The sequence below is a fragment of the Mucilaginibacter sp. SG564 genome (assembly GCF_013149275.1).
In the GTDB taxonomy this organism is placed as follows: domain Bacteria; phylum Bacteroidota; class Bacteroidia; order Sphingobacteriales; family Sphingobacteriaceae; genus Mucilaginibacter.
In genome coordinates this window covers 57,672-173,014 of record NZ_JABGNA010000010.1, presented here as the reverse complement: position 1 = coordinate 173,014, position 115,343 = coordinate 57,672, and the positions used below count along the sequence as shown (strand labels likewise).

The 115,343-nt window shown below is 42.5% G+C and carries 78 protein-coding genes and 1 pseudogene (2 of these 79 cut by a window edge); 41 read left to right on the top strand and 38 right to left on the bottom strand.

Features of this window, described 5'->3' with window-relative positions; genetic code table 11:
• The 10 genes from FHW89_RS22195 to FHW89_RS22155 form a co-directional block, all read left to right on the top strand.
• Window positions 1-3,354, top strand: the 3' portion of a protein-coding gene (locus FHW89_RS22195) for a TonB-dependent receptor (RefSeq protein ID WP_216650659.1). Its footprint begins 12 nt before the window's first position; only the last 3,354 of its 3,366 coding nucleotides appear in the window; its start codon lies off the left edge, out of view; it ends in the stop codon at window positions 3,352-3,354.
• A gap of 25 nt (window positions 3,355-3,379) precedes the next feature.
• Window positions 3,380-4,996 (top strand): RagB/SusD family nutrient uptake outer membrane protein, encoded by a 1,617-nt coding sequence (locus FHW89_RS22190; RefSeq protein ID WP_172337244.1) that lies wholly within the window; start codon window positions 3,380-3,382, stop codon window positions 4,994-4,996.
• 79 nt (window positions 4,997-5,075) lie between these two features.
• Window positions 5,076-6,623, top strand: coding sequence for a glycoside hydrolase family 28 protein (locus FHW89_RS22185; RefSeq protein WP_172337243.1), 1,548 nt, complete (start codon window positions 5,076-5,078; stop codon window positions 6,621-6,623).
• 19 nt (window positions 6,624-6,642) lie between these two features.
• Entirely contained in the window at window positions 6,643-8,856 is a 2,214-nt protein-coding gene (locus FHW89_RS22180) for an alpha-N-acetylglucosaminidase (protein ID WP_253952292.1), read from the top strand.
• A 5-nt stretch (window positions 8,857-8,861) separates the two neighbouring features.
• A complete protein-coding gene (locus FHW89_RS22175) occupies window positions 8,862-10,043 on the top strand; it encodes an acyltransferase family protein (protein ID WP_172337242.1) in 1,182 nt (393 codons plus the stop codon).
• A 57-nt stretch (window positions 10,044-10,100) separates the two neighbouring features.
• Window positions 10,101-12,509, top strand: a complete 2,409-nt coding sequence (galB, locus tag FHW89_RS22170; RefSeq protein WP_172337241.1) for a beta-galactosidase GalB — start codon at window positions 10,101-10,103, stop codon at window positions 12,507-12,509.
• A 42-nt stretch (window positions 12,510-12,551) separates the two neighbouring features.
• A complete protein-coding gene (locus FHW89_RS22165; RefSeq protein ID WP_172337240.1) occupies window positions 12,552-12,794 on the top strand; it encodes a hypothetical protein in 243 nt (80 codons plus the stop codon).
• Window positions 12,691-13,479 carry a family 43 glycosylhydrolase gene (locus tag FHW89_RS22160; RefSeq protein ID WP_371742476.1) on the top strand — a complete coding sequence of 263 codons (789 nt, stop codon included), beginning with the start codon at window positions 12,691-12,693 and terminating at the stop codon, window positions 13,477-13,479. Before FHW89_RS22165 ends, FHW89_RS22160 begins: the two co-directional genes overlap by 104 nt.
• Window positions 13,480-13,830: 351 nt before the next feature.
• Window positions 13,831-14,022: a hypothetical protein gene (locus tag FHW89_RS28700; RefSeq protein WP_216650658.1), complete on the top strand. Its 192-nt coding sequence runs from the start codon at window positions 13,831-13,833 to the stop codon at window positions 14,020-14,022.
• A gap of 14 nt (window positions 14,023-14,036) precedes the next feature.
• Complete coding sequence (locus tag FHW89_RS22155) at window positions 14,037-14,732, top strand: hypothetical protein (RefSeq protein ID WP_216650657.1); 696 nt, start codon at window positions 14,037-14,039, stop codon at window positions 14,730-14,732.
• Window positions 14,733-14,912: 180 nt separating this feature from the next.
• On the opposite strand, the gene FHW89_RS22150 is transcribed toward FHW89_RS22155, so the two are convergent.
• Complete coding sequence (locus FHW89_RS22150) at window positions 14,913-17,243, bottom strand: TIM-barrel domain-containing protein (RefSeq protein WP_172337238.1); 2,331 nt, start codon at window positions 17,241-17,243, stop codon at window positions 14,913-14,915.
• A 451-nt stretch (window positions 17,244-17,694) separates the two neighbouring features.
• Between FHW89_RS22150 and FHW89_RS22145 the strand changes: the two genes are divergently transcribed.
• The 10 genes from FHW89_RS22145 to FHW89_RS22100 all read left to right on the top strand — a co-directional run bounded on the left by FHW89_RS22145 (window position 17,695) and on the right by FHW89_RS22100 (window position 42,010).
• The gene (locus FHW89_RS22145; RefSeq protein ID WP_172337237.1) at window positions 17,695-21,873 is read left to right on the top strand and encodes a hybrid sensor histidine kinase/response regulator transcription factor; all 4,179 of its coding nucleotides are present in this window, start codon (window positions 17,695-17,697) and stop codon (window positions 21,871-21,873) included.
• A gap of 345 nt (window positions 21,874-22,218) precedes the next feature.
• Entirely contained in the window at window positions 22,219-24,477 is a 2,259-nt protein-coding gene (locus FHW89_RS22140; RefSeq protein WP_216650656.1) for a hypothetical protein, read from the top strand.
• 33 nt (window positions 24,478-24,510) lie between these two features.
• The gene (locus FHW89_RS22135; RefSeq protein WP_172337236.1) at window positions 24,511-26,922 is read left to right on the top strand and encodes a TIM-barrel domain-containing protein; all 2,412 of its coding nucleotides are present in this window, start codon (window positions 24,511-24,513) and stop codon (window positions 26,920-26,922) included.
• Window positions 26,923-27,658: 736 nt separating this feature from the next.
• Complete coding sequence (locus tag FHW89_RS22130) at window positions 27,659-30,754, top strand: TonB-dependent receptor (RefSeq protein WP_172337235.1); 3,096 nt, start codon at window positions 27,659-27,661, stop codon at window positions 30,752-30,754.
• 12 nt (window positions 30,755-30,766) lie between these two features.
• Window positions 30,767-32,332 (top strand): RagB/SusD family nutrient uptake outer membrane protein, encoded by a 1,566-nt coding sequence (locus FHW89_RS22125; RefSeq protein ID WP_172337234.1) that lies wholly within the window; start codon window positions 30,767-30,769, stop codon window positions 32,330-32,332.
• Window positions 32,333-32,362: 30 nt separating this feature from the next.
• Window positions 32,363-33,127 (top strand): hypothetical protein, encoded by a 765-nt coding sequence (locus FHW89_RS22120; RefSeq protein WP_172337233.1) that lies wholly within the window; start codon window positions 32,363-32,365, stop codon window positions 33,125-33,127.
• A gap of 65 nt (window positions 33,128-33,192) precedes the next feature.
• A complete protein-coding gene (locus FHW89_RS22115; protein WP_172337232.1) occupies window positions 33,193-35,280 on the top strand; it encodes a beta-galactosidase in 2,088 nt (695 codons plus the stop codon).
• A gap of 24 nt (window positions 35,281-35,304) precedes the next feature.
• Window positions 35,305-36,861, top strand: coding sequence for a glycoside hydrolase (locus FHW89_RS22110; RefSeq protein ID WP_172337231.1), 1,557 nt, complete (start codon window positions 35,305-35,307; stop codon window positions 36,859-36,861).
• Window positions 36,862-37,033: 172 nt separating this feature from the next.
• Window positions 37,034-38,986 (top strand): sialate O-acetylesterase, encoded by a 1,953-nt coding sequence (locus FHW89_RS22105; protein WP_172337230.1) that lies wholly within the window; start codon window positions 37,034-37,036, stop codon window positions 38,984-38,986.
• 243 nt (window positions 38,987-39,229) lie between these two features.
• Window positions 39,230-42,010 carry a glycoside hydrolase family 2 protein gene (locus FHW89_RS22100; protein WP_172337229.1) on the top strand — a complete coding sequence of 927 codons (2,781 nt, stop codon included), beginning with the start codon at window positions 39,230-39,232 and terminating at the stop codon, window positions 42,008-42,010.
• Between the two features lie 811 nt (window positions 42,011-42,821).
• Here the strand turns inward: FHW89_RS22100 and FHW89_RS22095 are convergent.
• From FHW89_RS22095 to FHW89_RS22065, 7 genes are all read right to left on the bottom strand, one after another.
• Window positions 42,822-43,787 carry a zinc-binding alcohol dehydrogenase family protein gene (locus FHW89_RS22095; RefSeq protein WP_371742474.1) on the bottom strand — a complete coding sequence of 322 codons (966 nt, stop codon included), beginning with the start codon at window positions 43,785-43,787 and terminating at the stop codon, window positions 42,822-42,824.
• A 59-nt stretch (window positions 43,788-43,846) separates the two neighbouring features.
• On the bottom strand, window positions 43,847-44,182 hold the full coding sequence (locus FHW89_RS22090) for an L-rhamnose mutarotase (RefSeq protein ID WP_172337227.1): 336 nt from the start codon (window positions 44,180-44,182) through the stop codon (window positions 43,847-43,849).
• Between the two features lie 15 nt (window positions 44,183-44,197).
• A complete protein-coding gene (locus FHW89_RS22085) occupies window positions 44,198-45,214 on the bottom strand; it encodes an aldo/keto reductase (RefSeq protein ID WP_172337226.1) in 1,017 nt (338 codons plus the stop codon).
• 17 nt (window positions 45,215-45,231) lie between these two features.
• Entirely contained in the window at window positions 45,232-46,500 is a 1,269-nt protein-coding gene (gene fucP / locus FHW89_RS22080; RefSeq protein WP_172337225.1) for an L-fucose:H+ symporter permease, read from the bottom strand.
• Between the two features lie 49 nt (window positions 46,501-46,549).
• Window positions 46,550-48,502, bottom strand: a complete 1,953-nt coding sequence (locus tag FHW89_RS28695) for a glycoside hydrolase family 97 protein (RefSeq protein ID WP_216650655.1) — start codon at window positions 48,500-48,502, stop codon at window positions 46,550-46,552.
• A gap of 7 nt (window positions 48,503-48,509) precedes the next feature.
• Entirely contained in the window at window positions 48,510-50,156 is a 1,647-nt protein-coding gene (locus tag FHW89_RS22070) for an alpha-L-fucosidase (protein ID WP_172337224.1), read from the bottom strand.
• Window positions 50,157-50,608: 452 nt separating this feature from the next.
• Window positions 50,609-51,496: an AraC family transcriptional regulator gene (locus FHW89_RS22065; protein ID WP_172337223.1), complete on the bottom strand. Its 888-nt coding sequence runs from the start codon at window positions 51,494-51,496 to the stop codon at window positions 50,609-50,611.
• 575 nt (window positions 51,497-52,071) lie between these two features.
• On the opposite strand from FHW89_RS22065, the gene FHW89_RS22060 reads away from it, so the two are divergent.
• The 8 genes from FHW89_RS22060 to FHW89_RS22025 all read left to right on the top strand — a co-directional run bounded on the left by FHW89_RS22060 (window position 52,072) and on the right by FHW89_RS22025 (window position 69,188).
• On the top strand, window positions 52,072-55,176 hold the full coding sequence (locus tag FHW89_RS22060; RefSeq protein ID WP_172337222.1) for a TonB-dependent receptor: 3,105 nt from the start codon (window positions 52,072-52,074) through the stop codon (window positions 55,174-55,176).
• Between the two features lie 20 nt (window positions 55,177-55,196).
• Window positions 55,197-56,759, top strand: coding sequence for a RagB/SusD family nutrient uptake outer membrane protein (locus FHW89_RS22055; protein WP_172337221.1), 1,563 nt, complete (start codon window positions 55,197-55,199; stop codon window positions 56,757-56,759).
• A gap of 299 nt (window positions 56,760-57,058) precedes the next feature.
• The gene (locus FHW89_RS22050) at window positions 57,059-61,210 is read left to right on the top strand and encodes a hybrid sensor histidine kinase/response regulator transcription factor (protein ID WP_172337220.1); all 4,152 of its coding nucleotides are present in this window, start codon (window positions 57,059-57,061) and stop codon (window positions 61,208-61,210) included.
• 460 nt (window positions 61,211-61,670) lie between these two features.
• The gene (locus FHW89_RS22045) at window positions 61,671-63,824 is read left to right on the top strand and encodes a glycoside hydrolase family 3 C-terminal domain-containing protein (protein WP_253952289.1); all 2,154 of its coding nucleotides are present in this window, start codon (window positions 61,671-61,673) and stop codon (window positions 63,822-63,824) included.
• Window positions 63,825-63,844: 20 nt separating this feature from the next.
• On the top strand, window positions 63,845-66,253 hold the full coding sequence (locus FHW89_RS22040) for a glycoside hydrolase family 2 TIM barrel-domain containing protein (protein ID WP_172337218.1): 2,409 nt from the start codon (window positions 63,845-63,847) through the stop codon (window positions 66,251-66,253).
• A gap of 110 nt (window positions 66,254-66,363) precedes the next feature.
• Window positions 66,364-66,642: a hypothetical protein gene (locus FHW89_RS22035; RefSeq protein WP_172337217.1), complete on the top strand. Its 279-nt coding sequence runs from the start codon at window positions 66,364-66,366 to the stop codon at window positions 66,640-66,642.
• Window positions 66,643-66,655: 13 nt separating this feature from the next.
• The gene (locus FHW89_RS22030) at window positions 66,656-68,167 is read left to right on the top strand and encodes an alpha-L-fucosidase (RefSeq protein ID WP_216650654.1); all 1,512 of its coding nucleotides are present in this window, start codon (window positions 66,656-66,658) and stop codon (window positions 68,165-68,167) included.
• A gap of 118 nt (window positions 68,168-68,285) precedes the next feature.
• Window positions 68,286-69,188 carry an alpha/beta hydrolase gene (locus tag FHW89_RS22025; protein WP_172337216.1) on the top strand — a complete coding sequence of 301 codons (903 nt, stop codon included), beginning with the start codon at window positions 68,286-68,288 and terminating at the stop codon, window positions 69,186-69,188.
• A 404-nt stretch (window positions 69,189-69,592) separates the two neighbouring features.
• Here FHW89_RS22025 and FHW89_RS22020 read toward each other — a convergent pair whose 3' ends face one another.
• From FHW89_RS22020 to FHW89_RS21995, 6 genes are all read right to left on the bottom strand, one after another.
• Window positions 69,593-71,050 (bottom strand): cellulase family glycosylhydrolase, encoded by a 1,458-nt coding sequence (locus FHW89_RS22020; RefSeq protein ID WP_172337215.1) that lies wholly within the window; start codon window positions 71,048-71,050, stop codon window positions 69,593-69,595.
• A 139-nt stretch (window positions 71,051-71,189) separates the two neighbouring features.
• Window positions 71,190-72,395: a glycan-binding surface protein gene (locus tag FHW89_RS22015; protein ID WP_172337214.1), complete on the bottom strand. Its 1,206-nt coding sequence runs from the start codon at window positions 72,393-72,395 to the stop codon at window positions 71,190-71,192.
• Between the two features lie 35 nt (window positions 72,396-72,430).
• On the bottom strand, window positions 72,431-74,038 hold the full coding sequence (locus FHW89_RS22010; protein ID WP_172337213.1) for a RagB/SusD family nutrient uptake outer membrane protein: 1,608 nt from the start codon (window positions 74,036-74,038) through the stop codon (window positions 72,431-72,433).
• 10 nt (window positions 74,039-74,048) lie between these two features.
• Window positions 74,049-77,210 (bottom strand): TonB-dependent receptor, encoded by a 3,162-nt coding sequence (locus FHW89_RS22005; RefSeq protein ID WP_172337212.1) that lies wholly within the window; start codon window positions 77,208-77,210, stop codon window positions 74,049-74,051.
• An 85-nt stretch (window positions 77,211-77,295) separates the two neighbouring features.
• Entirely contained in the window at window positions 77,296-78,024 is a 729-nt protein-coding gene (locus FHW89_RS22000) for a hypothetical protein (RefSeq protein ID WP_172337211.1), read from the bottom strand.
• 623 nt (window positions 78,025-78,647) lie between these two features.
• A complete protein-coding gene (locus FHW89_RS21995) occupies window positions 78,648-80,342 on the bottom strand; it encodes a cellulase family glycosylhydrolase (RefSeq protein ID WP_172337210.1) in 1,695 nt (564 codons plus the stop codon).
• Between the two features lie 1,065 nt (window positions 80,343-81,407).
• Between FHW89_RS21995 and FHW89_RS21990 the strand changes: the two genes are divergently transcribed.
• Both FHW89_RS21990 and FHW89_RS21985 read left to right on the top strand, forming a co-directional pair.
• Window positions 81,408-82,700, top strand: coding sequence for an alpha-L-fucosidase (locus FHW89_RS21990; protein ID WP_216650653.1), 1,293 nt, complete (start codon window positions 81,408-81,410; stop codon window positions 82,698-82,700).
• 10 nt (window positions 82,701-82,710) lie between these two features.
• A complete protein-coding gene (locus tag FHW89_RS21985; protein WP_172337209.1) occupies window positions 82,711-83,706 on the top strand; it encodes a glycoside hydrolase family 43 protein in 996 nt (331 codons plus the stop codon).
• A gap of 307 nt (window positions 83,707-84,013) precedes the next feature.
• Here FHW89_RS21985 and FHW89_RS29190 read toward each other — a convergent pair whose 3' ends face one another.
• Window positions 84,014-84,109: a hypothetical protein gene (locus FHW89_RS29190; RefSeq protein ID WP_371742473.1), complete on the bottom strand. Its 96-nt coding sequence runs from the start codon at window positions 84,107-84,109 to the stop codon at window positions 84,014-84,016.
• Between the two features lie 312 nt (window positions 84,110-84,421).
• Here FHW89_RS29190 and FHW89_RS29020 point away from each other — a divergent pair, with 312 nt between their 5' ends.
• On the top strand, window positions 84,422-84,547 hold the full coding sequence (locus tag FHW89_RS29020; protein ID WP_256367813.1) for a hypothetical protein: 126 nt from the start codon (window positions 84,422-84,424) through the stop codon (window positions 84,545-84,547).
• A 673-nt stretch (window positions 84,548-85,220) separates the two neighbouring features.
• On the opposite strand, the gene FHW89_RS21980 is transcribed toward FHW89_RS29020, so the two are convergent.
• Entirely contained in the window at window positions 85,221-85,694 is a 474-nt protein-coding gene (locus FHW89_RS21980; RefSeq protein WP_172337208.1) for a nuclear transport factor 2 family protein, read from the bottom strand.
• 134 nt (window positions 85,695-85,828) lie between these two features.
• On the opposite strand from FHW89_RS21980, the gene FHW89_RS21975 reads away from it, so the two are divergent.
• Window positions 85,829-86,608, top strand: coding sequence for a helix-turn-helix transcriptional regulator (locus FHW89_RS21975; RefSeq protein WP_172337207.1), 780 nt, complete (start codon window positions 85,829-85,831; stop codon window positions 86,606-86,608).
• Here FHW89_RS21975 and FHW89_RS21970 read toward each other — a convergent pair.
• The 10 genes from FHW89_RS21970 to FHW89_RS21925 form a co-directional block, all read right to left on the bottom strand.
• The gene (locus tag FHW89_RS21970; protein WP_172337206.1) at window positions 86,583-87,500 is read right to left on the bottom strand and encodes a DNA-3-methyladenine glycosylase; all 918 of its coding nucleotides are present in this window, start codon (window positions 87,498-87,500) and stop codon (window positions 86,583-86,585) included. The two genes, FHW89_RS21975 and FHW89_RS21970, sit on opposite strands and share 26 nt — an antisense overlap.
• Window positions 87,501-87,530: 30 nt before the next feature.
• Window positions 87,531-87,857 (bottom strand): MGMT family protein, encoded by a 327-nt coding sequence (locus tag FHW89_RS21965; protein ID WP_172337205.1) that lies wholly within the window; start codon window positions 87,855-87,857, stop codon window positions 87,531-87,533.
• An 18-nt stretch (window positions 87,858-87,875) separates the two neighbouring features.
• Complete coding sequence (locus FHW89_RS21960; RefSeq protein WP_172337204.1) at window positions 87,876-88,799, bottom strand: Dyp-type peroxidase; 924 nt, start codon at window positions 88,797-88,799, stop codon at window positions 87,876-87,878.
• 66 nt (window positions 88,800-88,865) lie between these two features.
• The gene (locus tag FHW89_RS21955; RefSeq protein WP_172337203.1) at window positions 88,866-89,714 is read right to left on the bottom strand and encodes an SDR family NAD(P)-dependent oxidoreductase; all 849 of its coding nucleotides are present in this window, start codon (window positions 89,712-89,714) and stop codon (window positions 88,866-88,868) included.
• A gap of 13 nt (window positions 89,715-89,727) precedes the next feature.
• The gene (locus FHW89_RS21950) at window positions 89,728-90,804 is read right to left on the bottom strand and encodes a nitronate monooxygenase family protein (RefSeq protein ID WP_172337202.1); all 1,077 of its coding nucleotides are present in this window, start codon (window positions 90,802-90,804) and stop codon (window positions 89,728-89,730) included.
• A 12-nt stretch (window positions 90,805-90,816) separates the two neighbouring features.
• Complete coding sequence (locus tag FHW89_RS21945; protein ID WP_172337201.1) at window positions 90,817-91,269, bottom strand: nuclear transport factor 2 family protein; 453 nt, start codon at window positions 91,267-91,269, stop codon at window positions 90,817-90,819.
• Window position 91,270: 1 nt separating this feature from the next.
• Window positions 91,271-92,005 (bottom strand): SDR family NAD(P)-dependent oxidoreductase, encoded by a 735-nt coding sequence (locus tag FHW89_RS21940; RefSeq protein WP_172337200.1) that lies wholly within the window; start codon window positions 92,003-92,005, stop codon window positions 91,271-91,273.
• Between the two features lie 5 nt (window positions 92,006-92,010).
• Window positions 92,011-92,229, bottom strand: a complete 219-nt coding sequence (locus FHW89_RS21935) for a 4-oxalocrotonate tautomerase family protein (RefSeq protein WP_172337199.1) — start codon at window positions 92,227-92,229, stop codon at window positions 92,011-92,013.
• A gap of 11 nt (window positions 92,230-92,240) precedes the next feature.
• Window positions 92,241-92,792, bottom strand: coding sequence for a YceI family protein (locus FHW89_RS21930; RefSeq protein ID WP_172337198.1), 552 nt, complete (start codon window positions 92,790-92,792; stop codon window positions 92,241-92,243).
• A gap of 122 nt (window positions 92,793-92,914) precedes the next feature.
• Window positions 92,915-93,487, bottom strand: a complete 573-nt coding sequence (locus FHW89_RS21925) for a Crp/Fnr family transcriptional regulator (protein WP_172337197.1) — start codon at window positions 93,485-93,487, stop codon at window positions 92,915-92,917.
• 394 nt (window positions 93,488-93,881) lie between these two features.
• On the opposite strand from FHW89_RS21925, the gene FHW89_RS21920 reads away from it, so the two are divergent.
• The 3 genes from FHW89_RS21920 (at window position 93,882) to FHW89_RS21910 (ending at window position 96,980) form a co-directional block, all read left to right on the top strand.
• On the top strand, window positions 93,882-95,162 hold the full coding sequence (locus FHW89_RS21920) for an epoxide hydrolase family protein (RefSeq protein WP_172337196.1): 1,281 nt from the start codon (window positions 93,882-93,884) through the stop codon (window positions 95,160-95,162).
• Window positions 95,163-95,314: 152 nt separating this feature from the next.
• On the top strand, window positions 95,315-96,373 hold the full coding sequence (locus FHW89_RS21915) for an alpha/beta fold hydrolase (RefSeq protein ID WP_172337195.1): 1,059 nt from the start codon (window positions 95,315-95,317) through the stop codon (window positions 96,371-96,373).
• Between the two features lie 142 nt (window positions 96,374-96,515).
• The gene (locus FHW89_RS21910; protein ID WP_172337194.1) at window positions 96,516-96,980 is read left to right on the top strand and encodes an organic hydroperoxide resistance protein; all 465 of its coding nucleotides are present in this window, start codon (window positions 96,516-96,518) and stop codon (window positions 96,978-96,980) included.
• A 74-nt stretch (window positions 96,981-97,054) separates the two neighbouring features.
• Here the strand turns inward: FHW89_RS21910 and FHW89_RS21905 are convergent, their stop codons facing one another.
• The 8 genes from FHW89_RS21905 to FHW89_RS21870 all read right to left on the bottom strand — a co-directional run bounded on the left by FHW89_RS21905 (window position 97,055) and on the right by FHW89_RS21870 (window position 102,676).
• Window positions 97,055-97,735 (bottom strand): metal-dependent hydrolase, encoded by a 681-nt coding sequence (locus FHW89_RS21905; RefSeq protein ID WP_172337193.1) that lies wholly within the window; start codon window positions 97,733-97,735, stop codon window positions 97,055-97,057.
• Between the two features lie 29 nt (window positions 97,736-97,764).
• Window positions 97,765-98,190, bottom strand: a complete 426-nt coding sequence (locus tag FHW89_RS21900) for a hypothetical protein (protein WP_172337192.1) — start codon at window positions 98,188-98,190, stop codon at window positions 97,765-97,767.
• 73 nt (window positions 98,191-98,263) lie between these two features.
• The gene (locus FHW89_RS21895; RefSeq protein WP_172337191.1) at window positions 98,264-98,443 is read right to left on the bottom strand and encodes a hypothetical protein; all 180 of its coding nucleotides are present in this window, start codon (window positions 98,441-98,443) and stop codon (window positions 98,264-98,266) included.
• The gene (locus tag FHW89_RS21890) at window positions 98,440-99,249 is read right to left on the bottom strand and encodes a thioredoxin family protein (RefSeq protein ID WP_172337190.1); all 810 of its coding nucleotides are present in this window, start codon (window positions 99,247-99,249) and stop codon (window positions 98,440-98,442) included. The genes FHW89_RS21895 and FHW89_RS21890 overlap by 4 nt, the downstream gene beginning before the upstream one ends.
• Window positions 99,250-99,384: 135 nt before the next feature.
• Window positions 99,385-100,146 (bottom strand): LytTR family DNA-binding domain-containing protein, encoded by a 762-nt coding sequence (locus tag FHW89_RS21885; protein ID WP_172337189.1) that lies wholly within the window; start codon window positions 100,144-100,146, stop codon window positions 99,385-99,387.
• Window positions 100,127-101,149 (bottom strand): sensor histidine kinase, encoded by a 1,023-nt coding sequence (locus tag FHW89_RS21880; protein ID WP_172337188.1) that lies wholly within the window; start codon window positions 101,147-101,149, stop codon window positions 100,127-100,129. Before FHW89_RS21880 ends, FHW89_RS21885 begins: the two co-directional genes overlap by 20 nt.
• A gap of 197 nt (window positions 101,150-101,346) precedes the next feature.
• A complete protein-coding gene (locus FHW89_RS21875) occupies window positions 101,347-102,249 on the bottom strand; it encodes a hypothetical protein (protein WP_172337187.1) in 903 nt (300 codons plus the stop codon).
• Window positions 102,250-102,274: 25 nt separating this feature from the next.
• Window positions 102,275-102,676 (bottom strand): OsmC family protein, encoded by a 402-nt coding sequence (locus FHW89_RS21870; RefSeq protein ID WP_172337186.1) that lies wholly within the window; start codon window positions 102,674-102,676, stop codon window positions 102,275-102,277.
• A gap of 257 nt (window positions 102,677-102,933) precedes the next feature.
• On the opposite strand from FHW89_RS21870, the gene FHW89_RS21865 reads away from it, so the two are divergent.
• Window positions 102,934-103,419, top strand: coding sequence for a hypothetical protein (locus FHW89_RS21865; RefSeq protein ID WP_172337185.1), 486 nt, complete (start codon window positions 102,934-102,936; stop codon window positions 103,417-103,419).
• A 106-nt stretch (window positions 103,420-103,525) separates the two neighbouring features.
• Here FHW89_RS21865 and FHW89_RS21860 read toward each other — a convergent pair whose 3' ends face one another.
• The 4 genes and pseudogenes from FHW89_RS21860 to FHW89_RS21845 all read right to left on the bottom strand — a co-directional run bounded on the left by FHW89_RS21860 (window position 103,526) and on the right by FHW89_RS21845 (window position 107,472).
• Window positions 103,526-104,476, bottom strand: a complete 951-nt coding sequence (locus tag FHW89_RS21860; RefSeq protein ID WP_172337184.1) for an alpha/beta hydrolase — start codon at window positions 104,474-104,476, stop codon at window positions 103,526-103,528.
• A gap of 18 nt (window positions 104,477-104,494) precedes the next feature.
• Entirely contained in the window at window positions 104,495-105,307 is an 813-nt protein-coding gene (locus FHW89_RS21855; RefSeq protein ID WP_172337183.1) for an alpha/beta hydrolase, read from the bottom strand.
• 97 nt (window positions 105,308-105,404) lie between these two features.
• Window positions 105,405-106,075 (bottom strand): annotated as a pseudogene (locus FHW89_RS21850) (SDR family oxidoreductase).
• A 152-nt stretch (window positions 106,076-106,227) separates the two neighbouring features.
• Window positions 106,228-107,472, bottom strand: a complete 1,245-nt coding sequence (locus FHW89_RS21845) for a Na+/H+ antiporter (RefSeq protein ID WP_172337182.1) — start codon at window positions 107,470-107,472, stop codon at window positions 106,228-106,230.
• Window positions 107,473-107,678: 206 nt separating this feature from the next.
• Here FHW89_RS21845 and FHW89_RS21840 point away from each other — a divergent pair, with 206 nt between their 5' ends.
• The 5 genes from FHW89_RS21840 to FHW89_RS21820 all read left to right on the top strand — a co-directional run.
• Window positions 107,679-108,359 (top strand): response regulator transcription factor, encoded by a 681-nt coding sequence (locus FHW89_RS21840; protein ID WP_172337181.1) that lies wholly within the window; start codon window positions 107,679-107,681, stop codon window positions 108,357-108,359.
• A 6-nt stretch (window positions 108,360-108,365) separates the two neighbouring features.
• Window positions 108,366-109,730: a HAMP domain-containing sensor histidine kinase gene (locus tag FHW89_RS21835; RefSeq protein WP_172337180.1), complete on the top strand. Its 1,365-nt coding sequence runs from the start codon at window positions 108,366-108,368 to the stop codon at window positions 109,728-109,730.
• A gap of 68 nt (window positions 109,731-109,798) precedes the next feature.
• Entirely contained in the window at window positions 109,799-111,076 is a 1,278-nt protein-coding gene (locus FHW89_RS21830; RefSeq protein ID WP_172337179.1) for a TolC family protein, read from the top strand.
• A gap of 22 nt (window positions 111,077-111,098) precedes the next feature.
• A complete protein-coding gene (locus tag FHW89_RS21825) occupies window positions 111,099-112,202 on the top strand; it encodes an efflux RND transporter periplasmic adaptor subunit (protein ID WP_172337178.1) in 1,104 nt (367 codons plus the stop codon).
• 24 nt (window positions 112,203-112,226) lie between these two features.
• Window positions 112,227-115,343 carry the 5' portion of an efflux RND transporter permease subunit gene (locus FHW89_RS21820; RefSeq protein WP_172337177.1) on the top strand. 45 nt of this gene lie beyond the right edge of the window, so only the first 3,117 of its 3,162 coding nucleotides appear in the window; its start codon is at window positions 112,227-112,229; the stop codon falls past the right edge of the window.

The window sequence follows — 115,343 nt, the reverse complement described above, 5'->3', positions numbered from 1 at the left end:
TTGCATTCTAAAATTCCTGTGCCTGTTCGGCACGGAGAATGTAACTACCAACAAACAAGAAATTATTTAAAACTGGTACTAAGGACGATGAAGATCACGGGCTTACTAATTTTCTTACTGGCAATGCAACTTAGTGCCCGTACCATGGCGCAAAAAGTTAGTATTACTAAAGAAAACAGCGAGTTGAAATCAGTTTTAAAAGAACTGCATAAACGCACAGGCTACTTGTTTATATTCAATAACACTGTTATGCTGAAGGCAAAACCGGTTACTATTAATGTAGTGAATATGGAGCTTAGCCAGGTGCTGATCCAGATATTTAAAGACCAACCCTTAACCTACGACCTTGATGATAATACCATTATCATTAAGGAGCGTATTACACCAAAGCAGCCGGATGAAGAGCAGCCCGCTGTACCAAAAAAAATAACTGGAAAGGTTACGGATAGTAGGGGGAGTCCTATTCCGGGCGTTACGGTATTGATAAAAGGCGGACAAACGGCTGTTTCTACCCTTGCTGATGGTTCGTATACTATTAATGCTAATAAGGGTGATATTTTACAGTTTCGTTTTTTAGGTTTCGAAACGAAGGAAGTATTGGTTGACGAGCAAACCTCGCTTAACGTTACCCTTGTTGAAGCTGCCAAAGGTTTGAGCGAAGTGGTGGTGATAGGTTATGGTAATGCGACCCGTGCCACATTAAGCAGCGCCGTTTCAACGGTAAATAATAAAGATCTGAACAAAGGGGCCATTACAGATGTTGGCCAGTTGTTACAAGGTAAAGTTCCGGGATTGAACATTACTGCCAGCGGCGACCCTAACAAACCTGCTGCCGTTGTTCTGCGTGGTGCATCTACAATAAACAGTTCGCAGGGGCCCTTTTACGTAGTTGATGGTGTTCCTGGTGTTGATATTGCTACCATAGCCCCCGATGATATTGCTACTATAGATGTATTGAAAGATGCCGCGGCAACTGCCATTTACGGTAACAGGGCAGCTAACGGTGTTATTATGGTTACCACGAAAAAAGGTAAAAAAGGGCAGTTATCAATATCATATAACGGCTATGTAGGTGCCGAAAAGGTAGCCAACCAGCTTGCTATGATGAACGCTGCCGAGTTAAGGGGTTTCCTGAAAACAAATAACCAGGCGCTTTCTGCTTCCGATGATAAAGGAGCGAATACCAATTGGCAAAAAGCTATTGAGCGAAACACTGCCATATCTCACAATCATAACCTGTCTTTCAGCGGCGGTACCGACCATAGCAGCTACTATGCCAGCGTAAACTATGTAAAAAAAGATGGTATCATTGCCAATACCGGCCTGGAGCGTGTTATTGGCCGGTTGGCTTTAACACAAAGCGCTTTCGATGATATCCTTAAATTTAGCTTATCTGTAACCAACTCCAACAGTAATGCTAATGATGTGCCATATCGAAACGTGATCCTGCTGCAATCAGCGCTTTTCCTGCCGGTTTCACCGACAAAGAATGCCGATGGAAGCTATTTTGAAAACCCGACAACGCAAAACTACTATAACCCGGTTGGCATGCTAAACAACAGCGTGAGTGATACAAAATACAATAATCTTGTTGCTGCGTTTAACACCCAGCTGAAATTGCCTTTCGGCTTAACATACAACTTAAATTTATCCTATTTAAATACTACTACTTTACACGGAGAGTTTTATACCTCTTATTTCACATCTCATTACAACGGTTTATATGATAACCCGGAGCCTGGTTTAGGCTATCATACGCAGCAAACCTTTGGTAGTAACGGCCAAGCTACAAGGAGTTCGTTACAAACAGTTAATAAAATTATAGAAACATATTTTAACTGGGATAAAAAAATAGGCAATCACTCCATCAATGCAGTATTAGGGTACTCTTGGCAGAATAATACTATAGGAGATGGTTTCCAGGCAACCACTACCAACTTCCCGGTTGATAATGTAAGTTACAACAACCTGGCCTTAAGCAACCCTTATGCCGTATCTGGTTTTCAGGTTAATTTTGGTGCCGATGGTGTGTTTCAGGAAACGAGGCTGATCTCTGATTTTGCCAGGGTAAATTATAACTACAATGATAAATACCTGTTGCAGGCTTCTGTAAGGCGCGATGGCAGCTCTGTTTTTGGTAAAGAGCATCAATGGGGATATTTTCCATCGGTAGGTGCCGCCTGGCGCGTAAGCCAGGAAAGCTTCCTGAAAGAAAATAATACCATAAACGATCTGAAACTACGTGCCAGTTATGGTATAACAGGTAACTCAACAGGTTTCAATGCCTATACGGCACAAGCTATTTCAGGTAGCCTCGGTACTTTTTACAGTAATGGAAATTATATCAATGCTCTGGGGGCTACACAAGCAGCTAATGCAAACCTGCAATGGGAAAAAACCTCTACTGCCAACCTGGGTTTGGATTTTGAATTGTTTAAAGGAAAAGTGACCGGCGCGCTTGAGGTTTATAACAAAAAAACAACGGGAATGATCTTCTCATATGCAGTTGATCCTATCCTGGTGCCAACCGGTACTATTGTGGCAAATGGCGGCAGCATGACCAATAAAGGTATCGAACTAACCATTAACACCACGCCGGTACGGACTGCTAACTTCAGGTGGTCGACCGCGCTGAACCTTGCGCATAATAAAAACGTTATCAACAGTTTGTCTAACCCACTGTTTTCAGGAGGCGATTCGGTGCTGTATTCCTTCCCCGAAGGTGCTGGTCAATCAAGCCACTCCTTGCAGATCTTAAAATCAGGTAAACCTCTGGGCCAATTCTTTTCGCTTCAGTACGCTGGCAAAAACGCTAATGGAGTTTCGCAATTTGTTGGTGCCGATGGCAAGTTGACAACTGCGCCAACAATTGGTACGGATTATCATTACCTAGGCAGTGCACAACCCAAATTATTGGTTGGCTGGTCGAATGATTTTCATTATAAAAATTTCGATCTGAATATCTTTTTCAGAGGCGTATTTGGTAACAAGATATTTGACGCAACACGCGCCGATCTTTTCAGGCCTAACACAGCACAGTACACCAATATCCTGAAGGATGCAGCAGGCGAATCGGCAGCAGATTACAATGCTTATTTGTACTCATCTCGTTTTGTGGAAAGCGGAAGTTACCTGCGTTTGGATAATGCCACCCTTGCTTACAACTTTAAACTGAACAGTAAGTACATCAAGGTTTTCAGGATCTATACTTCGGCCAATAACGTGTTCATCATAACCAAGTATAAAGGTGTGGATCCTGAAATTAACCAGGGCGGTATTTCTCCCGGTGTGGACTATAATAACTTTTATCCCAAAACCAGGACCATCCTGATAGGGGCTAACGTAACTTTTTAAGTTTAACCAGTTAAAAGAAATTATCATGAACAGAATATTAAAAAGCATTGGCTTTTGCGCTATACTTACGCTATGTTTTGCATCGTGCCAAAAAGTATCGGTACCGGTGAAAACAGAATTAACCCCGGATGTTTTTCCTCAAAATACAGATCAATACGCGCAAGCGGCGGGTCCTGTTTACGTGGCTTTGCGGGGCAATATCTCAGTCGAGCACTTTTTCATGCAATCGGCAAGTACCGATGAGGTGATCTTCCCGGCTTACGGTGGTAACTGGTATAATGGTGGTGAATTTCAGCAGCTGCATTACCATACCTGGACAAAGGACCATCCCGGTGTTAGCGGGGAGTGGTATTGGACGTCCACTATTATTGGTCTGGCCAACCAAACACTGGCAACACTTCAGGCCGCTGAGCCGGAAGGAACAGCCAAACAGCAGGACCTGGCACAAATACGGATGGTTAGGGCCCTTGCTTATTTTTATCAGATGGACAGTTTTGGCAATGTGCCAATTGTTACCGTAGCCGGCGATTATGCAGCACATCCTAACAAAACCCGTTCCGAGGTTTTTAACTTTATCGAATCGGAAATCAAAGCCGCTTTGCCTTCGCTAAGCAGCACTACAGGGCAAACCACCTATGGCAAGCCAACCAAATACATGGCTTATGCGTTGCTTGCAAAAATGTACCTCAATGCCGAATATTACACAGGCACCAAGCGTTATGACGATTGTATAGCCGCTTGCGATAATGTGATCAATTCCGGCGCTTTTCATCTTGAGGCAAGAGGTACCTACCTCAAAATGTTTTACCCGGATAACGGGCCACAAACTGCCGAGTTTATTTTTGCTATACCGTTTGATCCTGCTGCAGCAAATACACTGCCTTTCAGAAGCCAGAACCTTCATCAGCGGTACGATTTGCCAAGGAGATTGGTAAATAAGTACAAAGTAAATTTCACACCAGACGGAGCTATAAGCACGCTGCCAACTTATTATGCCAATTTTAATGATCCTAACGATATCAGGAACAAACAATGGCTAACCGGCAAGCAATACCAGTTTGATGGCATAACGCCGGTAACTTATACTACAACAAATCAAAGCTATAACCAGTTTTATACTGGAAGCGACCCTAACGGCGCTTTAACATACCAGGTTGAATTAACACCTAACATTGTTTTAAGGCAAGATGTTGGCACGTTTGACGTGGGTAACGATGAAATAGGCTGGAACATGGGCTATCGTAACATTAAATTTTACCCGGATTCTACTTCGTTGAACAGGAACATGAAAAACGATATTCCAATATTCCGTTATTCAGATATTTTGCTGATGAAAGCTGAAGCTATTTTGAGGGGAGGGGCAACTACCCTCGGGCAAACAGCGCTTACATTGGTTAACACCCTACGTGCCGAGCGGACTACATCGGCTGCATGGAGCACCGTTACGCTTGATGACCTTTATGCAGAGCGTTGCAGGGAATTTGCCTGGGAATCATGGCACAGAAACGATATGATCAGGTTTGGCAAATACGAAAGTTCTTGGGGTTTTAAAACAGATGCTAACCCCGCACACCGTATTTTTCCGATCCCGACATCGGCGATGCAGCTAAATAAAGCGCTTGTTCAAAACCCTGGGTACTAATTGTTCAATTGGACTAAACCGGCGACGGGGTATTCTCCGTCGCCTGATTCATTCGCTTAGTAACAATATATATCTTCATATGAAACTCAGATCTGCATTTGTTATCATTCTGTTCTCCTGTGTTACAGTTTTCATCCATCAGGTTAAAGCCGGGCAAAAGGTTTTCAATATTGCCACTTTGGGTGCGGTGGGTAATGGTAAAACCGATAATACGCATGTTATTCAAAAAGCTATTGATAATTGTACAGCTTCGGGTGGAGGCATAGTGCTGGTGCCGCAAGGCAAATTTGTAACAGGTGTTATCGATCTGAAATCAAATGTCGAATTGCGTTTAGCCCCAAACGCACAGCTATTGGCAACTGTTAAACGTATAGCCTATGGCCCGGGAAAAGCATCGCCTTTAATAGTAGCAAGTGGCTGTAAAAATATAGCGATCACCGGCACAGGCATTATAAATGGCAGAGGCGAAGCTTTATTGAAAGATATATACCGGATGCTCAGAAACGGTAAGCTTAAAGACAAAGAATGGAAAACTTATAACGAGTGGCACCAATTGCGGCCAGAAGAAGATAACCGACCGAAGTTGATATTTTTTAAACAATGCGATAATGTGAAGATTAGTGATGTGACCATCAAAAATGGTTTGTGCTGGATACAGGAATACCGGGCTTGTACCAATATGTTGATCAATAATATAAAGGTTATCAGCAACACGTTTTTAAACAATGACGGGATCGATCTGGTAGATTGCAAAAAGGTAAAGCTTACCAACAGTTTTTTTAATGTTGCTGATGATGGTATCTGTTTAAAATCATCCGATCCTAAAAGTTTTTGCGAAGACATTGTTATTACCGATTGCAGGATCCGCTCAAGTGCGAGTGCATTTAAAATGGGTACAGCATCCTTCGGTGGGTTTAAAAAAATAACGGTTCGTAATATTGAGGTGTATGATACTTTCCGTTCGGCAGTGGCTATCGAATCGGTTGACGGAGGTGTGATTGAAGATATTGATATAAGACATGTAGTAGCGAAAAATACCGGCAACGCCATTTTTATACGATTAGGTAAACGTCAAAAGTTAAGAGCGGCAGGTTCGGTTAGTGGGATTTATATTGCCGATGTTAAAGCCGGGATACCAGCCGGAAAGCCGGATGCTGGTTACCATATGGAAGGGCCACCCGAACAATTTGCGCATAATGTTTTTCCGATGTCGGTTGCTGGTATTCCCGGTTCGCCGGTGAGCAATGTTACGCTGGAGGGCATTGATATCAGCTATGCTGCCGTAGCTAAAAAGAAGGTAGCATGGTTTAATATTGATTCGTTATCCAAAGTGCCTGAACAAATATCTGCCTACCCCGAGTTTTCGATGTTTGGCGAATTGCCTGTATCCGCTTTTTACGCAAGGCATGCCGAAGGTATCAATTTGAAAAACATACACGTCAATTACACCGGGTATGATTTCCGTACACCATTTGTTTTTGATGACGTGAACGGGCTTATTGCCGAAAAGATAAATGTTTCCGGTTTTAAAACTTTACCCTTACTGTTATTGAACAACGTGAAGGTAAATAAGCTGTTGGATATACAGCCTGCCGATAAACGGGACCACGTAATAAAAACCCAATGATATTAAAACATCAAAGTAAATGAACTGCAAACCCAAAGTTTTTATTTATATACTGCTGTGCAGCATGTGCTGTATGGCAAACAAAACCGTAGCGCAGTTAAATGTACAGTCATCGTACGCTTTAATTAAAAGGATTGTGCCCGCTGCCGCTCAAAAATTTATCGTTCAGCCGCTTCCTGTAACTGAAGCTAAAGATGCTTTTGAAGTAGAAGGCGCAAAAGGGAAGATCATTTTAAGGGGTAACAATGGCGTGGCCATTGCGTCGGCCCTGTATCATTACCTTGCCGAATATACGCATTGCCAAATTACCTGGAACGGCTCAAACCTGAAGTTACCCGCTAATTTGCCTATGCCTGCGGCCAAGGTGCATAAAGCGACCCCTTACAAATACCGGTATTACCTCAACTATTGTACGTACAGTTACAGCATGAGCTGGTGGGACTGGAAACGCTGGGAAAAGGAGATTGACTGGATGGCGCTTCATGGCATTAATATGCCGCTGGCTATTACCGGACAGGAATATGTTTGGGACAAGGTTTATAAATCGATGGGTTTCAGCAACCATGATATGCAAAAGTTTTTTACAGGCCCGGCATATTTTGGTTGGTTTTATATGGGTAATGTTGATGCCTGGGATGGGCCACTACCAACAACCTGGATAACAAGCCACCGCGACTTGCAGGTTAAAATATTGCAGCGCGAGCGCGAACTGGGGATAAAACCGGTACTCCCTGCCTTTACCGGGCATGTGCCGGCGTCGTTTAAAAAACATTATCCTAAGGCCAAACTCAAACAAACCAACTGGAACAATGGCTTTGCTGATACTTATATCCTTGATTCGGAAGATCCGTTGTTTGCGCAGATAGGTAAGAAGTTTATAGAGGAACAAACCAAGGTTTACGGAACCGACCACCTGTACTCGGCAGATACTTTTAATGAGAACGAACCGCCATCTAACGATCCTAAATTCCTGTCGGAATTAAGTGCGCGGGTTTATGATGGTATGAAAGGTGCCGATCCAAAGGCAGTTTGGGTGATGCAGGGATGGCTATTTTTTAGCGATCGGAAGTTCTGGAAAAATGAGCAGATCAAAGCGCTATTAAATGCCGTGCCTAATGATCATATGATAGTACTTGACTTGAACACCGATTACGAGCCGATTTGGAAACGTACCGAAGCATTTTACGGCAAACCATGGATCTGGAATATGCTGCATAATTATGGCGGCAACAATAGTTTGTTCGGTCGTATCGAAGCTGTGGCTGCTCAACCTGCGCAGGCCCTTGCAGATTCTGCTTCGGGTAAGATGATTGGCATTGGCTTAACTATGGAGGCCATTCAGCAAACGCCTGTGTTGTATGAATTAATGGCGCAAAACACGTGGCAAAACAAACCCGTTAACCTTGATGAATGGTTGCCTCAATATGTATTTAACCGCTATGGTGTAAAAAGCAAAGAAGCAGTGGATGCATGGCAAATACTGCGGACGACCGTTTTTAACGGCAAGGATATCCGCGATGGGGCTGAATCTATCATTACAGGGCGGCCAACGCTTGATTCGGCCGCTGTATGGACACGCACCCATCTTAATTATAACCGTAAGGACCTGCTCCCCGCCTGGGATAAAATAGTTGCGGCGATCCCACTATGCAAACAAAGCAGCGGTTTTAATTATGATTTGGTTGACGTTACGCGGCAGGTGCTGGCCAACTACGGCAGACCGGTTCAGTTAAAATGGATCAAGGCGTACCAGGATAAAAATGATAAAGCCTTTGTAAAATACACAAACGAATACTTAGCCTTAATAGCCGATATAGACAAGCTGCTTGTTACTCAAAAGGATTTTATGCTTGGCCCCTGGATAGCCGATGCCCGCGCCTGGGGTACTAACCCTGCCGAAAAAGCACTGTATGAAAAAAATGCCCGCAACCTCATCACATTATGGGGAGGGGCAGATAGCCCGTTGCATGAATACTCGTGCAGGCAGTGGAGCGGTTTGCTTAACGATTTTTACAAGGTACGTTGGCAAAAGTTTTTCGGGGTGCTACAAGCCTCGCTTGAAACAGGCAAAGAACCAGATTTTAAACTGTTCGATAAATCAATAAGTGATTGGGAGTGGCAATGGGTTAACTCATCAAAAACTTATCCTGTTGCGCCTAATGGCAGCAGCACGCTGATAGTGCAGCAACTATATGAAAAGTACCGGGCAAATATGAGTAACGATCTTAAATAGTGGATATGAGCAATTTAAGTACACCAATAGCTAATCCTGAAAAAACTGTTTCAAAGCCAGCCCGGCTATTATCGTTAGATGCCCTCCGCGGCTTTGATATGTTTTGGATCATGAGTGGGGAACGTGTTATACACGCTGTTGCCAAAGCCACAGGCTGGCCGGTTTTTGTGTGGATGTCGGGCCAGTTGCACCATACGGTATGGAACGGCATCACTTTTTATGATATGATCTTCCCGCTGTTTTTGTTTATTGCCGGGGTGTCCATGCCATATTCCATGGGGAGTAAAGCCGGAAAACACGGTGTTGCTCAACCATATCTTTTACCAACCGCTGCCAAAAAGGAAGTTTATGTATCCATGATTAGGCGGGCACTCATCCTGCTTTTTTTAGGCATGGTGGTGAACGGGCTGTTTAAGTTTAACGGATATGAAAATACCCGCTTTGCCAGCGTGCTGGGCCGCATTGGTTTGGCCTGGTTTTTTGCCGGCATCATCTATCTCCATTTTGGCACTCGTGGGCAGATTGTATGGTTTGCCTTTTTGTTGTTGGGGTATTGGGCTGCCATGGAGTGGATCCCTGTACCTGGTTACGGCGCGGGTGTTTTAACCATGAATGGCAGCCTGGAATCTTATATCGATCGCTTATTGCTTCCCGGTCGTCTGCATGATAAAGTGCATGACCCTGAGGGGGTGCTATCTACCATACCTGCTATAGGCACGGCCATGTTGGGCATATTTACAGGGCAGTTTTTGAAGTACGATAACGCGAAATGGCCGATGTGGAAAAAGGGAATGGGGGTATTTGCTGCTGGTGTTGTATTGATAGGCTTAGGTTTGTTATGGAATGTGGGCTTTCCAATCAACAAACGCTTGTGGAGCAGTTCGTTTGTGCTGTTTGTTGGCGGCTGGAGCTGTGTTTTTCTGTCCGTATTTTATCTCATTATTGATGTTGCCGGTTGGCGAAAATGGGCTTTTCCTTTTGTATTTATCGGTGTGAATTCAATAGTCATTTACCTCGCATCAGAGGGGATGGTAGATTTTCAGCATACGGCCAATTATTTTTTTGGAGGGATTATCAGTCACCTGTCTCAAAACTGGCAACCGGTATGGTCGGCTATATCTGTGGTTTTTATACAGCTAACCTTGCTTTATATTTTGTACCGGAACAAGATCTTCCTGAAAATCTAACCTAACAGCAGGTGGGGTTTATCCGTTGGTCATTTCATTAATACTATTATAAATAACATGAAATATAAATATCTCCTCCTTTGTATTTTACTGCTGCCTGCCGCTTTTGTTTGTGCGCAAAACCAACCTGGAAGGCAGGTTATAAATTTTGATAAAAACTGGTCGTTTAATTTAGGTGATGTGAATCAAGCACAGGGTGTAGGTCTTGATGATACCAAATGGCGCAAACTCGATCTGCCGCATGATTGGAGCATCGAAGGCAGATTCAGGAAGGATAACCCGGCTAAGCCCGAAGGCGGTGCTTTACCCGGCGGTATCGGCTGGTATCGGAAAACCTTTATAGCTCCCGATAGAAGTAAGGGTAAGTTGACCTATATAGAATTTGATGGTGTTTATCAAAAAAGTAATGTATGGATAAACGGTCATCACCTCGGCTTCAGGCCTAATGGTTATATCTCGTTCAGATACGAGTTAACGCCTTATTTAAAATACGGACGACAAAAAAATATCATTGCTGTCAAGATTGATAACTCCATGCAGCCCAATTCACGTTGGTACTCCGGATCGGGTATTTACCGGCATGTGCGCTTAGTTACTGTTAACAAAATAGCGGTAGATCAATGGGGGACTTTTGTTACTACCAGCAATGTTAGTGAAGCCAACGCAAATATCTCTGTGCAAACTACCATCCGTAACAACGGCGGCAAAAAGGGTGAGTATAAGCTTATAACCGGCCTATGTGATATGGCTGGTAAGGCAATTGGCGATCGGGTTGTTAATCTGTTATCAATCAACGATACACTAACCATAACTAAACAGGAACTGGCAGTATTAAAACCGAGGCTATGGTCGGCAGATAATCCTGCGCTTTACAAAGTGGTTTCTAAAATTGTGTCGGGCAATGCTGTTTTGGATACCTACACAACTACAGTAGGGATCCGGGATTTTTATTTTGATACCGATAAGGGCTTTATCCTAAACGGAAAAAACGTAAAAATAAAAGGCGTGTGTTTGCATCATGATTTGGGTTGCCTTGGCGCGGCCATAAATGTACATGCGCTTGCACGGCAATTGAAAATATTAAAAGAAATGGGTTGTAATGCTATCCGCACATCCCACAATCCACCGTCGCCCGATCTGCTTGACCTAGCAGATTCGATGGGTTTTATAGTGATGGATGAGGCCTTTGATTGCTGGGAAAAGGCTAAGGAAAAATATGATTATCACCTATTTTTTAAAGAGTGGCATGCACGCGATCTGGAAGACCAGGTATTGAGAGACCGTAACCATCCATCGGTAATGATATGGAGTATCGGTAACGAAATACCTGAGCAAAGTGATAGCAGCGGTTTCCGTATAGCTAAAGATTTGGCCGGGATAGTTCATAAGCTGGATAGTACCCGGCCGGTTACCGCGGCCAACAATCATCCTGATACTAAAAATCAGATCATTAAATCGGGAGCTATCGATCTGGTAGGGTATAACTATCATCATAACGACCTGGTCGGTTTTCATGAGCGTTATCCCGATAAAAAATTCATCGGTACAGAAACAACATCAGCGTTGGAAACGAGGGGCATTTATGATATGCCGAGCGATAGCATTCGTCGCTGGTCTGACGAGGACAAACAGCCCATGAATGCAGATTTTACGGTTTCGGCTTACGATAACGTTTCCGCGCCATGGGGATCAACCCACGAAGAAACCTGGAAGATTATCAAAAAATATGATTTCCTGTCGGGTATGTTCCTTTGGACGGGATTTGATTACCTGGGTGAGCCTACGCCATACACATGGCCTGCACGCAGCTCGTATTTCGGCATTGTCGACCTCGCAGGTTTTCCTAAAGATGTTTATTACATGTACCAAAGCGAGTGGACAAATAAGCCGGTTTTACATCTTTTACCGCATTGGAACTGGAAACCGGGAAAAACTATAGATGTTTGGGCCTATTACAATAATGCCGATGAGGTAGAGCTTTATTTGAATGGAAAATCATTAGGAATCAAAAGAAAGCAGGGCGATGATCTGCACGTCATGTGGCGCGTAAAATATGAGCCAGGTACGTTGAAAGCGGTATCCCGTAAAAATGGCGTCGAAGTTTTATCAACCGAAGTTAAAACCGCCGGCGCAGCAGCTGTAATTGAGCTTTCGGCAGATAAAAGTATGCTTAAAGCTGGGGGCGCAGACCTTGCATTCATCACGGCAAAAGTGTTGGATAAAGATGGTAACCTTGTTCCTTTTGCTAAAAATAAAATAACCTTCAAGATTATCGGGGATGCCTTTATTGCCGGCGTTGATAATGGCGATCCGTTAAGTCACGACTCTTTTAAGGTTAATTACCGATATGCTTTTAATGGCTTGGCATTGGCGGTTATACAGGCAAGGGAAACAAAAGAAGAAGTTATGGTTTCGGCAAAAGCCGATGGGATGCCCGAAACCCTGATCAAATTAAAAATAAAATAGGCTACTGTTATGATGAAACGGTTTTTTGTATTTGCTATAACCATGTTACTGTGTGAATGCGTTTGGGCTCAAAAGCAAATGATCTCAAACCCTATAACCGGCGGCTACTTTGCGGACCCAACGATTATTAAAGATAAAGGCCGGTACTTTATTTATGCGACCATTGATCCGTGGGGTGCTAATGAATTGGCGGTGCTGGAAACAACCGACTTTGTTAAGTTTATCAGGCATCATATTAACTGGCCAACTAAACAGGCCCTGTACCAGCAAATCCTCGCTCGATGAAATGATTCGGGCACCATCTGTAGTAAAAGGCAAGAATAACAAGTTTTACATGTATGTAGCGATAGGAGGAGAAGTATGGGGAGGTGTAAGCAATACACCGCTTGGCCCCTGGAAAAACCTGAAAAAGGATAATTCGCCAATGGTAAAATCTACAGATTACCCTAAAGTTCATAATATTGATCCGGATTGTTTTATTGATGCCGACGGAAGTGCTTACCTGTATTGGGGATCGGGATATCATTGGATAAACGGGCATTGCATGGCCGTACAGCTTAAAAGCGATATGGTTTCGTTTGATGGCACACCTAAGGATATCAGCACCCCTCATTTTTTTGAAGGGGCGCATATGGTTAAACGTAGCGGAACTTATTACCTCATGTTTTCGGAAGGGAGAGCTATCGACGCCAGCTACCAGGTAGGTTATGCAAAAGGAAACAGCCCGCTTGGCCCCTTTAAAGAAAATGAACACCGTGTTATATTAAGCACCTCGGCTGATAGCACGGTTATAGGCCCCGGCCATCACACCTCTTTTTTAAATAAGGGTCAGCGCTATATTTTATATCATCGTATTTTTCGGCAGAAAGAATCTTTTGTTTTAAGGCAGCTTTGCTTGGATAGTTTAAAATTTGATGCAAATGGCGATATCATAAAGGTCAGTACTAAAGGGGTAGAAAAGTTTAACTGATAAAACAACATTACATACATGGAAAAAACTTTTACTGGATTCAGTGCTTGCCTTTAGCTTGTTTTTACCAGTGATAAAGGCTGCGAGGTTATTTGATTTGCTTTAAGCAGTTTAAAAGTTTATATTGGAATTGGAATTTTTTGATAATTGGACGATAACTCTCACATTATCAATTGTGTTTTTGAAGTTATGTATCGTCAGGGGAGCCTCAAAATCAACGATTTAACCCCATTCTGGCGAGTGGGGTTTTTTTATTCTCACACATTTCTCACACAATTTCACAAAAAACACACAAACAACATAGGATTGTCAGGTCTGAATTGGTTTGACAAATAGGGATATTAAGTAACTTTGCTCAACTACATACTACCTATTATGCAGCATTTGAAAGAGTTTTTAACCCGTATTCAAACATTCGACCTGCGTGTTATCGAAGACGATCTTCACATGGAGTGGGGAACGAATGAAAAGAAGCAAGTCAAGGTTTATGATCTAACCTACCAGACCCATACTATGACAGCTTTTCCTACCGGAGCGAATTAAGGGTATTGAAAGATATGGCCTTTATCGACCTGATGACTTTAGACAAAGAACTTATCCAAATCCAACTGGCCGAGCTGACTAAAGTCCGTAACCGCTTTAAGGAGTTTTGGGGCTACTATCATGATAACTATTCCGAGATGACAAGGGTTTACAACCGCTCTTTTATTTTTTCTGTTAGGTTGGAATATTTATTTATTGCAAATGGCTTGCAATCCGATAGTGCAGAGATCGAGGTAAGCAGTAAATTCAGTGAGGACCTGGGCGAATCGGTTAAGCTACGGGAAAAGTTTTTAATGGAACTGATCTACACTACGGAAACCGCCATCAAACCGAAAAAGTCCGAAACTGAATTTAAAGAATGGCTGGATGCCGAAAGAAAGAAACGGGAAGCAGGAACGACAACGCATGAAACCACTAACGAAAATGCAATGACTCCCCAATCAGAAACACACGGTTTACCGGAAACAGCGGCGGTGCAGAAACCAACCGCCGAGCCTAGACTAAGTGAAGAACAGTTGACTACTGCTAAAATAGTGGGATACTATCCAACCTTTAGGGAGGGGGCAGCCGCGCAACTGTTTGATTTATTAAAAACTTATTTTGTTGCAGAAGAGGAACCAAAAAGGCAAGAACAAGATCAAAAAAAAGGTAGGAACCCCGACGAAGATTTAGACCAAGGACTTGACTGGGCTCCTAAAATAGGCCGGTGAAATAAGATCACTATAACGCGAAAGGGTTAATTGCTATTTCAACTTACCGATGATGCCAAATCGATCTTAGAAAATCTCCTAAACACCTGGTCAATAAAAAAGTTTTCTGGGATTTGTCATCAAGATATGGAAAAGACACTGTTTGCTATAACAAACAGTGTCTCAGTCATGATATCAAACCTAAATTTTAATAGAAAGTTTAACCCCTTTGTAATGAACAATCTGGTCTGTTTTTTTGCTTAGTTCTGCTCCGGTTCCTCTATTTTCTGTTACCAGGACAATATTAAATTTTCTTTCGGTCAGCATACCAGCAAAATCACCTCTCATTTTTCCTATGGTTAAGGTTTTACTGTTATTATTCCAATGCATAGGAATCTCTGTGTATTTGCCCTCTTCATAATTATAGTTGTCATTTTCATCTTCATAAAGTGTAAAATCGCCATCCTTTCCCGGGTAGATCCTGATTTCAAGATTGTCCCATTTTTTCTCCTCTGCAAACTGAACTTCGGGTCCCCATGGAATGATCGCACCTGCCTTTACGTAGAGCGGTAATATATCTATCGGCGCGGTTGCCATGATAGTCTTACCGCCTTGCTCTTTTTTACCTGTCCAGAAATTATACCATAATGAACCCGTTGGAAGATAAACGGTCTGCTCTGTTGCGCCCGAACTGGTCACGGGTATCACCATAACCGAGCTTCCAAACATATACTGGTTTCCGATATCATATACATGCTTATCGTTGCCAAAATCCATGAACAGTGCTCTCATAAATGAGCCGGAATGGTGGGTTACATTCCAGGCTGTAGCATAGCTGTAAGGCAGTAGGCTATACCTTAATTTAATGTACTTTTCAATGATGTCGAAGGTTCGTTCACCACGATGACCGAATTGATAAATTTCTCTTGGAATATCGGTTCCATGAGATCGCATCATAGGTGTAAACGTGGCGAACTCAAGCCAACGTGTATATAATTCCTGAAATAGCGGATTTTTGGCACCTCCGCCTGCGATAAAATCGCCTGCAAAGAATCCGCCGATATCCGCATTCCAGTAAGGTATCCCGCTAAGACTAAAGTTTAGAGCCGCCGGAATTTGTTTTGCTAATGTGCTCCAACTGGATGCCACATCTCCGCTCCAGGTATTTGCTGCATATCTTTGCTGACCTGCAAATGCCGACCTTGTAAAAATGGTGACACGTTTGCCCGAGCCACTTTCGCGCTGGCTATCGTAAATACTACCCACGTGAACCAGAGGGAAAGCATTGATCACACTCCTGAACGATCCCAAATAAGTAGGTTGATCGAAATCTTTATCACTTATGTTAATATGGTCAGGTTCTGAGGAATCTAGCCACCAGCCGTCTGTCCCAAGAGAAAAAACGCCTTTATTTAGGTAATCCCAATAAATGGCATGACTTGCCGGATTGTAAGGATCATACGGTTTAGCACCGCTTTTCGGCGGCCAGGTATCAAAATTAATAAGCATATTTTTTTCTTTGAACTCGGTATATTGTTTGGTCAAAGGCCCAAAGCCTGGCCAGGCGACAATAAACAGATGCGCATTCATGGCATGCACCTGGTCTACCATACTCTTTGCATTAGGGAAAGTAGCCGGGTCAAATGACATGGAGTTCCACAGGCTGTCTTTTCCCCAGTATTGCCAGTCCTGAACAATACCGTCCAGCGGTACTTTCAGGTCGCGATACTTTTTTACCACTTCAAGCAACTCCGCTTGGGTCTTATATCTTTCTTTCGACTGATTGTATCCATAAACCCATAAGGGCATTAAAGGGGCCTGTCCGGTCAGGTCACGAATTTGAGCCACAACCCCGTCTTTTGGACCTCCCCACATCAAGTAATAGTCAATACATTCCCCGATTTCGGAATCGAAAGATGTCCCCTGGCTATCGTCATTAAAGGTGGTCGGCGAGTAATTATCCCAGAATATGCCATAACCTTTTACAGATTGGATATAAGGAATACAAACCCGGGTATTTTGATTAACAAGATAAACCTTTTGGCCACGCTGGCTCATTTTTCCATTTTGTTGTTGGCCAAGTCCATAGATAGGCTCTTCTTTATCAAGCAAAAAAGCCTGCCTTACCGAATGGGCGATTTTATTTGCATCTTTTTTCTCGGTGAACTGCACGCCATAATCTTTTTCGGTAACCAGCGAATGGTTTGCAATATCGGCAAATGAAACTTTGCCGGTCTCTGCATTTACAAAAACCTGCAGAGCTGCGGTACTTATATGTATAATGTGATTTTCTTCTTTAACAGTAAATTCAACTTCTTCAGGAACTTTAATTACGGACAGGCTTTCCTTTTTGGGTTGTGTGCCCTCAGGTGATTTTATGACTCTGGCGATAGTTGGAGAATAAAACCGGACTTCAATATCCATGAACTGTGAATTTAATTTTATACCCTGTTTCGTTCGCTGAAAATCCTGTGCAAATGACTGAACGGCAAAGAAAAAAAGAATAGCAATTCCTGTAATTGTTGTTCTCATAATTGAATTGAGTAATTGCGGAAAATAAAGGTTTGTAAGTCCGTAAAAGTAAATGAAAAATATTAATTATTGTAATTTATACAATTAATTAGTTGACCTTCCTGCTTAAACCGGATTCTTTCAATTCGTATAATTGTGAATTTTGCGGTAGCACTGCCCCCCGGTGAAATAATGCAAGCAACCGACCTGGTCGGAGAAAGAGGATTTAACTCAGATTTACCCACAACTGTACCCGAAAATTTTCCGGCAGCAGACTGACGGTCTGGAAAAGGGAATTTTAACTGGTTGTTTTTGCTTCGCTAGTATAAAAATAGAATAAGCGTTAACAAAAACTTATATGCCTTAAGGTTTGCTAAATAGTTTTTATAAGTGTTAATAAAACAGTAAAAAACCAATATATACTAGTCTGATAAGTTTAAAATTATAAATTTGATGGCCAACTATAAATTTCATGCGGTTAAGCTTAGTTTCCTTTCTGATTATCTGTGTACTATGCAATTCAAATGCGCAAATTAACAAATATCAATTTTCGCATCTTGATATCAATAACGGCCTTTCTCACAATCAGGTCAATTGCATATACAAGGATTCAAAGGGCTTTATGTGGTTTGGTACCGGCGCTGGACTTAATCGTTACGATGGTTATACCTTTAAGGTGTTTAAACACCTTGCAAACAATGAAAACTCGGTTATCGATGATTATATTCAAAATATTTTCGAAGGACCAGGGCAGAATCTGTGGATAATTACCAGCACTGGCCTATGCATCTACAATATGGCTACAGAAAAGTTCAGTGCCGATGTGTCATCATGGATCAGGTTATTGAAGCTGCCAGGTGCCGGTATGAGTAAAATAAAAAGAGACAGGAGAGGCAATTTTTGGTTTATATACCCGAATTCAGGTGTCTACCGATATGACCCGGCCGATAAACAAACCTATTATTATGGTTGTGACAAAGGTGCTAAACTGGCCCTGTTATCCAATAATGTAACTGATATTTCGGAAGATAACCTGGGGAATATGTGGTTCATATACGATACAGGTGTCATTGAAAAGCTCAATATAGCTCGTAACAAAATTACTTACACCAGTAAGGCATTAAGCAAGTTAAATAATGTCAAATCATTTACCTACTCCATAATGGCCGATATTGATGGGGACCTATGGATTTATGCAACAGGAGCAAATTTAGGTGTGTACTATTTAAATCCGCGGAAGAATATTTTGAACCATTTTGATAAAGCATCGAAAGGGCTAAGGTTAAATGTAAATGTCATCAACAATGTTTATCAGGATGATGAAGGCCTGATGTGGGTGGCAACGGATCATGGTGGGATAAATCTTATTGATAAAAAAGGATTTAAGGTTATTTATTTATTGAATAGGGAAGATGATGCCAAATCGTTAAAACAAAATAGTGTAATACTCTATAAGGATAATACAGGTATAATGTGGGCTGGTACATTTAAAGAAGGCATAAGCTATTATCATAAAAATATTATCAGGTTTCCATTATACAGACACTTCGCCTCTGATCCTTCAAGTCTGGACTTTGAGGATGTTGACAAATTTGTGGAGGATAAGCGGGGCAATCTATGGATTGGTACAAATGGTGGCGGCTTGATCTACCTTGACCGCAAAACAGGGAAATACACGCGTTATAAAAATGACCCGCAAAATAACAACAGCCTTAGTAATGATATAATTGTGAGTTTGTGCCTGGACCACAACCAAACACTGTGGATAGGTACTTATTTCGGAGGCGTAGACAGTTTTGACGGCAAGGTATTTACCCATCATCGTCATGACGATCACATCGCAACAAGCATTGCAGATGACAGGGTATGGAGCATAGTTGAAGACTCATCAAATCGCCTGTTGATCGGAACCCTCGCTGGAGGTCTAAATATTTTCGATCCGTTCAAAAAAATATTCACCCGCCCTTACAATAAAACGCAAATAAGATCAACCTTCGTGTCTGCTATTTTGGAAGATAAGAAAGGTAATATTTGGGTGGGTGGCGACGGGGGCATTGACATAATCATAAAAAAAAGCGGTCATATAGTTCATTATGAACATGATGATAATAATCCCAACTCACTTATATCTAATAAATTGAATTGTATCTTAGAGGATAGCCGGGGTCTGGTATGGATAGGTACGCGTTATGGATTGAGTGTGTTTGATGTAAAAACAAACCGCTTTTTATCATTAAAGAAAGAAAATGGCCTGCCCGCTAATTTAATACAAAACATCCTGGAGGATAATAGCGGTATGATTTGGTTGAGTACATCAAATGGTCTTTGCCGTATTATTTTAACGGGTACCGATAATAGGTATAATTTCCGATTTGAAAACTTCGACGAAACAGATGGTTTGCAGGGGCGTGAATTTAATGTAAATGCCGCTTTTAAAACGAGTAAGGGCGAGCTGATATTTGGTGGCGGACACGGATTTAATCTGTTTAATCCATTGATTATAAAGCCCAATACCAATAAATCAAAACTCATATTTACCGATTTGCTGTTGTTTAACAAGAGTGTAGCTGCGGATGAAGCTATAAATGGCCATGTTATACTATCCAAAGCACTTTCAGAGACACGGGCTGTTACACTTAATCACAATGAAAACGTTTTTACGATTGAGTTCGCCGCGCTCAATTTTTTTAATCCGGGGAAGGTAAAATATCAGTATATGCTAGAAGGTTTTGATAAAGGTTGGATCACCGCTGAAAATACTATGCGCAAAGCCACGTACACAAATCTGGATGGCGGAACTTATACTTTTATGGTGCGTGCCATCAATAGGGACGCTGTTGGGAATACCGACTCCATCTCTTTAAAAATCAACGTAAAGCCCCCATTCTGGAAATCGACATTGGCATATGCCATTTATTTGATCGTTATAATAGGTGGACTTTTCGTCATTCGCCGGCGGGGGATACAAAAGATACAGTGGAAGTTTGCGGCTGAGCAGCAGCAAAAGGAAGTGGAACGCATTATTGAGCAGGAAAGGAAAGAAGTTGAGCGTTTGTATGAGATAGATAGGCTAAAAACCAAATTCTTAACAAATGTAAGCCACGAATTCCGTACGCCATTATCGCTTATCATGGCGCCGGTTGATAAAATGTTGGGAGATTCTGTCAATGCCGGTCAAAAGCAACAATTGAACATGGTACGCAAAAATACCAGACGGCTGCTGAATCTGGTAAACCAATTACTTGATTTTCGAAGAATGGAGGTGCAGGAACTAAAGTTACATACCCGGCACGGCGATATTATTAAATTTATTGAAGATGTGAGCCTGTCATTTATCGATATAGCCGAAGAAAAGGGTATCCGGTTTGTCTTTGATACCTCAGAAGAATCTTTAAAAACCAGTTTTGATCATGATAAGATAGAAAGGATATTATTCAATCTTCTTTCAAATGCTTTTAAGTTTACGCCGAAAGGAGGCCATGTCAGTGTGTTGCTAAGTTTAGTTCCTGAACGATCGGAAACTAATTTAAAATGTGTTGAAATTAAAGTAATGGATACCGGCATAGGAATTCCGGAAGACAGGAAAGAACGCATATTCGACAGGTTCTTTCAAAACGATCTTCCTGGCTCCATGTTGAACCAGGGCAGCGGCATCGGCCTGGCAATTACCAAAGAATTTGTTATGATGCATGGAGGCGAAATTTTCGTGGAGCGTGATACTGAGTTTGGTAGTTGTTTTATTGTACGCTTGCCTATGCTCTTACACGGCGCTGAAGAAAATGTACTGGTTGATCAGGAGGCAGACGATGTGGTCACCTTTCCTGGTATTGAAGTGGCGACAAAAAACCTTAGCAGCGTAAATAGTAAACAAACTGTTTTATTGGTTGAGGATAATGAAGATTTCAGGTTTTATTTAAAAGATAATCTTGTAGGGCTGTTCCATATTATTGAGGCAACAACCGGGAAGGAGGGCTGGCAAAAGGCGCTCGCGCTGCATCCGGATATCATCGTGAGTGATATCAGTATGCCTGAAATGAGTGGAAAGGATCTATGTGTTAAAGTAAAAAATGATAGCCGGACATCACATATTCCGGTCATATTACTTACGGCATTGATCGGTGAGGAAGAGGAACTAAAAAGCCTGGAGATAGGGGCAAATGACTACATGACCAAGCCGTTTAATTTTGAGATACTCACTTCCAAAATAAAAAATCTTTTACGTCTACAAGCCACATTTAAAAAGACCTATACCCGTCAGCTTGATTTTAAATTGAATGAACCTGCCATTCCGTCTACCGATGAGAAATTTATAAAAAATATTATCGAGTATGTTAATAAAAATATGCTAGATCCTGCACTGTCCGTTAGCGAGCTCAGTAAATACCTGGGCCTGAATCGTAACACACTTTACAAAAAGCTATTATTGATAACCGGCAGATCTCCGGTTGAGTATATCCGGATGTTAAGATTGAAAAAAGCTGCGTATTTATTAGAGTATAGTCAAATGAATATCTCTGAGGTGTCATATGAGGTGGGTTTTAACACGCCGCAGTACTTCGCAAAATCATTTAAGGAAGAGTTTGATATGCTCCCCTCGGAATTTGTTATTCAAAAGCGGAAACAGCATCAGGACCAAACTCAAGTATCCTGAGTCTCGTCATAAATTGATTTTGTTTTATCAACCTATCCTTGACACTTAAACTACGTGATTAATTATAACCTAATTACTGCTTAGTACCGCCATTTATTAGATTTTATGCTTATGCCTATTTATAATGCTCTGAAATGCAGGTACTTGCAAATGGTAAACATTTGTTACATTCTTAATTACAAATGTTCCTCTGTTTTAACCCCAAGCCTGATACCTTCACTTCGCACACCGGCTCTCTTCCCGTTTAGATAGGTCTGGTGTAGTTGGTTTATTAAATAATTTTTTGTCACTAATGCACCAGGCAGCATCAGGCATTTTCACTGTCGTATCCTTCATTATATGCACATGAAAACGCATTTTTTTTTACTATGTATAATCGTTATTAATTTTAATATAACGGTAAATGCTCAGAAATCCGGTCATCCCTACAATTGGAAAAGCGTACAAATACGTGGCGGTGGTTTTGTTGATGGCATTATCTACCATCCTACAACAAAGAATCTTCTATATTGTCGCACCGACATGGGCGGTGCATATAAATGGAATGAGGCTATAAAAGCCTGGGAGCCACTTCTTGATTGGGTATCCTACAGAGATCGCAACCTGATGGGCGTTGAAAGTATCGCTTTGGATGCTCATGATCCCAATCGTGTATATATGGCTTGTGGTACCTATACCTCTATCAGAGTTCCTAATGCCATACTTCGGTCTGATGATAGGGGAAAAACATTTAAGCGGACCGATGTTCCCTTCAGGATGGGAGGGAATGAGAACGGCAGAGGTAATGGCGAACGCATGGCTGTAGACCCCAACAATGGCAATATTATTTACATGGGAACGCGTTTAGATGGACTGTGGAAAAGCGGGGACGCCGGCATTACATGGAATCGGGTAAACAATTTTCCGGAAATAAGGTCATCTGTGTCAGATACCATGATGAAATCCAAAGCAACTTATCACCCAAGTCCGAACGGAATTATATTCGTTTTATTTGACCCGAAAAGCAGGGCCGGTACCAGGAGCAACGTTATTTATGTTGGGGTTTCACAAAAAGGGGTAAAGAATTTATTCAGGAGTACAGATGGTGGGGCGAGCTGGGCTGCAGTTCCTGGCGAACCGACCGATCTGATGCCGACACACGCTGCGTTATCAGCAGATGGTGTATTATATATCACCTACGGCTCCAACCCGGGCCCTGATATGATGACAGATGGAGCTGTATATAAATATACTGCGGATGTTGACCAGTGGACAAATATTACACCGGTAAAACCTCGGCCTGAAAACCAATTGGGGTTTGGCTATGCTGCAGTTGCTGTCGACCCACAGAATCCTCAAATTATTATAGTAAGCACATTTCACCGGTATGGTAAAGCCGGGGGCGATGATATTTTCAGGACATTAAATGCGGGTAGTACATGGAAGCCAGTATTTACAGGCAGCAACCGTGGAAAATTCGACTATAGGGACGCCCCGTATGTATCGCGTACCGGGATACATTGGCTGTTTGATATAGAGATAGATCCATTTGATTCTGCCCACGCCTTATTTACTACAGGTTATGGCATACATGAAACTTTTGACCTGACGGATGTTGATAAAGGCAAACCCAGCATGTGGGGGACAAAGAATAAAGGTATTGAAGAGACCGTCGCACTGGAGCTGTTAAGCCCGCCGAAAGGTGCCCTTTTAATATCGGCAATAGGCGATTACGGAGGATTTGTACATCATGACCTGGATGAGCCTGCGCCTGACGGAAATTTTATAAATCCACATTTCGCTAATACTGATGGTGTAGCCTGTGCCGCGAAAAACAGTGATATAGTTGTTCGGATCGGTGAAGGGACGAAGGTTGGTGATGGTAATATCGGCTATTCCATGGATGGTGGCAAAATTTGGCAGCCGACAACAGCTGAGCCTCAGACAGACAGCAAGCATGGCTTTATTTGTGTGTCAGCTTTAGGCAATAGCTGGATATGGACACCACGGCGAAGCGCATCTTATATTACCAATGATAAGGGCACAAGCTGGAAACAGATACAGGGTTTACCCAATAATACCCGTGTAATAGCCGATCCGCTAAACGATGCTAAATTTTATGCGATGGATCTGTTTAACGGAAAACTCTATACCAGTACTGATAATGGCCACTCATTTACCCAACAGGACTTCAATTGGCCAAATGCTTTGCCTGACCGCACTTCGAATCGTGGTGATATTCGCGGAGGACAGGACCGTTTATATGCAGCGCCGGGTAGCGAAGGAGATCTTTGGGTAGCGAACTTTGACGGGTTATATCATAGTAACAATGGATCTGCCGAGTTTAGAAGAGTAGGCGGTGTTACCGAGATTCATGGTTTTGGCTTTGGCAAGGCTTCTCCCAAAAGTACTTATCCGGCACTATATTTAGCCGGTATCGTAAACGGGACAGATGGCATTTTTCGATCGGATGATAAGGGTGAAACATGGGTGCGCGTTAATGACGAAAAGCATCGTTGGGGTTTGATCCTGCAAATTTCTGGCGACCCTAGCAGGTACGGACGAGTGTATGTAGGTACCCATGGGCGCGGCATATTTTACGGCGACATAATCACCTCTAACTAAGAAATTCAACCTGAAAATATATTTAAACCAATTATGCTATACAAAAAATTACATTTCAAACTCAGCAAAATATGTGCGTCATTATTTATACTGATGTGCGCTGTTAATATGCCAGAGGCTCATGCAACGATTGTAAACTTTAAAAAAGAAGCAGACGGCGTAAGCTTCAATTTGGATAAAGGTATGCTCAAAATAAAGATATGTGCATCAGATATAATCGAAGTTAAATACACTGTACTAAATTCTTTTAATACAAAAAAGTCGCTGGTAGTAAACAATAGTTGGATACAGCAAGTGCCCTTTACCGTATCCGATGAGGGCCAAAAAATCGTTATCACTACGGATAAGCTAAAGCTGGTAGTGGATAAAGCAAGTAACGCTATCAGCTATTTAACTAAAAACGGGCAGTTAATCACCTCAGAAGCCAAAAGCGAAAATAAAACAATGACTGCAGCCAATATAGCTGGGATCAGGGTTTACAATTGTTCAACCCAATTCAATTCCCCGGCTAATGAGGCATTGTTTGGTTTAGGCTGCCACCCAACCGATTCGCTGTCGATAAACTACAAAGGCCGTAACCAGGACTTGGCGATTAAATACATGACAGGAGCTATCCCTGTATTACTGTCGACAAAAGGTTTCGGATTGATGTGGGACAATTATTCTGCCGCTAATTTTTATGGAGCAGAAGCAAATAATACCAAATTCAAATATGTATCTGAAAGTGGTACGGAGGTGAACTACTACTTTTTTTACGGCCCGGATTTCGATCATATCATTAACTTGTACCGTAATACAACAGGTGTAGCACCCATGTTTCCTAAATGGGCGTTTGGGCTGTTCCAGTCACAGGACAGATATATGAGTCAGGATGAGGTTATCTCTGTAAAAAACAATTATCGCAACAACCATATCCCGGTTGATGTGATTGTACAGGACTGGTATTATTGGGATCCATTGCCCATCGGGTCACACATTATGAATCCAACACGCTATCCAGATCCTAAAGCCATGATAGATGAGTTGCATCGATCTAATATTCATGGGATGATATCTATATGGCCGGTGTTCGGTAAAGGTACACCTAACTATGACGCTTTGCAAAAAATGGGCGGGATGACAGATATAACCTGGGATAATATTGTAACACATACTTTTGATAATTATTATGATGCGCATAATCCAGCAGCCCGCGAATTATATTGGGAACAGGCGCGTGACAGCTTAATAAAACACTATAACTGGGATGCCTGGTGGGTTGATCAATGCGAGCCCGATAATGGAACATTATTAGACGCCAGACGCCAAACCACTTATTTTCCTGGTAGAGGAATTGACTATTTCAATACGTTTTCATTGGAGCATTCCAAGGGAATTTATCAAGGCTGGCGCAGGGATATTCTTGGTAAACGGGCATTCTTTCTCATCAGGCAATCATTTGCCGGTGAGCAGCGAAATGCGGCCACCTTATGGTCGTCTGATATTACCTGTTCATTTGCGTCGTTCAAAAAGCAGATCCCGCAGGGCATTAACTCTTGTGTATCGGGTATACCGTACTTTACATCAGATATCGGCGGTTATCATTTGAATTGGGGGGCTCCCGATTGGTCGAAACCAGAATATCGTGAGTTATTTACCAGGTGGTTTCAATTTGGTGCATTTAGCCCTATATTCCGTATACATGGTAAGGGTGAGCGTGCCTTGTTTTCCAAAAACTGGGATGATAAAACAAAGGCTATATTATTAAAATATGATAAGTTGCGTTATCGTTTGCTGCCTTATATCTACTCACTTTCAGGCAGAGTTACCCAGGAAAATTATACCATGATGCGTTCCTTGGCATTTGATTTCAGAAATGACGTTGGGGTATATAATATCCCCGATCAGTATATGTTCGGCCCTGCTTTTATGGTTAACCCGGTGACCGAACAGCTGTATACCGGAAATAACGCATCTGCTGGTAAAACTACTCGCAATGTATATCTGCCCGCGACGACCAAATGGTACGACTTCTGGACAGGGAAAATATACAATGGTGGTGAAACCATTGCTGCAGCTGCTCCTATTGACATCATGCCGCTATATGTAAAGGCAGGATCAATCATCCCCATGGGGCCGGTAATGGAATACGCGACCGAAAAACCGGCAAATGATATAGAACTGCGTATTTATCCAGGTGCGAACGGACAGTTCGTATATTATGAGGATGAGAACGATAACTATAATTACGAAAAAGGGCAAAGTGCCACTTTTACATTGACATGGAACGATAAACTGCGCCAATTGCGTATTAATGATACAAAAGGGAGCTTTCCCGGAATGCAGAAAACCCACACCTTTAATGTAGTATTGGTAAACGGCGAACATGGTTCAAACGCCGACGCAGTAATTAAGGGAGATAAGAAAGTAGTTTATTCGGGGAAGGCAATAAGCGTGAAAATATAATATATAGTGTAACACTGTATTTAGTAAAACAACTCTTGCTGCAAAACAATGATCATATCGTGTTAAACGACATCGCATGGATTAACACCTGTTCCTTATTGATCAATTACAAAACGATATATTATTTTAAAACCGGCTGTCATTAGGATAAATAAAATATAACTGCTGCATATTTTATTTATCCTTAACGGGTCCCTAGCAAGAGCTAATCACCATGAATAACAGATTAATCAGTTTAAAGTAAATCAAAATAATACATCGCTTTCTTGATATTGCACAAGGGCAAAACAATGGTGATTTATGATGAAAACATTATCATGGCATTTGTATATTATTGAAAATTAGATATTTGAATGTGAATAAACATTTGTTACATCAATAATTACAAATGTTCCCTTGTTTTTTCTGTACCGGTAATACCTTCACTTTCACAATAGACCAATTATTTTATTCAGAAACTTCAAGATTAACCACGGGACTTTAATGGAGTATATAAAGCATTTTAATGGGCTTTATGTCATTTTAATTAACGGAAATAAGGTAGCATTAGTTGCGCAATCGATTGAAATGATATTAATGCCAGTTGCACACTCATTAAATCAGGAAAGGTATTTCCAATATCCTTGTTTCCCATATCAGCCAACCGAAAAAATTACGCAAGGAAATCTGCCGCCATGACGATTGACAAGTAATTATATATAGACCCCAATCAATCATAAATCATTACCTAATTTATATGAAAAGAAAATTATTTTGTAATAGATATGCCTCCCTTTTTTTCGTTCTGTTCTTCATTATGATCTCGCAAGGCTCCGCATTAGCCCAACCGGCATCGCGGACGATATCCGGTGTCGTAATTAGTGCCGATGATAACCAACCGCTAATCGGTGTAGGGGTTAAAATAAAGACAACCACGACCGGAACGATTACCGATGTAAAAGGTGCCTACCATATCAAGGCTAAAACCGGAGATATTCTCGAATTTACTTATATAGGCTTTCAGCCACTATCAGTTACCGTGGGTGAAGCCAATGAAGTATCCATAAAAATGACTCCCATGTCAAATTCTTTAGATCAGGTTATCGTAGTTGGTTACGGAACCCAGGTGAAAAAAGTGGTAACAGGGGCTACTGTACATGTTAGTGGAAGTGATTTGGCCAAAAATCATACACTTACCGTGGATCAGGCTTTGCAAGGGCAGGCGCCTGGTGTGCAAGTAACATCCACCTCGGGACAGCCTGGAGATGCTTTAAAAGTAAGGATAAGGGGTATTGGTACCATTGGTAATTCAAATCCTTTATACGTAGTTGATGGTTTCCCGACCTATGACATTTCAAGCCTTAACCCCAATGACATCGAATCCTTGGACGTACTAAAAGATGCTGCATCAACGGCAATTTATGGTACAAGAGCAGCAAACGGTGTTATACTAATAACCACCAAAAAAGGAAAAAGCGGTAAGACGCAAGTCTCATTCGATGCTTACTACGGGTTACAGAATCCGGCAAAAAAATTGGATTTGCTGGATGCTCACGAATATGGCATCATCATGAATGAAGCTGCAGTGAATTCTGGGAAAGCGCCAATGTATACACTTGACCAACTCAACCAATTGGGAGCAGGAACCGATTGGCAAAAAGCAGTTACACAAAAGAATGCTCCTATTGAGAATTACAGCGTTAGTGCCTCTGGTGGCAATGACCGGTCGACGTATTCATCCTCTTTATCTTATCAAAAACAGGATGGTATTATCGGATTGCCCGGTAAATCCAATTTTGAACGAATATCATTTCGTATTAATTCCAGTCATGATTTATATAAAGATATTATCAAATTTGGTCAGAACCTGACTTATAGCCATAGCACGCAAAGCAGCATCGGGACAGGAAATATTTATGGTAATTCGATCAAAGGGTTGCTCAATACCAGTCCTACCTTTCCTGTTCGTAACCCGGATGGAACATATGGAATTTCAACCGTTAGCCCGGAAGAGGTGAATCCAGTTGCCGCTATGGACTACACTAATAATAACAGAACAATCACCGACCGTTTATTGGGCGATGTGTTTTTGGAAGCGACCATATTTAAAGGGTTGAAATTCAGATCAGATTACGGGCTCGACCTATCCTATAATTCCACCAATACATTTATACCTGTTTATTCCTTGGGTACTAATAATCAGAATACGAATTCTACAGCTACCATGGGTTTGTACCGTAACACCCGCACAAACTGGGATAACTCACTGACCTATCAGAAATCAATTGGCAAGCATAACCTTACCGCATTGCTTGGTTCAACGGTGTTGCGGGAGACGACCTTTTATGTAAGCGGTAGTAAACAGGATTTGATTATTCCGGATTTTAACCATGCCATCATAGACAATGGTACCAATGACGCAACCCAGAAAGCATTTGGCGGAATTACGGTGCCTGAGCACAACATACTTTCTTATTTCGGTCGTATAAATTATAACTATAATGAAAAGTACCTGTTAACCGCCATAGTACGGCGTGATGGATCTACCAATTTTGGCTCGAATAATAAATATGCTACTTTTCCTTCAGTATCAGCTGGCTGGGTTGTAACGAGTGAAGAATTCTTGAAAAATGTCAAATGGCTTGATTTCCTTAAGATCAGGGCAGGTATCGGACAGAACGGTAATGATAATGTGCCTACAAGTAATTATTATGCCTATCTGGCGACTGTGAGTTCTACCTACAACTCTTATTATTTTAATGGTGTAAAATCAACGGGGACGGTTCCAAATAAAGTACCTAATCCCGATTTGAAGTGGGAAACTTCACAACAGGCAGATGTCGGTTTCGACGCCACTATTTTAAGAGACCTTACCGTCACTTTTGACTGGTACAACAAAACGACTAAGAACTGGCTTATTGTGGCTCCGGTGCCAGCCATTGTAGGCACAGGTGCCCCCACAGTTAATGGTGGCGATGTTTCAAACAAGGGTATTGAACTGGCCGTTAACTATCAGCATAAATTTGGGGATCTTTCATTTGGTATCGGTGGAAATATAGCCTACAATAAAAACCGGGTGACTGATATCGCTAACCCGGAAAAAATAATACATGGAGCAACCGGTGTTCTAACTGCCAGCACAGATGAGTTTTACCGGGCACAAGTAGGTTACCCGATCGGTTATTTTTACGGCTTAAAAACTGATGGCCTTTTCCAGACACAGCAGGATGTAAATTCATATGCTAAAAATGGAACCTTAATTCAACCTGGCGCTAAGCCGGGTGATGTTCGTTTCGTTGATTTAAATGGCGACGGTAAAATTGACGCAAACGACAAGACCATGTTGGGTGATCCAAACCCCCACGAAACCTATGGGTTTAATTTAAATGCAGGTTATAAAGGTTTTGATATTTCTATACAATTGAATGGGGTAGCTGGTAATCAGATAGTAAACGGTATTCGTACTAACGACCGGTACTATGCTAATTATACGACCGCCATTTTGGGACGCTGGACAGGCGCCGGAACCTCTAATACCATTCCACGGGTGACCCAGGCCGATGAAGCAAATAATAATTATGGGCGATTCTCTGATCTGTACATTGAGAACGGAGATTTCTTAAGGGTCAAAACCATCAATATCGGCTATGACTTTAAAAAGGGGCTTTTGAAAAACCTGCCCCTGCAACAATTTCGTCTTTACTTATCCGGAACGAACTTGTTTACGTTCACCAAATATAAAGGTCTCGATCCGGAAGTGGGTTATGGTAATGATGGGTGGGCATCAGGTACTGATTTAGGATATTATCCTCAGCCGCGTACAATAATGCTGGGCTTAAGTGTAAAATTTTAAAGGAAAATGATCATGAAAAAATTAATATATGTAATAGTTTTTTTACTGTCGGTTAGCTCATGTAAAAAGGGGTTATTGGATACAACTCCGATTAATCAAAAAGGGATCAGCGATTTTTATAAAACTCCCGATGATGCTTTTCAGGCACTGGTAGCGGCATACAGTGTGCTTGACTGGAGTGGCTTTGGCAATATTGCCCTTACCAGCGAGATTGCCTCTGATGATTGCTTTGGTGGAGGGGGAATCGGAGATGCCAATGTAAGGCAATGGGATCGTTTTGAACCATTAACTGATCATAATATAGATGCGTGGACAAAATATTATACCGGGATATACCGGGTTAATGTCCTGTTACAAAATATAGACAAGGTTGATTTTGGAGCCAATGCAGCCTTAAAAACCAGGTATATAGCAGAGGCGCATTTTTTGCGCGCCTATTTTTACTTCGATTTGGTGCGAATGTTCGGTAATGTAATTTTACTCACAAGCCCGGTCGAGCCTGGTAAATATAGTCAGCCACAGGCCAATCCCGATGAGGTTTACAAATTAATTGCAACCGACTTGAAATCAGCTGTGGCAGATTTAGCCGCAACTCCCTATAGTTCTACTCCTACTGCAGAATACGGCCGTGCTACCAAATGGGCCGCCGAATCGCTTTTGGGCCGTGTGTTTTTATATTACACTGGTTATTATGCTAAAACAGACCTTGTTGGGCAAGTAACCAAGTCAGATGCTATCAAGCTAATAGATGATGTGATCAATAATAGCGGCCATGCCCTGGTACCTAAATACGCCAACCTGTGGAGATCATCCGGAGGGGCGGATTTTGCAGGTCAGAACAATGTAGAGGGTGTTTTTAATGTGCAATATACTTATTTAGGTTTAAAAGATTATAACCAGCAAAACGGTAACAGAATGCAGGTTTTAATCGGAATCAGGAGCCAGGTACTTTTACCGTATTATAAAGGTTGGGGATTTGCAACTGTAAATCCTAAATTATGGAATGCTTTTGCCGCTGATGATCCGCGCCGCGCCAATTCCATCATTTCCATTTCTGGCGAAAGCTTGGCCAGTCAATATGTCGTGGGAGATCAATCTCAATACACCGGTTATTTTTGGAAGAAATATACGCCGTTAAACGCGGGAAAGCCGGAAGATATGGGTGGTGATTTTCAGATAGACAACTATGATAACTACGTAGCGATACGTTTTGCCGATGTGCTTTTGATGGGTGCGGAATTAAATTTATCGTCTAATCTTTCCGTTGCCCAAAGTTATTATAACAAAGTTCGGGACCGTGCTTTTCAGGATGCTAATCATCATAAAACTTTAACTGCTGATGCTGCCGGCCTTCAACTGATCATGGATGAACGTCGTTTTGAACTTTCCCTGGAGGGGCAGCGTTACTGGGATTTATTACGACAAGGTATGACAGTTGCAAAACAGGCTATTGATAACAGCGGCATGGGTACCGATTTCAACGTTACATTTCGCACAGAAACAAAAGGTTTGTTAGAAATACCGCAAACTCAGATCAGTCTATCAGCGGGAAGTCTGAAACAAAATCCGGGTTATTAATCCACTTGATATCACCAATAGTAGAGAAAAATGAAAGTTTTAAAGAACATCGGGTTATTAATATGGGTTTCCTATTTGATAACCGCTTGCAGTCCGAAAGAAAATAGAACAAGTCTTGGATTACCCATTGCGAAATCAGACTTGAGGTTTTCAGTTACCCAACAACAAGGATATGATAATATGATTATCGTAAAAAACAATACTCCTGGTATTATTCCATTCTGGGATTTTGGTAACGGGAATTCTAACAAGCAGCAAGACACAACTATTTTACCTTTTGCCGGAGATTTTTACATTAAATTTATCGCCTATTCAAAAGGTGGACCGACAGCGGATTCGGTAAAAATCAAGGTTTCAAAAAATGATATTAATTATTTTAAAAGTCCCTTGTGGAATTTACTTACGAATGGAACGGCTGGCAAGACTTGGGTATGGGCTGTTGATAACCCCTCGGGTTGGGTTCGTGGAAACGGCCCTCAAGACGCGGTTATTCCGCAGTGGTGGCAGGTTCCCGCATCTGGTCTGGGAGCTGATTTGAATGACGAGATGACATTTAACATTAACGGAAATGCTAATTATGTAAAAGTAGCAAGTAAAGGGCAGACAAAAGGTGTTTTTACACTGGATACGCTTAATAAAACGCTGAAAATTACCGGCGCTGATATCAGTGAGGGAAGTGGCAACAGTACGGTATATAATATTGCTAAACTAAACGAGAATGAATTAACCATTGTGCAAATTGGCAGTGGGTTTAGCAACCAGTGGCTGTTCAAAAGAAAAGGATATAAGTATTAAGTATTAGTTTGCCTGCATCAACCGGCAAGGAAGCTCCTCGCCGGTTGATGCTATATCTGCCTCAGATGAGAAAATTTATAACCCTAATTATTATTGCTTTTTTACTTCCTTGGTCATTTTTAAAAGCACAGGAAACCAACAAGTTTTTTCCGGAAAAGGATCTGGTGACAGCGGGTATCTATTATTATCCCGAGCATTGGAGTGAAAGCCAATGGGAAAGGGACATCAAGACAATCTCAGAGATGGGTTTTGAGTTTGTTCACCTGGCAGAATTCGCCTGGTTCAAAATGGAACCGGAGGAAGGGCGCTTTGATTTTACCTGGCTCGACAAAGTGGTGGCTCTGTGCGCCAAATATCACCTCAAAGTATTGCTATGTACGCCTTCTGCCACCACGCCAACATGGATGCGGATAAACTACCCGGAGACATTTGTAATGGATGGCCATTATATCCGCGCGGAAAATGGTACGCGGGGATTAGAATCGATAGTTAATCCTAAATTTCGCGGTTACGTGAAAAGAATAGTAGCGGAAATGGGCAAACGTTACGGGCAGAACAAGAATGTGATGGGCTGGCAAATAGATAATGAACCTGGCGCTGTTTCCGACTATAGTCCCTCATCTCAGGAAGCATTCAGAACTTGGCTGAAAAACAAATACAAAACCGTTGACGAGTTAAATAATGCCTGGGGAGCCGCCTTCTGGAGTCAGTGGTTTAACAGTTTTGATCAGGTCATCATTCCCAATACCAACCTGGTAGGCTGGTGGGGCAATAACCCGCATGCTTTGCTGGATTTTAAAAGATATTCGGCTGATGCCCAAGCCGGATTTCTTGACTTTCAGGCAGATGTTTTACGCAGTTACGTTTCAAAGGCGCAATTTGTGACCACCAACTATACTGCCGTTTGCACGGGTTCGGACCCTAATCGTACCAAGAAACTGGATTTTGCCGCATACACCGCGTATCCAAATGGAGGCAGTGATAATATCGGTGAATCAGGTTTCCGTTTAGGCAACAGCGATGTCGTTCTTTTCGCTTCAGAATACTACAAATCTGTTGGTGGTGTGTCAGGTGTTTTGGAGATCCAGCCCGGCCCTGTTAATTGGGGAAGTTATAATCCACTGCTTTTACCGGGTACCGTTCGGTTATGGCTGTATCATAGTTTTGCGGCAGGAGGAAAGATAGCCTGTTCGTACCGCTTCCGGCAGATCCTGTATGGCGCAGAGCAATATCATGCCGGTGTAATACAAACGGATGGTATCACAGCCTCGCAGGGCGGTAAAGATTATATGCAGTTCATGAAAGAAGTGACTGAACTGAGGAAGCAGTATAAACCAGGTATGAGTATGCCCGCGAAGCTGGCTGCGCGCTCCACCGCAATCCTGTGGAATGTAGAAAATTACTGGAGCATTGACAGACAAAAACAGACTGGGCAATGGAATACCTGGGATTACCCGGTAAAGTACCTGAAAACCGCAAGGTCATTGGGTGCGCCAGTTGACGTTATCCAGGAAACGGCAGATTTGTCAAAGTATAAAGTCGTAATCGTTCCTGCCTATGAGATGATCGATTCTGCATTGGTAAAAAAATGGAATGACTATGTAACCGGAGGCGGCCATTTGGTTATTACCTGCCGCACTGGTACTAAAGACCGCAGAGGCCATTTTTGGGAAGGAGAAACCGCCATGCCCTTATCAAATCTGATTGGCGCTCATATAAGCCAGACGGATATGCTTTCATCTTATGGTAAGGGCGATATATTGATGGATTCAAATCATTATCCATGGCATAGCTGGGCAGATTTGCTTACGCCGGATGATAGGACCGAAGTGCTTGCTACCTATAACAACCAGTTCTATAAAGGGAAAGCTGCGGTTGTAGAACACCATATTGGCAAAGGAGTTGTAACCTATATCGGCGTAGATACGGATGATTCCAAATTAGAAAAAGACATATTAAGAAAGATTTATAAAGATAACGGTGCAACTACGGAAGATTATCCTCCCGGTGTTTTTGTTTACTGGCGCGACGGCTTTTATACGGCTTTAAATTATTCGTCAGAAAATTATCCTGTAAGTCTGCCGGATAAGGCAAAAATTCTAATAGGCGAAAAGACACTAAAGCCAGCCGGAGTGCTCGTGTGGACAGAATAATTTTAATAAGTATTAACAAAGCAGATGAAAAAAATAATTTGGGTGTTGGTGGTTTCGCAATTCGTTTTCTTGGCTAATGTAAATGGCCAGAGAGTGATCAATGTGGATTTTAACAAAAGTTCTGGTAAGCTGAATCCCATGTTTAACGCATGTGTAGGCGCAGGCAGGGCAAACGAAGGGCTGCGCGCCGACTGGCAGCAGCAACTGGAATATGTAAGAAAGCAATGCGGTTTTAAATATATCCGCATGCATGGGCTATTGACCGATGACATGGCGGTGTATACAGAGGACGCAAAAGGCAATCCGCAGTATAATTATATGTATGTAGACGCGCTCTTTGATTTTCTGCATAAAATCGGGATAAAACCTTTTGTAGAATTAGGCTTCATGCCTAACGCGCTGGCCAGTGGAAACCAGACAATTTTTTGGTGGCGAGGCAATGTTACCCCGCCAAAGGATTACAACAAATGGCAGGCACTGATCACCAACCTGGTTCAGCATTTTACAGAACGATATGGTGCCGAAGAAGTAAAAACCTGGCATTTTGAAGTATGGAATGAACCTAACTTATCTCCTGGCTTCTGGACGGGCACGCAAGCAGATTATTTCAAGCTATACGATTATTCGGTAAAAGCGGTCAAGAGCGTAAATTCCGGATATAAAGTAGGCGGGCCGGCTACGGCCGGTGCAGCCTGGATTCCTGAAATGATCAGTCATTGCAGCAAAAATAACATCCCGATTGATTTCGTTAGTACCCACTCTTATGGTGTAAAACAAGGTTTCCTGGATGAATATGGAAATTCGGGAACGGTGTTAAGCAAAGATTCGCTGGCGGTGAGCGGTGACGTGTTGAATACCCGTAAACAAATTACTCAATCAGCGTTGCCAGGCCTGGAACTGCATTATACAGAATGGAGCGCGTCCTACACTCCGGCAGATCCCATACATGATAGTTATCATGAAGCAGCCTATATCCTGGAAAAATTAAAACAAGTTGGCAATGCGGCAAATTCTATGTCGTACTGGGTTTTTACCGATGTGTTTGAAGAGCCGGGGCCGCGATATACCCCTTTTCACGGAGGTTTTGGCTTGCTCAGTATACAGGGCATAAACAAGCCGGCTTTTTACTCCTATAAATTCATGAATAAACTGGGGGGAACTGAGTTAGCCAATACCGACAAACGTTCTTGGGTTTGCAAAAATGATCAGGGAGGTGTCCAGGCGTTATTGTGGGATTATACCTATACGCTACCCGATTCAGTCAATAACCAGACTTATTACATCAAAGATTTGCCCGCCAAGCCGAAGGGAAAAGTGAAAATAAACCTGTCGCATGTACCTGCCGGAAAATATACAATGGAGGTTTATAAAGTAGGTTACCGGGTGAATGATGCCTACACCCGCTATATGGATATGGGCTGGCCGGGGCAGCTAAACAAGCAGCAGGTTGAAAAATTCAAAGAAGAAAATGGTTCTCCTGTGACAAAACAGGAAATCGAAATAAAGCCCAAAGCGGTGTACTCCAAAGAATTTGATATCCGGGAAAATGATGTTATCCTTCTAAACCTGATTAAACACTGACCAGGATTATTTGCCTTGGTTATCTGATTAATAAATTGGATATCAAAGATATACTTGGTGTCTCAATCAGTGCAAAATTAACAGTAATATACAGACAGAACTGTAGAAGGTAATGATTAAAGTTAAAATGGCCACATCATAAGAGGCTAGCTGGACCGAATTAAACTAACAGATGAAAGCAGAAGTACGAATCCTATTCATATTTTTTTTAATTTTCCACTTTTTTAAAACCAATGGTTACGCACAAATAACCCTGCCAAAGGTGTTTGGAGACAATATGGTCCTACAAAGAGACATACCAATTCCTGTTTGGGGAAATGCCACTCCTGGATCACATATTGTAGCAACACTCGGTACGGTAACTAGGTTAATAAAAGTAAATCGACAAGGTAAATGGATGTTGTACTTCCCCAAATTTAAGGCCGGCGGTCCCTATGATCTTAAAGTAGCATATTCTGGCAAGCCGGAATCATCAATCAAACTTAAAGGATTGCTTATTGGTGATGTCTGGCTTGCATCTGGACAGTCCAATATGGAATGGCAAGTACAACAGGCACAAGACGCTCCACGCGAAGTCGCTAAAGCCGGTTATCCTCAAATCCGCTTTCTTATCGTTCAGCAGAATAAGGCATTAAGTCCTCAAAAGGATATTTTGGCAGGGACATGGAAAATATGTGATACCAATACCGTGAAACAATTCTCCGCAGTAGCTTATTATTTTGCCCGTAAAATACATAAGGAGCAAAATGTACCCATTGGCATCATTCAAAGCACCTGGGGAGGAACACCAATTGAACCATGGACAAGCAGAGAAATGCTGCTTACCTCACCAATTACTAGGACAAAAACATTAGGCGATGATACACTTACCAAGCATGATTTTTTGAAGGATAGTCTGGATATGATACGACTTTGGGATATCGTTTATCATCCCCAGGAAAATGCGGACAAGATCACTCCTTTGCCGGAATTTAAGGACACTGATTGGAATGGCGTAGAGATGCCCCGCTTGGTGAAAGATTTTGGGATTGGAAAATATGAGGGTATAATGTGGTTGCGAAAAAAAATTGAGCTACCGCCTTCTTTTGTAGGAAAAGATTTGGTACTCAATATTGGTCACCCTGAAATGAACTATTCGCTTTATTTCAACGGCGCTGAAATATGCAGATCTATTTGGAATAACGATCGAAAGCAGTTTTATACAATTCCTTCCAGTCTCGTTAAACACGGAGAAAACGTTGTTTCACTCAGAATAGCCATGCTGTGGGGAGGCGGTGGGTTAAATCCTCCGGCCGAAGATATTTATATTACTAATGGACATTTGAAGATTTCTTTGGCGGAAAAATGGCTATATAAAAAAGATATGGAGTCACCAATTCCTAAAATGCGCAATTATCAGTATCACCCGGCATTACTGTTCAATGCTATGATTAATCCGCTGATTCCTTTTGGGCTCAAAGGATTTATCTGGTATCAGGGAGAGGCAAATGATTCGGCTGCATACCATTACAGAAAATTGTTTCCAATGCTGATCTCCGACTGGAGACAGCGATGGCATCAGGGAGATCTACCATTTTTATATGTACAGTTGGCTAATTTCAGGAAAACGGATTTGCTTCCGGCTGAAAGCGAATGGGCGGAATTAAGAGAAGCACAGGCACTAACCCTATCACAGCCAAATACAGGCATGGCCTGTACAATAGATATCGGGGAGGTTAACAGTATCCATCCACTTAATAAACAGGAAGTTGGCCGCAGATTAGCACTGGTGGCGGAAAAAAAAGCATACAGGTATGATATCTGCGCATCAGGTCCTCTCTACAAAAAACATGTTATTAAAGGCAATAGCGTAATTATAAATTTTACTTGTACAGGCCCGGGGCTTGCAACCAGGGACAGTGCCACGTTACGAGGGTTTACTATCGCCGGAAATGATAAAAAGTTTTATTGGGCGTCAGCGAGAATAGAAGGCGATCAAGTAATTGTAAGCTCGGATAAGGTAGAAGTTCCGGTTGCTGTACGTTACGCCTGGGCCGATAATCCCGTTTGCAACCTTATTAATAAAGATGGTTTACCAGCTGTGCCTTTCAGAACAGATGAATGGAGAGGAATTACCCAAAAATAAATCAAATGGATTATCAATGCTAAGATTACTGTAATTGTACAGGAGTGTAGTAGTATAAAAATGGAAGTTCGGGCGGTCGTTATGAGATAGCACAAAAAGGATTAACTTATATTATCTATAAGAGATAAGTTATTACGAACCGGAAAATACTTGTTAAAGGATTTTTAGAATAAGTGAATTTTTTAGTTAAAAGCTGATATATTTAAGATAAACTGACGGTGCATGATCTGGTTTAAAGCAATAATGGAAAAACATAGTTGGTTTAAGAAATGTATTACGTTGATTTTATGGGTGGTATTTTCAATAATTGCATTAGAAGCAACGGCCCAGGAAACACAATATCAATATTTATCAGGCACAGATAAGGATCATACGGTCAACTGGGATTTTTATATCAACAGCGGACAAAAAAGTGGTTCCTGGAATAAGATTGCAGTTCCATCAAACTGGGAACTGCAAGGATTTGGTACTTATAATTATTATAAAGACACGCAAAATCCAGAAGAACAGGGTAAATATAAATATCGCTTTAAGACAATCCCATTGGCGAAGGGTAAAAATGTTTTTATCGTTTTCGAAGCCTCAATGACCGAAACGGAGGTGAAGATTAACGGACACCTTGCCGGCCCTATACACCAAGGTGGTTTTTATAGATTTAAATACGATGTAACCCATTTGCTTAATTACGATAGCGACAACCTGCTTGAGGTAACTGTAGGTAAAAGATCTTCTAATGAATCGGTTAATCAAGCAGAACGTAAAGCCGATTTCTGGTTATTTGGTGGCATCTTCCGCCCTGTTTACTTGGAGATCGTCCCTAAAACTTATATAGATAGGATTGCTCTTGACGCTAAAGCAAACGGCTTATTAACAGTTGATGTGTTTGCGAATAGCGAAGGAAGTCATTATAAGATAATCGCACAAGTACAAAAACTTAACGGGCAGTCAGTTGGCTTGCCATTTAGTACAACAGTACATATGGGGCAACAGAAGGTAAGACTACAACAACGAGTAAACAATATTCTTCCTTGGAATCCTGAGCTGCCAAATTTGTATAACCTTTTGGTGTCTGTTAGCAATGATAAAGGTGTGACTCACCGTATAAAGCAACGGTTTGGTTTTCGCACTGCAGAATTAAGGCCGAATGATGGCTTTTATGTTAACGGCAGGAAAGTAATTTTTAAGGGAGTTTGCAGACATAGTGAATGGCCGGAATCGGGTCGTACGCTGAGTAAGGATATCAGCCTGCTTGATGTACGGCTCATGAAAGAAATGAATATGAATGCAGTTAGAATGTCACATTATCCTCCCGATCAGCATTTTCTGGATGTTTGCGATTCACTAGGACTTTTTGTACTGGATGAGTTAACGGGCTGGCAGGCTAAATATGATACAGAAGTTGGGAAAAAGCTGGTAAAAGAACTGGTGGTAAGAGATGTAAACCATCCAAGTATCGTTATTTGGGATAATGGTAACGAAGGCGGTTTTAATACAGATCTGGATGGGGAATATGTCAAATATGATCCGCAGCAGCGATTAGTTATCCATCCCTGGGAAAAATTTAACGGAACGGATACCAAACACTACCCTGATTATAATTACATTGAAAATTCGGTGCTATACGGTAAAGAAGTTTTTTTTCCGACAGAATTTATGCATGGTTTGCAGGACGGGGGGCATGGTGCCGGACTTGATGATTTCTGGAGCCTGATGATGAAACATCCCCATACCGCAGGTGGCTTTTTATGGTCATTCCATGACGAGGGAGTAGCACGCACGGATAAAAATGGGCGAATAGATATTCAGGGCAATGCCGCGCCGGATGGCATATTGGGCCCGCACCGCGAAAAGGAAGGCAGCTTTTATGCTATCAAAGAAATATGGTCGCCAGTGGTGTTGGAAAATACTTATATTCCCCAAAATTTTGATGGCAGACTGGCTGTCGAGAACCGCTATATATATACCAATTTAAACAGATGCTCATTCACCTGGAAATTGGTGACTTTGCCTCCTCCGGACAATGCTCACTTAAAAACTAAGACAAATGCGCAGGGGAATGCAGAACCTGTAAATCTGGAGCCGGGTGCTAAAGGATTTTTGCAGCTAAATTTACCGGCCGACAAAAAAAACAGTGATGTACTATATGTGACCGCGACCGACCTGTTTAAGAAAGAAATTTTCACTTGGACCTGGCCGCTCAAATTACCTGGAAATACCTTTAAAAATAGGGTTGCACGATCATCCTCTAAAATTGAGGTCTCAGAGGAAAGTGGAAGTCTTATTATAAAGGCCGGTATGCTAACGTATTATTTTGATACCCAAACAGGATATTTACAAAAAGTGAATACGTCAAAAACTAAAATCTCCTTATCTAACGGCCCTGTACTGACGAGTGCAAAATATACACTTAAAACGCTAAACCATTATTTCGCAGGATATGATTACATTGTTGAACCGGTATATGAAGGTGGACAACAGTTTAATGTGAGATGGACATTTAGTCCTGGCAAACCAGCTAAATTAAATTATAGCTACAACCAAAAAGGAGAATTTGATTTTTCAGGCATTACATTTGACTATCCCGAGGGGGAAATTACCGGGATGGAATGGGAAGGACGGGGCCCATATCGGGTTTGGAAGAATAGACTCAAAGGTCAGCAATTTGGTGTTTGGCATAAAGCATATAATAACACTATAACCGGCGAAGGATGGGATTACCCCGAGTTTAAAGGTTATCACGCCAATATATACTGGGTTACCATCGAAAATAAGGAAGCCCCTTTTACCGTGTATACCGAAGATGAGAATATCTTTTTTCAAATGTTAAAGCCGGTTAAAGCAGCGGGTGCGACAAATGAAAATACCAATCCGCCATTTCCTGAAGGCAGTTTAGGCTTTTTGAATAGCATCAGTGCCATTGGTACAAAATTTCAACCGGCAGATAAGTTAGGGCCGCAAAGCCAGAAGAATATTCAGTTAAACTATACCCCGGTGCAAGGAACTTTATGGTTTGATTTCAAGTAACCATAAACCTGCAATGTATTTGCTGAGTTCGGCACCATTAAAATCAATAACCTGCTACATTGTTAATTGCATCATCACATAACAATTTACCATTTGATAAATTGAACTTGACGTTGATCTGCCGCTATGGCCATTAACAACAATTATTTTTGTTAGCCAGAAACCGTGATCGAATATATGGATAAGAAAAAATAATTGAAAAAAACCTTCGGCAGACGAACAGGTGTTGATTGTTTTAATTTTAATCACTTATAACTTATAGTAAGGAACAAATGCCCGCTGTCATAAAACTAGTGGAGCAAACGGTTGTTGCTTGCCTGGCCACCAATTTCCATGCGCTAGTCTGTTTAACCCATATGTTCCTAAATCGTCTCTTCAAAGGTGTAGCCGTGTCTCCACAAAAACTCCGTTTCGGATCCCATAAACACTGCAATTAGTCCATTGATAGTTATGCGCTCTATATCACGTTTAACTTTAAGAAATATACGGCCTCCTTTAAGAATATCCAGAATTTGTTTTCTTGTATTCACTCTCTCATTGGGGTTGTCCACGTCATATTCTTTGGTCCATATTTTTTGAGGGCAATCGTGTCGTTTTTGTTTTTCTCCGGAAGTATTGTCCAATATTTATCTAATTGCCTGATTTTTGTTCTTCAGCCACGTATTGCTGGCCCTTTGCTAAATTTACTGTGCCTATTGCAAGGATAAAAACGCATAAGGAGGGTGTTATTCTTTTGATAATTTTAATGGATTAATTCTATGTTAAGATTGCCGGTTTTTGCTAGATAGCTATGATTTATTAATGATTTTGTTTACACTTCTATCATTGCTTTAATTACGCCGTTTGCAGGATCAAGCCAGCTTTCAAATTCATCTGTCACCTGGTTGAATGGCACGCGATGAGTAATATAATTAGCTGGTTGTACCAGCCCTTTTTTCATGGAGGAAATAACATGCTCAAAATCTTCGCGGGTTGCATTTCGGCTGCTCATCAATGTTGCCTCGCGCTTGTGAAACTCCGGGTGGCTCAAGCTAATGTCTCCTTTTTGCAGGCCGACCAGGACATATCTGGCTCCATGGGCCATATAGTTAAAGCCATTATTAATGGCTTTCAAGCTGCCTGTGGCATCAATCACCACTGTGGGCATGTCTCCTTGTGTTATTGCAGTGAGTCGTTCCAGTATATCTTCGGTCGAAACGTTAATAATATGATCTACTTTCAGTCTATCTCTACAAAATTCAAGTCTTTTGATGTTGAGATCCATGGCAATTACTTTGGCTCCTGCAATGCGGGCAAACTCCATTATTCCGAGACCTATGGGACCGGCACCTATAACCAATACATATTCACCTGGCTTTACATCTGCCCGCCTGATTCCGTGCGCACCTATCGCGAGGGGTTCTACTAACGCCAGCTCATCATAACTTAGGCCATCACCATGAACCAGTGAATAGATCGGTATGTTCAGGTATTCGGCCATTCCTCCATCCACATGAACGCCGCAAACATTAATTTTAACACAGCAGTTAGGTTTTCCAGATCTGCAGGCAATACAAATACCACAGTTAAAGTAGGGGATGAAGGTAACGATCTCTCCCTTTTTAAAACCCGGCGCGCCGTTAGGCTCAACTAATTCCCCTGAAAGTTCATGTCCCAGGATGCGGGGATAATTAAAATAAGGTTGTGTGCCTTCAAAGGCATGCAGATCCGTACCGCAAACACCTATTCTTCTGATTCTGATCTGGGCATGTCCTTCTTTTATTTCAGGTCTTTCCATTTCTTTGAGAACCAATTTTCCCGGTTCTTCACAAACTATTGATCGCATATGATTTATGGTTAAAGCTGAAAAATCTGTTCCATAACTACCCATTTTTCCCCCTCTTTGGCCCAGGGCAAGGGTTGTTGAAATTTCCACATGAGCCGCTCCCATTCCTGTACTACGGAATTAAGTGCGTCCAATTGTTCTTTTTTTTCGGCGTTGTAATGATCGCTTGTCTCCATGATCATAAACAAACGATTACCCGTACGATAGATCTGCATATCCCGAATTTCGGCATCCAGTATGCTTTTGCGTATTTCGGGCCAGCTATTTTCTGCCTTATGCCAATGCTCGTACTCTGCTATCAATTGTGGATCATCCTTTAAATCAAGGGCCAAACAGTATCTTTTCATGGTGATATTTATTTTTTAAAGGTAGGCGGAAGCGTACGATCCGTCAATTAAACCGCATGCTTTCATTTCTTTCCAAAATTGTGCCGGGATCGTTAAATAAGCTAAAGCAACATTTTGGGGCACCCGCTCTACATTGGTTGTATTAAGGGCAATGCTTTTAACACCTGGCGCGTTTAGTCCAAAGGCAACACATGCATCCGCGGGTTTTATTTTGTAATCTGCACATAAGCCATAAAACAACTCCCGCCAATGGTACAAATGTTTGTCTTTTACCGGATCAGTTAACCTGTAATTGTAATAAGCAGACCCAGTTAAAAAGCCACCATTAAAAACAGCGGAATTGATGATCTGGACTCCTTGCTTTTCGAGCTCACGCATAAATTCGACTAACTTCCGGGGATGGCTGTGAACCGTCATGCTATTGGCTATCATGACCCAATCGAGTTTTACATCATCAGATATTTTTTTGATAATTCGCCAATCCTTTGACCCCACGCCAATACCCCTCACTTTGCCATGCCGTTTTAATTCATTCAATGCGCAATAAGCGTCCAATATATCCCGATAACGTTGTGCCTGGTCCGGCTCGTCCTTTGCTGCCGCAAGGTATTCGTCGGGATCATGTACGGAAACCAGCTCCGCCGTGTAACCGTTCAGCAGTTCATTCCCTTGTTCATAACACTCCAGGATACCCTCATAGCTTATTCGCTGAACGGCATCGTATTTCAGATCGCGCCAAACACCCGGTTCAAAAGTTGGCTCGGGTGTTTTTAACGTAGTGCGAAGCCAACCCAATTTATTGCTGATCAGTACATCCGATGGATTTATATTCAATTGCGCTAAAGATCTACCCAATGATTCGAGCGCGAGCCCTGCACCGTACTTTCCGGCAGAGTCAAATACAGCTGGTTTAGGAGAATACCTGATGCTTTCGGCAATAATAGCACATTTAACCTCATCTGAAAGTGTTACATATAAATTCCCTAATCCACTGGTTCCAAAAATTACTTTAGGCAGATTGATTTTTTGCATATGAGAAGGAATTAAATTTAAAGGATAGGAGAAACCGGTAAATTTTCAGGCTTCACGCCTATGCGATGGCCTTTGATTCCAAAATAGGCCACTATATGAAAACAAAGTAAGGGCACCACATAGCCAAATTGAATATTACCAGTTACATCGCTGATATAACCGAATACTCTCGGCAAAACGGCGCCGCCAACGATGGACATAATGATTAGGCTGCTGCCGAATTCGGTATCTGCCTTTAAATCTTTTATACCCAGTGCGAAAATGGTTGGGAACATAATGGACATAAAGAAGCAGATACCAATGACTGCATAAACTGTAATCATACCATGATTTAAAATGGCGATGACGCAGAGGAAAATATTAATGCCCGCATAGATCGCCAGCAAAGTTGCTGAACTGTAGTACCTCATCAAAAATGTACCAATAAACCTACCGATCAAAAAGGCAGCACCACATATACCCAAATAGTAGGTTGCCTCTACCTCTGAAAGACCGGCTGACTTTGTTGCATACAAAATAAACAGACTAAATACACAAACCTGGGCCCCAACATAAAAAAACTGAGCGGTAACTCCCCAGGCTAAATGACGGTGCTTTAGCACGTGGAAAATATTTTTACTGGCTGCATGCCCCTCATGGTGAAGAATTTTGGGCAAACGCGTAAAGGCAAAAAGGATGGCGATGAATACCAGTACGCTGCCCAGTATAAAATAGGGCATTTTTACGGAGGATGCTTCGGCAGCCAGTGCAAGTTTACGACCCTGTTCTGTCATGTGGTTTAATTGTGCGGGAGTATAGCCTTTGGTCAATATAATACGTCCGCCAATGATAGGCGCCAGGGTTGCAGCCAGTCCGTTAAATGATTGCGCAAAATTAAGCCTTTGTGTAGAAGCTGCGGGATCGCCTAATGAAGAAGCATAGGGGTTGGCCGCCGTTTCTAAAATGGTTAACCCACAGGCAATGATAAATAGGGCCACCAGGAAAAATACGTACTGTTGGGTATTGGCTGCCGGTATAAATAAGTAGGAACCAAAGGCAAAAACAAGGAGGCCGGTTATGATGCCTGTTTTGTAGCCATACTTTTTCATGATGAATCCAGCTGGTAAAGCCATCAAAAAATAGGCAATAAACACCGCAGAATCCACCAGTGTAGCCTGAACGGTTGTGAGCGTAAACGACTTTTTTAGGTGTGGTATTAATATGGGGTCAAGGTTATGCGCAAAACCCCATAAAAAAAACAAGCTGGTTATCAGAATAAAAGGAAAAAGCGCTGTATTCTTTGCCATGATTGGATAATTATATTTTATGTTTCTTTTCTGAAGGAAAACGTTATGCTTAATTATTTGCCATGATCTTAGCCACCCATCCTCCCGCAGTGTCCAAACGGATATTGATCACGGAATTCGCAGATACCGCTTTTTTTGACCGGGTTAGACTTTGCGGTGCAGATAACACATCGGCCCAGGACGATAAAGTATATTTACCCGATGGTAAAAAATCCAGTTTCAATTGTAATGTTCTTTCAGTGTCGTTGGTCATGGCGCCGATATACCAATCTTTCCCGCTTCTTTTGGCTATAATGATATATTGCCCCGGGTATCCGCCAAGTACTTTTGTGTCATCCCAAACAGTAGGTATGCTCATTAAAAAGTCGGCACCTGGTTGCCCTAAAATGTGCTCAGGAGCATCACAATAAACCGTAAAAGGGCTTTCATAAATCACAAATTTTGCCAGCTCAGCGCAGCGGCTGTTTATCACCTGCGTAGGACTGCCTTTTCTGAACTCCTCCTTTTTTACATTTAAAAAACCACCAGGCGTATAGTCCATCGGACCAGCCAGCATGCGGGTAAATGGCAAGGTGGTATTATGTCCAGCTGTTATCCTGGTTGAAAACTTGGAATATTCTTCGCCTAAAACACCTTCCCGTGTAATCATGTTAGGATAAGTACGCATGATTCCATCCGGTTTAAAAGCGCCATGAAAATCAACCATCAAATGATATTGTGCGGCTGTTTTGATGATACGGCGATACCAGTTTATCATTTGCTGATCGTCCCGGTCCATAAAATCAATTTTAACCCCGGCAATACCCCATTGCTCATAAATTGGGAAAGCTTTTTCAAAATTGTCATTCCGGTTAACATCAGAGCTGTATAACCAAAGCCAGCATTTAACCTTTTTGGCTTTAGCGTAAGCTAAAATCTCGGGCATATTCAATTGTGGGGCTGGTTTAGTAATATCGGCCTCCGGCTTATTAAATGGCCCATACCATTGCCAGTCAATGAGCATATAAGGCCAGTGCTGTGCCGATGCCAGGTCTATATACTTCTTGATGGTTGACATGTCCATTTTTACCTCGCCGCTCCACCAGTTATCCCAGGCACTCATGCCTGGCTTGATCCAGCTTGCATCTTTTAGCGCGCAGGGTGGGTTCAAGTTCTGTATCAGCTCCGATTCAATTAATTTACCGGGTGAACCAGCCAGCATAACGACACGCCAGGGTGTAAGCAGATTATTAGCGAAACGCGCTTTAATCCCGTTCTCACTTTCACCAGGCAGTGGTGATAATTTGGTGATCAGGTCAATTTTATCCGTTGAAACAGTGTCTGTTTTTAGGGCCCCTATATAGAATCCCGGATAGTTATCGATATTAGCTTCTGTAATGGCCGTGTAATGATGCTGATCCAATTCAATTAAAAGTGGTAAGCCGGCAATTGTTTTTTCTGTGATATGGTTTAGGTTTTTGGGTTGGAATTCACTCTCCTGGGAAGATGTATAACTACCATAGTCTGCCACCCAGGTCTTTGCATCTGCCGGTAAGCTGAAACTGGTAAGTTCCTTTATGATCTGCCGGTCGCCGATTTTATCAGCACCAAATAATTGATAACGAAAGGCGATACCATCATCATAAGCCCTGAACCAGATATTCATCCGGCGCATGGGGCCTGATTTTTCTACCAGCGATAGTTCCAGTTCATTATAACTATCAGCTACGGTACTGTGCTTTGTTTTTACCACCGGTATCCAGTTTTGGTTAACAGAATGTTCCACATGATTGGTTACGGTCATACTGTTGCCAATAGCTGGCTCATCTTTAAATTCGAAACCGAGTGAGGAAGGGTGGATAATGGTCAATCCATTGCTGGAAACAGTATATTGCAGATTGTTACGGTTATTTATCTCCACAATATTTTTTTTATCCGGCGATACCAGTTTAAAAGTTTGTGCAAAAGAAGGAGCTGCTAATGAAACGGCAGTAATCAGGACGTAGCAAATTTTTAGATTCATATACCGATTAAATAGCTCCCTCTATTTTTAAAACGAATGCATCTTTACCCGGAGCCTGTTCCGGCAGTTTTACTTTGAGGCCCGCTTCAGTCTGCTCAAAGCTCAATTTATCGTTTCCAAGTAGGCTTACGCTGGCTACATTACCCACTTCATTACCTTTGGCCAATTTTTTAACAAGGGCTTCGTTCCCGGCAGGCCAACCCAGCATAGTGGCGTAAAGGGTTTTACCCTTTGTAGTAAACCGGATATCTTGTGCTCCAAATGGCTTTCCCTTGCCTTCATTAAAACCCTGTGCATTGATAGGTGCCGCTGAATCTGTTGCCGGGCCTTCTCCAAATATTTTCCAGGGGCGGGTGCCATAAATTGCTTCGCTGTTAACCTGCATCCAGGCACCTATACCTTCAACTACAGCACGTTCTTCGCTATCAAGGGTGCCATCGCCACGTAATGGTATGTTTAAGAGTAAGTTGCCATTTTTACTTACGATGTCAACCAGAGTATGTACTACCGTTTTGGCACTTTTGTAATGTTTATTATCAAATATGCGACGGTCATAGTGCCAAGCACCAATACAAGTATCAGTTTGCCACGGCAGGGATTCTATTTGGTTGCTCTGCCCACGCTCTATGTCCCATATCATGCATTTGCGCTGTTGCTCATTCAATACTTTGCCAAACAATGCCGCTTGTAGTTTACCGTGCTTTTTAATACTGGTATTGTACATATGTGCCGCTATTTTCAGGCCAGCATCGCTTACCGGCCAAAGAGGTAATGCTGTATCATCAAAGTAAATGAGCTCCGGACCGTATTTATCTATCAGTTCTATGGTGCGGTTCAAAAATTTGTCGCAATAAGCTTTGTTGGGTACGCTGGCACCGTTACTCCAATCCCAATGCCGTCCCATGCTGTCATCGTTAAGACTGTCCTCGCTTAAAGCATGGTTTTGAGCATATAACTCCTGTGGGTCATAACCATTCCACCATTTACCTGCGCCATCCGCTTTGCTGAGCTTGCCATCATAGGGTATGCCCGCATAAGGTCCGGTTTTATCCGCTCGCTGGGCAACTTCGTACCAGGTCCATGGGTGAGATGCATGTACCGTTACGCCAAAAGGCAGACCGTGTTGTTTGGCAGCTTTTGCCCAGCCGCCAACCAGGTCTTTTTTAGGCCCTAGTTTGGTGGAGTTCCAGCTTTGATATTTACTGTCGTAGAGATCGAAATTATCGTGATGATTGGCCAGGGCCATAAAATACTTCGCACCGGCACGTTTATAAAGACCAACCAACTCATTGGGATCCCAGTTCTCGGCCTTCCACTCATTGATCACATCCTTGAAGCCAAATTTTGAAGGATGCCCGTATTTTTGAATATGGTATTTATATTGATCGCTGCCCTCCTGGTACATACCACGGGCATACCAGTCGCCGCGTTCGGGTTGGCATTGCGGCCCCCAATGTGCCCACATGCCAAACTTAGCGTCGCGAAACCACTCAGGTACCTGATATTGAGCCAATGAATCCCAATCGGGTTTAAAAGGACCGGAAGCAATAGGAGCCTTTGAGTACGGGGTTAACAGGCTGTTTCCATAAAGCTTAGACAAATATAAGGATGATAATCCTGTGGCTAAGCCTTTTATTAATGTTCTTCTTTTCATAATTGGATTTGGTGATTGGTAATAAATAGCTATACTGACCTGCCATCCAAAATGTTATTAAGGTTCGACAAGTCGCTTTATCTGTAATTGGTTGATCCGCAATCGATGTATTCCCATCAATAATTGATAAATCAAATTTCTTTGAAATAATATCTAAATAATTGACCTAATGGGACTTTTTTTTGTAAAAAACCGACTTTTTGCCTACGGGGAAATGCGAATTGGCAAAAAGAATCCAGGTTATTAAATAAAAATTTATGTTTTGGTTTTTATTGTAACTGTTTTATTTAATGCTGGTTAACGTTGAAATAAAACGGATGGATTGCACAAGCTATTGTACGTTGACCGTTTATGGCTCCGGCGCTTATAAAAACATTGCAGGGGTTACGCAGACTCTACTGATCTTAAATTCTTTAATAACAGTTATATTTCCTCTGCCATTACCTCATTGGCTAATGATTAAAACCAACCAGGTACATCTGTTTTTTATATTCGCTGGGAGACATGCCAGTCAGCTTTTTGAAGGTTTTGGAAAAATAAGAGAGGTTATCAAATCCCGTTTGAATGCAAATTTCTGAATAAGATATTCTACTCGTTGCCATCAGATACTGTGCCCGCTCAATACGTTTTTCGTTAATATAATTCAAGGGCCTGGTTCCGGTATGCTGTTTAAACTGCCTTGAAAAATAATCGGCATTTTGATTAACGCGGGATGCGAGTTGCTGCACCGAAAGATCCAGGTGTAAATTGACGAGAATATAATTTAAGGTTTCCGCAATTTTTAGCGGGATAAGTTTACGCTCCGGATGTTTGAATAGCTGAGGATTCAGGAATTTGGAGGTTAACAGCATCAGGATACCCTGGGTTTCCAGGTATACTGAAGTGTTTTGCTGGTTGTTAAGTTCCTGATATTCTTTGTAATAAATATCCTTCTCATAAACTTTGGGGTTATCAGACCGATTAATTCCCCTGCCGGGATTAATTTGAAGCAGCCTGTTAAAAAGGTTAACATCCATTTCCGTGGCCTCTGTTTTCAATAAAGTCCTGTTATTGGCGAAAAATGAACTTCCGTCGATCGAATCCTCGAAAAACTGAACAAAGTATTGCCCCAGATAACGACTGCAAGTTAGGTTACATAAGGTGAAGCTCGGAATGATATACAGATAACCGGGTTCAAGCTTGAGTAAACTGTCTGCGCCTGATATTTCGCCCTCGCCCTCGTCGATATAATAGAGCCGGTAATAAGGGCTGATCACATTCCTGTAATTCCATTTCGAATCAAGCTTTACGTAGTCGACGTTCAGGAGTGAAAAAGTATGCTGTAGATTTCTTTTGATCATCTGGGTTACAAATATGCAAATTATCAGAACATATATAAATGTATATGAATGTTTTAAATATACTAAAGTCGGTTTTTTACAAAAAAAAGTCTATTTCAATCAAATTTTGGATAGCTGCTTTAATGTAGGTTTGACTTAACCAATATAAAGAAGCACTTCTCTTAAAATAATTGATTAAGTGTCCTTGCATTTGCCGTTTGTGCCAATGGAAGTATCGATAGCATTTAAAATAGCCGAAGGGGCAACGATAGATACATATTATGAAAAGAAGAACCTCAATTAAATAGGAGAAGTCCCTGCCATTATACCATTTAATGCAAAACGCGTGCTGGTATGTTGGAGTCGTTTAACAGACTTTGTACTTGATTACGAATACCGCCTTTGTAAATAACGGTAAGTGAAGGTACCCAAAAACCAAATTAGATAGACAACCGATTTAACCCTTAAACCCCATATTATGGAAAAATAAAAACAGCAGTTGAAAAAAAGCAGGATGTGTCGTGAACACGCCTGTTCATTCCTGGAATACCCCCGGGGGGATTCCCATTGTTAAACCATTCTATAAAAACCAATTTATGAATAAAATTTTACGGAACTACAATGTGCTTTATAAGTTAATGAAGTATACATTCGGGTTGCTGTTTGTTATACTATGTGTTTCTGATACATTGTATGCAAAAAGCAAGGGAAGGCTCAATATAGTGGCCAAAATTTCAAAAAATGACAATTTTCCAGTTACTATAACGGGAAAAGTTACTGACGAAAGAGGGCAACCCTTAATTGGCGTTAGTATTTTGATCAAAGGAACCAGCAATGGTACGGTCACCGATACAGAGGGTAAGTTCAGACTGAGCGTCCCCAATGAAAAAGCTGTGCTGTTATTCAGATATATCGGATATATCAACAAAGAAGTCGTTGTCGGAAATACAAGCGAGTTGAATGTCACGTTAATAGCAGAGCCTAAAAGCATCAATGAGATAGTCGTTGTAGGGTACAGCACACAAAGTAAGCATAAGTTGACCAGTGCTGTCGTAACAGTTTCGGGGGACGAACTGAACAAACGGGTGGCCACTTCGCCGACAACATTATTACAAGGCAAGCTTCCCGGTTTACAGGTTGTTCAGGGCTCGGGCGAGCCGGGGGCCGAAAATGTACAGCTTACCATCAGGGGGACAGGCACCTTTAGTGGCGCGGGTTCAAATCCTCTGGTTATTGTTGACGGGCTTCCGGGGAGCCTGGATGTATTGAACGCGAATGATATTGAATCGATCTCGGTATTAAAGGATGCTTCCTCTGCGGCCATCTACGGGTCACGCGGTGCAAATGGTGTAATTGTTGTAAAAACCAAAAGAGGTAAAGCCGGGAGTCTTTCGATTCAATACGCTTACAATTTCGGCATTTCTACTGCTACAAAACTACCTGATGTGGTAACCAACTCCGCAACGTATATGCAACTATCGAATGAAGCCCGTACCAATTCTTCATTGGCCCCACTGTATACACAGGCTCAGATCGATTTATATCAAAATGCCACAGACAGGGTAAAATATCCTAACCATAACTGGCTTAACGATATTTTCCGTACCGCCTATACACAAAATCACTATTTGAACATGAGCGGAGGTAAAGATAGCACAACCTATAGTCTAGGTATTGGTATTACCAATCAGCCCGGTGTGATGAGAGGGTTTGATTATTCAAAATATACGCTTTCTCTCGGCTTAAGCTCAAAGCTTAATAAGAGGATAACTTTTGGAAGTGATATACAGATGCGGTATGGCAAAAAGCTCGCGCCTGAAAATGGAGCAGGCGACCAATTCCTTTCAGCGCTGGCGCAATCTCCGTTGTATCCGGCTCAGGTTGATGGTAAATGGATCAAGAAAGCCTATTCCAATGAGCTGGGCAATAAAAATCCGGCGGCAATTGTTGGTGAGGATATTCGTACCAGAGGAGATGACAAATATTTGCAAGGTAACTTGTCACTGGATATTGACCTTTTCAAGGGGCTGCGATGGGAAAATAAAACCGGATTTAATTACGGAACTTACAAATTCAATGATTTCAGGCCAATCATACCTACGTATTATTATAGTGATATGAGCCCGGCCGGAAACCTTGATGACGGAGTTCCAGGTCTTAATGTAGGTAATTCGGATAATTTATATACCGTTTACTACAGCCAGCTGACCTATAAAAAGAGTATCGGAGCTCACAATTTTTCCGCATTTGCAGGCTTTCAGCAGGAGAAAAATACTGCCAGTAACATCAATGCATCAAGGACTCAATATGTAACAAATTTTTTGAGAGAACTTGACGCGGGACCTTCTGACGGACAGACCAACAGTGGCACATCTTCGGCGTGGGCGATCAGTTCTTTATATGGCAGTGCCAATTACGATTACGAAGACAAATATTTACTCAGCGCCAGTATCAGATATGACGGAACATCCAGATTGCCATCTGATACCCGTTATGGAACCTTTTACTCATTTTCGGGCGGATGGAGAATTTCAAAAGAAAATTTCCTGAAAGATATTTCCTGGTTAAATGATTTGAAGATCCGCGGTTCCTGGGGGCAATTAGGTAATCAGAATATCGGAACATATCCCTATCAGTCCACATTATCGGGCGCTAATTATGCTTTTGGCAGCACAGTTACTTCTGGTTTTGTTTCCAACACATTGGTTGACCCCAACCTTACCTGGGAAACTACACGGGTAGTTGACATTGGTCTTGATATGAATGTATTTAATGATAAGCTGGTTATTTCTGCGGATTATTTCAATAAATACACCTTCGATATTTTAAGGGGTTCACAAGTGCCTTACTACATCGGCCTGAACGCGCCAACCATAAATGATGGCGCCCTGAGGAATAAGGGCTTCGAATTTGCTGTTCAGTACAATGACAGGATTGGTAAAGATTTTACCTATACCGTAGGATTAAACCTGCAAACGTACAAAAACAAGCTTGAAAAATACGGATCAAAGGACATTAGCGATCATACCATCAGGGAAGAAGGGCATGAGCTTGATGCCTATTATATGTATGTTTGGGGCGGTATATTCCAGTCTCAGGCCGAGATTGACAATTCCCCCAAACAACCGGTTACACCCACTCCCGGCGATTTAAAAATAAAGGATGTTAACGGCGATGGGAAAATTGATGCTAATGACAGAACCTATGTTGGCGGAAAGTTTCCATCTTATCAGTACTCAGCAAATTTGGGCGCCGGCTATAAGGGATTCGATTTTAGCGCACAGATCTATGGTTCGCAGGGGCAGAAGGCCTATGTTAACGGCTGGGGGATAGAACCCTTCCGGCAAGGCTCGGTACCAACCACCGACTGGCTGAACCGGTGGACACCGACCAATCATTCTAACACCATGCCTAAAATATACGTTGCTGATGGTTATGCTGCCGTACAGAATTATCCCTCAACCTACTTCCTGAAGGATGCTTCCTTTGTCCGGTTAAAGAGTGTTCAGCTTGGATATACCTTTCCAACAGCCTTACTAAACAAAATCTCAATTAAGGGCCTTCGCGTTTTTGTAGCTGCTGACAACGTATTCACCATTAGTAAATATCCGGGATTGGATCCTGAACGGGTAGGAGATGGCACCTATGTAACCTACCCTCAGAACAGGACTATAACCTTTGGTGCATCCATTAAACTTTAAACCAATTAACGCTTACGATTATGAATCTTTACAATAAGTATATAGTCATGCTGATCATGTTATCAGTCATGCTGGCATCCTGTAAAAAAAGTTCATTGAACCTTAATCCGCCCGATAAAATATCTACACAGAATTTCTGGAAAACTGAAAGCGATGCAGATCTTGCTTTGACAGGATGTTACAACTTTCTATACGCTCAGGGAGGAAGCTATTCAACTTCGCAGTACCAGGTTGTGGCCTGGGATAATTTTAGTGATAACTCTTATGGGCAATATAACTACAGCGGTGGAACAAGTGCGCTATCTTCAGGGCTATCAGCTGGTGTTTTTGATACCTATAATCTTTATCAATCATCATACTATGTTAATAATTACAGGGCCATAGCTTCCATTAATTATTTCTTGGCTAATGTAGATAGGGTGCTTACCGGTGATAAATTAAAACAGTACAAAGCCGAAGGGTATTTTCTCCGGGCCTTTAATTATTATTGGCTTGCCGTTTTGTACGGCAATGTTATCATCACCACAGCAGATCCATATACCCTTGATTACACGAAGCATATGGCCAAGTCAACCAGGGCCGATGTTTTAAAGTTGGTTGAGGCCGACCTGGACCTGGCAATAGCCGGTTTGCCGGATGTTGCATACAGCAGCGGGCATGCGGTTAAGGGTACCGCGCAGGGATATAAAGTTAGGGCTTTGTTGTTCGAGAAGAAGTATACAGAGGCCGCCACCCTCGCCAATCAAATTATAACCGGTGCAAAATTCTCTTTGAGTAATTCTTACCCGGGTAACTTCTATAAACCGGCTCAAAACAACAGCCCTGAGATCATGTTTTCGGTGAAATACCAACTGCCGAACCTCTCTCATCAGGATAATGGCATCAGCGTTTCTTTGCTGCGCTGGAAAGGTGAACTGGGTACGCAGGACCTGGTTAATGAATATGAAGCTGCGGATGGTAAAGACACCATCAACTCCGCCGTTTATGTAAAGGGAAAACCCTATGATAACAGGGACCCGCGGATGCGGATGACCCTGTTTTTTCCTGGCGATACAAAAGCCCAGGGCTGGCCATTTACAGGATCTTATGCCGTGGGTACTCCTGGGAAAGATTCATGGATTGTGGGTTATTATCCTGTCAAAAAATGGCTTGATCCTGCATTGGTTGATCCTGACTACGGAACAAAAGGCGATAATGACTTTGTCTTACTTCGTTATGCTGATGTTTTGCTGATGTATGCGGAAGCTCAAAATGAAGCCGCAGGACCCGATGCAAGTGTTTACAGTGCGATAAATTTGGTACGAGCACGGGTTAATATGCCGGCATTACCCGCTGGTTTGTCACAGGCGCAGTTGCGTGAAAAAATTCGTCACGAACGGCGTGTGGAGTTTGCCATGGAGGGAATCCGCTACTTCGACCTGAGAAGATGGGGTATAGCAACACAGAAGCTCAACGGCTTTGTCCAAAATCCGTTATTTCCGTCGGTAAAAACAAAATATGCTGATAATTATGATTTCTGGCCCATTCCCCAACCGGAGATTGACAGAAATGCGCCCGAGCTTGTGCAAAATCCTGGGTATTAACATCTATATTTATTATTACTATCACACAAGGGGACAGTCTTATTTTAAGACATCCCTTTGTGATAATAACAGATTTGTTTTACCAGCAAAGCTATTTACCAGTACTTTAACGACTTTAATAGTAGGTTTAATTTTTTATGAATAGGGATCAATGCAATTATCTCCATATCATTCAATGGTTTGAAATTATATATCCTGGATTTGATATTTACGAATCCATATCTGAAAGATCTTCCGTAAATTACAGATAACCTATTCTTTTAATTGAGTATTATGAATACCCCGATCGTCCAAAATCTATGAGATATAAAGTATCATTAAGCTTTTTTGTCCTTCTATTGACCATTCCTGCTGTTTTTGCACAAAATAGTAAATATCAGTTCTCGCAGTTGAATAGAAGCAATGGTTTATCACACAATCAGGTTAACTGCATTTTTAAAGATTCCGAAGGTTTTATGTGGTTTGGTACTGCATCTGGTCTTAACCGCTACGATGGCTACAGCTTTAAAGTATTTAAACACGATACTCATGATAAAAGGTCTCTTCTCGACGACTTTATAACCAATATTTTTGAAGGTCCGGGCAAAAAGCTATGGATATCAACTCGTAGCGGATATTGTTTTTATGATCGCGAAACGGAACAGTTTACTAGTGATATGGAGTTAATGGCTAATACTTTAAAACTTCCGGTTTATCCTGCCGTTTCAAAAATAACCCACAGCGGGAAAAGCGACTTTTGGTTTGTATGTCCAGACTCTGGTCTTTACCGGTATAATGAATCAAGCAGGACAACCACACGGTATGATCATCGTTCCGGTACATCTTTATATTCAAGTCTTATCGCAGACATCAGCCAGGATGCGGCCGGTAATATATGGTTGATATACCGGAATGGCTTCGTCGAACGCTTTGATGTTAAGCGCAATACGGTTTCCTATCGAACTGATATTTTCGCTAAGACGATCAATAACAAGGACGGATACTACGCATTGACCATTGATAAGAATAACGATTTATGGTTATACAGCCCTAACTCGGATTTAGGTATCTATTATTATAGCCCTGCTAGCGGGGTTTTTCGGCATATTGATAAAGAATCTGTAGGTGCCAAACTTAAGTCCAATATCATCACTAATGTTATTCAAGCTGATGATGACCTGATATGGATAGCTACAGATCATGGCGGCATAAATATTCTGGATAAAAAAGCTTTCACGATCAGCTATTTATTGAACCGTGATGATGATGCCAAGTCACTTAGTCAGAACAGTGTGAATCTTTATAAAGATGAGACAGGCATTATATGGGCCGGCACGTTTAAGCAGGGGGTCAGTTATTATCATAAAAATATAATCAGGTTCCCGCTTTACCGACACTTTGATTCGGATCCCGGAAGTTTACCTTTTGAAGACGTCAATAAATTTGTTGAAGATAAAAACGGCAATTTGTGGGTCGGTACAAATGGCGGGGGGCTGATTTACTTTAATCGTAAAACGGGCAGTTTTAAGCAATATAAATACGACGCGGGGAATCCCAACAGCCTCAGTAATGATATTATCGTAAGTTTATGTATAGACCATGATCAAAAATTATGGATAGGCACCTATTTCGGCGGGCTGGATTGTTTTGACGGGAAAAAATTTATTCATTATAAACATGATGATAAGATAGCCGGAAGCATTGCTGATAACCGGGTATGGAGCATTCTTGAAGATTCTTCGCATAAGTTATGGATAGGAACATTTGCCGCGGGGATTCAAATATTTGACAGGAAGAAAGAAATGTTTTACCATCCCTTTTCGCAAACTGACATCAGGAGTCCTTACGTGTCCTCAATTTTTGAGGATAGGAAGGGAAATATTTGGGTGGGAGGGTATTCTGGCATAGATATACTTATCAAAAACACAGGAAAGGTTATTCATTGTAGCACAAATAAGAATGATACAACCAGTTTAGTTAGCAATAATATAAATGGTATCAGCCAAGACAGTCGTGGTTTGATTTGGATAGCAACTCGGGAAGGATTGAGTATATTGAATCCGGAAACCCGGATTATTAGATCGTTAACGAAGCGAAGTGGTTTACCTGACAATGCGGTACTTGATATATTGGAGGATAATCGGGGGAAAATCTGGTTAAGTACAGCCAACGGATTGTGTAGGATAACGGTGAGCACTAATAAAACTGCTTATTCTTTCAGCTTTGAAAATTTCGACGAAACGGATGGACTACAGGGCCGGGAGTTCAATATGTATGCAGCCCTCAAAACCGGTAAGGGGGAATTGATTTTTGGCGGGGGGCATGGTTTTAATATTTTCGACCCCCTAAGTATACATGCCAATGTCAATAAGCCGAAATTGATTTTTACCGATTTCCTACTGTTTAATAAAAGCATAGTGGCTAACGAAGAGTTTAATGGACATGTGGTATTGTCAAAAGCAATTTCGGCAACCCGTGAAATGACATTGAATCATAGCGAAAATGTTTTTACCATCGAATTTGCCGCGCTGAACTTTTTCAACCCCAATAAGGTCAAGCATCAATATATGATGGAGGGTTTTGACAAGGACTGGCTTGATGCGGATAACACTACGCGCAAGGCGACCTATACCAATCTTGACGGCGGCGATTATATTTTTAAAGTGCGGGCGATAAGTCAGGAGGGAAGATGGGATCCGGATTATATATCGTTAAAAATTAAAGTACTGCCGCCTTTCTGGAAATCCACATTAGCTTATATTATCTACATACTGCTCATCGTTGGGGTTCTTTTTTTGATGCGCCGGCGGGGAATAAAAAAAATAAAGAGACAATTTGCGGTTGAAAAAGAAAAACAAGAAGCCAAACTGTTGATCGAGCACGAACGCCAGGAGGCCCGGCGTATGCATGAACTTGATATGATGAAAATTAAGTTTTTTACCAACGTAAGCCATGAATTCAGAACCCCCTTATCATTGATCATAGCCCCGGTTGATAAAATTTTGAAGCAAACAGAAGACACTGAACAAAAGTATCAATTGCAACTGGTGAACCGTAACGCGAAACGCTTATTGAATATGGTAAACCAGTTGCTTGATTTCCGGAAAATGGAAGTACAGGAGCTCCGGCTGCATGCCCTGAGCGGTGACATTATCGGTTTCATCAAAGAAATGGCGTATTCTTTCTCTGACATTGCAGAGAAAAAACAAATCCGGTTTATGTTTGATTCGGAAGTTGAAAAGCTGGTGATCAATTTTGATCATGATAAGATAGAGCGAATCATATTTAACCTGCTTTCCAATGCATTTAAATTTACACCCGAGGGCGGGTATGTAAGCGTTTTACTCACAGTACTTGAAAAAGCGCCTGAGAAGCATTTGCTGGAGATCAAGATCATTGATACAGGTATTGGGATCCCATTGGATAAGCAGGAAAAGATCTTTGAACGCTTTTTTCAGAATGATATACCCGACTCTATGGTTAATCAGGGCAGTGGTATAGGTTTGTCAATCACCAGGGAGTTTGTAAGTCTGCATAACGGCGAAATATCAGTAGAGAGCGAACCAGGGCAAGGCACCTATTTTACCATCTTGTTGCCTGTTGATTTAGCTACAGAAGTAGCAGAACAAATACCTTCTAACAAGGGAGGTATACCGGAGCCTGCCAATGCCGGAAATGAAGGATGGATTCAACCCGCAACTGGTTTGGCTAAAAAACTCACAGTTTTATTAGTTGAGGATAACGAAGATTTTCGTTTTTATTTGAAAGACAATCTAAATGAAACTTTTCAAATTATTGAGGCTTCCAACGGTAAGGAAGGCTGGCAAAAAGCCTTAGCCCTGCATCCTAACCTCGTAGTTACCGATATTAGCATGCCCGAAATGAGCGGCATTGATCTTTGCCGAAAAATACGGAATGACAAACGCACATCACATATACCTGTTGTATTACTTACCGCGATAACCGGGGAGGAGCAGCAATTGGAGGGGCTTGAGACAGGTGCCAATGACTATCTGACCAAGCCTTTCAATTTTGAGATCCTCTTGTCGAAACTGAAAAACATACTGGCTATACAGGAGGATATGCGCAAAACTTATCAAAAGCAGCTTGATGTTAAGCCAACGGATGTGGGGACCGACTCGTTTGATGAAGCGTTTATCAAAAAGGCAGTACAACTTATTGAGAAGAACATTGACAATGCCGACTTCTCAGTAGAGGAACTGAGCAGTGAGTTATGTGTAAGCCGCGTTACACTCTATAAAAGAGCCCTGGCATTAACAGGAAAATCACCGGTAGAGCTCATCCGATCTATTCGTTTAAAACGTGCGGCTCAATTGCTGGAGAATCCACACTTAACCATATCACGGATATCATATAAAGTTGGTTTTAAAAGCAAGAAGTATTTTGTACGATCCTTTAAGGCCGAATTTAATTGCCTCCCGTCCGCGTATATCGGTAATAAAAATAAATAACGTTTTACAAATGCTAAGGCTTATTCATACTTTAAAGACCCTGCTTTTCCAGAATTCTTTTACCTCCAGATTTGCCCGAAGTTGATGTTTTGTATTTTAAAATACTGAAAATAAGTTTAATAATTGAGTTTAACATTTGTGCCCCTATTTGTAAACAATCGATTGCGCGGCGCAGCATAATTTTATCCCGATAAACCCATAACAGTTACAATCAATTTTTTTGTTACCCATTTAATTAATATTATGTTAAAATGAAGTACTATAGTTTATTTCCACTATTTTTTCGATGGCTTTATCAGCGAAAGCACCTGTCGAATCAGTCAGGTCTCATCGGAGCCCTGCACCTATGGATTCATTATTGAGATCTATCATTTTTAAAAGCAACATCGTCAGGGGTAAAAGAATCGGCTGTTGCGATTACAGCTAAATAATGCTAATCAATAAATCTAAAATCATACTTATGAAATATACAATTGCCTGTGTTATGGTGCTTTTTCTGGCTGGCAGTGTTTCTGCGCAGCACAAAAGTGAGGCAGCCCTTAAGGCGAAGATCAACAGCATCATCAAAAAAATGACACTCGAAGAAAAAATAGAAATGTTGCATGGCAATGCTTTATTTTCTTCGGCGGGCGTACCCCGTTTAGGTATCCCGGAACTGACATGTGATGACGGGCCATTAGGAGTACGTGAAGAAATAAAACGTTTTGATTGGGCTTCGGCTAATTGGACAACCGATTCTGCCATGTTCCTACCCAATGGTTCGGCGATAGCGGCCACCTGGAACCCGGTTATGGCCCATCAATACGGGGTAGTTATAGGCGAGGAAGCGAATGCCCGTAAAAAGAATGTGATGCTTGCACCTGCGTTTAATATTTGCAGGATGCCCCTTTGCGGCCGTACTTATGAGTATTATTCTGAAGATCCGTATCTGAACAGCCAACTGGCCGTTCAATCTGTAAAAGGAATCCAAAGCCAGCACGTAGCGGCCTGCATAAAACATTTTGCCGCCAATAACCAGGAACTTAACCGCGACAGTGTAAATACGATTGTTGATGAAAGAGCTTTACGCGAAATCTATCTCCCTGCATTTAAAGCGGCGGTGGAGCAAGGTAATGCTTACATTGTGATGTCGGCCTACAATAAGTTGAATGGTTACTGGTGTTCCGAAAATGATTTTTTATTAAACAAGGTACTGAAAAATGAATGGGGTTTTAAAGGCGTGGTTATGTCAGACTGGGCCGGAACACATCATACCGTTGCAGCCGCAAACAATGGGTTGGACATTGAAATGGGATCAAGCGGGCCATATGATCAATGGTACTTTGCCAAGCCTTTGCTTGCCGCAGTTAAAGCGGGTAAGGTTTCGGTAAAAACGATTGACGATAAAGTGAGCCGGATCTTATGGCTCATGTATCACACCTCCATGAGTGCCCAGCATCCCAAAGGATCTATCGCCACTCCAGAACATGCGAAAATCGCTTATGATATTGCGTCAGAATCTATCGTTCTACTAAAAAACGACAATCATTTATTGCCTTTGAAAAATGTAATCAAAAGCATTGCTGTTATCGGAGATAATGCGGTACGTACATTCGCTTTGGGTGGTTATGGTGCAGGTGTAAAGGCCAGGTATGAGGTTACTGCATTGGATGGCATCAAATCAAGATTCGGCAAAACAGCCAGTATTAGCTTTGCCCAGGGTTACAGGGCTAATTACCTGGCAAGCAGAACCGATGAGCAAAACCGTGGCTATGATCAGCCCGATCAGAACCTGATTGATAATGCTATAGCGCTTGCAAAGGCCAGCGATGTAGCTATTTTATGTATCGGCTCAAACCGTGAATATGAGAGTGAAGGCCATGATCGCAAAAGCCTGGAACTGCCTTTTGGAGAGCAAGCCCTGGTTAATGCGGTGAGCGCCGTTAATCCAAATACCGTTATTGTTGTTATGGCAGGCGCTCCGTACGATCTGAATGAAATTAAAAAATCAAATCATACCGTTGTCTGGTCATGGTTTAACGGATCAGAGGCTGGTAACGCACTTGCTGATGTATTAAAAGGTATAATCAATCCGTCGGGCAAGCTGCCATTTACCTTCCCGGTTTCGTTACATGATTCACCTGCATTTAATATGGATACCTATCCGGGTAAGGGCCTGACAGCCGACTATAAAGAAGGTATACTGGTTGGATATCGCTGGTATGATACAAAAAACATAGAACCGGAATTTCCCTTTGGTTATGGTCTTTCTTATACTGATTTTTCCTTTAACAATTTTTCTGCAGACAAATCAAGCTATAAAAAAGATGAAACGATCCGTGTAAAATTTACCGTCAAAAATATAGGTAGCAGTTACGGCGCCGAAGTTGTGCAATTATATGTAAGCGACCCGGTTTGTTCGGTATTGCGCCCTGAGAAAGAACTTAAAGGTTTTAAAAAAGTATTTCTAAAACCAGGCGAAGCAAGAACGGTGGAAATACAGGTAAAAGTTGCCGACCTTGCATTTTATGATGAATCAAAAAAAGCATGGAATGCGGAGGCCGGCGAGTATATCCTGGAGTTAGGTAATTCATCCCGTCATATTGTTCAGAAGGTAAAAATTGCGGTTAAGTAACGGGTTAAAATACATCAATTATGAGAGTAATAACTATGGCCTTCTTGCTTTTAGCAGGCAATATGTTAAGTTTCGCACAAACTCGGAGTGATACTAAGCAGAAACAATTGTTTGATTACAATTGGAAATTTAAGCTGGGCGATGATTCACTGGCCAGGTTCAGAGGTTTCAGCGATACCGGCTGGCGTAACCTTGATCTGCCGCACGATTGGAGTATTGAAGGAAAGATAAATCCTAAAAACCCAACGGGTGGCGCTGGCGGTTATTTTCCGGCGGGCATAGCCTGGTACAGAAAAACCTTCAAAGCCCCCCGCGAGTGGAAAGGCAAAAGTATTTCCGTTTATTTTGAGGGTGTCTACATGAATTCCGAGGTATTTATCAATGGGAAATCACTTGGTGTTCGCCCTTATGGTTATTCTTCATTCAGTTATGATCTTTCAACATACTTGGATTTTAGCAAGGAAAATGTGATAGCTGTACGTGTAGATAATTCGCGGCAAATAAACAGCAGGTGGTACAGCGGCTCCGGAATTTATCGCCATGTCTGGATGAAGATTTTTAATCCCGTACATGTAGCCGATTGGGGAGTCGCGGTCTCAACACCGGATGTATCCTCAAAACAAGCATCTGTACAGGTTAACACTACTGTAAAGAACGAAACCGCCTTTTCACAAAAGATTACTGTCAAAACATGGTTACTGACCGAATTTGCTAAAGTCACCGGAAATAATAGCATAATAATAGAATTACCTGCTCACCAGGTAAAGAAAATTACGCAGACTATAAAAATAGTAAAGCCCTTACTGTGGGCTCCCGAAAACCCTCATTTATATCGTGCTCAGATCCAGGTATCAAAAGGTAATGATATTATGGACGAAACAAAGATCGCTTTTGGTATCCGCTCCTTAAAGTTTACTGCCGAGCATGGTTTCCAGCTTAACGGCAAAACTGTTAAGTTAAGCGGTGGATGTGTGCATCACGACAATGGCTGCCTGGGTGCCGCGGCTTTTGACCGCGCCGAGGAACGTAAGGTGGAGTTGTTAAAGGCCGGCGGGTTTAACGCTGTAAGGACATCACATAATCCTCCTTCCGAAGCTTTTTTAGACGCTTGCGACAGGTTAGGCTTATTGGTTATTGATGAGGCTTTTGATGGTTGGAGAGGGGGTAAAAATAAATACGATTATTCAGTTTATTTTGACCATTGGTGGAAACGTGATCTGGAAACAATGGTGCTGCGCGACAGAAACCATCCCTCAATTTTCATGTGGAGTATTGGCAATGAAATATCGGAAAGAAAAACGCCTGAAGCTGTGATAACTGCCAAAATGCTTGCAGACGCTGTTAAAAATATAGATACAACGAGACCGGTTACATCGGCCATCGTTACCTGGGGTAATGAATGGGAGTCTTTTGATCCGCTTATGGCTGTTCATGACGTTTGCGGATATAATTATCAGTTACAAAGTGCCCCGGCCGATCATAAAAGAATCCCTTCCCGCATTATTGTTCAGACCGAATCCTACCCCCGGGATGCGTTTGCTAACTGGAAATTAGTGCAGAATTACAGTTACATTATCGGTGATTTTGTATGGTCGGCAATTGATTATCTGGGTGAATCAGGAATAGGTCGCTCATATTATTCGGGCGAAGTGCCCGGAGAAAACTGGGAAAATGATTTTTTCCCCTGGCATGCTGCTTATTGCGGTGATATAGATTTAACCGGATGGAGAAAACCTATATCACATTACCGAAGCTTGCTGTACAATGATAAGGAGATGCTATATATGGCTGTTCGCGAACCAAATCCGGAGCCATTGGAAATCAAAGAGACCAGATGGTCTGTATGGCCGACTTGGGAAAGCTGGACATGGCCAGGTTTTGAGGGGAGGAATATTGATGTAGAAGTATATTCAAAATACTCCAAAGTAAGACTTTATCTCAACGGCAAACTTCTCGGTGAAAAACCGACAACCGAAGAACAGGAATTTAAAGCTACTTTCTCCGTGCCTTATACTCCTGGAAACCTTAAGGTAGTTGGTGTTGAAAATGATAAAGAAACGGAATCGTTTATTCTCCAAACTGCCGGTATTGCGGCAAAAATCAAACTTATTGCCGATCGTAAAGAGATATTGGCTAATGGGCAGAATCTATCGTATGTGAGAATTGAAATAACAGATAAAAACGGCATAATTCAATCGAACGCCACCAATCGTTTGCATTTTAAGATTGACGGACCGGGTACAATAGCTGGGGTTGACAATGCCGATATCAAAGACGTTGACTCATATGCAGGCAACTCACGTAAGGTATGGCACGGGAGTGCGATGATCGTTATCAGGAGCACGCATAATACTGGTGATATTAAACTTACGGTTAGTTCGACGGATTTATCTGATGCAACTCTAACGGTTAAAGCACTGGCATATTGATACGTCGGAAACGGGCAGGGGACACACCAATTATTAATATATAAAAAAATAACAATGAATGCCAGCCATACGAGGCTAAAATCGATATAAATATAAACAGAATAAAATATATGTCAATTCCTGTTCTGCTGCTATTTAGCTTTTTAGTCGATAATCTCACCGGGACGCTTTCACTTGAACAAGGTCCTGAAGCACCGGAAGGGGGGCATGGCAAGATTTATATAGATAACAACCATATACTTTATTTAATTTTAACTGGCAAGGTCCAGATCATCAATCCTAAACATTCCTCCAAAAGTATATTACTTGATAAAGACAATGTTAGAAGTTTTTCGCTCGAACCCTATAAACCCGAGTTTATGGAACAGCGAATTTTCAATTACCTATAAATAGCTAACTAAAATGATGACTAAACTGAAAAGAATTTTTACACTCAACCTGATCCTGTCGACGTTCACTTTGGTGCTGTATGGGCAGGAACTACCCATAAACAACGGCCCGTACAAGCCTTCGGACACTTCTTTTAAACAATACCAATATCCGGCTTGGTTCAGAGATGCCAAGTTTGGCATTTGGGCACATTGGGGACCGCAAGCTGTACCCCGTCAGGGTGATTGGTATGCCCGGAATATGTACATCCAGGGCAGCGAACAATATAAATATCATGTTGCACATTACGGGCACCCGTCAAAGTTTGGTTACAAGGACATCATACCTTTATGGAAGGCTGAAAAATGGGACCCTGCGAAATTGATGGCGCTATATAAAAAGGCAGGCGCAAAATACTTTGTTAGCATGGGCACCCATCATGATAATTTCTTTTTATGGAACTCTTCACTACACCGCTGGAATGCTGTACAAATGGGACCCCATAAAGATGTGGTTGGCATTTGGCAAAAGGAAGCTAAGAAGAATGGCCTTAAATTTGGTGTGTCGGAGCATTTGGGAGCAAGCTTTACCTGGTATCAACCAGCACATAGCGCTGACACCTCCGGCGTTTATAAGGGGGTTCCATATGACGCTAATGACCCCCGTTATGCTGATTTATACCACCCGAAAGCAAAATCAGATGACCGCGGCTGGTATACTACGGATCCGGAATGGCAGCGTACCTGGTATAAGTCCATTAAAGAACTGGTAGATACTTATCACCCCGACCTGCTTTATTCAGATGGTGGGTTCCCCTTTGGGGATGTTGGCAGGAACGTGCTAGCCAATTTTTATAACGGAAATATCGCCTACAACAATGGCCAGCTCACTGCTGTGTATAACTGCAAGCAACCTTCGCAAGGTATGTGGGTACAAGATCTTGAAAGAGGCGTTCAGGATTCCATCAGCCCGTATCCATGGCAAACTGATACGTCTATTGGCGATTGGTTTTACCGCACCGGCCAAACCTACAAAAGTGGTACCGATATTATACGGATGTTGGTAGATATAGTAAGTAAAAATGGAAACCTGCTAATAAATATTGTGCAAACACCGGAAGGAGATCTGGAGCCTGATATGTTAAATGCACTTGACGAGATAGGCAAGTGGACGGCGGCCAATGGTGAGGGTATTTATGGATCCCGCCCATGGAAAATATTTGGAGAGCGCCCCGAAAAGGCAGCAAAAGTTAAATCCGATAATTTTAATGAATACAGGTTAAAATACACTGCAGAAGATATCCGATTCACATGTAATGGCAATAAATTGTATGCTTTTTTACTTGACACACCCACCTCAGATATTCGAATCAAGTCGCTCGGGAGAACCTCCGGTATCAACAAGACAAAGATACGCTCAGTGAAGCTTTTGGGCAGTAAGGAAAAGATACAATGGCGCCAGGAAGCAGATATGCTGGTGATCAAAAAGCCTGTAAACTTACCTGACTGGAAGGTATCTGGTTTTAGGATCGAACTTGCTGATTAAAAAAGCACTGGATAACCCATAACTCATGATGAAGATATAAATTAAATACTTCCGTATAAAGGCACATCGTGCATTGTTAAACAGAGGCTATAAAGCCGATAACTAATTAGAAAAAAATATGAAAATGTTTGCCCTGATATTAATATTTAGTGGTTGGCTTGCGCATTCATTTGCACAGGAACCTATGCCACTTTACCCCAGTGGTATTCCCAATTCGAAACCTACGCCCGCGACTTATAGGGAAAAGCTTAACGAATGGGGTGGGATAGCCAAAGTATCCATTCCCACGCTTACACCTTATTTAATAAAGGACGGCGCGATGCATACAGCAGTGTTAGTGATTCCAGGAGGCGGTTATTCAGGTGTTGCTATGGGCCATGAGGGGGAGGCCATAGCAAGTGCTTTTAATAAGATAGGAATAATTGCATTTGTATTGAAATACCGACTACCCAGTGACAGCATTATGGTTGACAAAACCATTGGCCCGCTGCAGGATGCGCAGTCGGCATTATGTATGATTCGCAAAAATGCGAAGCTATGGAATATAGATCCGGCAAAGGTAGGTGTGATCGGATTCTCTGCGGGTGGGCACCTGGCATCAACCTTGGGTACACATTTTGATAAGCCTGCAATAAAGCACAATGGTAATATCAGCCTCCGCCCTGATTTTATGGCATTGATATACCCGGTTATCAGCTTCGGCACATTTGCGCATATAGGGTCACGCGATAACCTGATCGGTAACAAACCGTCGCCACAATTTATCGACCTTTATAGTAATGAAAAGCAAGTTACCGCCGCGACACCCCCAACTTTCCTGGTGCATGCTGAAGACGATAATGTTGTTCCTGTTCAAAACACGCTATTGTTTTACGACGCATTGTTACAGAATAAGGTAAGGGGAGAAATGCATATCTACGCAGGCGGCGGCCATGGTTTTGGTTTGTACAATTCAACTACCCACGATTACTGGTTTGAGAGGTTGAAAGAATGGATGGGGGCTAATGGCTGGCTGAAATAATCATGAATATCAACAAAACCAGGAATAGCTGTAAAGAGGTTTCGGGTTTTGTTAGTGAAAGCTTCTTCCGGCCATCCACCCAACGAATTTGTTGAGCTGAGCTAACCGTTAGAAATGACCGCTTTAAAACAAAAAGGGGACTAAATCATAAATTAGATTGCCCCCTGATGTTATGTTTACCCATTAAGTATAATTTAACCGATAATAATATTATGCAAAAGGTGGGTTTGCACGCGAGAAAGAATACACAATTGATGGTTAATATGTAATAATGTTAACCATCAATTGTGTAAACCATGTAAATCCACTTTGTTAATGAAGCTGATTTTCTCCAACGCTTTACGTTGCTAAAGCAGCTGATAAAAAAGAGGCTGATCATGATTTTATGATGCAGCCTCTTTCAACTAATTTGCGCCCTGTTTGATAGCGGTTATCGTGCGCTGATCTTTTACGGTATAATTTCTTCTGTCCAAAGCACCGCCTGTGTCCCAGAAAAATGGTAGCATGCCGGTTGTTTTTGCTCGTTTGGTAACATAGGTATTCCAATAATCCACCGCATCCTCATGTGTTGGTAAATCCAAAGGAACATGTGCTGTGTTGTCACGCCTGTAGGCGCCGTACTCACCTAAAAGAACGGGAATTCCTTTGTCGACGAATTTTGTCTTCATTCTATTGAAAGAGGCGTCTACATCACTTTCTTCACCCCAGGTAGCGTTGCGGTCGGGTTCAATGGTCGAGTGGTGCCCTGCACCCCAGTAATAAAACATTTTGCCCCAGCTTGCGTCATTATCCAGGAGGCAGCAGAACTGAAATGGCGAGTAGTAATGCACCTCAACCATCAGCCTGGCTGTCGCCTGGTCCTGCGGAAGGGATGTCATAAAATCACTTGTTTTTTCCATATTAGTAGAAGGGCCCTGAAGTACCAATACACGGTAGGCATTTTTACCACCGGTTGATCGAACCGCGTTAATAAAGGTTTGATGATAGGTAGAAAGTATTGCTGTTGCCGCGGCGTCATCTGCAGCTGGCTCATTGGCGCTGGCAAACATGAGATGTTCATCAAAATCTCTCATAGCTGTTGCAATTTGTTCCCAGAGTGCTTTTTGTTTAGCGTTAACGGAATCCTGTTTTACCTGGGTAACATGGTTTTCAAGCCAGCCGCCATCCCAGTGAATATTCAGTAATACGTACATATCATTATTTACACAATACCCGACTACTTCTTTTACCCTTTTTAGCCAGTTGGGATCTATTTGTGCAGTTGCCTGATTACTTAAATGCCCCATATTCCAGGCGCATGGAAGACGTATGGCATTAAATCCCTGTTGCTTTACAAATTTGATGTAATCTTCTGTAATAAGCGGGTTCCCCCAACCTGTTTCACCCCCTGAAGCTTCGAGGGTATTACCAATATTCCATCCTAACTTGATCTTAGCGGCAAGCTGAACGGCGTTACTGCTCATGCCGGTCGCATCGGCAGCTTTTGGCGAAGTATTGTAATTAGGAAAGAGGTTAGATGTTTGAGAAACTTTCAAACTTCTTGCCTGGCCATTGGAAGAGTTTATCGTTAAGATACTTGACCGTGTTGATCCTGTACCGTTTTCAGATAGCGTTGTTAAGTGAATGACCATATTGCCGCTGCTGCCGGATGTGGTGCTTAATTTTAGCCAGGCAAAACCGGGATTAACGATGTTCCATGTCGCGTTGCATGCAATGGAAAAATCCTGGGTTCCACCTTCGGGTGCAAAAGTTAACGTAGCCTGACTGACGTTTAATTCCGGCGATGCACTACTTGTTTTTTTACAGGAAAGGAGAGATATGATTGTAATCGATATGAATATTTTAAAAAACAGATTTTTCATTTTTATAATGCTTGGTGATAAATTTTTTCAACCAGTTTTTGTAAGGCCACTGGATGCTGCGGGTTGTGACGTAAAAAATGCCGGGACCTTCTGAAAAGGCCCCAGGCATTCACTTATATATATCAACTAAAATTCGCCCTTATTTAATTTTTGATACCCTGATATTATCAATAGCTACCTCAAAGGTTTGGACCGTCTTTGTACCATCGTTGATAAACTGGAATTGGATGCCGCCAGCTCCGGTAGCACCAAGTAAATCTGTAAGTGACGGCGCAGGAAGGCCTTTGCTAATAAGGCTTGAAAACGGAATAGTGACTGTTTGCCAACCTTTTGTAGTAAATGCGACTGCTGAACCGGTAGCTGTTTTCCACGGATGATAAAGGGCCGCGTAATTTCCGTTAGCATTTAAAATTTGGATTGAGCCGTCTGTCCATGGCTTGGTTACATATATTTCAAACTTTACGGCATAATGGCTTAATGTGTCTTTTAAGTTAGCCTGAGGTACCCATTGGGCTGAGTTTATATTAATAGATCGGCCGTCATTCCACCATGACCAGTCGCCGGCAGAAACATTAGATGCTTTCATTACTCCATAATAGCCTATGTTGCCAGGGTAGTCAGTAGAATTATTGGAAGTACCCGAGCCCCATGCAAAATTATTTATGCTATCATAATTATTTAATACACCGGTTACAAAATCGTAAACATTGTAAGTAGTAGTAGTGGTGCCAGATTTGGTAGATACGGTTACTGGCCCTTTGGTTAAGCCGGAGGGCACCTTCAAACTGATGGATGTACCATCAGTTGAAGATGTATAACCAGTGATGCTAATTCCGCCGTAAGTAACACTTTTAAGAAAGAAAAAGTTAAGCCCGATAATTTTAACCGAATCGCCAGGATTAGCGGCTTCGTTAGAAATACCTGAAATAGCGGGAACAGGAGGAACAATAGGAAACGTAAATGTGGTTTGACCATGATTGGTAATGTATTGTATGGTATTCAGTTTATCTGAAGGTACCGATGGGAAAGCTATAATTGCCGGTATCAGGGCAATCGCACTGGTATCTGAGAACCAGGCATCGTTGAAAGAGCCTTTTACTCCATCAAAATTAATAGCGAGTGCTCCTTTCAAATTTTTACCCGAAATCACGATCCACTGACCCGTACCAGCGCTGCTTAAAAGCGAATCTCCGGGATGAGCTACATAATTGCGTATAGCTGTAATTACCGGGTTACCCTTTGATGATGAGGACGAATCCTTTTTACAGCCGGATTGAATAAAAGCTGAGGTAGCGAGCAAGGCAAGCAACAAGTAGCTTTTGATATGATGATTTAGTTTTTTCATAATTTTTTGAATGATATCAATGGTTAACAATGCCGTTAATAATAAGCCACAGGTGCCTCCAATAACTTAGGATCTGCCGTTTGCTCATTTGCCGGAATAGGCAAAGTGAATGTATCTTTGGTCGGTTTGGTTATGATCAGGCTATTAGATGATACTGATTTAATCCCTGTGACCGGATCATAACTGAATTGCGACCGGGGTATATACGGAACTGCATCTTGTGTTGGAGTTATTTGCTTAGTAATTATCGAGATCGCTTCCTGCGGATCATAATAAGAGAGACGCACCAGGTCAAGCCAATACTGACCTTCAAATGCCAATTCAAGCCGTCTTTCTTTCCTGATCACATCGGGAGTAAGGACGGTAACCTTATCAACCCCGGCCCTTGTACGCACCGCGTTAAAGTACTGTAAAGCCTGACCATTGGAAGTAGTAGCGTTGTTGCCTAACAGGGCTTCGGCGTATATTAAATATACATCAGCCAGGCGCAACACCGCATTATGCTCAATTGAAGACCATATGTCCATCGTAGGCGAATTATTATCGGCAGCGGTACCCACCACGTGTTTTTTTACGTTCACACCTGTAGCGATATATCCGCCGCTTGCCGCTTTTAGCTCAGGATATTTATCGCCGGTAAGCATAAATGTGGCTTTGCGGCGTACCGAATCCTGAGGGGTATATTGGTTGGCAAGATCTATCGTAGGGCCAATAGCACCGCCGAAGCCTCCTCCGCTGGGAACAAGGCCACCGCCTGGTGCAAATTGAGCTTGTATGGAATTACCTTGTCCATAGGGAACACCTGGCGCCCATTGGAAAGCAAATAATGATTCGGGATTGTCATTGTACTGGGTCCGGAAAAGGTTGTAATAGCTCGGTAACAGCGCCAAACCGCTGGTATTACAAACATTGCCGGCATAGTAAGCGGCACTGTCCAGATCAGATTGATTGCGTGTGATATTTTGGTTTAAACCGGCCCTGGTTAAATAAACCTTTGCCAGCATACCCTGGGCCGACCAGGTAGTTACTCGCCCCGCTTGATCTGTTTTGGGTAAATTGGCTACGGCATATCTTAGGTCGTTGATAATAAACTTGTATACATCCTCACGCTTATGCCGCGGCACCAACGGATTGGCTATCAGCTTGTCGTTATCTTCAATAATAGGTACTGCGCCCCACAATTGGACGAGGTAAAAATAAGATGTGGCCCGTATAAACCTTATTTCGCCAAGCGCGCCTGTTTTACTTTGTACAGCCACGCTATCAGGCATTTTGGTATTAATAGCTTTAATATTGATATTACAATGCGCTACTACATTGTAAAAACTCTGCCATGCCTGTGCTATATTGCTGTTTTGTGGGGTAATGGAAAAGGTAGTAAGCTGAACCAGGTCGCCATTATAGGGCTGTAACATATTTCCGCTCATGATATCGCCAATACCCAGCAACGGAAAATTGTTCCAACTTGCCCATGGTTGCGCATAAAGTGCGGCGGTAGCCAATCTTAAATCTGAACCGCTTTTATAAAAATTATCGGTCGTGATACCGGTTAATGGAGGTCGGTTAAGGTAATCTTTTTTACAGCTGCTTATTATAAAAATACTGATAATTAGCAGGGCTATATTTATTTTAATGCGTTTCATAATCTTGATTTTAATTATTGAGGGATACGTTTAAACCAACTGTGTAAACCCGCGGCTGCGCGTAATAGCCGTTATCGATTCCTGCTGCTAACGGGTTCCATGAACCTATTTCCGGATCATAGCCGGTATATTTGGTGATCGTGAAAACGTTGGTGACGTTAACATACACCCGGAGTGACCGTAATTTGATCTTATTCAATAGCTTATTGGAAAAACTATAGCCTAAAGCGATGCTCTTACATTTTAAAAATGAACCGCTTTCAATGTATTTGTCAGAAAAACGCTGGTTATCATTGCCACTGCTCTGGCTAATCCGGGTAATATTGGTTGACGGGTTGGTGATGTACACATTGTTGATATCCGAGGTGGAACCTGTCGGATCGATCAATCCAATTTTAGCAAAGTTGAACACTGAGGGGAAATAGCCAAAGTTTTGATTGGGGTTATCGCCATTTACCTTTAACTGGTTATAAAGTTTATTACCGTAATTACCAGCCATAAAAATATTCAGGTCGAAATTTTTATAATTAAAGCTGTTATTGATTCCATACTGGAATTTAGGTATAGGAGAACCCAAAAAGGTCTGGTCGTTAGCGTCGATTTTACCATCGCCGTTAATGTCTTTAAAAATAACGTCACCTACCCAGACACCACCAGAGCCGGGCGTTATAGGGATGGGGCCGCCGCCATTTTGAGATAACGCCGGATATTTGGCAAAGTCTGCGGCATTTTTGTAAATGCCCAGCACCTGGTATCCGTAAAACTCGCCGATAGAACGGCCAACCACAGTTTTGCTTACCGTGCCATAAATTGCCGGTGTGCCGTCAACCAGGGCAAGTACCTTGTTGATATTCCTGGTAAATGTAATGTTGCTGTTCCAGTTGAAATTTTTTGCTTTGATATTTTGGGTGGAAAGTGAAAACTCAAAACCCTTATTGCTCACCGCGCCTACATTTACATAGGGGGCTTGTACAGAGCCCGGCGCATACCCGCCGGCAGCAACTGTTCCCGAGTAATTGGGCAGGGGAAGACTTAGCAACAGGTTATTTGTTTTGCGGTAATATGCGTCGACGGAAAAACTGATCCTGCCATTTAAAACAGCTGCATCCAGGCCAACATTATATGACTTTGTAGTTTCCCACTTGATGTTGGGGTTGCCTGTCGTGGCAGTTATCTGTGAGTTGCCTGACAAGCCTGTGGATATGGTATTTAAAGTTGAACCATAAGCGTACTCCGCGATGTTTTGGTTGTTTACCAATCCGTAACCAAGTCTAAGTTTAAGATCGTTTATAGCTTTCACACTTTTAAGGAAGCTTTCGTGGTTTATTTTCCAGGCAAGTGCGCCGGAATAGGTCGTATTCCAGCGGTATGCTTCGGCAAATTTTGATGAACCATCGCGCCGTACGGTAGCGGTTAACAAATAACGGTCATCGTAGGTAAAGTTAGCCCTGCCGAAATAGGCCTCCAACGCACCCTGTCCTTTGACACCGCTATTGGTTGCCGTTGTCGCATCACCACTGCTGATCGTTTGCACGTTATTGCTCGGAAAGTTGGTTCGGGTAGCTGTAATACCGCTGCTTTTGAGCAATTGTGCTTCGTGGCCCGCAACTACGTTTACCCAGTATTTTTTGGCAAACGTATGCTGATAGGTTAAATAATTGGAGATGGAATTATAGAAATTTTGCGCGCTTGAGGCTGTACCGTTATTATTTGTCTTGGTATAAGCGCCCATAACATAGCTTGGATTAAAATAATCCTCGGTAGCAAAGTCAAAATTTCCGGCTACTTCATTGCGCAGGGTTAGATCCCGGGTAAATTGAATTTCCGCATAAGCGTTACCGATTAATTGGTAACGGCTTTTAAAATCCTTTACAATAGTGGCTATCGCGAATGGGTTGGTACCGGTAGCGCCATAAATATTAGGATCATTACCACCCCAGGTACCATCAGGGTTTACCACGGCGACATCGGGCGTTTGGTTAAGCGCCTGCAAGATCACGCCTGTATTAGAAGTGCTGACATTTTCTGCTACGTGCGCCATATTGAGGTTTATACCAACTTTTAACCAGTCGGTGGTTTTATTATCAATACTTGCTTTTACAGAAGTTCTTTTAAAATCCGATCCCAAGGCAATACCCTCCTGCGAGAAATAGGTGCCTGATATATAGTATTTTGTCCTGGCATCGCCGCCGCTAATGGCCACATTATGGTTCAGCATAGGGGCCGTACGAAACAGGGCCTTTTGCCAGTTGGTACCTGGGCCCAGGTATTGCGGATTGGCAAATTGCGGCCTCATATCATAACCGATAATGGCTGATTTTTCGTTCATGAAAGTGGCGTATTGGGGCAAATCCATTACAGCGTAATATTTTGGCAATTTTTGCCAGCCCTGGTAGCCATCATAGCTAATGAGGGGAGCACCTACAGCTCCTTTTTTAGTAGTAATAATAATTACCCCATTGGATGCCTGTGAACCGTAAATAGCCGTGGCTGAAGCATCTTTTAAAACGTCTATTGAGGCTATATCCGATGGGTTGATACTGGATAGTGGGTTAGTACCATTGCCGGGGATGGCAGACTGCCCATTCGGCGGGATCTGTACCCCGTCAATCACGTATAAGGGAGGCGCACCTAAAAAGCCCCCTAAGCCGCGGATCTGGACATTCACGTCACCACCGGGTTGGCCAGACACTTGCTGCACAATTACCCCGGGCACTCGTCCCTGCAGGGCTTGGTCAAATGTTGTTGGCTGAGCCTTTAACAAATCTGCAGCAGTAACCGACGATATGGAGCCGGTAAGATCAGGTCGTTTCCTGGTGCCGTAACCAATCACCACTACCTCACTCAAATCGTTCATGGAAGGCTTGAGGGCTACATTTATTACTGCCGATGACCCTACGTATATTTGCTGGGAGTTATAACTTATAAAGCTAAAAACCAGTATATCATTGGGTTTGGCATTGATAGCATAGCTGCCATCAGTGCCGGATAGCGTGCCTATGGGTGAGTCTTTTACCTTAACAGTTACACCGGGCAAGGGCCGGGAGTCGTCTGCACTGATAATTTTACCTGTAATTTTTATGCTTTGCGCGTAGCTCGCAAATGAAAAAAACAGTGCGTTAACAAGGAGCCAGCAACGGATGGCTGGTCCCCACTTTAATTTTTTTCTCATCTTTTCAATAAATTTAGATTGGTAAATAATTGGTTCATAAAATTGGATTTGTGTTTAAAACTTTAGGGTTACTTTTTTTCCGGTGTTATATTTGGTGGTTATTATTCAATTCTAAATGCAGAAGATTAGGCTTGTTACGCATCATCAGCGAATAGTTTAACCCTGATAACGACTGATAATCACGCGTATCATCAAATTTGATTAAGGGGTAATTGCCCAATAAAATGCTATGATTTTTGCTAAATGTCAGAAAGGGTGCCGCGGCCTCAATGGTATTCCGCAACAATTTCAGATATTGATTTATAAAGTTTACGATCCTGTTTTGTTGCTGTCCCAGGTCATAGATGACTTTTTTTGCCAGGCTCTTGAAGGTTTGGGTAATATGACAAGGGCTTTCTATATTATTTGATGTAAAGGCAAATGAAGGTTCTGCGTTTTTACTTAAGATAAGCTTGTCTATTTTATCATTAAAGATCATCTTGTCCAGAAGCCTTATTTGAGCTATAACTGATGATTTGGGCAGCAATACTTGATTGCCTTTTTGAACCATGTTCCAATTAACAGATTGGCTTGACCGATCCATGGCTGTCAAAATCTGGATTAGGTGGAAGTCATTTTTAGAAACAGTTGTAACGCGGAGGATTTTGTCTGAGATGACTCGCATACCCAGCAAGGGTGTTTCATGTGTTGATTTTTGCGGCGAATTAATAATAATTCCGTCGGCAACACTTTTATAGGCAGCTTGTGCACCAGCATGTGCTCTTAAAGCAGCAAGAAAGACAGTACAGGTACTCCATAGTACGTGTTTTGCCATAGTATTAGTTAATTAGGGTTATAATATTAATTGGTTATAGCCGATGAACAGAAACCTCATATCAGTTGATATCAAGATTTATCATCGGTTTGAATGTTGTAAAATTAAATGCCGGAAAGCAATCGATTGTTTACAAATGGGGGCACAAATGTAAACCTTATTTAACTATCTGATATTTAGTATTTTATATTTTTTTGAATAGAAATATGATGTTAACGGCCTAATAAAATATCCGGATAATTAATATCAGGGTAGGAGTAAGTTACTTGAGATTTAATATGATCTCCTGGCTGGGAGGGTCAACATAGGTAGAATTCCCTATGCTTGTGGTATAAACCTGCCAAATCAGGATAGCCTGCTTTTCCACGTATTACGGAGCAGGAGGAAAAGCAATATTTGAAATTTATGTTTTCTTAAACACCAGATTTGGTATTAGGAATGATACTTGGATTAAATACGCTTGATGAGATAATTAAATTAATTAAGCGGACTATGCCGTCGTTTTTAGTATCCCAGATTTTTGATTTTGTAATATAGATACGGTAATTCCGGCTACAATTCGTTTAAAGACCAAATCCCGAATGAAATATCCGTTCGGGATTTGGTTTTTAATTAGGAGTTCCTTATATTTTTACAAATCCCCATTGCTGATTTCGGTTTCCTGAGTAAGTCCATTGAGTAACTGCAACACCGTTATTGAGCGATGCCCCGGTAACATCCAAAGCCTTTCCACTATTTGCGTTGATGATCTTATAATATCCGTTGTCGGTTATCTGAATTGACCATTTTTGATTTGAACCACCATTGTAATCCCATAGATCTACTTGTCCGCCGTTACCTGTGTTCCCGCCATAAACTTCCAAACACTTTCCTGTAGCATGCATAGGGGTTAACCTGTAATAGCCACCTCCCGCATCTTCTACTTTAAATTGCTGATTTGCCCCTGTTACGTAATCCCATTGATCGGCTTGGGTCTGATTTGCAGTTCCCCAGCCCGCAAATTCCAGGGCTTTAAAACTGTTCCTGCTGTAAATCTGGTAAACCTGGCCAACCTGAATTGTTGAAGAGGTGTTATTTTGCGCTCCCTGCATAATTGCGGCTAAGCCTTGCTGGTCGTAAATGCTGTTGTTCTGCCTGTTAATAATTCTACCCGGGTTGGTTGAGTCCGTACCACCGGAATCAAAATAAAATGGTTTTAACCCATATTGTAACGCCTGGTGGACAAAATAATTAAGGTAATAACCTCTGCTTGCAAGTTGCAGGTTTAAGGCATCGCCGGTAAGGCCTAATCTGCGGTTTACTGCATATTCTCCCAGCATAACAGGAATGCCCTTATCAACAAACTTTGTTTTCATCAACGAAAGTTCTGAAGTCATATATGACTCTTCACCCCAAGTAGCATTTCGTGAAGCGTCGGTTGTAGAATGATACCCGCTGCCCCAATAATAGAACATATTACCCCAGCTTGCATCCGATGTCAAAAAACAAAACTGAGCCGGGTCATAATAATGTACTTCAACCATTAAACGGTTGCTTGCCGGATCTGTAGGGAGTGTATTCATTAAATTGTTGGTGCCGTCAATATTAGTGCTTGGCCCTTGGACAAGCAGCACCCTGTAACTGTTATGCCCCCCGGTTGATCTGACCGCGTTAACAAAAGTTTGATGATAGGAAAGCAGCACGCTCATCCCTGTGGCGTCGGATACAGCAGGCTCGTTGGCGCTGGCAAATATCACATGCTCGTCAAAACCGCGCATTTGCGTAGCTATTTGCTCCCAAAAGGCTTTTTGTCTGGCATTAACTGCGGCCTGTGCAGCGGTAGTACAATTGTTCTCCAGCCATCCCCCGTCCCAATGGATGTTTAGTATCACATATAACCCGTCGTTCACACAGTATTGGACAACTTGCTGTACCCTATTAAGCCATGTTTGTTGGATTTTGGCAGTAGCGCTGTCGGCATACTGATTCCAGGCACAAGGAATACGCACGGCTGTAAAGCCGGCTTTTTTAACTTCGTCAATTAGTGCCTGGGTCACCGTTGGATTACCCCAATAGGTTTCACCGCCTATCGCTTCCAGTGTGTTGCCGATATTCCAACCCAATTGAAACTTTGATGCAAGCTGGGCGGCTGTACTGGTTACCCCCGTTTGATCTGGCGGTAGGGGAGATGTGTTGTAATTTGGATAACTGGTTATAGCCAATGTGGTAACTGTTTTGGAAACAGGCTGTTTAACATTTGGGCTGATAATTTGTTGTTTTTGGCATCTGGTGAATAATAAAATCACCAGGATGCCGATGAAGTAGTTTAGTTTTCTCATATGATGGTTTAATTGGTTATGCAAAAACAAGTAAATAGAGCCGCATGCTCAAACACTTTTTGTTTTGATGATTATGCTTCTATTTTGAAATTATAAGGTTATTCGGGCGTAAAGCCACTTTGGCCTATTGGTTTAGTGACAAAAATATAGAGCTACAAGGTCACGAAAGTGAATAAATAGGGTACTAAATGTTTAATTTATAAGAAATTTACGCTGTTCATGAGATGATCATTCAAAAAACTTTAATTATCTATTGGTTAATTGATACTTTATTGCTGTTAGAATCTTAGGAGTGTTTTTGGTCGAATTATCTGGTTTTAGTTTTGATTCGATTTTGCTTGCTTGTATTTATGGGTATTTCGTTCTTTAGCCATTTGTGGTCTCATATTGTCATGATTCTGCGAAAGCCTAACAAATTATGCTGCTTTTCGATACGATTGGTTAATAGGCCCCCGAACCAACGGCGTAAGTTTTATCACAATTCCATTGAGAAGGAAGTTCTGTCCGTATCCTTAATTGAATTTTATTATTTAATACTTTCATTGCTTCCTGCCAGGATTAAATTAAGCTAAATTGAACAACTCTATATAAATGAGGTATGTTTTAAAGATGCCAGCGGAATGTCGTGTTCGTACAAAATAAAGTCTGATTTAGGTAACTCATCGAATACGACTTTAATTAATTTTGAGCTTATCCGTATAATACTATTTAACAGTTCGGAGAATGGCGAATATTAATTAAAGTAGGAATGCCGGAAACGTCAATGAACCTAAATAAAAAATAAATTTCACGTAAGTTTTTGTATTAAAGCTTTCATACCAACAGGGCAGTATTAGTTGAATTGTTGCCTGATCATTACTATGTGACCATATTAGGTGGATTTGTATGACAATTTTAAACGTTCAGTTAACCAATTTAATCTAATAAATACAAAAATGACTGTGTTGATTATTTAAGTGATCACATTTTGAAGCCAAAATTATGTTGAAACAAAAAATGAAAATTATTGCAGCCGGGCTTATGTTAATGCTTATTTGGCATTCTTTTATCGCAAAGAGCCAGCAAATGAGCGAGGTGGAAAAAAAATCAATGGAGAAAGGAAAGATCTATCCTTCGTTAAAAGGTGTGGGGCAGGGCGTATCAGGCCCGGGTTCCAATCTGCCGCCCGAAAAGATGCAATGGTGGGAAGACCAGAAATTTGGAATGTTCATCCATTGGGGCCTATATGCAATTCCGGCCACAGGTGAATGGACCATGTTCAACCAAAAGATACCGGCCGGGGAATATGCCAAACTGGCTGATCAGTTTGATCCGAAGCATTTCAGTGCTGCGGAATGGGCTAAGGTGGCGAAAGAGGCTGGCATGAAGTATATGGTAATGGTTAGCAGGCATCATGATGGTTTTGCCCTTTGGAACAGCCCCTCAAGTTATCAGCATTTTGATAGTTGGGAAACTGCTGCTCACCGCGATTTTGTAAAGGAGTATACCGATGCTTGCCGTAAGGCGGGGCTCTATGTAGGCATTTATTACTCTCCGCTGGACTGGCGTTTTCCCGGTTATTTCGACCCTAAGGGACTTCCTGACAATGCCGCGCTGCTTAAGAAACAAACGTATGGGCAGGTAGAAGAGCTCATGAAAAACTATGGCAAAATAGATATCTTGTGGTACGATGGCGGCTGGCTGGCGCATAAAGGTACTGATGCCGACGCGGCATGGTTTTGGGAGCCGTTAAAACTTAATGCCATGGTACGCAGCTATAACCCGGATGTGGTCATTAACCCAAGGTCAGGAATGGTTGGTGATTTCCAGACCGACGAAGGCGGCGCAGATGTTAAGGGGCCCATTATCCCCTTTCCCTGGGAAAAATGCCTGAACCTTAATGAAACAAGCTGGGGATATAATAAAGCTCAGCGATTGATGCCCTTGAAACGGATTATAGATATGCTTGTTAATACGGTTGACCGCGGGGGGAATATATTATTAAATGTAGGACCGGACCCGGATGGCGTCATTCCTCCTTCACATGTGGAGCGGCTGAAAGAAGTGGGGAAGTGGTTAGCGAAAAATGGCGAAGGCATATATCAAACGCGTCCCGGACCTTTTCAACCTGTTGATGATTTTTATGGAGCAACCTGCAGAGGCAATAAAATATATATTCACCTGTTGAAAATGCCAACAGGTGAAAGCGTTGTTAAATTACCACCAATTAAGCAGGTTATCACGGCATGTACCGTATTGCATGGTAAAAAAGTTAAATTTCATCAGGACACAACTGGCATCAGTCTTAACCTGGCAACAGTACAATTAGATTCACTGGTAACCACCCTGGTGTTAAAAACCCAAGACAATCAGAATTAATTAACGATAAATGAAATATACCCTGCTTTTTTTGTTACTGATAGCCTGTAACAGCTTGTCGCTTTCAAAGTGTATACACGCTGTGAATGACCGGCGTTCTGATAACGATGTTTTGATGGATACAGATGGAAAACCTGTTAATGCACATGGGGCCGGGGTATTGTATTACAAATGTGTTTATTATCTTTTTGGTGAAGTAAAGAAAGGTAAAACCTGGCTTGTCCCTAAGCAGAGCTGGGAAGACTTCCGGGTTCCGGCCGGAGGGGTTTCCTGTTATTCTTCTACAGATCTTAAACATTGGAAAAACAGGGGTGTGGTTTTAAAGCCTACTACAAATAATCCCGGTTATGACCTGGATACTGGTAGGGTTATTGAAAGGCCCAAGGTGATTTATAATGAGCGTACAAAGAAATTTGTGATGTGGATGCATATAGACAAGAATGACTATAGTTATTCCCGGGGAGGTGTTGCCATAAGCGATAAGCCTTTCGGACCCTATAAATACCTGGGCAGTGTAAAACCTAACGACCAGATGTTAAGAGATATGACCTTGTTTAAAGACGATGATGGAAAGGCTTATCTTATTTATTCGTCCGAGAATAACAATACTATGCATGTTTGTTTGCTAAGCGATGATTACCTGAAACCAACAAAAACGTATACCCGGATATTGGTGGACAAAGGGAGGGAAAGCCCGGCTATTTTTAAAAACGAGGGCAAATACTTTTTAATTACGTCCGGCTGTTCTGGCTGGTCGCCTAATGCAGCTTCTTATGCTGTTGCCGATCACATCATGGGGCCATGGACAGAACGTGAAAATCCATGTAAAGGAGTAAACGCCGAAGTATCCTTTTTTTCGCAGGGGGGATTTGTACTGCCTGTAGCAAACAAGCCGGGTACATTTATTTTTATGGGCGACAGATGGAATAAAACCGACCTGGAGAAATCAACCTACTTATGGCTGCCTGTTCATATAACAAATGATAAAATAGAAATTTATCGATGAGATAACAGTGGCTTTTCAATTTTGGAGACCCATAATTATCTGTTTAGAGAATTGAGGAAACATATAAAAGAATCCGATTGCAGAGGCATTTTTATTTTTGTTCCGGTTTATATGCAATTGAGTACCGAAAGCAAGTCGATTAATCTTGAGATCCAACTGTTTGAGAAATGTTGAAGCTTCGGGACCTGTGCAAGCTAAAGACCTTTTGTTTGAACATAATCTACAAGCTAAACAGATAGTGGCCAGATTCCCATCAGTCTGCTGATTCAGATCATAGAATTAATAAACTAACAACCTTTTTTGAACTTCATCGACAATAGTGGCCAAGATCGGTACGCAGCTTGCCCCATTTGGTGCTGGCATCGCCATTTACAAATTCGATCAGGTCAAGCGCGTCCTGCATATAAGGATATTTTGAAACCTTTTAGTCGCACTGATTATTTCGTCATATTGCAACTTTTCAGACATGCTCCGCTACCCACATTTTCGAAAGATATAAATTACTCCACAAAGCTAAAGAAAAGAGGTTGTTCTCATTAGTGAAAACAACCTCTTTTCTTTGGGCGTATGTTTTACGAAAGCCGTTAGCTCATGATCATTGAATTTATTTGAGAGGCAGTCTCAAAAGTAAAATTTAGGCCTTGAGAGTCATCTATATGAAAACTTACTCCACCACCTACCCGAATAAATTAAAGAAAAGAGCCTGTATCGAGGTATGACCCTGGAACTAATACCTCAGTGCGATGAAGTCGCTAAAGTCAGCAGGGACGCTAAGAAAGAGGTAGAGGCATGGATCAAAAACGAGATCCGGTCGTTAAGCATTGACGAAACTAAAGAATAAACCCCGGTTGCGGCCAGCGGCTGCACGCTACCCGCGATAGAGCGGGTTGCCTGCTACCGCCGGCCTCACCTCCCGCAGCAAGACGGAAATTCGCTGCGTTCATAACCGACTTGCTTTTCCCCTTGCCCCAATATTACATTCTCATTCACCAATACAGCGAAGTTAGCCCACGCCGGGATAAAACGTCAAGGCTACACAAGCGGGCGGGAGTTGTTCGCTTTCAGAGGCCCCGCCCGGCCTTGACATTTTCCCCGGCTACGCGCTATTGGTTGCTCAACTGGTAAGAATGGAATGTTGTGCGCTTGAATTGCAGGGTATGAATGTCCGCTTATACAGCCGTTCCGGTGGGGCTGTTTTGGGCGGTAAAGTCGCCATCCCATGTTTGTCTGCTTATGTCGTTATATTCGACGATGAACTAAGGTTGTCCTGGCAACTGAAAAAACAAATGCCCTATTGCGAAAACAGGACTTATATACCAAAGCCCTAATTCAATCATAAGCCTAAGCCTTTAAGGCTGGTTATGCGAAATCCATCAATTTGTCCGCAATTTCTTGTTTAACATCATCGCAAGGTCTTCGCTATTTAAAGATAATTTCAAACGGGGTAAAAACGCTCTGTTTAGGGATTAACCGAATGATAACCGCGAGTTGTAAATTAGAGAAGTTCTCTTTTTTTATTTTTGAGCACGGTTACTGCTGAACGAATCGCGGTACATTTTCCATCCGTTCTTCGTCTTCTTCCACAACACCAGAAATTTGCCATCGTCAAATACTTTTCCATGAGCATCAAAAGATTGCCAAAGACCTTCTTCGGTAACATATTCCCGGCCATCACCATAGATATTTTTAGTGATGAATTTGCCCCCCTTCAAGCCATATTTTTCGTAGCCATCCTTAAAAAATTTGGCCATCCCGGCATGATCACATATGGCAGGAGAATTAGGTGGCAGCAAACAGGCATCGTCTGCATAATGATTAAGAATAGAACCATCATTTTTGGCAATGGCTATAAAATAAGTAGCATTGCTTGCCGCGATCGCTTTTTTGGCATCTTGTAACGAGGCATCATTCGGATTCGATTGCGCGTTTGCCATGAAATGCATCAATGGCAGGAAAAGCATCCAAAGGAATTTCTTATAATTTTTCATCTTCATAAATTTTAATCGTTTTAACAAAAGTAAAGTCCTGATTACAAGTAAAATTGTAAAAAAACGAACAAATATAAGCTGTGGCATTTTTACCAGACGTTTAATGATTTTTTATAATATCATTATCTTTAATTATGCGAGATAGGGTATTCTTTCCGTCGGATATTTTAAAACCTTTTGTAAAAAATTACTGGACGTGCCGCCACGATACGGATGTGCTGGAGGTGATGTATCCGAGCGGCTGTGTAGAGCTCTGTATAGATATCTCCACCAATGATACCGTAAGGCACCGGGGAAATAACGCCATGAAGGTGCCCAGTTTGGAAGTGTTAGGCCACTGGACAATCCCAACCATGGCTGCGCTCACCAAAGGAAATACATGCCTCATCACACGGTTCCATCCGCATGCCAGCGCGCTTTTTTTTCCAAACCCGGCTTCCGATTTTACTAATGAGTCAATTGATCTCTGTGATCTTTTCAACAAAGAGTCGGATGATTTTTATAATCGCTTAATGGAACAACGCACGATAGAACAGAAGGTAGAGGTTTTGGAAGCGTTCCTGATCCAGAGATTGGTGAGGAACAAAAGGAGTGACCATCAGTTAAAATTAGTGGAACATTTGTGCAATTATGTTGCTCAGGAAAACAGGACCTTCAATATTCAAAGCCTGTCGGAGCACTATGGTTTTTCTGAGCGTTATATTCAAAAACTTTTTATGAATTGGGTTGGTATAACGCCTCGAAGGTTTTTTTCTGTTCAGCGGTTTAACAAGAGCCTGGAGTTATTAAGATCATCGCCTCAACCGCTCACTTCCATAGCTTTTGAGTGCGGCTATTATGATCAGGCACATTTTATAAAAGAGTTTAAATCTTATACCGGTTTAACGCCTAATCAGGTGAAAAAGCTTTATTAATTTCTGGTCTTGGTGCAAGGCTTCGCCAAAGATAAAATACCAGGTAGGCCTCCCAATCTTTAAACTTTTCAAACAGCGTATACATATTTTGTAGCTCTGTTTTATTGGTGATGACATCATGGCTTAGCAGCGCGTTGAGCAACCCTGCATCGCCGAATGGTACAGCTGTTTGATCGCGCAGGCATTTCATCAGCACATAGTTGGCTGTCCATACGCCAATGCCTTTTTGCGCGGTAAGCAGGTTACGGCGTGAAAGGGCATCGGGTAGCGCTTTAAGCATAGCCTTATCGATTTTTCCAGTCGCGAATGCTGTTGCGGCGTTTTTTAAATAGGCGACTTTGCTACCGGAGAGCTGCATCTCCCTGAGATCATCAGGATCGGCCGCCGCGATTGCCTCTGGAGAGGGGAATACATAATATACTTCGCCTTCATGCTCAATAAAGTCCCCGTACTTTTCAATCAACCTGCGTTTGAGTTTGTAGGCAAAAGTCAAGTTGATTTGCTGACCCATAATGGCCCAGGCCAGGGCTTCGAACAGATCGGGCATACCAATCAGTTTCAGGCCATTAAAGTCTTCGGCCATGTAATACAGCCTGTCATCGGTTTTCAGGAGTTCATAAAATGGTGCGATGTCTGCCTCCAGATCAAACCATTCGCTGATGAAGCTTTTAACGAACGTCGCTTTTTCTTCGGTACGTTCTCCGCAAAGCCATTCTATTTTTACCGACTGCACGCCTGGTGTAATTTTCACCAGGAATTTGTCATCGCCAATTTTAAAAGCCCTGAATACACTATTATTTTTAACCCGGTACATGGGCTCGTCAAAACCGCGGGATAAAAACCACAGTATTTCTTCCGGATTGATAGGCTGGGTTAATAAGATCTCCTCCATTTAAAGCTATTCGGTGTGGCTTTGGCCCGCTTATTCTATTTCAATTTTAGGGTCCCAGAAAAGCCCCTTGAACTGGGCTACTTTCCCGTTTCGTACAACTACACCTTCCTGCTCCAGCATTTGTATGCGCCATTTTCCCCCGCTGTTTTCCGGTGGCGAAATATGACCGCTGCTGTTAACCACACGATGCGCCGGTAGGGTTTTGTTATCATGATCAATCATGCCCATAGCATGGCCCACCATCCTGGCTGTACCATAGCCCAGCGCTTTAGCTATCGCGCCATAGGAAGTTACACGACCTGTTGGAATGAGCTCCACTACCTGGAAAACATCATCATTAAATTGCCTGGTATCCATTATATTTTGATCAGAAAATTAATCAGAAAAGCTATCCAACATGTCAAATGTGGGTACAAAAAACAGGGTTCCGGTTTTGGCTGTGCTGAAATCGAGGATCCTGTCATAGTTCCCTTCAGGCGAGCCAATAAACATATTGGTCAGCATCAACTGTACTGTACTGAATGTACTGGCATAAGCTATAAAATAAGTTCCCATTTCATTAGTCCCCATATTGCCAAACGGCATATTATCGCGAACAATCTTCAAATCATCGCCAACATTGGCCAAGGCAATATGGGAGTTAGATGGTTTTACGTCATCGCTCATTTCAATATCATTCGCTTTGTAACGCCCCATTACTTTCTCCTGTTGTTCTGTAGAAAGTCCTTTCCATGCGGTTAAATCGTGGATATATTTTTGAGTGAAAAGATAACTCCCGCCCTGATAAGCGGGATCATCATCGCCTATCATGCTGAAAAACTCGCGCTCCTGTCCGTGTGGATTTTCAGTACCGTCAACAAAGCCTAAAATAGAGCGGCTGTCCCAATACCTGAAACCATGGATCTCCTCTGTACTGATGGCCACGGGACTTAAAACGTCAGTTATAGCAGATGCGATATCATAACAGATACTGGTAGTATCTGCCCGGATATGAAAATGCAGATCCCCTTTGGTAGCAACCGCCGTGTGTTTACTGCCTGCGATAGGCTCAAAATTTGCTAATTCTTTAGGTAACGGGGTAGGAAGACCGAGCCGGAGCCAGGCATCGTACCCAATACCCATTACACAGCTTGCCCGCGAAACAGGGAAACGGATATTTGCAGAATTATTAAGGTTGATAATCAGCTTACAAAGTTGACTGAAAGTATCTTTCACTTCTACATCATCCTTAAAACTCCAGACCATAAATATGGTATTGTTATTGGTATAGTCAGTTACATTCTGCGAATCCGGCTTCATAAATTATAATATCTATTGTGTGTTACGAAAATAAACAAAATCGTCAACCGCATTATAATAAGCTCATTAATTCTGATCGGGAAAATCAGCCCCTATAGTGGTTGCTTTCCAGGTCTCAAGTTCATCAGCCATCGCGGCCAGTTTTTCTGATGCACGCTTATAAGCGTCGCGGCCAAGATACAGGTGTAATGGTGGTTGCTGATCTTCGGAGATCTGGATCAATATTTTGGCTGCCTTATCCGGATCGCCGGGTTGTTTGCCATTGGCTGCCAGGTAACGTTCCTGCGTATTTTTTACCGCCTGGTAACCCTCAATTTTACTTTCGGTATAAGCCAGTGAATTTTGGGTGAGGAAACCGGTGCGGAAACCTGATGGTTCCACCGCGGTTACTTTGATACCAAATTCTTTAACATCAAGCGCCAGCACTTCAGAAAAGGCAGTTACCGCGGCTTTGGTTGCCGAATATATTGACCAGCCCGGTGCGCCTACAAAACCTGCAACAGAACTCATATTGATAATAAAACCGCTTTTCTGCTTACGCATAACGGGTAGTACGCTCCGGGTAACGTTGATGGTGGCCAGAACATTCACATCAAAAATATTTTTGATATCCTGCTCTACTATTTCTTCTACCGTACCGGCCATGCCATAACCGGCATTATTAACAAGCACATCAATTTGCCCGAAAGCGGTAATGGTTTGCCTGATGGATTCTTCGATGCAATCCAGGTTATTCAAATCTACCGCCAGCGGAAGAAAACGGTCAGTGTCTATCAGCCCAACAGCATCTTTAAGGGTTTGCGCGTTGCGCGAGGTGGCGGCTACCCGGTAGCCACTATGCAATAGCTTTTTTACCAGGTTAAGCCCCAATCCTTGTGAGGCTCCTGTGATATACCATACTTTTGACGAGTTCATAGCCTTGTTTTTTTTATGATGCCATGATCTTTGATGTTTCCTCGATTAAGGATTGCATCAAAACCGAGGCTTTGGTATGTTTAAGAATAGGTGCGATTTGTCCACCCCAGAACAATACCATATCCCATTTTTGTTGTTCAAGCGCCGATTTTCTTAATGACGATATGAAAGTGGTTTGCAGCGGAAAGGGCAGGAATTGTTTCTCCTGACCTACTAAATCTTTGGCCACCCTGCTGGTAACACCACGCCCCAGTCGCCCGGTGAAGGCGCGCGATAGTGTGGTATATTTTGCGGTATCAGAAAACAGCATTTGTCGATGGACAGGTAATGCGCCCGATTCATCACAAGCCAGGAACGCAGTACCGATCTGCGCGGCATCGGCACCCAAAGTGAGCGCTGCGGCCACACCACGACCGTTGGCGATACCGCCCGCGGCAATAATAGGTGTTTTTACTTTTTCCCTGATCAATTGGATTAATACAAAAGTTCCGGTAGTGGATTGCTCGGCAGAAGCCAAAAATGAAGGACGGTGACCGCCGGATTCGAAGCCTGAGGCGATGATCATATCCACACCTGCCGCGTCCAAAGCAATGGCTTCGTCAAGCGTGGTGGCTGCGCCCACTGTTTTAATACCCTGTTTACGGCATTGCTCCAATATATCTGCAGAGGGTATGCCAAACATAAAGCTGAATACTTTTGGACGGGTGCTCAGTATCACCTCAACCTGGTTTTCAAAGCGGGGTTTAAACACTGCCGGTTTTTCGGGCAATGCGATCCCGGCTTCGTCAAAATAGGGCTTGAATAAAGCTTTAGTCTGTTCAAAATTTTCGTCAGAAACCGTACCGTCTATCGCATCGGTATCAGAAACCCACAGGTTAATATTGTAGGGCTTGTTGGTGGCGGCTTTGAGCTGCTTATCTTTCTCATAGATCTCTTGCGGACTTAAAGTGTAAGCACCATAACCGCCTAAACCACCAGCATTGGATACAGTAGCTACCAATTCAACCGATGACAATCCGCCACCGAATGGACCCTGCATAATCGGGTAATCAATGCCTAATATTTCTGTTGCTTTTGTGTTATACCACATGGTTAAATAGTTTTATTCGTTTACGTCGCTGATCATTTTATTAACGATCAGCCATTTGCCATCTATCTGGTGAAATGACAGGAACTCGTGATAGTTGAATTCATACATTTTTACCTTTACCTCTGCAACGGCTATGGAATTTATTACCCTGATATCAACGATCTCGCCTTTAAATGGTTTACCGGAATCTTTGGGACTTTGGCGATGTGCCACACCATCTAAATATTGCTCTAAAATTTTGGCATATGGTTGACCTTTTACATCGCCAAACAATAATGTGCCACCATAGTAAATTTTGCTTAATGAATTAACATCCCCTTCGTATATTCCTTTGAAGTAGTGGTTTTCGAGCACCTCGGTAATGGCAGCTCTGCTTTGCTGATTGTTTTCCATTTTCTTTAATTTTTGTGCTTTAATGTTCTGCAAGGTACAGAACATTAAAGCGGTTAATAACAGGGTTTTCATATCAATTTAAATTATGCCCGGCAGCCATACCACCATCTACATTGATGATAGCGCCGGTAATAAATTTACTCTTGGCAACGGTATAAACCATCTCGGCAATGTCTTCCACTTCGCCTACACGGTTCAGCAGGTGTAAGCCAGCGCTTTGGTCGGCCTTGTCGCCATGCATTGGGGTGCGGATGGTACCGGGGGCGATGGTATTCACCCGGATGTTATCTTTACCAAACTCGCTGGCCAGCTGTATAGTAAGCGCTTGTATGGCGCCTTTTGATGCCATTTGCGCGGTAATAGGAACCCCGGTAAGCGAATGGTTAACCAATGGCGTACCAATGTTGATCACCACGCCATCATGTTGTTTTAACATCTGTGGTATAATTGCCTGTGTGGTGAAATAAGTGCCTTTAAGGTTGGTATTCAGGAATTTATCCAGGTAAGCTTCATCTACTTCCAGAAAAGGCCTGGTTTCAAATATGCCGGCATTGTTTACCAGCACATCTGCTGAACCGAATTTTTCGATGGCTTTGGCTACCAGTTGTTCGCCGGTTTGTTTGTGGCTTACATTGCCTGCTACCATGGCCAGGTTATCGCCTGCCCCCAGTTCGTTAAAAACCTGCTCCAGTTTATGAGCTGTGGTGGAATTGATAACTACATTATCGCCCTTTTCTAAAAAGTAACGGGCTATTTCTTTACCTATACCGGACGATGCACCGGTTACGATGACAGTTTGCTTTTTCATGGTCTTTATTTTTTATCGGCAGTGATGTCTTTTTCTCTTAGTACGGATACTTGTTCGCCGGCATAACCCCAGTCGTCCAGATCAACTTCCTGTATCACTACATGGGTTAAATGAGGATCTTTATTTAGGGTGCTGGTCAGCAGATCGGTTACACCTTTTATCAGGGTTTGTTTTTGTTCACGGGTGACTCCTTCACGGGTGATCTCGATTTTTACAAATGGCATGGCTGTGGTTTTTAGGCTAAGGCTGTTTCAGTAACAGCGTTAGCGGTGATGGTTACCTGAAGTTCAAATTCATTATAGATCAAAGTATCGCCCAGATCTTTGAAGAAATTACCTGAACGGAATTTCATGCCGTATTTGGTACGGTCGATCACGATCTTGCCAGATGCAGTAATTACATCATCAGCATGATCAATCTGCGCGTCAAACGCTACCGGATGAGTAAGGTCTTTGATGGTCAGGTCGCCATCAATATGATAAACGCCATTACCTTTAGGTGCAGATGAGGTGATCACGAACAATGCTTCGGGATATTGTTTGGAATTGAAGAAATCCTCAGAAGCCAGGTGACCGGCAAATTGCGCGTTTGTAGCGGGATCGGTTATATCCAGGATGTTGATCGATGTAGTATCGATAATAAAGCGGCCGCCTGAAAGCTGACCGTTGTTAAAAGTTAAGGAACCTTCTTTAACAGAGATAGTTCCGTTATGTGCGCCGGTTACTTTACGACCGATCCAATCGATGTTACTTTTAGCGCTTACGATTTTGAAATTTTGTGTTTCCATGTTTGTATGTCGTTAATGACAATACAAATGTGGGGAGGAATGAAGAGGAACTTACGTGACCTACATCACATTTAAAAAAGCAGGCAGATTACGTGATGTACATCACATTTTGGGGTGACTGATCAGGAATGATAAAGCCTGCTCAGCGTTTCCCGCGAAACGCCCAAATAGGCCGCAATCAGATGTTTGGGAACGATATTATACAGCGCAGGATACAGGGCCAACAATTCTTCATAGCGGTGTTTGGCATCATTGTTCATGAAGGATAAAAGCCTTTTTTGGGAAGCCACGTAACCCCTGTTGGTGCGCCAGCGAAAAAAATGTTCTACCTGGTGAATCTCGTTGCAGAGTTTTTCGCGGTCGTCATTTGACAGGCAAAGCACCTCAGCATCTGTAATGCAATCTAAATTGATGGTTGCTTTTGTCTGGCTATATAGGGCATTGTAATCCGATGCCCACCAGGTAGGCATGGCAAATTGCAGGATGAACATTTTCAGGTCATCATTGATATAGAATGATTTGAGGCAGCCATCCAGCACAAAATATTCATGATCTATCTTATCGCCTGCGGCAATAATAACCTGCCCCTTTTTGAAAGACCGCTGTTTGAAATGCGAAAAAAGATAATCGAACTGCTCATCTGTTAACGATATAGTTTTAGCGATATGCGCCTGGAGTATTTCTTTTGCTTGCATCAAATCAAAAATACTTAATGCATTTAATATTTTGCAGAGCTAAAGTGGATTAGGTATAAAGGGCTCGCAAAGCTATTTCGACGAACAAAAAGTGGGTTTACATGTAAACCCGCTTTTTAGTACTAAAATTGAATTAACTAATTGATTATTAATTTGTTAATTTAATGTAAGCCGTAAAAAGTGTAAACCATGTAAACCCACTTTTTGTAACGAATTGCTCCGGCTGTTTAAGAATTAGCTGTAAGATGTTACACTATTTTTTTAACTAATTCGGGTTTAAAAATGACCAGTTCGGGATGGGCTTTGTCTACTTGCCATATATAGTGATTGGGTTGGAGGTAGGGTAAGGATACTTTTGAGGACACAATAACAAAAACTCAAAAAAATTTAAATCATGAAAACGAATAAACACATCCTTATCAGTAAAGTTATCGCCGGTGCATTTGCTCTGTTTACAGCAACCATCAGCTTTGCTCAAACCAGCCCATCTGCCAACGCTCAGCAGTCTGATGCTATCCGTCCTTTCCATGCTCATATTTCAGATGAAGCAGTTGCCGATCTGCGTCAGCGTGTACAGGCAACCCGCTGGGCCGAAAAAGAAACCGTTACCGATCGCTCACAAGGCGCTCAACTGGACAAAATACAAGCCCTGGTAAAATATTGGGGAACCGGGTACGATTGGCGCAAAGCCGAAGACAAGCTGAATGCCCTGCCACAATTCATAACTAATATTGATGGTCTGGACATCCACTTTATTCACGTACGTTCTAAAAATCCAAACGCCTTGCCGGTAATCATCACCCACGGCTGGCCAGGTTCTGTTTTTGAATTGCTGAAAGTTGTTGGTCCGTTGACCGACCCTGAAGCTTACGGCGGTCGCAAAGAAGATTCATTCGATGTAATTATCCCTTCTATGCCTGGTTATGGTTTCTCTGGCAAACCTACCACTACCGGCTGGAACGCTGATCATATTGCCCGTGCCTGGGATGTATTGATGAAACGTTTAGGATATAAAAATTATGTATCGCAAGGCGGCGACTGGGGTTCGGTAGTTGCAGATAAAATGGCGGCTCAAAAACCGGTTGGCTTATTAGGTATCCACGTTAACATGCCTGCTACTGTACCTGCCGATGTAGCCAAATTACTGGCCAGTGGCAGTCCGGTACCAGCCAATCTTTCTGCTAAAGAGAAGGCTGCTTATCAATCATTGAATAATTTGTATACCAGGGGTGGTGGCTACGCAGCTATGATGGTTACCCGTCCGCAAACCATTGGCTACAGTTTGTCTGATTCGCCTGTGGGTTTGGCCTCATGGTTCTATGATAAATTTGCCGACTGGACTTATAGCGGTGGTGATCCTGAAAAATCATTAACCAAAGATGAAATGCTGGATGATATTTCCTTATACTGGTTAACCAACACCGCTACATCAGGAGCGCAATTATATTGGGAAAACAATGCCAATAACTTTAACGCGGTTAATATTTCGATCCCTGCCGCGATAACTGTTTTCCCTGGCGAGATATACCAGGCACCAAAAAGCTGGGCCGAAAAAAGCTATCACAAGTTGATCTATTTCCACGAGGTTAACAAAGGCGGTCACTTTGCTGCCTGGGAAGAACCACAACTTTTTGCAGAAGAGTTACGTGCAGCTTTCAAATCATTACGCAAATAACTGATCGAGTATATAATGTTACCGGCCGCAGGCCAAGGTATTAAAATTGACCTGCGGACTACCGGTAATTATTATCCGAACCACGCCATCAACAAATATTAAACATAACCAAACAGGCTGCAAATGCCATTAAATAAAAAGGAGAAATTAAGATGTCAAACGAAACACAATATGGCCGCCGCCGCTTTTTAAGTACCGCGGCAATCACTATCGCAGCTACTCAACTCGGCATATTTAGCCCGGCAAAAGCGCAACCCGAAAATACAAACTCAACAGGTAAAGCACCATTCAAACCCAGCGCTAATAAGGCATTTGATAACGTTAAACAAATTAAAGCCGGCGTACTGAATATGGGCTATGTGGAAGTTGGCCCTGCCAATGGCAAAGTGGTTGTTCTGCTGCATGGCTGGCCATATGATATCAATAGCTTTGTTGATGTGGCCCCTTTGCTGGTATCTGCAGGTTACCGGGTAATTATTCCGCATTTGCGTGGTCATGGTACTACCCGTTTCCTTTCAGACAGTACACCCAGAAACGGCCAGCAATCTGCTGTAGCTCTTGACATTATTGCATTGATAGACGCGCTTCAAATCAAAAAAGCCATATTCGCCGGTTACGATTGGGGGGGCCGTACAGCCTGTATCATAGCCGCCTTGTGGCCTGAACGTTGCGAAGCCCTGGTTTCGGTAAGTGGTTACCTGATGACCAACCTGGAAGCCAGTAAACACCCACTGCCTCCAAAAGCCGAGTTTAGCTGGTGGTATCAATATTACTTCTCGACAGAACGTGGTCGTGAGGGTTATGACAAATACCGTCGTGATTTCGCTAAACTGATCTGGGAAACCGCATCACCAAAATGGAACTTTGATGAAGCTACCTTAGACCGCAGCGCGGCTTCTTTTGAAAACCCGGACTATGTGAGCATCGTGATCCATAATTACCGCTGGAGACTGGGCCTGGCCGAGGGCGAAACTAAATATGATGACCTGGAGAAACAACTGGCAAAAAGCCCGGTTATCGCTGTACCAACCATCACCCTTGAAGGCGATGCCAATGGCGCGCCACATGCCGACCCTGCATCTTACCGTAATAAATTCTCCGGTAAATATGTACACCACACCATTACCGGTGGCATAGGGCATAACCTGCCACAGGAAGCCCCAAAGGCTTTTTTCGACGCGATCATCGAGGTTGATGGTTATACTAAATAAGCCATAAAATATTCAGGCTTCAAAATGTCTGATTCAGCGGGCCGGTTGTCCACTTGCTGTATTTACTGATAGGACAGCGCCCGGTATGAGGGTATATTTGAGCAACAAAACAATAACAAACAACAATTTAAAAAATAAAACAATGGAAACCAATAGAATAGATTCAATCAAAATCATCGAAGACATTACCGATAACAAAATCGAAAAAGTATTATACACTGCCAAAGTGCGTACCACAGGTGCCCGCGAAGGTTTTTCGCGCAGCAATGATGGTCGTTTAGATATCAGGCATGCTACTCCGGGTACATCAGCTCCGGGTACAAATCCAGAGCAATTATTCGCAGCCGGCTGGTCAGCATGTTTTGAAGGCGCTATGGGTATTGCAGCTGCCAAGATGAGGGTAACCCTTCCTGAAGAACTGGCAATCGATGCAGAAGTAGATCTGGGGATTACTTCAGGAGCCTACTTCTTACAAGCCCGTCTTAATGTAAGTTTGCCAGGTTTAGATCGTGAAGTAGCACAAGCTTTGATCGAAGCTGCTCACCAGACCTGTCCGTATTCAAAACTAACCAAAGGTAATATCAACGTGGTGATTAACCTGGTTTAATAACCCTTTCTACAATAGAAAGCCTGCCTGATTATTTCGGGCAGGCTTTTTTATGGGTAAACTTTGGGTCTGTTTTAGATATCAACAGTTTCACCTATGGCTGGCAGGAACAGCTCTATACCTGCGGCTTTGAATTGTTTAACCGCCCCGGCTTTATCAATCTTAATAAAGCCAAACGTATCATAATGAACGCCTAATACTTTATTGGTTTTAACAAACTGAGCAGCTTCAATGGCTTCTTCTATGCCCATGGTTAATGCATCGCCTATCGGGAAAACAGCAAAGTCGAGTTCGGCCCATTTAGGGATCAGCGTCATATCTAAAGTAAGACCGGTATCACCGCTGTAATAAAAATTACCTTCTTCGGTTTTGAAAACAAAGCCGCAAGCCACACCGGCATAAGTTCCATCGGGCAAACTGCTGGAGTGTTGAGCTATAACTGATTTGGCTGTACCAAAATCAAAAACAACCTTACCGCCCGGATTTAAGGGGTGCAGATTTTTTACACCCTGTTTGCCGAAATAGGAGTACAGCTCCCATATACCCACCACGGTGGCACCCGTACGATTGGCAATAGCCACTACATCCTGTATATGATCAAAGTGACCATGAGATACAAAAATGTAATCAGCCGGTATAGTATCAATATCGATGTCTTTGGCTAATTCATTTCCGGTTATAAATGGGTCAAATAAAATGTGTTTGCCACCTGCAAATACCGAGAAGCTGGAGTGGCCGTAATACGTAATTTTCATAGGGCTTTTTTTATGTAATATTAATTAATTTAAAGTAATGATCCTGGTGTCGACGGAGGTAAAAATCGGCTGTAATCATAAGTGATAAAAGCGCGTTTGATAGCTGTTTCGTCTATCTGAAACAAGCCTCGCATCATCTTTTGAACAAACAAAATGTTTTTTTGTGGAGATGAAGCTCCGGGTGTAAATGCTTTTTCGAAATTAGCAGGTAGGGGTACTTCAGGGATATTGTTTTTACTGGTATAAAAGTTTGAAGAGCTGAAATTAGGCGTGGCCTTAAGCATATCCGCATAACCTATATGAGGCGAATATAGGTGTAAGCCAGATCGTATGTTCGTGCTAAAAGTTACCGCTTCTTCTGTGCATTTTAGTTCCCGTGCAGAACCGTATTGTGTTTGGGCATAAGCACCCATCCCCAGGAACGATGCTATGGCTATTAAGAGTAGTTTTTTCATGGATAAGATATTTTACTGTACCGTTTATATGATAATACCAGCCCTCTTTGGAAAGGCTGGTATGGTTTATTTATCAATGCATCTGATCTTCGCTGGTAGGATTTTTGCCTTTAGGCTTCTTTCCGGTAACGCTAATCATGGCACAATCTTGCGGGTTATTTTCAAATGGCGCCCTCGTGAGCAACGACATAGAAAATAATGATATAATACCGACTAATAATCTGCTTTGTTTATACTTTCCGTTGCTGGTCATAATATATTAGTTTTAACGTTGCTATTGCTGTTTGGGTTGGCCCGGGTGGCAGACAAAACTTCGCCGGTAGTGCTGTTTTGTATAAAACCAACTACCTCCCAGTTTTGTGGGTTATAACCTTGTGGAACTTTAATATAGCTGGTGCCTTTAGTTTGATTTAAGTTAACGGTTTGCAATTCGCGAACTATCTGTGCGTGGGCTAAGGTGCGGCCGCTATTTTCGCCGGCTGCTACTTTACTGATGGCCGATTTTTGTACCAAAGCTATCAATAGCTGGTCTGTTGCCGAACCGCCGGTTACCTGGTAGTTAACAGCCAGCTTATCTTTATCCTGCTGAACCTGCAAGGTAACGCTTGCCGAAGCTGTGCCCGCCAAAGCGCCCGAAATAGCATCACGAAGAGTGGGTTCGTCAGATCCAATACATTCGGCCTGGCCATTGATCACAACTTGTGGAGTGTAAATTTGTGGATTGTTAAGCCATTGGCCGTAAGCCACCTGCCGTTTGGAAAATTCGGCCTTGCTGAACACATCCTTCCAGCCTAAACGGTTCCAGTAGTCAACGTGATAAGCCAGTACATAAACAGGTTTATCCTTTGATTCCTTTTGAATTTTGGCCAACAGATCATCCGCTGCCGGACAGCTGGAGCAGCCCTCGGATGTAAACAGTTCCAGCAAGGCAAATCCTTTTCCGATAGCCGGATGATTATCTTTTTTTGGAGAAGCCGTGGTTGGATCTATCAATGAGGTTGCTACCACTAAGGATGCTATCGCACCTGCGCAAAGAGCTAAGATTTTAAGAGTTTTCATATCTTCTGATTTTTTTAATTACTCAAAAGTATTCTCCTAACAGGTGCTTATTTAGTGCAAAAAGGCTCAGTTAGTCATAATCCCCAGCCGACCGGACATTTGTGAACGCCAAAATATTGGTGCTACCAGTGTTGATTACCTGTTCTCAAGCCAGTTTAAAAAAACAGGCGCTTTCTCTTTATTGATCAGCAATTTCTCGGGTGTAGGAATGGTAAGTTTTACAAATAGTTTGCGCATAAAATAATGCTCCACCTCTTTTATCGCGTTAAAATTTACGATATACTGCCTGTTTAGCCTGAAGAATTGTACGGGTGATAATAGGCTGATCACCTGATCGAGTGATTGGTTCAGGGAATACTCCTGCTGATCAAAACACATGATGGATGTAGCCTCGTTACGGATATAAAAGAAAGCGATGCTATCGGTTGATACCGTGGTGTATTTATTATGCTTAAATACCAGGAAACTCTTCTTACCGGCAGGCGGAGCAATTTGCGACAACAGGTTACCCAAATCGGGCATAATGCTTTGCTGGAAAAAATTCTTGAGCTCATCCACTTTTTTAAAAGCATCGGCTATGTCGGTTTTTGAAAATGGTTTCAATACATAGTCTACACTATTGGCCTTAAATGCCTCCAGCGAATACTCATCAAACGCGGTACAAAAAATAATGGGACTGGTAATTTTAACTGATTTGAAAATCTCAAAACACAAGCCGTCAGAAAGCTGAATGTCCATGAATATCAGGTCGGGCTGCTTGTTCTCGGTCAGATATTTTACCGAGCTTTCAATGCTTTGCAATTGTGCTATTACTTTTGCCTGCGGCCTAACTTCGGCTATCATGTTTTCGAGTGAACGGGCCGCTTTTAATTCGTCTTCAATGATGATAATGTTCATGTATTACCGGGAGTTTTATTTTGAATATTTTATTGTCATTAATGATTTCGATCTTTTTGTCAAGCAGGTGACTATAGCGCAGGCTGATGTTTTTTAGCCCCACACCTAATGATGATTCCTCATTTCTTTTCGGCTGCATCTGATTTTCCATCACCAGGCTATCGTTCTCCTCATAAAATTGGATATGCAGCGGGCGCTCTAACGATACAACGTTATGTTTAATACAATTTTCTATCAGTAGCTGTAAAGTAAATGGGGGGATAAGCGTACCTAAATATTTCTCGCTGATGGTATTGGTGAAAGTAAAGCCATCCTCAAACCGGGCCTTTAGTAAGAAATTATAAGCTTCAACTATTTCCAGTTCTTCTGATAGATGTATCAAATCCAGCTTACGGCTTTCCAGTGTAAAGCGATAAAAATTGGACAGTTTCAGAATAAAATCCACCGAATTTTTATCATTAGTTTCAACCATGGCCTTCAGGGTATTTAAGCTGTTGAACAGGAAATGAGGGTTGATTTGCTGTTTCAATAATTCATACTGCGCGCCCAAATTATCGGCCTTAGTACGTTCCAGTTCAATATTAACCTGTTGGTTGTTGTAGTTTTGATACATAAGATGGATGAACATGTAAAACACCAGGTTAATGAGTATACCCCTCACTTCAACCATCAGCATTACCGGCCCAAAATTAATGTGCGATAATATGAGTTGCTGTATGGAAGCCAAAGCCAGCATAACCCCAATACCAATCAGTAAACTACTCATGAGCCGGTAATAAGAAAAGCTTCTGTTTGAGCGATAGGTGGTGGGATTGCCGCGTAGTGTATAGATATTATAGTACCACACAAAAAGGGCAAATAAACCAGTAATAGCCGAGTTTACAGCAGCTTCTGCCGGGTTAAAATGGCGTTCGGCAATTTGCGGGACTGAGGATAATAAACCCAGAAAGATTGAACTGACCCATATGATCGCAGGAGATATTTTGAAGTTTGAATTTTTCATTTAAAATAAGTTCTTATACGGGGATGCAGATGGTCATAGCGCAAAGATAAGTTTAATTCTGACCGACTTGTTAACGAACACCATCCCTTCATTAACCCGCTTATATTACTAAGCTACAGCCCAAAGTGAATGCCGCTGATCTGTTTGTGGCTGAGTTAGACATTTTACATCTTCAACCGGACAATCATCACCGCGAATCAATAAGACAAACTTTTAAACGCACAAAGCTGATATGGGTCATTCGCTTCGCCCTTTATACAACTCAGCCAATTTTGTTTTGCTACTGTTTCTGAACAAGGGCCATAAGTAAAGATCCGGATCGTCCGGCCCTGGGATTCTTTTTGCAATATCTCCATTACGGTTTGTAAGATACTTCCTTCAAAAGGGGTATATAGGAAGAATACCGTACCTCGTGAATAATCTGCCAGCCGGGCATCTGTGTTGATGAATTCAACTTTGGATAAATTGAGCTGAGAGGCACAAGTATTCGCGTAATTACAATAAGCCGGTTCATATTCAACGCCTTTGGTTGGAGTTCCGCTGATGAGGTTTACCAGTATCGGCACCTGTCCCAGGCCCGATCCCAGATCGAAAAATACATCATCCCGTCTCAACACCGCCAATTCTGCTAACTCAAATATGATCCTGGTGGGTGTTTTTTGATAAAAAACCATTTCCGGCTTGCGCTCCATGGTTGCTTCGGGAATGACCTGGTCAGATAAGAGTCCGTTGATAAAATCATCCAGGCTGTCATAACCGATCTTATCCGGGTCATTAGCATAATCATATCCACAATATTGGCCTATCATTTCCTTGAAAGATGCGCCGTTGTAAACACCCGTTCTGATCTTTTCTCTGAGCCGAATAAACATGTCATTGTCTATTTTTTCCAGATCAAATTTTATCTTTTCTGCCCGTTGTTGTAGTATAATTAATTCTTCGTTTTGTTCAAGGTTTTGTAGCAGCCCTTCGATCCGGTCAATGATATGGAAATCAAGAAAGTCGATAGCATTTGCCCGATTAGTAAAATTAATTTCCTGGTAGATTGTTTCGTCTTCTTCTATCGCTTGTATATCGGTTTGTATTTCTGTTATAAACATAGTTAATCCCGTGTCCAATATGATGTTACCACCCAAAATTGATGGTTTTTTTCAGATCCGGGTGCAAACTTATAGCCACAGGGCAGGTCGCCGTCGCCAGTTCAAGGATCTTTTTTTCCTGATCGGTATACTCCATCGGGAATTTAAAATCAAGGATGATCTCTGCCACCCTGCGCGGGTTGGGCGCCATCACTTTAGAAACATCGCATTTGGTATTATCCATATTGATACCGTGCGAACGTGCCGCCAAAGCCATAACGGTTAAAATACATCCGGCTAATGATTCGGCAAGCAGGTCTGTTGGCGAAAAGCCTTCACCTTTGCCATGATTATCAGTTGGCGCATCGGTAATCAATTTAGAGCCCGATTGCAGATGGATTGCTTCAGTTTTTAAATCACCAATATACGTTGTTGAAATAGTTGCCATACGGTTAATAATTTATTATGAGTGAAGTTAGTGCTTTTTAAAATGCGATTTAAAAAGGTTTGATCAACTACCTAAAAACTGGTATAAATAATTCCAAAAATACTGGTATTTCTATTGAAGTGTTTATGAGATAGTTTTGTATAGTAATTAATGATGTGTAAGATATCCCTATAACCTCAACACATCTAAGGGAACTATGTAAAGTTTACCAGCATTTATCAAATAATCTATACAAGCATTAACCAAACCAATCCGTCATGAAAAATCTTATCGTTTTAATTTTGCTCTCCGTATTTACAGGGATATCTACAGTGAAAGCACAAAGTATTATCGACAAAGCAAATAACTTACTTAACAAGGCCGATAACGCGACAAATACCGCGGGCAGAGCCGGTGGCACCGGCGATAAAGTTTTAGGGTTCTTTAAAAAGAAAAAGAAAGTTGACGCAGCTGCACCCGCACCTGCTAATGCGCTTTCAGGATATAAAACTGTTATTACTATTAAAGGTATCACCATGGAAAACCTTAGAAAACTGAATACCAATGTAAAAGCCTGCGCCGGGGTTGATAGCACCAAAATGAAATTCAGCGGTACCGGTTCCATTATTTTAGTGGCTCATGCCAAAGGTAGTACAGAAGATCTGTTAACTGCCCTCGAGAAAACTTCCAAAACCATATTTACTGACAAGAATATAGAAGGTATGGAAGATGGGAAAATTGATATTGCCATCACTAAACCGTAAGCGATTGACCTTGCCGGGATGTAAATAATAGGGGTATTTTTATTTGTCGGTTTTTTAAAAAAAAGCTCTGCTTGTTGCAGAGCTTTTTGCTTTGATAACTTTTAGGTTACTGGTATATTCCTGTCTTTTTGAGCCAGGCTTTAAAGTATTTTGGCCATTCCTGCTCAGGAGAACCGGGGGCACCCATACCCCAGCCATGCCCACCGGTTGGGAAGACGTGTATTTCGGCAGGTATCTGATGATCTTGCAATGCCACGTACATTAAACGACTATTCTGCACATTGGAGATAGGATCATCCTCTGCCTGGGCCAGGAAGGTTGGTGGTGTTTTCTGGGTAACATGCAGTTGCACCGAGTAGCGTTTTTGAGCTTCTCTGTCGGGGTGTTTGCCTATAATCTCTTTTTCAGAATGGGTATGATCATATGGCGGCAACATGGTTATTACCGGGTAAAGCAGGGCGGCAAAGTCGGGACGGGCGGGTACAAGATCGGTTTTGTCAACAGGGGTATAGAATGGTTTATCAAACGTTGTTGCAGTCATCCCGGCAAGGTGGCCGCCTGCCGAAAAGCCCATGATGCCGATACGGTGTGCATCATATCCGTATTTTTTTGATAAACTCCTGATGATGCGCATGGCCCTTTGCCCGTCCTGAAAAGGCACATTGGCATTAGTCCAGCCTTCGCCGGGTAAACGGTAGATGAGCTCAAATGCGGTAATACCTTCAGACTGTAGCCAATTGGCAGCCGGGGCACTTTCTTGCCCCACTTCTATGTGCGCGTAACCACCACCGCTGATTACTAATATGGCTATGCCATTGGGATGATCAGGTCGATGAACAATTAACCTGGGTGCGGAAATATTGGTATAAGAACCTTTCGCGCTTACGTTTTCAGAACCTTGCGGACCCGGGCCATCCGGAGGCGTACCCCGCCAAAGCGGGATCTCTTCTGCTTGGGCAACACTTTGCGCAATGGCAATATTTTTGTTAAACAGCAATAATATTGCAGCAAAAGCACCTATAAAAAGAGATATTTTGGGTTTTATATGCTTATTCATTGTTAAAAAACGCGGTAATTATTTCTTTTTGGTCGATTGCGTAGCAGCCTCGATGATTAATTTGGCTACATCCTCGGGATGCGATTCAAATACGGAGTGACTGGCGCCTGCTATCTCCACCGTGTGGCTGTGCGCCCGTTTGGCATACATGCGTTCCAGGTCGGGATTGATGATCCTGTCAGATTTAGCTACCATATACCAGCTTGGTTTTACCTTCCAGGCGGGGTTTGCTATAATAGCATGAAACACAATGTCGGCTGTAGGCATCTGTGAGTTGGCCATAAACTCCGCTTGTTCTTTTGGAAGATCTGCCGAAAAATCAGCATAAAATTTAGCGGGATCGATATAGTCAAAACCATCCGAGCCTTTTTGAAGCGATTTATAGGCCGAAGGATAAAGCTTGCCATTACCCGCTTCGCTTTCTCCGCTATCGGGCGCATGAGCGGCAATGTATACAAATCCTGCAACCTTAGGATCAATGCCGGCGGTGGTAATAATGGCTCCGCCATAACTGTGGGCCACTAAAATACAAGGTCCGTTTTGTTGATCGATAATTCTTTTAACGGCAGCAACATCGCCCTCAAATGTGGTTAATGGCTGCTGCACAACGGTTACGTGATAGCCTTTTTTAACCAATATGTTATAAACCGGTTTCCACCCGGAGCCATCTACAAAAGCGCCATGTACAAGCACTATATTTTTGATGGTTAAGTTATTGCTAACGGATGGTGGTAAAATGGTTAACTTATTTATAGTACGGGCTCCTGCATTTGAACCTAAAAATATACCGAAAGTTAAGGCCGCTAAGCCGAGTTTAAGGGAGGTTTTCATAGGGGTGATTAAATATGTTATATAGGACAGACGGGTTGGTTAAGGAATTGTTATCTAATATAAGCTTTATGATGATAGGATGATAAAGCCGGTCTGTTTATATCTGTGCTAGCCCGCCATCAACCATAATCTCCCCGCCTGTCATATAAGACGAATCATCCGAAGCCAGGAATACTACCGCCTTGGCCACTTCCACGGCCTGGCCCCAGCGTTGCATGGGTACGGTAGCCTCTATGTATTCCGCGATAGCTTTTTCCATCTCAGGGGTATCCTGCTGAGTTAAGGGCGTTTGGATCGTGCCCGGACTTAAGGTATTTACCCGGATCTTTTTTGCCAGTACATCTTCGTCAAGTGCCAGCGTGAGGCCCAGGCTCCTGACAGCAGCCTTGGTCATGGAATATAGCGGATCGCCCGGTCGGCCCTTGCTATGCGCAACCGAACTGGTCAGTATCACCGAAGCATATTCGGCCAGTAAAGGAAAAGCTTTGGTAAACAGGAAGAAAACGCCTTTTACATTAATGTCGATGATCTCGTCAAAAAAATCTTCGTCGGTTTCCAGTATGGGAGGGCATTCAGACATCCCCGCGTTGGCAAACAGGATATCTATCCGGCCAAATGCCGCCTTTACTTGCTGTACAATCCTATCGATACCGGCAACGGAGGCCGCATCGGCACTAATGGTTAATACATTACCACCTAATGCCCTGAAGGCGGCTTCCAGCTTTTCGGCGCTGCGCCCAACGATAATCTGGCCCCTTCGGTTATCATGAGTTGAGCAGTAGCCAAACCTATGCCGCTGCTGCCGCCGGTTATGAGGGCTATTTTATTTTCTAACTTTTTCACTGGATTATGATCTACATACCGACCGTTCGGTATGTTTTTTGGATAAATGTTTTTATCGTTTGTTACAGCAATTTAATTTAATCGGTTTTTAACCGTTTTACGATCCAGGGCAGGGTAAGGTCCTGGCCAATAAGCGTGAACAGAACCACCACCACCGAAATAAAGATGATGGTATGGCGCTCCGGAAATGGGCGGCCATCGGCCAAAGTAACGGGCAAACCAATAGCTATGGCCAGCGATACAATGCCACGCATACCCGACCAGCTAATGATCAAGCTGTTCTTCATATCCAACAGGGCGTCCTCCGTTATTTTGCCTTTACCTTTTTGAAAGGCGCGCTGCAAATTTATCCGTTGTAAAAACACACGCGCCATGCGCAGCAGCAAAGCAATTACGGTGATGATAAAAGCATAGCCTATGTAAGGCAATACCTGGCTGCTTTTAATGCTTTTGATCACATAAGGGAACTGCAGACCTATCAAAATAAAGATCAGCCCGTTCAGTAAAAAAATGATAATATCCCAGATTGATTTGGATTGTTTTTTCAAGGTATCAGGGAATACTTTGCTGCTGAAACGCGCTATACTTAAACCCAGTATCACTACCGCTATAACGCCCGAAACGTGCAGATCTTCGGCAACCAGGTAGGTTACAAAGGGCATCAGCAGCATAAAACTGATGGTTACTAAGCTGTTGGTATGTACCCGTTTAATAATAAAGGCCAGGATTTTGCCCATCACCACACCTACAACAAACCCTCCTGCCATCAGCATAATAAACTGGAGCGAAGCTTTCCAGAATACAAAGGCGGTACCGGTTACCGCGGCAACGGCAAAACGATAGGCTACCAATGCCGAGGCATCATTCACCAGGCTTTCACCCTCTAGTATAGTATTGGTATTGTGTGTAAGTCCTAAACCTTTGGTGATGCTCATAGCGGCAACCGCATCTGTAGCCGAAAGCACGGCACCGAGTACAAACGAAAGCGGCCAGGTCATCCCAGGTATCATATAATGAGCAGTAACCGCGATACCGCAGGTGGTAATAAACACCAGCCCAATGGCTAAAGTACCTATGGTACTGCTGTTGGTTTTAAACGTTTGGAATGAGATATTGAATGCTGCGTCATACAGCAATGGCGGTAAAAATATCAGGAAAACAATCTCGGGGTTCAGTTCTATATCCGGTATCTGGGGAGTAAAGCCGACAGCGATACCAGCAACGATGAGCAATACGGGATAGGGCAGCTTGATCTTATCGGCAATGGCCGATAAGCCGATCATCACTGCCAGAATAAAAATAACAATAGTGTAGTTTTCCATAAAAGACTTTAATTCGTTAAGAGCGTTATATAAACCGCTCCAAAGGCTTTTTGTAAATGTAAATAATAAATTTATCAGCTTCCCAAAAGATAAAAACGCCCGGTCATCAGGTATGTAAACCAAAAAATCATGCAAACTTCATTTATAATATGATTCTTTGATTAAAAATTCTTATCCGGTAGTTCGTTAATATTGAGGTGTTTAAAATGGGAAATGTTTTTTTAGTGGAGGATGAAAGCAAGGTAGCCGCCTTTGTTTCAAAGGGGCTGGAAGAGAACGGATATCATGTCACTGTAGCGGGCGAAGGCGCATCGGCCAAAAAAATTATCGATACAGACGGTTTTGATATCATCATCCTGGATGTGATGCTGCCCGATATGAGCGGCATTGAACTGTGCCGCCAGTTCAGAAAAGCGGGTATCAATATTCCCATTTTGATTTTAACCGCGCTGGATAATGTAAACAACAAAGTAAAAGGTTTACAGGCCGGCGCGGATGATTACCTGGTAAAGCCCTTCCATTTTAGCGAGTTACTGGCCCGTATGGAGGCCCTGATGCGCCGGTTTAAACGGTCGCAAACCGATGAGCAGGTGATCTCCCTCGGCGACCTGAACCTGGATACCTGGAGCAAAACCGCGGAGCGTGCGGGGGTGCAGATCACTTTAACTGCCAAAGAATATACCCTGCTTGAACTGTTTATGCGCCATCCCAACAAAACACTTTCGCGGGAATATATTGCCGAAAAAGTGTGGAGCATTGAATTTGATACCGGCACCAATTTTATAGATGTGTATGTAAACTACCTGCGCAAAAAAATAGAAAAGGGCTTTAGCAGCAAACTAATTTATACCATTATTGGCATGGGCTATATCATGAAAGATGCTTAACCGCTTATGAAGATAAAAAACAGACTCGCGCTCCATTTTTCTTTAATTACCGCAGGGTTATTGCTGGTTATACTGGCAGTCATCTATTCTATATTTTACAACCTTTTTAAGAACGATTTTTACGGGCATTTAAAAGACAGGGCCAAAGTAGCTGCCCAGCTTTATTTTGAGGCTGATGAAATATCAACCGATTCATTAAACCATGTACGCGAACGCTATCTGGCCAAATTACCCGGTGAAATACTGGGCATGTACGATGAGCATGATAAATCTTTTATCGGCGGAGCGCATCAGTATTGGTCGGCCGGGGTTATTGATAATATCCGTAAAAAGAAGTTTGTGCAGTTTACGGAAGGCAAGTGGCAAACGGTTGGTATTTATTATAATGACAACCAGGGCAATTTTGTTATCCTGGTTTCGGCTTTTGACGAGCTGAATTATAACCGTCTGATCAAAATGGCGCAGATCATGCTGGTTTCTTTTTTAGTTATCAATGGCTTATTGTTCTTCCTGGGCCGGTGGTTTGCGCAGCGCTCGTTGGCTCCAATTGATGGTTTGATCGCACAGATGAACCGTATCACGGTTAATAATTTGCATTTAAGGGTTGAAGAGGGTAAAGGGAAAGACGAGATAACGGCATTGGCACGCTATTTTAACCGTTTGCTGGAGCATTTGCAAAACGCCTTTGAATTGCAGCAAGCTTTTGTAACCAACGCCTCACATGAATTAAGAACACCTGTTACCAGCACCGTTGGCGAAATAGAGGTTGCCTTAACCCGACCACGAACACCCGAAGAATATCAAAAAACACTGCGCTCTGTTTTAACCGATTCTGAAAGGCTCAATGAAACCATAACCAGCCTGGTGGAGCTGGCCCAAACCGATATGCAGTACACCCAGGCCAAACGCGAGCCGGTCATGATAGATGAGTTGATATGGGATCTGCACGATTACTGGAAAAAGCAAAAAGATGCCGGGAAACTGATCCTCGAAATAGCCAAACTCCCCGAAGAAGCCGAGCGCCTGCGGGTTTATGCCAACAAGGCCCTGCTTACCATCGCTTTTAATAATTTAATTGGTAACGCTTTTAAATTCTCCAACAATCAGCCGGTGGTATGTAACCTGTATGCCGACCAGGAGATGATCAGTATCAAAATTCGGGACTCAGGCATAGGTATCCCCGCTGGAGATCTGCAGGAAATATTCACTTCGTTTTACCGCAGCCCTAATGGCCGCTCGTTCCAAGGCAGTGGTATAGGTTTGTACGTTACCCAAAAGATAATTCACTTATTTAATGGGATCATATTGGTAGAATCTGAGAAAGATAAGGGCGCCACTTTTACCATTAAATTCCGGCCATCGGCAATCTAATGCCATTCTAATGTTGCTTTAATGTGGCTCTAATTTAGGGGGGATAGCTTTGTGCAAACAAATATACTATGCACCCCAAATTTGTTATCGTTCTTTTCTATTCAATTCAACTATGGTGTATGGCTACCGGGACCCGCGCTTATGCGCAGGGCCCCGGTAACGATACATTACGAATGAATGTAAAAGATGCCGAAAAAGAATTTTTAAACAAAAACCTCACCTTATTAGCCGGGCGCTATAATATCGACATAGCTAGCGCGCAGGTAATTACAGCAAGGCTGTTCCCCAACCCCGATTTTAACTTCGCCAATGGTATCCATAACGATACTCATGATGCCTACCGGAATCAGTCATTAGGTCTTTCTCAGTTATTTATTACCGCGGGCAAGCGCAATAAAAATATACAACTGGCCAAAATCAGCGTCGACCAGGCCCGGTACCAGTTTTTTGACCTGATCAGAACCCTGAGATTCACCCTCCGGAGCGATTTTTATACCATATATTATCAACAGCAATCTGCCCAGGTTTATAACGAGGAGATCAGCTCACTGGCCCGTATACTGGTGGTATTTAAGGAGCAATACGCTAAAGGCAACATTGCCCAGAAAGAGGTACTGCGCATACAATCACAGCTATACGCGCTGCAAACAGAATACAATAACCTCATTGTGGGTATCGATACTACCGAAAACGAACTAAAGATGCTCATCAAAGCATCACCCAGCACCTATATTATGCCCCTGGCCGATCAGGAGGATGCTCAAGAATCCGTTACCACAAAGCCCTACAAGCAGCTGCTTGATTCGGCTTACGCTAACCGTTACGACTTAAAAAACGCAAAATCCATTGTTGATTATAATACTGTTAATCTGGCGCTTCAAAAAGCCAGTGCCATCCCCGACGTATCCTTTTCGGTAAGTTATGACAAATTCGGGGCTTTCAATAATAATTATATAGCTGGCGGTGTCGAATTTAATCTGCCATTTTTTAACCGTAACCAGGGTGGTATAAAACAGGCCCGTATAGCTATAGATCAAAGCAAGGTGCAATTGCAAAGTCAGCAGGATCAGCTCGAAATGGATCTGGCAACAACCTATAAAGGGGCTTTGCGATTGGAGAATCTTTACAACGGTTTTGACCCGCAGTTTAAGCACGATTTTACGCACTTGATACAGGAGGTGTTTAAAAACTACCAGAAAAGAAATATCGGTTTACTGGAGTTTCTTGATTTTTATGACTCCTACAAAAACAACCTGCTGCAGCTTAATGCCCTGCAGCTCAATAAAGTCACCTCGCTCGAACAGTTGAATTTTATTACCGGCACCCCCTTTTTTAATCAACAATAAAATACCCTTAACAGGATAATTCATGAAAAGATCAACCCCTATTAATCCATTGATTTTTGCGGCAGCAGTAATGTTGCTGCTTAATCTTTTTGCTTGTAACCCCAATGAAAATAAAGAGCAAGTAAGGGTGCCCTATACTGTTCCGGATTCCTTAATGAAAACGCTGGTTATTGATACCGTGAAAATAACCAATATTACGTACGCCATTAAGTTTAATGGCGCGGTTGATTTCAACACTGATAAGGTTGTTAACCTGTTCCCCCTCATCAGCGGGACCTTACAGGATATCAATGTGATGCAGGGCGACCAGGTAAAAGCCGGGCAGGTTTTGGGCGTTATTAAAAGTGCCGAGGTTGCTAACTATAACGCGGCCCTTATCAATGCCGAAACCAATGTGCGTTTAACCGCCAAACAGCTCGATCAGCAAAGGGATCTGTTTAAAAGCGGACTGGCATCAAAGGTGGATATTACCAGTGCCGAGGTTAATTATGAACAGGCCATCGCGGCCCGTACGGCGGCGCAACGTATCCTGCGTATCAATGGCAATAATCCAAATGGCGAGTATGTGATCAAATCGCCTATTGATGGTTTTATCGTGCAGAAAAATGTAACCAACAGCATATCCATCCGCACAGATAACAGCGCGCCGATGTTCACCATATCCAACCTGAAAAAAATATGGGTGGAGGCTAATGTGTATGAAGAAAATATAGGCAAGGTGCACGAGGGCGACGAGGCCGAGGTAAGTACCATATCATACCCTGATAAGGTTTTCAAAGGCAAGGTAGATAAGCTGATGAATGTGCTCGATCCCAATAGCAAAGTAATGAAGATGAAGGTGGTGTTGGACAATCCCAATTTTATGCTTAAACCGCAGATGTTTGCCACCGTAACGGTAAATAATACCGAGAATGAGCAGGCAATAGCCGTATCAAGCAGCGACCTTATTTTTGACCACAGCCAATACTATGTGATCATTCTGAAAGGCCCTAAAGATGTACAGATAAGACCGGTAGAAGTATCCAGCATCAACGGAAAGCTGGCGTATATCAAAAGCGGGGTATCCAAAGGCGACAGGCTGATAGGTTCGCAGGCGGTCTTGATCTATGGGTCGTTAAACAACTAATTATTTATCCTTAATTAAAAGCAGATGACTAAACTACTTAAGGGAATAATTGGATTCTCGTTAAAAAATAAGTACCTGGTACTTTCGCTTGCCGGTTTGCTGATTGTTAGCGGGATAATCACCTTTATCCAGATGCCTATTGAAGCGTTTCCGGATGTAACCAATACCGAAATAGATATCATTACCCAGTGGCCTGGCCGCAGCGCCGAGGAGGTGGAAAAACTGGTAACCATCCCTATTGAAATAGCTTTGAACCCGGTGCAGAAAAAAGTAAGTCTGCGCTCCAGCACCATATTTGGGCTGAGCTATGTGAAAGTGATATTTGACGATAATGTTAAAGACGCCGATGCGCGGCAGCAGGTAATGAACCTGTTAAATAATGCCGCTTTGCCTAATGGCATTACGCCATCCGTACAGCCGCCTGTTGCGCCTACCGGCGAAATTTTCAGGTATACGCTTAAAAGCTCGGTGCGGGATGTAAGGGAGCTCAAAACTATACAGGATTGGGTGATAGACCGGCGTTTGCGGGCCATCCCCGGCATTGGCGACATTAACAGTTTTGGCGGTAAAACCAAAACTTACGAGATAACGGTTAATCCCGAAAAGCTGGCAACCCTGAATATTACCCCCCTGGATGTATTTACGGCTGTGCAGAAAACCAATATCAACGTGGGTGGTGATATGATCATCCAAAACAACCAGGCGTTTGCCGTGCGGGGTATAGGTTTGCTGAATGATATCCACGAGATCAGGAACATTGTTATCAGTAATAATAACGGCGTGCCCGTACTGGTAAAAGATGTAGCCAATGTAGAGATCTCCAACCTGCCCCGCCTGGGTTGGGTAGGCCGCAGCGATGCGATCATAGACAAAGAGGGCAGAAGAACTGTTGTGGACGATGCCGACGCCGTAGAGGCCATTATTGTAATGCGGAAAGGCGAAAACCCTACCGAGGTAGTAACCGCCTTAAAAAAAGAGGTAGATAAGCTGAACAATGATGTGCTGCCCGCTGATACCAAAATTATCCCGTATTACGATCGCACCAACCTCATTGATTATGCCACGCATACCGTATTGCATAACCTGATTGAGGGTATTGTTTTGGTAACATTGCTGGTATCGCTGTTCATGTTTAACTGGCGCACTACGCTTATTGTGTCTATCATTATTCCGCTGGCTTTATTGTTTGCTTTTATTTGTTTGCATCTCATGGGCATGTCGGCCAACTTGCTTTCGTTAGGGGCGGTGGACTTTGGGATTATTATAGATGGCGCGGTGGTGATGGTGGAGGGGATGTTTGTATTCCTGGATCACAAGGCGGTAATGCTGGGCATGGACCGGTTTAACAAGATCGCCAAAATGGGGATGATCAAGAATAATGGCGCCGTGTTGGGTAAGGCTATTTTCTTTGCCAAGCTCATTATCATCACTGGCCTGCTACCCATTTTTGCCTTTCAGAAGGTAGAGGGGAAACTGTTTTCGCCATTGGCCTATACGCTGGGTTTTGCGCTTATCGGCGCTTTGATCACCACGCTGACATTAGTGCCTGTGCTGATCAAATTACTGCTCAATAAAAACGTTCACGAAAAGCATAATCCATTTGTACATCATCTTACCGCCTTTATGCTGAATGGCTTTGTACGATCATTTAAACGGAAAGAAGTGGTGGTGACAGTATCGCTGATTGCGATGGCTATCGGGCTGTTCTCCTTTAAGTTTTTAGGGAGCGAGTTTTTGCCGGAGCTGGATGAAGGGGCTATATGGCTCAGGGTGCAGTTGCCCTATAGCGTATCGCTCGATCAATCTGTAGAAACATCTAAACAGGTACGTAAAATACTGATGACCTTTCCGCAGGTTAAATATGCCGTATCGCAAACCGGCAGGCCGGATAACGGTACCGATGTAGCCGGTTTTTATAATAATGAGTTCGACGTGCTGATGTACCCTGAGGAGGATTGGAAACCGAAACTCACCAAAGAGGAACTCATTAACCAGATGAACGTGAAACTGGCCAAACTGCCCGGTGTCGACCTGAACTTTTCGCAGCCTATCAGTGATAACGTGGAAGAGGCCGTGTCAGGCGTAAAAGGCTCCATAGTAGTAAAAGTTTATGGTGACTCGCTGAACTATATGGAATCAAAAGTAAACGACGTATACCGCATATTGAAAGACGTAAGAGGTATCGAGGACCTGGGTGTACTGAAAAGCATTGGTTTGCCCGAGCTCGATATCCAGTTGGATCAGCAAAAAATGGCCCAGTACGGCGTAGCCACTGCCGATGCCAATTCCGTAATTTCCATGGCCATTGGCGGGCAGGCGGCGTCAACCTTGTATGAAGGCGTGCGCACCTTTGATATCCGCATCCGTTTTCCGGAAGCTTTCAGACGAACCCCCGCCGATATCGGGAACCTGTTGGTACCCACCCAAAGCGGGGCCAAGGTGGCTATTAAACAAATTGCCGATATCTCGCAAAAAACAGGTCCGTGTTTAATTTTCAGGGATGAGAATGAGCGCTATGCCACATTGAAATTTTCGGTACGCGGCCGGGATATGGGCAGCACCATTGCCGAGGCGCAACAAAAGGTTAATGCCAAAGTGAAACTGAAACGGGGCTACCACATGGCCTGGCAGGGCGATTTTGAAAACCAGCAACGCGCTCAGAAACGTTTGGCTGAAGTAGTGCCCATTAGTTTAGCGCTCATCTTTTTACTGCTCTTTATTATGTTTGGTAATGTAAAAGATGCCGCCCTGGTATTTTTAAATGTGCCCTTTGCTATTGTGGGGGGCATACTGGCGCTGCATATTACCGGCACCAACTTTAGCATATCGGCAGGTATAGGTTTTATCGCGCTGTTTGGGATTTGTATACAGGATGGGGTGTTGCTCATCACTATATTTAAACATAACCTGGAGGAGCTGAAAGGCGACAGTGTTACGCTATATACCGCCATCAAGCTGGGCGTAAACTCCCGCATCCGGCCAGTAATGATGACCGCGCTGATGGCAGCTATAGGTTTATTCCCTGCAGCTATTTCGCATGGCATCGGGTCCGAAAGTTCCAGACCATTGGCCCGTGTGGTTATCGGAGGGATACTATGCGCCATGATGTTTAGCCTTTGGGTTTTCCCGCTCATTTTTGGC

Coding starts and splice junctions, on each gene's coding strand:
- FHW89_RS22190 (WP_172337244.1), top strand. CDS start 3,380: ATGAACAGAATATTAAAAAGCATTGGCTTTTGCGCTATACTTACGCTA.
- FHW89_RS22185 (WP_172337243.1), top strand. CDS start 5,076: ATGAAACTCAGATCTGCATTTGTTATCATTCTGTTCTCCTGTGTTACA.
- FHW89_RS22180 (WP_253952292.1), top strand. CDS start 6,643: ATGAACTGCAAACCCAAAGTTTTTATTTATATACTGCTGTGCAGCATG.
- FHW89_RS22175 (WP_172337242.1), top strand. CDS start 8,862: ATGAGCAATTTAAGTACACCAATAGCTAATCCTGAAAAAACTGTTTCA.
- galB (WP_172337241.1), top strand. CDS start 10,101: ATGAAATATAAATATCTCCTCCTTTGTATTTTACTGCTGCCTGCCGCT.
- FHW89_RS22165 (WP_172337240.1), top strand. CDS start 12,552: ATGTTACTGTGTGAATGCGTTTGGGCTCAAAAGCAAATGATCTCAAAC.
- FHW89_RS22160 (WP_371742476.1), top strand. CDS start 12,691: ATGAATTGGCGGTGCTGGAAACAACCGACTTTGTTAAGTTTATCAGGC.
- FHW89_RS22155 (WP_216650657.1), top strand. CDS start 14,037: ATGGCCTTTATCGACCTGATGACTTTAGACAAAGAACTTATCCAAATC.
- FHW89_RS22150 (WP_172337238.1), bottom strand. CDS start 17,243: ATGAGAACAACAATTACAGGAATTGCTATTCTTTTTTTCTTTGCCGTT.
- FHW89_RS22145 (WP_172337237.1), top strand. CDS start 17,695: ATGCGGTTAAGCTTAGTTTCCTTTCTGATTATCTGTGTACTATGCAAT.
- FHW89_RS22140 (WP_216650656.1), top strand. CDS start 22,219: ATGAAAACGCATTTTTTTTTACTATGTATAATCGTTATTAATTTTAAT.
- FHW89_RS22135 (WP_172337236.1), top strand. CDS start 24,511: ATGCTATACAAAAAATTACATTTCAAACTCAGCAAAATATGTGCGTCA.
- FHW89_RS22130 (WP_172337235.1), top strand. CDS start 27,659: ATGAAAAGAAAATTATTTTGTAATAGATATGCCTCCCTTTTTTTCGTT.
- FHW89_RS22125 (WP_172337234.1), top strand. CDS start 30,767: ATGAAAAAATTAATATATGTAATAGTTTTTTTACTGTCGGTTAGCTCA.
- FHW89_RS22120 (WP_172337233.1), top strand. CDS start 32,363: ATGAAAGTTTTAAAGAACATCGGGTTATTAATATGGGTTTCCTATTTG.
- FHW89_RS22115 (WP_172337232.1), top strand. CDS start 33,193: ATGAGAAAATTTATAACCCTAATTATTATTGCTTTTTTACTTCCTTGG.
- FHW89_RS22110 (WP_172337231.1), top strand. CDS start 35,305: ATGAAAAAAATAATTTGGGTGTTGGTGGTTTCGCAATTCGTTTTCTTG.
- FHW89_RS22105 (WP_172337230.1), top strand. CDS start 37,034: ATGAAAGCAGAAGTACGAATCCTATTCATATTTTTTTTAATTTTCCAC.
- FHW89_RS22100 (WP_172337229.1), top strand. CDS start 39,230: ATGGAAAAACATAGTTGGTTTAAGAAATGTATTACGTTGATTTTATGG.
- FHW89_RS22095 (WP_371742474.1), bottom strand. CDS start 43,787: ATGGAAAGACCTGAAATAAAAGAAGGACATGCCCAGATCAGAATCAGA.
- FHW89_RS22090 (WP_172337227.1), bottom strand. CDS start 44,182: ATGAAAAGATACTGTTTGGCCCTTGATTTAAAGGATGATCCACAATTG.
- FHW89_RS22085 (WP_172337226.1), bottom strand. CDS start 45,214: ATGCAAAAAATCAATCTGCCTAAAGTAATTTTTGGAACCAGTGGATTA.
- fucP (WP_172337225.1), bottom strand. CDS start 46,500: ATGGCAAAGAATACAGCGCTTTTTCCTTTTATTCTGATAACCAGCTTG.
- FHW89_RS28695 (WP_216650655.1), bottom strand. CDS start 48,502: ATGAATCTAAAAATTTGCTACGTCCTGATTACTGCCGTTTCATTAGCA.
- FHW89_RS22070 (WP_172337224.1), bottom strand. CDS start 50,156: ATGAAAAGAAGAACATTAATAAAAGGCTTAGCCACAGGATTATCATCC.
- FHW89_RS22065 (WP_172337223.1), bottom strand. CDS start 51,496: ATGATCAAAAGAAATCTACAGCATACTTTTTCACTCCTGAACGTCGAC.
- FHW89_RS22060 (WP_172337222.1), top strand. CDS start 52,072: ATGAATAAAATTTTACGGAACTACAATGTGCTTTATAAGTTAATGAAG.
- FHW89_RS22055 (WP_172337221.1), top strand. CDS start 55,197: ATGAATCTTTACAATAAGTATATAGTCATGCTGATCATGTTATCAGTC.
- FHW89_RS22050 (WP_172337220.1), top strand. CDS start 57,059: ATGAGATATAAAGTATCATTAAGCTTTTTTGTCCTTCTATTGACCATT.
- FHW89_RS22045 (WP_253952289.1), top strand. CDS start 61,671: ATGAAATATACAATTGCCTGTGTTATGGTGCTTTTTCTGGCTGGCAGT.
- FHW89_RS22040 (WP_172337218.1), top strand. CDS start 63,845: ATGAGAGTAATAACTATGGCCTTCTTGCTTTTAGCAGGCAATATGTTA.
- FHW89_RS22035 (WP_172337217.1), top strand. CDS start 66,364: ATGTCAATTCCTGTTCTGCTGCTATTTAGCTTTTTAGTCGATAATCTC.
- FHW89_RS22030 (WP_216650654.1), top strand. CDS start 66,656: ATGATGACTAAACTGAAAAGAATTTTTACACTCAACCTGATCCTGTCG.
- FHW89_RS22025 (WP_172337216.1), top strand. CDS start 68,286: ATGAAAATGTTTGCCCTGATATTAATATTTAGTGGTTGGCTTGCGCAT.
- FHW89_RS22020 (WP_172337215.1), bottom strand. CDS start 71,050: ATGAAAAATCTGTTTTTTAAAATATTCATATCGATTACAATCATATCT.
- FHW89_RS22015 (WP_172337214.1), bottom strand. CDS start 72,395: ATGAAAAAACTAAATCATCATATCAAAAGCTACTTGTTGCTTGCCTTG.
- FHW89_RS22010 (WP_172337213.1), bottom strand. CDS start 74,038: ATGAAACGCATTAAAATAAATATAGCCCTGCTAATTATCAGTATTTTT.
- FHW89_RS22005 (WP_172337212.1), bottom strand. CDS start 77,210: ATGAGAAAAAAATTAAAGTGGGGACCAGCCATCCGTTGCTGGCTCCTT.
- FHW89_RS22000 (WP_172337211.1), bottom strand. CDS start 78,024: ATGGCAAAACACGTACTATGGAGTACCTGTACTGTCTTTCTTGCTGCT.
- FHW89_RS21995 (WP_172337210.1), bottom strand. CDS start 80,342: ATGAGAAAACTAAACTACTTCATCGGCATCCTGGTGATTTTATTATTC.
- FHW89_RS21990 (WP_216650653.1), top strand. CDS start 81,408: ATGAGCGAGGTGGAAAAAAAATCAATGGAGAAAGGAAAGATCTATCCT.
- FHW89_RS21985 (WP_172337209.1), top strand. CDS start 82,711: ATGAAATATACCCTGCTTTTTTTGTTACTGATAGCCTGTAACAGCTTG.
- FHW89_RS29190 (WP_371742473.1), bottom strand. CDS start 84,109: ATGCAGGACGCGCTTGACCTGATCGAATTTGTAAATGGCGATGCCAGC.
- FHW89_RS29020 (WP_256367813.1), top strand. CDS start 84,422: ATGACCCTGGAACTAATACCTCAGTGCGATGAAGTCGCTAAAGTCAGC.
- FHW89_RS21980 (WP_172337208.1), bottom strand. CDS start 85,694: ATGAAAAATTATAAGAAATTCCTTTGGATGCTTTTCCTGCCATTGATG.
- FHW89_RS21975 (WP_172337207.1), top strand. CDS start 85,829: ATGCGAGATAGGGTATTCTTTCCGTCGGATATTTTAAAACCTTTTGTA.
- FHW89_RS21970 (WP_172337206.1), bottom strand. CDS start 87,500: ATGGAGGAGATCTTATTAACCCAGCCTATCAATCCGGAAGAAATACTG.
- FHW89_RS21965 (WP_172337205.1), bottom strand. CDS start 87,857: ATGGATACCAGGCAATTTAATGATGATGTTTTCCAGGTAGTGGAGCTC.
- FHW89_RS21960 (WP_172337204.1), bottom strand. CDS start 88,799: ATGAAGCCGGATTCGCAGAATGTAACTGACTATACCAATAACAATACC.
- FHW89_RS21955 (WP_172337203.1), bottom strand. CDS start 89,714: ATGAACTCGTCAAAAGTATGGTATATCACAGGAGCCTCACAAGGATTG.
- FHW89_RS21950 (WP_172337202.1), bottom strand. CDS start 90,804: ATGTGGTATAACACAAAAGCAACAGAAATATTAGGCATTGATTACCCG.
- FHW89_RS21945 (WP_172337201.1), bottom strand. CDS start 91,269: ATGAAAACCCTGTTATTAACCGCTTTAATGTTCTGTACCTTGCAGAAC.
- FHW89_RS21940 (WP_172337200.1), bottom strand. CDS start 92,005: ATGAAAAAGCAAACTGTCATCGTAACCGGTGCATCGTCCGGTATAGGT.
- FHW89_RS21935 (WP_172337199.1), bottom strand. CDS start 92,229: ATGCCATTTGTAAAAATCGAGATCACCCGTGAAGGAGTCACCCGTGAA.
- FHW89_RS21930 (WP_172337198.1), bottom strand. CDS start 92,792: ATGGAAACACAAAATTTCAAAATCGTAAGCGCTAAAAGTAACATCGAT.
- FHW89_RS21925 (WP_172337197.1), bottom strand. CDS start 93,487: ATGCAAGCAAAAGAAATACTCCAGGCGCATATCGCTAAAACTATATCG.
- FHW89_RS21920 (WP_172337196.1), top strand. CDS start 93,882: ATGAAAACGAATAAACACATCCTTATCAGTAAAGTTATCGCCGGTGCA.
- FHW89_RS21915 (WP_172337195.1), top strand. CDS start 95,315: ATGTCAAACGAAACACAATATGGCCGCCGCCGCTTTTTAAGTACCGCG.
- FHW89_RS21910 (WP_172337194.1), top strand. CDS start 96,516: ATGGAAACCAATAGAATAGATTCAATCAAAATCATCGAAGACATTACC.
- FHW89_RS21905 (WP_172337193.1), bottom strand. CDS start 97,735: ATGAAAATTACGTATTACGGCCACTCCAGCTTCTCGGTATTTGCAGGT.
- FHW89_RS21900 (WP_172337192.1), bottom strand. CDS start 98,190: ATGAAAAAACTACTCTTAATAGCCATAGCATCGTTCCTGGGGATGGGT.
- FHW89_RS21895 (WP_172337191.1), bottom strand. CDS start 98,443: ATGACCAGCAACGGAAAGTATAAACAAAGCAGATTATTAGTCGGTATT.
- FHW89_RS21890 (WP_172337190.1), bottom strand. CDS start 99,249: ATGAAAACTCTTAAAATCTTAGCTCTTTGCGCAGGTGCGATAGCATCC.
- FHW89_RS21885 (WP_172337189.1), bottom strand. CDS start 100,146: ATGAACATTATCATCATTGAAGACGAATTAAAAGCGGCCCGTTCACTC.
- FHW89_RS21880 (WP_172337188.1), bottom strand. CDS start 101,149: ATGAAAAATTCAAACTTCAAAATATCTCCTGCGATCATATGGGTCAGT.
- FHW89_RS21875 (WP_172337187.1), bottom strand. CDS start 102,249: ATGTTTATAACAGAAATACAAACCGATATACAAGCGATAGAAGAAGAC.
- FHW89_RS21870 (WP_172337186.1), bottom strand. CDS start 102,676: ATGGCAACTATTTCAACAACGTATATTGGTGATTTAAAAACTGAAGCA.
- FHW89_RS21865 (WP_172337185.1), top strand. CDS start 102,934: ATGAAAAATCTTATCGTTTTAATTTTGCTCTCCGTATTTACAGGGATA.
- FHW89_RS21860 (WP_172337184.1), bottom strand. CDS start 104,476: ATGAATAAGCATATAAAACCCAAAATATCTCTTTTTATAGGTGCTTTT.
- FHW89_RS21855 (WP_172337183.1), bottom strand. CDS start 105,307: ATGAAAACCTCCCTTAAACTCGGCTTAGCGGCCTTAACTTTCGGTATA.
- FHW89_RS21845 (WP_172337182.1), bottom strand. CDS start 107,472: ATGGAAAACTACACTATTGTTATTTTTATTCTGGCAGTGATGATCGGC.
- FHW89_RS21840 (WP_172337181.1), top strand. CDS start 107,679: ATGGGAAATGTTTTTTTAGTGGAGGATGAAAGCAAGGTAGCCGCCTTT.
- FHW89_RS21835 (WP_172337180.1), top strand. CDS start 108,366: ATGAAGATAAAAAACAGACTCGCGCTCCATTTTTCTTTAATTACCGCA.
- FHW89_RS21830 (WP_172337179.1), top strand. CDS start 109,799: ATGCACCCCAAATTTGTTATCGTTCTTTTCTATTCAATTCAACTATGG.
- FHW89_RS21825 (WP_172337178.1), top strand. CDS start 111,099: ATGAAAAGATCAACCCCTATTAATCCATTGATTTTTGCGGCAGCAGTA.